This is a genomic window from Micromonospora sp. NPDC000663 (genome assembly GCF_042898105.1).
Lineage (GTDB): Bacteria > Actinomycetota > Actinomycetes > Mycobacteriales > Micromonosporaceae > Micromonospora.
In genome coordinates this window covers 1-112,512 of record NZ_JBIAYR010000011.1, presented here as the reverse complement: position 1 = coordinate 112,512, position 112,512 = coordinate 1, and the positions used below count along the sequence as shown (strand labels likewise).

Genomic DNA, 112,512 nt, shown 5'->3' with positions numbered 1-112,512 from the left:
GCCGCCGCTATTGATCGCTGAACCCCACCCCGAGTGCGACCCGTCCTTGGCCAGGACCAGACCCGCACTGTCCGCAAAAGCGAACCGCGGCGTCAACTGTACTTCTGCGATTAAGCTACGGGCGGTCGACTCGGCGGCCGCGTACCGGTCGGGACAGCAGGACCGCTGGACGTCCTGCGCGATCTGCCAGGCAGCGAACGTCGGGTGATTTGCCTCGGAAGCCTTCGCGGCGTTGAAAAATCGGGTAGCCGCATAGCTAACGTTCATAATCTGCTCGGGCGTCCCCCACCCTTGCGATGGGCGTTGCTGGAAGACGCCTAGGGAGTCCTTGTCGCCGCATGCCAGGTTGTTCATGCGAGACTCCACCCAGCCGGCCTCGAACCCGGCCAGCATGACCCGGTCGGAAACGCCGAGCTCAATCCCGGTCTGGTGCACCATGGTGGTGACGTTGAAGTCTCGGTTCGGCGGGATGCTTGCGCAGGCGGCTTTTGCGGGACCAGTTGGCAGGTAAACGAGTACGATAAAACTGGCTGCAATCGCCAGAAGAAAACCAGTTAGTCGCTTCCGAGGTTTGGATCGACGCATATTCATCCCTTAAGATAGTGCGTGATAATGCGGGCTCGTTGGTCGAGGACGCACGTTGTCGGCCAATACGTTTCGGCGCCAATCCGCGATGGCGCATCGACGATCAAAGCTAACGGGAACATCAAAGCGCAGCGGCCACTGACAGCAAAGCTCTTTCGGTCTAGGCCGAAGTCGCCACGTCAATGCACCCTCGGATCGCGGAGTTGCTCAGCTTGTTCTTCAACCACGCCCGATGGTGCTCGGGTTGGTCCTGTGCGGGCTTCGGCGTGTCGGTACTCGACGCGAGGGCGACCACCGTTTGATGATCTTCAGGTTCCCGCGTTGCTGGGAGCCGCCAGGCATATGGCGCTTGCGACATTGTCGGGGGCCACCCACGTCGGCACACCGGTCATCACCAGCAACAGGCGCGTGGGGGCGGTCCGAGTTGAAGAGTGGTGCCGAAGCGCTGGTAGGCGCGCGGTGCACCCGCTCGAACCCGACCACCAGCAGGGACAGCGCCACGGCGATCAGCCAGGCGCCCTCGGTGAGCTTGCTCGCGGTGATGACGATGGCGGGGGCGAAGGTCAGCAGGGTGCCGAAGCCGTTGAGCGTGATCTTCCACCGCCAGCCGGGTCGCCGCGAGGCGGGGCGGGGCCGTATGGCCGTCGCGGCTGGCGTCTTCGCGTCGATGGTGACGACCTGCCGCGGTGGCCGCAGCTCACCGGGCTCGGGATGGCTACCTACGTCGGCTTCCTCGCCAACCAGTTTGGCGACCTGACCGCCACCACAGACCCGTGGGCGTTTGCGCTGGTGATCGGCTTCGCCGCCGCGCTCGGCAGCGGCCACCGGTTCATGCCGTCCATCGAGGGTTCGACCGGCGAGGCGCCTGACCCGGGGGCGGGAATGCGCCCGTTGACCTGCGGACCCGACCGGTGGTCTCGCCGCCGGACACACCGTCGTCACCTCCTACGGCGCATGGCCGCCCCACCAGCGCGCGCCCCGACACGGCGCGCCGTTCCGCCGCACGCCGCCAACCACGGGTTCCTGTCCATCTGCGCGGAACTGGGGTTGTCGAACCGGCCGGTCAACGCCTCACCGACCTCCCTGATCCTGGACTGAGTCGCATCGTGGCACTCGGCAGCCCGTGCTGTGACACTCCTTGGCATGTCTCTTGCGTCCGTGAACAAGCAGGAACTGCGACGGGTCGTTCGGGAGTTCGCTGCCCACTGGACGAGTGAGGCCGTGGACATCGGGAGCTACCTCGCCGCGCAGGTCGACGACGAAACTCACCGTGAGGTGGTCGGCCCGCTGCTTGCGGCGAGCGGGGCCAGTGGAGTCGTCCGGGTCGGGGGTCAGGAGGCTGCCGTCTGGGGTGACCCGACGGTCCCCGAGATGGCGTTCAGCGTCACCAAGTCGGTCGTCTCCGTCGTGGCCGGAGTGGCGTTCGACGACGGCCGGCTGGTGCCCGACCAGCCCGTCCACCAAGTTGTCGATGTTCCGGAGTTCCGCGGTCCGCGCAACGAACTCATCACCTGGCGGCACCTGCTCCAGCAGTCCAGCCAGTGGGAGGGAGCGCTCTGGGGCAAGCCCAGCGGTGTCGATGCGCAGAGCTTCCGCGAGGGGACCGAGGTGCACGGCACACCGCCGGGCGCGGGCTGGGCCTACAACGACGTGCGAATGAACCTGCTCACCTACGCCCTCACGCTGCTGATGCGCAGGTCGCTGCCCGAGGTGCTGCGGGAGCGAGTCATGGCCCCGATCGGCGCCTCGGACAGGTGGTCCTGGCACGGCTACCGGACCAGCGTCGTGGAGATCGATGGCCGCCCGACCGAGGTGGTCTCCGGCGGCGCGCACTGGGGCGGGGGACTCTTCATCGCGGCGAGAGACCTGGCCCTGATCGGGCAGCTCTTTCTCAATGGAGGAACCTGGGCGGGGACGCGGGTGCTGAGCTCAGAGTGGATCGACAGGTCGTGGGCCCCTGGCCCGGTCAAACACGAGTACGGCTACCTCTGGTGGCTCAACGACGAGCGGATCCCGTGGCCAGGAGCCCCGAGCACCGGCCGTAGCGCCCGGGGCAACGGCGGACGACACCTGCTCTGGGTGGATCCGGCGCGGGAACTGGTCATCGCATCCCACTGGACCGAGGATCCGCTCGGCCTTGTTCGTCGAGTGTCGGAGACTGTCACCGCCTCCCGAGGGTGCTGATTGGTCGCGCTGCCACGAGGTCGAGAGCACCGTCGAATCCGGCCGGTGGGCGTCCTGCGATCGGGCGGGATGCGCGGTCCAGTGCGCGCGGTCTCAGCACGTCCGGCAGCTGAGGTCCCACCCTCGGACGTCCTGCGGGGAACGCGGGTCGGGGCCGACGTAGTGCGCGGACGGGCGTACCAGGCGGCCCAGCTTTTTCTGCTCCAAGATGTGTGCGCTCCAGCCGGCAACCCGCGCGCAGGTGAAGACGGAAGTGAACATGTGGGCCGGCACCTGAGCGAAGTCGAGCACGACCGCGGCCCAGAACTCGACGTTGGTGGGCAGCACCCGGTCGGGGTAGCGGTTGCGCAACTCTTCGAGGGCTGCCTTTTCCAGTGCCTCGGCAACCTCGTAACGAGGGGCGGCGAGCTCTTTGGCGGTACGGCGCAGCACACGCGCACGCGGATCCTCAGCGCGGTAGACCCGGTGACCGAAGCCCATCAGCCGCTCGCCGCGATCCAGGACGCCCTGCACATAGCCCACCGGGTCGCCAGAGCGCTCCACCGTCTCGATCATCTGGAGCACCCGGGTAGGTGCTGAACCGTGCAGTGGACCGGAAAGCGCGCCGATCCCGGCCGAGATGCAGGCCGCCACATCGGCCCCGGTAGAGGCGACCACGCGGGCTGCGAAAGTGGAGGCGTTCATGCCGTGTTCGGCGGCCGAGATGAAGTAGGCATCGACCGCCATCACGTGGCGGGGGTCTGGCTCGCCGCGCCAGCGCTTCATGAACCGCTCCACCACGGTCGTCGCCCTGTCGATTTCCCGCTGTGGGACCGCCGGCAGGCCCAGGCCGTGGGCCGACTGCGCGACGAATGACATGGCGGTCACCGAGACGCGGGCCAGGTCCTCACGGGCTTGCGCGTCGGAGATGTCGAGTAACTGCCCCAACCCCCAGTAGGGCGCCAGCATGGCGACCGCCGACTGTACGTCGACCCGGATGTCACCCGAGTGTACGGGCACCGGAAAGGGCTCCGCGGGCGGCAACCCCGGGCCGAACTCGCCGTCGACCAGTAGACCCCAGACGTTGCCAAAGGAGATCGTGCCGATCAGGTCCTCAATGTCGACACCGCGGTAGCGCAGCGAACCGCCGTCACGGTCGGGCTCGGCGATCATTGTCTCGAATGCGACCACGCCTTCGAGTCCCGGTTTGAACCCCGTCATTCGGCTCCCTCGTCGTGCCCCATCGCATTCGTAAGGTGGTCGCAGCCTACCTGCGGATCACTTCCGTGAATGAGGTGACCTGCGCCTCACGAGCCGACTCGCGACCGTCGGCTTGCCGGTGGGCCGCGTGCTCTGGTGCTACCCGGGGGCGTGGCGGATGATGACGGGAGACCCGCCGACTGGGTCGGCAACCCGGGGATGTCCGGTCGACTTGCGGGCCGTGCCGATCAGCGGTGAATTGTCGACGGTGGACGGCAAAGTTGCGTCAGTCACGGCATCTATCGGTCGCCTATGTCATCTTCACCTCCGGCTCCAGCGGCCGACCCCTGGGCGTACTTGTCGAGCATCGTTCCCTTGCCAACTACGCCCAGTGTTGCGCCGCGGCCGTCGGTGACGCGGGTCATGGCACCCCGCTCTTCGGCAGCCTCTGGTTCGACCACTCGCTCACCTCGCTCTGGCCCACCCTGGCGCGCGGTCGCCGCGTGGTGGTGGCCGGCGGCGCGTGGGACCAGGACACCTTGTTCGCCAACCGGCCGCCACACCTTCATCAAGGTGACCCCCTCTCACCTGCGCTTCTTCGAGCGCACCGAAGCCCTTCCTATCGGGACGGCATGCACCTGCTGATGAGCGGCGGGGAGGTGCTTCGAAGATCGGCCCTTGCCGGACGGCGAGTGGCGGAGGCTCGCGGACGTTGTCGTCGGCGAACTGCCGTCGCCGAACGCTGGCAGCGCGCTCCGCTGAGGTCCGTGTCGGGACGTGCGCTGATCCCAACGCGACGCGGTGCCGCGCGACGACGGTGGCGAGTTCACCCTCGCCCTCGCCTTGTTGTCTTTCGCTCGCGCTGGAGAAGGTCACGCGCTCGAGCGAGGAGGTGTGACGACGAAAACGAGTGCCGTCCGGCGAAGCAGGACGATCCCGAGAACCGACTCGTGCTCGTCATTCTGCTACTCCACGGGCTGGCCGGCGGGTCATCTGCCTGGTGGCTCTGCATCCTGCGTCCGCACAGCCAGCAGAGTTGAGTCGGGGCGCAGAATGACATGCACCGGAAGAGGGCCGGGCGCGTATCCGCTGGGGCCTCCGGAGTCGTCGTCGTGCGGCTGGACCGCCGCGACCGACACTGTCCGACCACGGGTTGCCCGTCCAGCACGCCACGATCGGGGCACGCCGGCCGCTCACCATATCGGGAGAAATGGGGAACACGCCGGGTGGTTCCGGGGCGCTGCGGGTGACTCGTCTGGGATCAAACGGCCACGACGAGGGTGGCGGCCAGTGGCGGCGTTCGATATCGTGGGTACGGCCGTGATCACCGAAGCGGGTGTGCTTATGTGCGGCGATTTTGAGCGTTCGGCGCGGGGGTGGCGATGGGATCAGTTGCTGGCGCACGCATGGAACCAGATCTGACGAGACGTTCTTCTGTGGCAGGTCATCATCATGGTGATTGGTCGGAAAATTGCCAAGCGCTGAATCACCACACCGTGAAGAACGCTCGCTCGTGGTGTGAGTGTGGTGTCGGCGGCCGGTCCTCTCGCTGATGCACGAGGCGGAGCCGAGTGCTCGGGGCGCGGACGTCGAGACGCGCCGGATGTCGCTGAAAATTCATCTCACTTCTGCTTCCGCCGAAGACCAGCCGATCCCCTGATCGGATTCGGTGCTGTTGACCCCACCCCGGAATGTGGTGGTGATGCTGGTGTCGCGCCGAATCTCGACATCGGCACTCCGCAGGTGCGATAGCCGGCGGGAACGGTGCCCCGAATTGCTGCATGAATTGTCCGATACGGAAGCTCTGCATGGGGGAAAATGTGGTTGAGGACTTCATGGTGGTGCGGAACGACCATGAGCAGTTTGGTGTGTGGCCCGCCGCGTCTCCGCTGCCGCCGGGCTGGACGGGCGTCGGCGAGGCGGGGCCATGGGAGTCCTGCGCGCAGGCGGTCGCCGCGTCGTGGCCTGATCCGACCGCCGTCGGGCCGGCAGTTGCCGCCGACGACGGAAATCTCGTCTACCTTGTCCGACGAGCCATCGCCGTGGATCCTCACCTGCCGGCTGTCTCGGCCGGCGACGAGCGCCTGACCTACGGCGAACTGGACAGCCGTTCCAGCAGCCTCGCTCGGGAGTTGCGAGGACGAGGCGTACGGTCCGGGGACCGGGTCGCCTTCCACTTCCCCAGGGGCGTCGACACGTTCGTCGCGATGCTCGGCATCCTGAAGGCGGGTGCCGCCTACGTCGCGATCGACCCCCGGCTGCCCGACGGCCGGCGGGATCTGATGTTGAAGGTGAGCGCGGCCCGGGGCGTGCTGGTCCCGCCCGACTGGCGCGAGAGCCTGGCGGAGTGCGGCACCGAGATCTGGGCCTGGCCGGGTGAGAACGACGCGGGTCAAAGCGCCGACGACTGGAGCCGAGGTGGAGACAGCCCCGCCTGCGTGCTGTTCACCTCCGGCTCGTCGGGGACCCCGAAGGCCGTGGTCCTGACCCATCGGAACATCTCGTCGTTCGCGTGCAACGGCGCGTTGCCGGCGTTGGCGCCGGGGGACCGGGTCGGCCAGGTCTCGAGCGTCTCGTTCGACGCGTTCCACTTCGAGGCCTGGTGCAGTCTGGCGAGCCGCGCCGAGGTCACCGTCCTGCCCACAATGCCGGAACTCCTGGCCATGGACATCCAGCGTGAGCTCCGTCGTCGGCGGGTCACCGCGATGCTCGTGCCCACGATGGCGCTGAACCAGATCATGCGCGAGGATCGTGAGGCGTTCTCGCCGCTTCGCCTCCTGTACACGGGCGGCGACGTCATCCTGCCGGCCGCCTGCGCGGAACTGCTGGGGAGTTCGTTCAGCGGTCGCTTCTTCAACCTCTACGGGCCCACCGAGGCCACCACCGCGTGCACCTTCCACGAGGTGACGAGGGAGGCGGCCGGGGCGTCGAACGTGCCGATCGGTCGTCCGCTCGACGGGGTGGACGTCCATGTCCTGGACGACACGCTGTCCCCGGTCCCACCCGGCGCCACCGGGGAGTTGTACGTGGCCGGTGCCGGCGTCGCGCGAGGCTACCTGGGCGCGCCCACGCTGACTGTCAGCCGTTTCCGACCCGACCCCTTCGGTGCGCCAGGCACCCTGATGTACGCCACGGGTGACCTGGTCCGCCAGCGTGACGACGGCGTCCTGGAGTTCCTCGGCCGGGCCGACGACGAGGTGAAGATCCGGGGATACCGGGTCGCGCCCGGAGAGGTGGAGCGGTGCCTCACCCGTTCACCTCAGGTCCGCGAGGCAGCGGTGACCGTGGTCGGTGAGGGCGAGGACCGGCAGCTCGTGGCGGTCGTGGTGGGGGGTGACCGGTTCGATCTCGCCGGTCTGCGCAAGTGGGCGGGAGAAGAGATTCCGGACTATCTGGTGCCGTCGCTGTTCATCGTCGTCGCGCAGGTTCCCGCGAACGACCACGGTAAGCGTGACTGGGCTGCCATCAACGAGTTGGCCGAGAGCTACCGGATGCGGCGGCAGGAGCACGTCCCGGTGTCGACCTTCGAGGAGCGCTACCTCGCCGAGCTGTGGGAGGACATGCTCTCCGTGGAGTACGTGGGCGTCAACGACGACTTCTTCGACCTGGGTGGTCACTCCCTTCTGGCCTTTCGCATGCAACGGCGGATCCGTCGCGAACTCGGCGTACAGGTCGAGTTCGCGGCAATTCTGAACTCGAGTCGCCTGGGTGACCTGGCGTCCACCCTCTCGCTGCTGCGAGCCGACGGTGAGGAGCCGCGATGACCGCGATCGCGAATCTCGATCTGACCGATGTCGAGACGTTCGTGCGGGGTGAGCACCACGGTCTGCTCGCCACTTTGCGGGCACACGATCCGGTGCACTGGAACCCCACCGGCGATGACTCGGGCTTCTGGGCACTTACGAAATACGACGATGTGGTCCAGGCGTACCGGGACCATGCCAGCTTCAGCTCCGCCCGCGGCGCCATCATGGGCGGCTCCTACCGCAGTGAGGCCGACAGCTCCTCAGGCCGGATGCTGGTGGCCAGCGACCTTCCCCGGCACCGCATGATCAAGCACCAGATGCTTCCCGCCTTCTCCACGGAGATGGTCAGACGCGCTAGGCGGCAGATCGCCAGCCACCTTGATCTCGCCTTCGAGACGATGCGGGCCAACGGGGGTTGCGACTTCGCCACCGACATCGCCACCGAACTCCCTGCCGGCGCGGTGGTGGCGATCCTGAACGTGGGTAGGGAGGAGGCACACGAACTGGTGCGGCTGACCCGGATGATGATCGGCTTCCGGGACCCGTCGCTGATCGGCCCCGAGCGGGCAACGCAGTTCGACGACGAGCGTGCCCTGCTCGCCTGCATCCAGAGTGAGATCTTCGACTACTTCGAGGACCTCATCCGCCTGCGCCGGCGTCAACCCGGGGACGACCTGGTGTCCATGCTGCTCCGGTCGGACATGAACGGACGTCCCATGCCGGAGGAGGACATCCTCTACAACTGTATGAACTTCGCGGTCGGTGGGAACGAGACCTCCTCGTACAGCGCGTCCGCCGGGGTCGAGGCTCTCATCGAGCATCCCGACCAGTACGAGCTGCTGCTCGACAGGCCGGGCCTGCTCCCTTCCGCCGTCGAGGAGATCCTGCGCTGGAGCTCCACCGCGTGTTACGTGCAGCGGGTGGCGACACGGGATCTCGACATGCGCGGCGTACGGATCCGGGCTGGAGACGCCGTCACGTTGTGGAACGTGTCCGCGAACCGGGACGAGGAGCAGTTCAGGGACCCGATGAGGTTCGACGTCCAGCGCTCGCCGAACCGGCACCTCACCTTCGGTGGCGGCATTCACCGCTGCGTCGGCGCCTCGGTGGGCCTGGCCGAGCTGGGGGAGGTCTTCGGTCGACTCGTACAGGGAAGGATCAGGCTTGCTGTCAGTGGCGAGCTCAGGCGGCTGCGCTCGAACTTCATTCTGGGTATCACCAGCATGCCCGTCGAGATCGTTTCCTAGTTCACCGAGGTGAGGGCGAAGGGGAGCCACGACATGGCGGACGCGGACGCCGGCGCGGGTGGGTCGAGCGCGCAGCCATATGCCCGCGGCGAACTGATCCACGATCTGTTCAGCGAGTGTGCCCGTCGGTCGCCGCATTCCACTGCCGTGGTCCACGGCAACCGGCGGATCTCCTACGGTGAGCTGGAGACCGCGGCCCAGCGGTACTCTGCGTGTCTGGCGGACGCCGGCGTTGGTCCGGGGCACCTCGTCCCGGTGATCCTGCCGCGGTCCATCCCCCTGGTGGTCGCGTTCCTCGGGATCCTGAAACGCGGAGCCGCCTATGCCGCCCTGGACGGCAGGTGGCCCGTCGAGCGGCTGAACGAGCTGATCCGGGCCCTCGACGCGCCGTCGGTCGTCACCGACGTCGTCACCGACCTTGCCGCACGGCGCCTGCCACCGCCGGATCTGGCGGTGAGCGGTGCGGCGGCGGACAGCACCCGTCGCGCCGTCGCGCCGGATGCCCCGGCCGTCGCCGGCGACAGCCCGGCCGCCGTCTTCTTCACCTCCGGCAGCACCGGCCGCCCGAAGGCGGCACTGTCCCCGCACCGCGGTACGGTCCGGTTGTTCCAGGACTGCCCCTTCGCCACCTTCACCGAGCAGACCGTCATGCCACTGGCCGCGGCGCTGCCATGGGACGCCCTGACACTCGAACTGTGGGGCGTGCTGCTCAACGGTGGGTGTTCCGTGGTGGTGGACGAGCCGTTCCTCCTGCCGGCGACGTTGCGCCAGATCGTGAGCAGGAACGGCGTGAACAAGGTGTGGCTCACGTCCTCGTTGTTCAACATGTTCGTCGACGAGGACATCGACGCCTTCACCGGCCTCGACGAGATACTCGTCGGCGGGGAGCGGGTCTCCGCCGCGCACATCGCCCGCGCTCTGCGCCGTCACCCCCGGTTGGCTGTCGTACACGGCTACGGCCCTGTGGAGAGCACGGTGTTCGCCTCGACTCACCGGGTCACCCTGGCCGACTGCGACCGACCGGACGGGATACCGCTCGGGGCGCCAGTCCCGAACACCGGCCTGTACGTCTGGAACGGCACCGGTCTCAGCGTTCCGGGTGAGGTGGGTGAACTGCTCATCACCGGCGACGGCCTCGCCTGCGGATATCTCGGGGCGGCGGAACAGACGGCGAAGCAGTTCCCCACCCTGTGGCTCGACGGCCGTGAGCAGCGCGCGTACCGCACGGGTGACCTGGTGCACCGGTCGGCGCAGGGAACCCTGCACTTCGACGGTCGTGCGGACCGGCAGGTCAAGGTCCGGGGTCACCGCATCGAGCCGGCTGAGATCGAGCAGGCCATGGCGATGTTTCCCGGAGTGAGCGAGTGCGTGGCGGTGCCGGTGCGAGGGGGCACTGGCGGATTCAGCCGTATGGTGCTGGCCTACACGACGAGGTCCGGGGATCCTGCCCAGGAGGTGGACGTCCTCGATCGTCTTCGGTCCCTCCTACCGGCCCATCTCGTCCCGGACGCGGCCGTGTTCCTGCCACAGTGGCCGCTGACCGGCAACGGGAAACTCGACGTCGGTGCGGTGCTGCGGGCCTTCGCGGACCGGCAGGCCGACGGCGTCGTCGGCGGACACGACGGTGGCGGAAACGGCTACCTGGTCGACCTGGTCCAGGAGACCATGGCCGCCGTCCTCGATGTGCCCGGCGTACCGCTCGACGCCGACTTCTTCTCGCTGGGCGGAACCTCGCTGCAGCTGGGTGCGGTGTGCACCCGGCTGGCGACCGCGCTCGGCGTTCCCGTGCCCATCGCCGAGGCCGTCCGGCGGCTCACCGCGCGCCAGCTCGCCGGCTGGCTCGGGGAGTCGAGGACGATCGAGCAGCGGGATCCGCGGCAGGCCGCTGATGACCGTCCAGGCGTGGCGGTGCTGACCAGCATGCAGGAGTCGTTCTGGTTGCGGCAGGCCACGGCGCCGGACGACGTCACGGGTCTGTGCCCGCTGGCCTGGTGGATCGATGGGCCGGTCGACGAGCGGGCACTGACCGCGGCGCTGCACGACGTCCACCGGCGTCACGAGGCGCTGCGTGGCTGCTACGGGCCCGACGACCGGCACGACGACGACCGGCCGGTGGTGGTCCCGATGCCTGCGACCTGCGCCCCGGAGTTCCACCACCTCACCGCCGCCAGCGAACAGGAGGGCAGCGAGCGGCTGCACGAGGCGCTCATCCGGCCGCTCGACATCGAGGCCGGTGAGGTCTGGCGGTCCGCGCTGGTCCGCATCGACGGGGAACGCAGGGCGCTGTTGGGCATCGCCGTCCACCACATCGCGTTCGACGGCTGGTCCGAGCACGTACTCGTCGGTGATCTCTCGTCTGCGTACGCCGCTCGGCTGGCTGGCGTGCCTCCGGTCTTCGGCTCGACCCCGCGGACGCTCGATGAGACGTCGGGCCTGCTGCGACAGGCGAACAGCGGCACGGACCTGTCCGCCGCACGTCGGTACTGGCGGGAACTGTTGACCGACATACCCGAACTTCAGCTGCCGCTGCCGACGCCTGATCCGGCGGCGACGACGGCGACGTCCCGACGAAGGGTGATCCGGGCGGGGAGCGGGAGGTTCCGGCTCGACGCGGCCGATCTGGCCGTGGTCGACCGGTTGGCCCGGGAGCACCGGGTCACCCGCTTCACGGTCCTGCTCGCCACCTACGCCGCCGCCCTGCAGGCCGTGACCGGGCAGGCCGACTTCGGTCTGGGCGTGCCGGTGAGCCGCCGCGACGGCACGGTGCTCGCGGATACGATCGGGTGCCTCATCGACGTGGTGTGCCTTCGGGCGCGGCCGGTCCGCGGAGGATGGCGAACGCTTATCGAGCACGCCCGGGACAGCCTCCGGGATGCTCTCGCGATGCAGGGGGTCTCGTTCCCCGAGGTGGTGCGGCTCGTGAACCCCCGCCGGACGCTGCGCGATCCGCTCTACCAGGTCATGCTGGCGTACCAGGACAGCCCGCGCCTGCCCCTTCAGCTGTCCGGGTGCGACACGGGACGGTTCGGACTTACCCCGGCACACGCCACGTCGGAGCTGGTCACCGAGCTGTGGCCGCAACCCGACGGTGCCATGACCGTCGACATGACCTACCAGCGCGATCTCGTCGCGGACCACGTCGCCGCGGACGTCATGCGGGCCCTGGTAGACATCATCCGGAACGGTCCCGCCGGCTCCGGTGAACTGCCGGCCGCCACTCCCGGCTCGGCCCGACCGATGTCAAGCGGCCTGTCGTAGCCGATCGATGACGGCCCGGCGGGTCGCCGGACAGGTGGCCAGCTCAGGACGCGGAACGTCGATCGGCACGAGATCGGCCTGGAACCAGGCGCCCCCGCGTGGGTGGTCACGGGAGACGACGTGTACGTCGTCCGCACGGGGCGCCCCGGGCAGGGTCGCCGCCGCCGTCAGGTGGGTCAACCAGCAGGTGTGCCGACCGACCACCTGGTCGGCCACCGTCAGCACCTCCTCCGGTTCACCGTCGAGTTCCAGCACCTCGACGGCGAGCCTGCGCAGGGTGGCCTCCATCTCCTTCATCAGCCCGCTCGGGTTCTCGGCCAGGCCGTCCTCCGTCACAACGGGACGACGGGCGTCCACGGCGCGACCGCCGAGCTGCCGGACCGCGTTGCCGTAGGCGGTGCGTACCGCCTCGGCCGATCCCGGTGCGCCGTCGAAGACCATGACCAGGGGAGCGGGATCCTGCTCGATCCGGCTCGCCAGCGTCAGCCCGATGGGGGCGGCGAGGCAGTACGCCAGCACCGCGGACACCCGCCCCTCACCCCGGAGGCGTCCGGCCAGCTCGTCTACGTGCGCGCGTCCCTCGGGCGCTGTCGGAAGGGACTCGGCGAGAAGGTAACGGACCGTGAAGCCGGCCTCCTCCAGCCGCAGATCGGAGAGTTTGGCCTCCTCGCGTCGACCCGGGAAGTCCAGGACGACGACGAGGCGACCGTCGTCGCGCCCTACTGTCGGGCCGTCCGTCGCCGAGGCGACGGCCAGCTCGGGCTCGCGGGGCCCAGCCGACCGGCCACCGGGCCCGTCGTGCCGGCCGGTGTCGCGGTCACCTGCTGACGGGGGCGGATTCACGGTGCACCTCCAGTTGTCGCTTCCGCCGGATCGGGTCCCACCCGTCCGCCTACCGCCCCGCCTCGACTGTGCCGTTCAGGGTCGGATCCGGGTTGGTGTAGAGCAGCCCGTCCGCCCAGACGTGGCGGGTCAGACCCCAGCTCGCGGCGCTGGCCACGTCGGGGAAGAAGCCGTGTCCGTTGAGGTTGGCGCTGGTGTTGCAGAGCACCGGTATCCCGCTCAGCCGCTCGTACTCGGCGAGGATCGCGCCGGTCGGGCTCTTCATGCCGGGATCGATGGTCTGCAGCCGGGCCGTGCCGTCCAGGTGCACGATGGCAGGAATCCGCTCCGCCCACCCGGGGCGCAACGTGTGCTCGAAGAGCATGAAGCGGTCCGGGGTCCCGGGGTCGAAGACCTCGGCTGCCCGGGAGGTCAGGCAGATCGGCGCGACCGGACGGTACTCGGCGCGATCCTTGACGAGGTTGAGGCGCGCCTTCATGGCAGGGTCGGCCGCGGGCGCGAGGATGCTCCGGTTGCCGAGCGCCCTCGGCCCCAACTCGGCCCGGCCGGAGAGCACGACGATCGGTTCGCCCTCGGTGTGCAGGATCTCCGCCACCCGGCGTTCGTCGCAGCGCTCCACCGCCCAGCCAGCCGGCACGGCGGAACCCAGGCGTGGCCCGCTGTAGACATCCCAGTCGAGCGCGAGGTCACCGCCGCGAGCGAACATCTCGCAGGCCGCGGTGCCGATGGCGGCACCGGCGTCGTTGGGGAACGGGGGGATCCAGACATCCCGGAAGAGGTTCGTGCTCCGCAGCGCGCTGTTCCACTTGATGTTCAGGGCGCAACCGCCGCCGAGGGCCAGGTTGAGACGGGAGCCGGGGAATCGGCGGCGTACCACTGTGGTGAGGGCGTGCAGCAACCTGCGCCCGAGATAGTCCTGGAACGAGGCGATCAGATCCGCGTTGGACAGGCCGGGCAGGACCTCCTCGCGGTTCGCCACCACTTTCTCCCCCAGGCCGTGTGCGTTGTCGATCGAGACCGCGGGGAAGTCGGCGAGGATGGAGTCGAAGACGCCGAATGCCGCCTCGTGCACGGTGCCGAGGGCGGCGTACGCCATCGCCTTGCCGGCGATCGACAGGTGCCTGCGGATCCGCTCCTCACGACCGACGTCGCCGGTGTCGACCTGGAAGGGTTCGAGGTGGGAACAGAAGTCGGCGAAGGCGTTGCCGGAGAGCGGTAGCAGCGCGGAGACCGGGCGCACCGACCGCGCCCCGGCGTCGACGTGGTACAGCCGAGGCGTCATTCCCCCGTCCCAGACCAGGACGAGCGCGTCCTCACCACGCGCGGCGAACGGGCTGGAACAGTACGACCCGATGAGGTGGTTGCTGGCGTGGTGGTAGCTCGCGTAACCGGTCCCGGGCGCGCCGAAGTCGTACGCCGAGAAGCTGTGGCGGTGCAGCGGGTCCCGGACCGTCGGGCCGTCCAGGTACGGCGCGACCGGGAGGGTGAACGGCACCCCGCCGTCGCTGGTCAGCACACTCGACTCGTTCTCGGTGCCGCCCGTCCACCACCCGTCGACGACGAACTGGTCGATGTCGGTGAGGTCGAGGCCTTCGGCGGCGAGCAGCTCGCCGACCCGTTGAAGATCACCCAGCGTGCTGTACCGCAGCCCGTTGTCGAGCTTCTCCATCTCGATGCTGAACAGCAACCGGTTGCCGTCGATGACCGCCACACCGCCATCATGCGAAGCCTTGATCCCGCAAACCAGCATGGGTCACGCCTTTCGTCCGAGGGGATCGGCCCGCCCGGGCCACCTCCGCGAGGGGAGGCGCTACCGGGCGGGCGACGGGTGGAAGCAGGTCAGTTGCGCAGCCCGAGCTGCTGGTACAGCGGCACCATCCCGGCCGTGGGTGAGTCCAGGAGGACGTGGACCTCGGTGAGGGCCAGGTCGATGTGGAACGGCGTGAAGCCGCCGAGGCCCAGACCGATGTGGATGCCGGGCCACCGCTCGTTCGGGTGGAAGTTGGACCGCAGCCGGTTCGCGCAGCCAGGATGGGTACCGAACCCGAACTCGTGGATCTTGCGGTACAGGGGCTCGGCGGTGACCAGGGCCTCGAACGTGTCGCGCAGCCTCCGCGCCTCGGGCACCGGGCTGGTGAAGTCGTGGATGAACCCGTTGCGTACGTGCGCCACCACCGGCAGGTCCTCCATCGGCGCGAGCCGCCGATAGGTGTCGGCGGTGTGCTCGGCGCTCACGCTGCGGTCGCCGCGGTGGATGATGGGCGATCCCTTGAAGACGATCTCGCCGTCGATCGGCAGGCGGCTGGCGGGATCGTACGCGCCCGAGCCGTCCGCGAGCGTCGACAGCTCCCCGGTCGGGAGCACCGTCTGGTCGCCGAAACGCAGGGGACCGTGCAGTGAGAACCAGTGTTCCGTCTCCTGGTGCCGGAACACACACCGGGCATCGAGGGACGGAGTGGTGAGCACCAGCGCTTCGGCATCCTCCACCATCGAGAGGAACCTGCTCTCGACCGCCAGCTCCGACTCGTAATCGGTGGCGGTGATGATCTGGAGGTACCGGCTCAGGGACTCAGGCGTGAACCCGGAGGAGAAGTACGAGATCGCTCCCAGCTTGAAGGTCTCCGCGTCCTCGTCCATCAGGTGCTCGAACTCGTCCTCGGCGATCCACAGCAGGGAGGCGGTGCGGCCCTGCGCGCGCCAGTCACGAAGCTGTTCCAGAAGCTCGGTCCGAGTGTCCGGTCCGTGCCACGTCAGTTCGTGCAGGGGCTGCGGGATGTCCGCGACCAGCCGGATGCTGCTGCGTACCGACGCGGACGTGATCAGCAGGAAGGCGTCACCGAAATCCCCGTCGTACAGGGGGAGCAGACGGGACAGCCGCAGATTGACCTTCCCGTCGGCGTTCACCGCGTTGTCGACGTACTGCTCGGCTGCCAGCGTCGGCAGGGCGTCGAGCAGTTCGGCGGGCGAACAGCTCGACTCGTCTGTCGTACACATCGGGCCGTCCGGGCCGACAGCGAGCTCGCGGGGGTCCACCCGCAAGCACGGACAGTTGCCTCGGGAAACCTGGATCTTGCTCATGACTTCTCCTCGGTCAGCGGCGATAGGGTCGGCGGGTCGGGGGCGTCGGACGGGGCGGGACGGGTCATGACTGTGCGAACCGAAACCCGCCGAAGGTAGTAGGGGCGGTCGGCGCGAGTTCCGCGTCGGTCCGCAGGTCGAGGTCCGTCCAGCACCGCCCGGGAGAGTCGACCATCGCGACCAGTGCGCGGACGACCCGGTCCAGCAGCAGTTGAGCGGTGCCGGGCAGGTACAGGTCACTGTCGTACTGGAGCAGCAACTGCATCCCGTCCGGACTCTCGCAGCCCTGGAAAGACAGGTCGAACGGGCTGCTGTCCAGTGGTATCGGTGCACCGGAGAGGGTCATCCCTGGCGGTTTCCCCGCGTCGATGCGTGGATAGCAGGTCACCCACACGTCGAAGTACGGGTTGCGGTACATCGGCTTCGGCGCGCCGAGTCGGTGCACCAGTCGGTGGAACGGGTAGCGAGCGTGGTCGACAAGCTCGTGCATCCGCCCGCCGACCGCGTCGAGCAGGTCGGCGACCGGCCCCGGACGCAGCGGTACCCGAAGCGCCGCCGAGTTCGCTCCGCAGATGACGTGTTCGGTGAGCCCGAGTTCGCCCCGCAGGTTGACGGCGGTGCCGAGGCAGATGTCGGTGGCCCCGGTGCTGCGGTGCAGCGCCACCGACACCGCGACGGCCAAGGGCGCGACCAGGTCGGTGCGGGCCGATCGGGAGAGCCGGCGTAGCGCTGCGGTGACCGGCGCGTCCACGTGTGCGCGGACCACGTCCGCGTGCCGCCCCGCCGCGCCGGTACGTGGCCTGTCGATCGGCAGCTCCAGCGCGGGCGGGGCGGGAACCAGGCGGGACCGCCAGTGCTCCAGTGAGGCGTCGAGTGCGCCGGAGTCCAGCAGCGCGGACTCGGCCGCCGCCACCCGCGTCGGATCACGGTCGAGCTCGGGCAGGCCGGCTGGCCGGAGCCCCGCCGCCTCGTCGCACAGCGCGGTGAGATCCCGGGCCAGCACCTCGAGCGCCGGGCCGTCACAGATGATGTGGTGCGCGACCAGCAGCAGCCGGTCTCGTCCGTCCGGCAGGCGGAAGAACGTGACCCGCAGGAGAGGGCCCTTCGCAAGGTCGAACGCGTGGTGCGCGCGGTCGTGGACGGCTTCTCGCAGTGCCTCCGTCGGCTCGGGCGAGTCGCGGAGATCCACGACGTCCAGCGGCACCGGGGGAGCGTCGTACCGGACGGAGGGCTCTCCGGCGCTGCTGCCGATGGTGACCTGCAACAGCGGATGGCGACGGCGCAGCGCGGCCAGCGCCTCGCGCAGGACATCCGGCGCCGGGGCTCCGGTGCACACGAACAGGGCGGGCACGTGGTAGGTGGCGTCATCGTCCGACCCCGACTGGTGCAGCAGCCAATGCCACTGCTGCACGGGCAGCAGGCCGGCCGTGTCGACGATCGGCATCGGCACTGGCCCGGCCGAGGGCGCCCGCACCCCCGAGGCGGCGTCGGCGATGCGGGCCGCGAGCGCCACCGGTTGCGGACATTCGAAGACATCGCGGGCGCGCAGCGGCACCTCGCAGTCCGCGCTGAGCCGTGCTGCCAGCTCTGCCGCTCCCAGGCTGTAGCCACCCAGGACGAAGAAGTCGTCGTTGGGGCCGGCGTCGGGAGTGCCGAGAACGTCGCGGAACGCGGCAAGCGTACGGTCGAGGAAAGGCGCGGCCGCGGCGGCCACCGGTGCCGCCTGCGGCGTCCTCGGCAACGGTCGGTTCGCCAGTGACCGCCGGTCCACCTTGCCGTTCGGCGTGTAGGGAACCTCGTCCAGCGGCACGACCGCTGCGGGCACCATGTAGTAGGGCAGTACCGAGGCCAGCTGCTCACGGAGCAGATCGCCGTCGGGTGCATCGCTGCCGGGTCGCGGCACCACGTACGCGACCAGAAGCCGCTCGGTCGCCGTCTCGTGCACCACCGCCACGGCCGACGTGATCCCGGCCGACGCCGTCAGCGCCGTCTCGATCTCGCCGAGCTCGATGCGGAAACCACGGAGTTTGACCTGGTTGTCGGCGCGGCCGCGAAAGTCCAGCATGCCGTCGGGTCGGAAGCTGGCCAGATCACCGGTGCGGTACAGCCGGCCTTCCGGGTCGACGTCCGGCAGGTCGACGAACTTCTCCGCCGTCGCCGCGGACAACCCCAGGTACCCCGCACCGGGGCCCACCCCGCCGATGTACAGCTCACCGATCGCACCGGGCACCGAGCGACCACCCCACGGATCGAGAAGGTGGTAGCGGAGGTTGTCCATGGGGCGACCGATGGTCGGTGGCGCGTCGGTGGCGTCTGCCAAGCAGCGGTGCCAGGACTGGAAGACGGTGGCTTCGGTCGGCCCGTACACGTAGATGAGATCCCGTCCGGGCTGCCAACGGCGCACCAGGTCCGGACCGAACAACTCACCTCCGGTGACCACGGTGCGTACCGTCGGGAAGTCCTCCGGATCCAGGTGGGTCAGCAGCGACGCCAGCAGGAAGACGGTGTCGACGCGGTGTTCGTCGACGAAGGCGGCGAGGGCACTGGCGGAGACCCCGGGCTCGTCGAACGGGACGACCGCGGCACCGGCGTACAGCGGCGCCAGGATCTCCCACACGGCGACGTCGAATCCCGGGCTGGCCAGTTGCAGGCAGCGCCCGCCGGGCGCCAGCCCGAACTGCCGCGCGGTGGCCTGCAACAGGTTGTGCAGGCCGCGCTCACCGATCGCCACTCCCTTCGGTCGGCCGCTCGACCCGGAGGTGTGCATGACGTACGACAGCGCGTCCTTCTGCTGCGGGACGGTCCAGGAAGCATCCTGTGGGGGGCGCCCGGCCAACCGGTCCAGGTCGATCGGGACCAGGGTGCGGTGCGGCACCACGGTGGCCGTGGCCGGTGTGGACACCAGGTGCTCGACGGGTGGCTCGGCGGTCATCTGGCGGATCCGCTCGGGCGGATAGCCCGGATCGATCGGTACGCAGACCGCGCCGATCCCCAGGACCGCCACCCAGGCGACCACCAGCTCCGCAGACCGGGGCAGGCAGACATGGACGTACGAGCCCGGTCGTACGCCGGCCCGGCGCAGGTCCGCCGCGAGCGCACCAGCCAACCGCTGCACCGTGCGGTGATCCAGGCAGCCGTCGGCGGTGATGACCGCCGGCAGGTCCGGATCACGGCGAGCCAGCTCCGCCAGGTGCTGCGACACCGACAGCGCGGGCAGGTCCACGGCTGTGTCGTTCAGCTCCGTCACCAGGCGGCGTCGTTCGTCAGTCGTCATGAGTGGCAGTCGGGACAGCGGGACGTCACGATTGCCCGGATCAGCCAGGAAGTCGACTGCGGCCTCGACCACCGACGCCAGCCGGTCGGGCGGTATCGGTGCCGGACGGGCCCCGCAACTCAACACCCCGTGGGGGGACTGCGCCTCAGGATCGAGCAGCCAGCCATCGTGCGCCGGCTGCGGTGCGTCGACGGCCAGTGCGAGGCGCGCCGCCGCCACCAGCGCCCCCGACGTGTGGACGGTCGCCGCCGGCACCCGCACGGTACGGGTGTTCCCGGATTCCCGGACCGTGAGCGCGATCTCGGTCTCGCCTTCCAGGTGGCCCAGTACGGCCGCGGCGCCGGCGAGCACCACGGCAGGGTCGGCACGACTGTCCATCAGTGCGTCATCCTCGACTCGTGACCAGCGGAAACCGCGCCGAGCAGGGTGGGCCCGGGGGCGGGATGGGCGGCCAGGTCCGCTGCGGCCCGTCGCGCCAGCGCAGCCCGGTCGACCTTCCCGTTCGGCGTCACCGGCACGACAGCCAGACCGACCACCACCTCCGGCACCATCACCACCGGCATCGATCGACGGACGTGGGTGCGGATCGCTGGCGGGTCGGCGGAGGCGGGGCCGCTGACGTACGCCACGAGCGCCGTGGTGCTGACCCCGTCACCGACCGGCACCACGGCGACAGTTTCGACTCCGGGAACCGCGGCAAGGCCGGCCTCCACGTCACCCAGCTCCACCCGGTTGCCGCGAATCTTGACCTGACGGTCCACGCGGCCGAGAAACTCCAGCACGCCGTCCGGTCGCCACCAGCCGCGGTCGCCGGTGTGGTAGCGGCGGCCGCCCGGCTCGTCGGGCGCCTCCCGGAAGACCCTGGCCGTCGACTCGGGCTGCCCTCGGTAACCGTCGGCCAGGCCAGGCCCGGCCAGGCAGATCTCGCCGGCGAATCCGGGCGGCAACCGGCGCCCATGAGGATCCAGGACCTTCACCACCGTCCCGGCCACCGGTCGCCCGATCGGGTGCCCGTGCCATGGGCCGGGACCGTATTCCAGGGCTGTGGAACCGACCGAGTTCTCGGTCGGACCGTATTCGTTTACCAGCCGCACGTCGGGCAGCAGTCGCCGGTGCCGCCGGACGAGGTGCGCCGGTACGGCCTCACCGGCGACTGTCACCACCAGCAGGCTGTCCGCCCCGCGGGCCAGGTCGTCCAGGAGCATCTGGTAGAGGCTGGGCACGAATGTGGCATGGGTGACGCCGTACCGACGAACGACATCGCAGACGACACCCGCGTCCAGCCGGTGGTCCTCGTCGAGGAGGATCAGCTCTCCACCGGCGGCCAGCACGGAGAACACGTCGGCCACGGAGCTGTCGAAGAACAGGGACGGGACGAGCAGCAGCCGGGTGGCGCGCTCCATGCCGTGGTGCCGGCGCCGCCATTCGACGAAGCCCTGCACGGCCCGGTGCCGCACCTGCACCCCCTTCGGGACGCCGGAGCTGCCGGAGGTGTAGATGACGTACGCCAGGTCGTCCGGCCGAGGCAGCTCAGGCAGGTCCGGCTCGATCCCGGGGTCCGCCTGTCGTACCAGGTCGGCCGCGGTCACCGTCGGGTGCTGATGCTCGGGCAGGCCGGCGTTCGCGGACGGCCCGTCCTCGATCACGAGGCGTGGCGACACGTCGGTCAGGACGGCCCGGGCACGGGCCGGGGGAAGCTTCGGGTCGAGCGGAACGTACGCGGCGCCCGCCCGTAGCACGCCGAGGATGACCGCCAACGTCTGCCAGGTCTTGCGCACCGTAACCACGACGGCGTCACCCTGACGGACACCGTAGCCGGGCAACCGTCCCGCCACCCGCTCCGCGGCGGCGAACAACTCGCCGTAGGTCAACCGGTGCCCGTCCCGGTCGGTGACGGCGGGATCCAGCGGTTGGAGGGCGGCGTGCCGGAGGGCGTCGGACAACAGGGTGCGGTCCCGCGCGGCGGTGTCGCACCCCCTCTCCCATCCCGCAAGCGTGTCGGCCGCGGCGGCGGGCAGCGGATCCAGACCCGCGAGTGGTTCCCGTGGCCGGCCGAACAGTCCGAGAGTGTGGTCGACGACCTCCGACAGCACGTCCGCGAACCACTGCTCGAACCGGCTCCGATCGAGGTCGATGCGGAGGCGGCGGGGATCCTCGCCAATCGGGCCGAGCGTGACCGTCACCGGCGCGAGCAGCGGCGGCGTGGCGACGGCGGCCGAGGCGACCAGCACCTCACCCGGGCTCGGAACCGGTTTCCCGGCCGCCACCGCGGCGTCGGTTGCCAGGATGAGGTCGGCGGCGCTGGTCACTGTGGAGAGATCCAGGTCGCACACCACCCGGCCGTCGGGACGCTGGACCTGCACGACGGTCTGCTCGACCGCCTCGGCGGTGGCCACCACGAAGGCCACGGCGCCGGCCAGCAGGACGAGTTCCTCGGCGGAGCGGCCGCCGGCGACCCGGGCGAGGGTGGCCCGCGCCGGCGCGCTCAGCGCGACCTCGGCCCGGACCCGTCCTGGCGCCGGCGGCACGGTGCATCTGGAGCGCAGGCGTGGCGCCGGCCCGTCGGTCGGGGAGGTGGGAGACTCAGAAGTCAAAACTCGTCGCTCCCCACTGGTCCCCGGCCACGACCCCGGCCGGCTCCCTCGCGTCCGCCGCCTCCGCGAGGGGACCTTCCGGCCGTATGTGCAGCGCGGACAACTCGGCGGTCAGGTCAGCGAAGATCTCCGCCGCCAGTGCCTTGTCGAACAACCCAGGCTGGTACGCCAGTTCCAGGACCAGGGCACGGTTCTCCTCCCGCGCGTACAGGCGCAGGTCCGCGGTGACCGGCGGGTCGGCCGGCGGGTACTGGCGGACCCGGTAGCCGGCACCCGGCCGGTCGCCCCCGTCCAGGTACGTGCCCTCCCAGCTCACCCCGACGTCGAAGAGGACGTTCCGTCCCGGCCGACGGGGTGGTCGTATCTCCGTCACCAGGTGATCCAGCGGGAGCTGACCGTGCTGATAGGCGGCGAGGGCGCGGTCACGCACCTGGACGAGCAGGTCTCGACGCGTGAACCTCGGCTCGGGCGCCAGGCGCAGCAGCGACTCGTCGACGAAACAGCCCACGGCCCGTGGGCGCTCCGGCACGCTTAGCGGAAAGCCGACGAGCAGATCGACGGCGCCGGAGCGCCGGTGCAGCACCGCCGTCAGGGCGGTGACCACAGCCATGAACATGGTGGCCCGGTGCTCGGCGGCGTAGGAGCGCAGCGCGTCCGTCTCGGCGGGATCGAGGCGGCCCTGCACCAGGCCGGCGGCCGGTGGCCGCCGAGTCGGACGGGATGCCGTCCCGGCGATCTCCAGCACCGGCAGCGGACCCGCCAGCAGGTCGCGCCAGTAGGCGAGGGCGGCGTCCGCCGCGGGAGAGGCCAACCAGGTGCTGCGCTGTTCGGCCCAGTCGAGGAAGCCGGGTGCCGGCGTCGGCAGAGGTGGCCCGCCGGAGAGCAGCTGGTCGTACGCCTCGATCAGGTCGTCCACCAGGACACCCAGGCTGTCCCGGTCCCACACCAGATGATGAGCGGTGACGACGAGCGCGTCCCCGCCGCGCACGCCACGTAGGTGCCGCACCTGGAACAGCGGGGGGCGGGCCGGGTCGAACACCACCTGTCGTGCCTGTTGGGCGACGGTGGCCACGATCGGGTCATCCGGATCGGTCCCGGTGGGCAGTTCGACGCGCACCAGCGGTGACTCGGCCGCGGGCCCGGGGTCCTCCTGAACGAGTTCGGCACCGGTGAACCGGAACCGGATCCGCAGGCTCTGCTGCCGGCGGACCACCGCGTCCAGCGCCTCGCGCAGAAGATCGGGGTGCAGCTCCCGGTCCAGGAAGACGACGCTTGTGACGTTGAACGCGGTCGCCGTGCCGGCGCGGGAAGCCAGCCAGATGCGGCGTTGGGCCGCTGTAGCCGGGCCGCAGACCAGGGGTGCGAACGGCTCGACCACAGTCTCGTGCTCCGCCGGAGCCGGTGACAGCGGAGCCTGCCGGATTCCCGGCACGGTGGCGAGGTGCGCGGCCATCCGGGCGATGGTCTGGTGCTCGAACACCACGCGCAGCGGGACCTCGACACCGAGGGTGGTGCGGATGCCCCCCACGATCTCGATCGCGGTCAGGCTGTGTCCGCCGACTTCGAACAGATCCGCGTCGACGGAACGCACCTCGCGCTGGAGCGCCCGCGTCCAGATGTCACGGAGAACGGCCAGGAGATCATCCGGTACCGGAAGCGTCGGCGGGGGCGCCAGGGTCGCGGTCGAATCCGGAACGGACGAGGTGGAAGGGCCGATCATCAACCGGCCGTCCGGCAGCCACCGGCCGAACGTGCCGGTGCGGTACATCCGTCGACCGGGGCGCAGCGGGTGGCGTGGGAACCGCTCGGTTTGGAGCCCACCAGCGCTGAGGTAGCCCCTCGCCAGGCCGGCGCCGCTGACGCAGATCTCCCCCGGTAGACCGGGCGCCACCAGATCGCCGTGCGCGTCGAGCAGGTCGACGAGCCGGTTGGTGAGGGGCAGGGCCGGTGCGCCGGCCTCGTCGTCGACCCGCGCCGGAGTGAGCAGGAGGCCGTACTCGACCGTCACGTACTCCCGGAACAGCTCGATCTCCGGTGCGCCGGCGGGAAGCGGCGCTTCGGTGGGCACCTCGCCCAGCACGACCCGCTCCAGCCCGCGTAGGGCGTGCCCATCGTGGTGCTGCAGGCGGCGGAACTGCTCCGGTGACGTGGACAGGTGCGTGACGCCCTGCTGCCGGATCTCCCGGCACAGCGCCCCAGGCTCGGAAAGGTGCGCGGACGCCACCATCACGACCGTCGCCCCCGCGGCCAGCGTGGTGAACAGTTCGGCCAGGCCGACGCCGTCGTGAGCGGGACGGCCAAGGAGGGTGACCGCGCCGGCCTCGGGGCCGCGGTGCCGGATCTGCTGGAGCGCGCCGTCGACGACCTGGCGGTGTTCGACAGCCACGGCCCGGAAGGCCGGAGCGTCGGGGACGACGACGGCCCAGGCCAGGTTGTCCGGCCGTACCGCGCATCGATTGGCGGGACCCGCCGGGGACGGCGGCGCCTCCGCCGGGTCCAGTACCGGCACGGCGGCCAGCCCGCCGAGTCGTGCCGCGTGTTCCGCACCGGCCAGGACCCCCACCGCGGCGGCCTGGGTGAGCAGCGTGGCCAACCGGTCCGCCGGCTGGTCGGGGTCGAGCGGCAGGATCGCGGCGCCCGTCTTGAGGACCGCGAGCATCGCCACCGGGAGATGGACGGTGGGCGCGGCCACCACCGCGACGAGGTGCTCCGGCCGTGCCAGCGTGAGCTCCCGCAACCGCTGCGCCAGAGCGTCCGATCGGCTGTCCAGCTCGGCGTAGGTGAGTGTGACGTCGCCGTGCCGCACCGCCGGGCGGCCGGGATCGGTGGCGGTCCGGTGCGCCACGAGGTCGAGCAGCGTGCGCTTCTCCGGCACCGCCGTGGCGTTCATGCCGTGCAGCAGGGCGGAGACCTGGTCCGGCGGCAGCATCGCAGGGTGCTGCACCGGCACGTCCGGGGCCTCTACCAGGCCGGCGATCAGGTGGGCGAGTTGCGCCGCCAGCCGGCTGACCGTCGGCTGGTCGAACTGGTCCGTCCGGTAATGCAGCAGGACCTCGCCGGTGCCGTGCAGGGCACCGTCCGGCAGGAGGTAGCTGACGGAGAGGTCAAAGTCGGACACCGGGGGCTGTAGCGGCAGTCGCTGAGCGCCCGTGGTGTCCGGCGTGTCCGCCTCGGTCAGTTCCATCGAGACCAGGACGTCGAAGAGCGGGTTGCGACCTGCCGCGCGCTCTCGGCCCAGCTCGTCGACCACCCGGTCGAACGGGTACTCCTCGTGATCGTGAACGGCCAGCGCGGTCCGGCGTGTCTCGTCGAGCAACGTCCGGAACGAGTCACCTGGTGCCAGCACGGTCCGCAGCACCACCGTGTTGACGAAGAGTCCCACCTCGTCCGCCAGGCCGGGAGCGTTGCGTGCGGCGACGACGGTGCCCAGCGGCACGTCCACGGCGCCGGTGATCCGGTAGAGCAGAACCCGCAGGGCGGCGACCCCGACGTGGAAGGCCGTCGCGCCGGTCTCGCGACACAACGCCTGCACGCCTACCAACACGGGGGGTTCGAGCGGGACGCGTACGAGGCCACCCTCGTTGCTCCGCTTCGCCGGCGGCAGCCGGTCGGCGGGCACCTGGACGGGGTCGGGCAGATCAGCGAGAAATTCCTGCCAGAAGGCGGCGTGTGACCTCTGCTGGTCGGAGAGCCGCTGCGTCAGCAGGTCGGACTGTCTGGTGTAGCCGAGCACCGCCGGGAGCGCCGGGACGGTGTTCCGCTCGGCAGCCCGGGCGGCGGCCAGCAGGTCGCGCACGATGACGGCGAGAGACCATCCGTCCGTGACGGCATGGTGGATGGTGAACAACAGCACGCCCGGCTCACCGTCGGGAACGAGGTGGCGGAGCCGGATCAGCGGACCGGTCGCGAGGTCGAATGTGAAGCGAAGCTCCTCCTGGTACGCCCGCCGCGATGCCGAATCCGGCGAGCTATCCAGGCGTTCGATCGACAGGCTGACCGCTGCCTCTGCCGCGGGCAGCACCACCTGCTCCAGGCCGGTGCCGTCGGCGGCCGGTACGGTGGCGAAGCCGGTCCGCAGTGCCTCGTGCCGTTCGACCAGGAAGGCCAGCGCGGTCCGCAGCGCGGCCGGGGCGATCGCTTGCTCGAGCCGGTACGCCTCCACCACGTTGTACGTGCGGATCTCACCGTCGTCGAGGTGTTCGAGCAGCCACATCCGGCGCTGGGCGTTGGAGGCCGGGGCGCGGCGCGGGCCGCTGTCGGCCGCGCCGGGCGGCGGAGTCGGGACGGCGACGTCCGGTTTCCGGTTCTCGGCCAACCCGCGGCGCAGCGCGGCGGCAAGCGCCGCAGGCGTACGGGCAGAGAACACCTGCCGGACGGTCAGCGGCTCGGACGAGGCGTCCGAGCACAGGCGCGCGACCAACTGCGTCGCGGTCAGGCTGTGCCCGCCGGCCTCGAAGAAGTCCTCGTCGGCCTGCCGTGGAGGGACACCCAGAACATCCTCCCACGCCTGCGCCACCCGGTGGTCGGCCTCGTCCACCGGGGTCCACGGGCCGTCCGCCGCCTCGAGCGGAAGCGCGGCCAACGCGGCACGGTCGATCTTGCCCATCGGTGTCAGGGGCAGGGCGGGCACCTGCCGGCAGATGGCGGGGACCATGTGCGGCGGCAGCAGCGCGGCGACGGCACCCCGCACGGTTGCCGGTGCGAGCGTGGTTTCGGACGTGTACCAGGCTGACAAGGTCACGTTGCCGTGCGCGTCCGTCCGTGGCGACACGACCGCCTGTCGGATCTCCGGGATGGTGACCATGACCTGCTCGACCTCGCCGGGCTCGACCCGGTGGCCGCGCAGTTGCACCTGGTTGTCCGCCCGGCCGAGGAATTCCAGCTCTCCCGCACCGGTCCAACGGGCCAGGTCGCCCGTGCGGAACGAGCGTCCCACGCCCGGCACGGGACAGTCGACGAACCGCTCTGCTGTGGCCTCCGGCGCGTCGAGGTAGCCGTCGGCGACCGCCGGACCCGCGAGGTAGATCTCGCCCGTCACGCCGACCGGCGCGAGCGTGTCGCCGGGGCCGACGACCACGGCGGTGTATCCGGGGGACGGCCGTCCGATCGGCACGGAGGCGAGTTCGACCGCTCGGTCCCCGGTACAGATGAAGGAGATCGCCTCGATGGTGGTCTCGCTGGGTCCGTACAGGTTGGCGAAGGTGTCCACCCGCAGTCGACCCTGGATGCGCTGCATCAGGCCACGGGGAATCGCGTCGCCGCCGAGGAACAGATGCCGCAGGGGTACGCCGGCGTCGCGGGGCAGCACCTCCAGCATCGCAGCGAGCAGCCCGGGGGAGCAGTTGATCGTGGTGACGCGGTAACGACGGACGCGCTCCCAGAAGGTGTGCGGATCGAGTTCGTCCGGAGCGCCGATGGACACCACCGCGCCGCCGGCGGCGAGGGTGACGAAGATGTGGTAGCTGGTGCCGTCGGAGGAGATGGCGAAGACGAGTGCGCACCGTACCTCCTCGTCGAACCCGACATGGTCGACCGAGCTGACCGCCTTGTGGCTGATCTGGTCGTGCCGCAGGGCAAGGGGGCGCGGTAACCCGGTGGAGCCGGAGGTGAAGAAGACGACGGCCTCGTCCCCGGGCCGGGGCGGTTCCGGTAGTTCCACCTCGTCGGCAGCCGACCAGTCGTCCGAGGCGGCGAGGAGTTCGTCGATGGACACCGACCGGAGAGCGTGCGCCGACCCGGTCCGGTCGTGGCCGATGACCACCGTGGCGCCGCAGCCGGTCAGGAGTCGGCTGACCCGCTCCGGTGGATGGCCAGGATCGATGGGCACGTAGGCGGCGCCGGCCCGAAGCACGGCGAGGATCGACAGCACCAGGTGGGCGCCGCGCGGCAGGAGCACCGCGACGCGCTGGCCATGCCCGACGCCGTGTCGGTCGGCGAGGAGGGCCGCGGCGCGCCGGGCCCGGCCGTACAACTGTGCGTAGCTCCACTCGTGGTCCGCGTCGACGACGGCCGGTCGGTCGGGGTGCCTGGCCGCGCTTGCCTCCACCAGCTCGACAAGCGTCCGCGGCGGGAACGACTCCCAGGCGGGCAAACCACTCCATCGCTCGATGTCGGCACGCATCGCCGGGCCGAGGACGTCGAGGTGCCCGGCCGTTGCCTGCCAGTTGTCCGCCATGGAGGCCAGCACCGTCGCCAGGCACCGGGGGAGTGCGGCCATCGCGGCGGGCACCCGCCCGTGCGCGCCACTGACCTCGATCGAGAGGCTCCCGTCGGTCTGTGGCAGCCCGTGCACGAGCACCTGCACCCGACCGGTTAGCGCGCGGCCGTCCTGACCGTCGCCCCACAGCACGGCGAGCTGGGACAGGACGTCGCCGTCGATCGAGCCGGTGGCGTCCAGGCTGGACGCCAGCGCGGCCCGGTCCTGCCAGGCGTACGGACTGGACGCGACGAGATCGGCGTACAGATCCTCGAGGAAGTCGGCGACCGGGGTGCGCGGAGCCAACCGGGTGCAAAGGAGGATCTCGCCCCGTGGACCGGTGACGTCGGCCGCCGGCATGACGAGTGCCAGGCGGTCCCCGGCGCCGAAGGTGGCCAGTGTCAGCCGGGTGGCCGCCACCAGCAGAAGGTTGAGACCGGTGGGATCATCGCCCGTGACGGTCGTGAGCGCCGCGACGACGGCAGGTGGCACGTGCTCCGCGGCGGGGTCGGGCACCGACGCGCCGCCGGGCTGGAGCAGTGGGTCGCGTTGGAGCCCTCGCAGACGACTCAACCAGTGGTCCCTGATGACCGCGGCCTGCGCCGCGGAGGCCGCGACCGCCGTCCCGGGCGAGCGGACACGACCCAGGTTGTGATCTGACAAACGGAACTCCTTGACGTAGCCGACTCAGCCCCCGAGGCATCCGTCGCACAGCATTTGCCCGGCAAGGGCCGGACGGGGATTCCCGCCCGGCCCTTGCCGGTGTCCGTCAGCCCTGAAGCTTGTCGTACGCCCCGTAGCGGGAGAGCTTGCTGCTGATCGGAGCCTTCTTGGTCTGCTCCTGGGTAGCCTTGGCAGCCTTTTCAGCCATGAGGATGCTCCTTCGTTAGGTGCGGGCAGGAAATGCCAGCCAATATTGGCTCCGCCAGTATGCATAGGCATCGATTGCATGTCTAGAGGCAATTGACGAGTTAATCGTGGCGGCGCCGACCAAAAGAACCTGCAGATTATCCAGCTACGCCGCTCCGCCGCCGTCCCACAATATCGCCGACGAAGACCGTCGAGGCGGTTGGCGGATGCTCGCGCGCAGGTGGGCGTCGGAAATGCTCCTGCTGGGGGGCCTCGCCAAGTTGAGTGTGATCTGCATCACGTTGAGGTTGATCACTATGACTTGTTACGGTGGCGCCATCGTATCCGCATCAGTCGGATGATCGATAAACGGGGGCTACAAAGATGTTCATGTCGCGCTGCGGGTCTTCCGATTGTGCAGTAGGGCCAAAGTTGAGCCCATGCCTCGATGGCCGAGAGGTGCCTTCACTCGAAGTGTGAAGGGGCTTGCTCGCGCGGTGGATGTCGATTTCCCCAGCGATTCGCTGATGCACTCCCGTTGTTTTTCGCCCTGCCGCCGCGGCTGTTGTTGACAGGTTAAAGGCCGGGCGTTCTCAGGGAAGAAAAGGAGCGCCATGACGGTGAATCGGAAATTGACCCTACGGCCCGGCGTCGTCCCGCAGCCGCTTATTCACCGGTGGTACGCGTGGCCCTATCTGATCGCGCCACACACGGGCGCGCTGAATCTCCGTGACCGCCTCATCCCGACAATGCGCAGCTATCTTGATGGTCCGCAGCTGCATGCCTCCGCGCTGGCAAATCCGGCTCGCTACGGTGGCCCCTTCATCAACCCCGGTGACGCCGGCGTTGCCGAGGTCGAGCGGTTGCTGGAGCAGACCCTGCGTGCGGGACGGGCGAAGCTCACCTTTGCCGACGATCTCAACGCGCTCCGGCAGATGTTGCACGAGCGGGCGCGGGGTGGCTCGATGGAGGGGCTCTACCCCGAGGTCCCGGCCAGTCTGAAGGGGACGGTGGAGCTCGTCTACGACACGGCGCACCGGCCCTCCGTGCGGTTCTTCGAGCCTCTCCTCTACCGGACGGCGGCCTTCGAGCCACACAGCCAGACTGTCTCGTTGAGCCCGCGTAGCCGCCGGCACCAGCCGTTCGTCTACGGCAGTCCGGTCCTGGCGGGTCCGGACCGGCTCGACATCGCCGTACCCTTCGCCTCTGCGGTCTGGGACGACCTCTTCGCCGCTCGGCTGACTGCGATCGACGTCCAGGAACTGGCGGAACGACTCGAACTCGATACGCGGGCGCGGCAGCAGTTCGCCGCACTCTTCCAGGACGAGGAGCCGCCTGCGCCCCCTGCCCGTCCCGACCCGGGCACCGTCCGGATGCGGTACTTCAACCACGCCACAGTGCTGCTGGAGACCGAGAGCAGCGCGGTGCTGCTCGATCCGCTGCTCGGCTACCCGGACGACGGCTTCGAACACCTCACGCTCGCCGACCTGCCCGCGTACATCGACACCGTGGTGATCAGCCATTTCCACTCCGACCACTTCTCACTGGAGACGCTGCTCCAGCTCCGCAGGAGGGTGGGCACGATAGTGGTGCCGCGCAGCTCCGGGGGCTCGCTGCAGGATCCGAGTCTGAAGACCATGCTGCAGGCGTTGGGCTTCGACCGGGTCCGGGAGCTCGGCGAGTTGGAGACCTTCGCGGTGGGGGAGGGAGTCGACGTCGTCGCGCTGCCGTTCATCGGAGAGCACGCCGATCTCGACATCCGCACCAAGATGGTCCCGCTGGTCCGTGCCCTGGGCCGGTCGTTCATGTTCGCCACGGACATCACCCCGATCGAACCCGCGCTCTACGAGCTGGTGCGGGACGTCGTCGGCACCGTGGACGCGCTCTTCGTCGGACTCGAGTGCGTCGGTGCTCCGCTGAGCTGGCTCTACGGCCCTCTCATGGAGAGCAGGCTGCCCCGCGAGCAGGACCAGACCCGGCGGCTCAAGGGCTCGGACGCGGCCATGGCCGATCGGCTGGCACAGCAGGTCGGCGCCGCGCACGTGTACGCGTACGCGATGGGTCTGGAGCCCTGGCTGAAGCACCTGACCGGCTCCGACTTCGACCCGGAGTCGGAACCGGTGCGGCAGAGCGTGCTGCTCGGCGACCTGTGCGGGCGCCGTGGGGTCGGCGCCGAACTGCTCTACCTCGGGGGCGAGCGGGTCTGGTCGGCGAAGGCCTGACGATGTCGACTCGGTACGGCAGGGGAGGTCGTCGATAACGATGGCTCCGCTCGACACGATGCCCGAGCAGAACCGGGCACGGTGGTTCCTCCGTACCGCCGACCGCCCCGCCGCCCGCCTCACGCTGTACTGCCTGTCGCACGCAGGCGGGGCGGCATCGGCCTATCGTGACTGGTCGGCCCGCCTGCCGTCCTGGATCGACGTCGCGGCTGTGCAACTGCCCGGCCGGGAACGCAGGATCGGGGAGGCCCCGGCCGTGGACGTGGCCGCCATCGCCGCGGCGGTCCGGGCGGACGCGGACGCCGTGGACCGGCCGTACGCGCTGTTCGGTCACAGCATGGGTGGCCTGCTCGCGTTCGAGCTCGCGCACCGGCTGCAAAGCGGCGGGGGGCCGGTGCACCTCGCCATCTCCGCGACCGGTCACCCGGTTGTCGCGCCGTTGACGTCGGCCATCTCCCACCTGCCGACGGCGGACCTACTCACCTGGGTCCGTGAGGTGGGCGGCGCCCCGGACTGGCTGTTGGCCGACCCCCAGCTGGTGGAGCTGCTGATCCCACCCCTGCGGACGGACTGTGCCTGGATGGAGACGTACGTCTACCGGCCGAGGCCGACCCTCTCGTGCCCCATCTCGGTCTTCGCCGGAGAGGGCGACCCGCGTACGGGCACCGAGGCCCTGCTCGGGTGGCGGGAGGAAACCGGCGCCGGATGGACGCTACGACGGTACCCGGGCGGTCACTTCTACCTGACCGAACAGGCGCCGCACATGCTCGCCGACCTGGTGCAGGACCTGTCTGCCCATGTCCGCTGACCCAGCCCTGCGGGCCACGGGTCCCGGTGTGGAGGACGCATCATCGGATCCCTATCGCAAGCGGAGCGGACAACCATGACCACCCCACTTTCCCCGTCACCGACCCGTATCCGTCCTCGGCTCACCGCCCCGCCCGCGCCGGGGCGGGTCCGCAGCTCCCTCTCGCTGTCCGCCCCCGCGGCCGAGGGCCTGGCCCGGATGTCGAGCGGACGTCCGGGGAGGGAGACGACGGTGCTGGCGGCGGCTACCGCCCTGGTGGTGGCTGCGGCGGAGAACACGGCGACGCCGACGGTCGTGGTCGCCACGGCGGCCGGGCCGGTCCCGCTCCAGGTGGATCTCGGCGCGTCACCGATGACGGTCGAGGCGCTGGTCGACACGGCCGCCACCACCCTGCACGCCGCGGCGACCGGCACCGTCGGACGCTCGGCCGGCGGCGGTCACGTGCTCGTCCGTTCCGGCCCCGCCGACGCGGCGAGCACAGCCGCCGGGTCCGCGGCGATCGAGGTCGTCCTCACCCCCGACAGGTTGGTGGCCGAGGCCGACGCGACGTGGGTGGAGGAATGGTTCCTGGCGGTGCTGCTGCGGGCGGTGAGCGCCACCCTTGCCGCGTTCGTCGAGCGGTCGCGCCGGCTCGACGCCGTACCGGTGGCCGCGGAGGAGGACCTGGAGCGGTGCCGGGAGTACGGATGGGACCGGTTCGTCCCGCAGCCGACGCGGACGACCCTGACGGCGGCGATCGCAGCGCGGGTTGAGGAGTCGCCGGAGCGCGTCGCCGTCGTCGTCGGGACGGAGACGCTGACGTATGCGGCGATGTGGGGGGCCGCCCAGCGGGTGGCGGAGCGCCTCGTCGGGCTGGGTGTCGGCGCGGGTGACCGGGTGGCGGTGTTGACCGGCAAGACGCTTCCGGCGCTACCGGCCATCCTGGGCGTCCTGCTCGTACGGGCCGCCTACGTGCCGTTGGATCCTCAGTCGCCTGCGTCCCGGCTGAAGGCCATTCTGGCGGACGCGTCCTGCCGGGCCGTGTTGAGTGCCGACGGACTCGCCGAGGGCCTGATCGGGCCGCCCCTCGAGGTCGAGGTGCTGGACGTCCGACGGATCGTCGACGAGTCAGAGGCGCCGTCGTCGACGGTGACGACACCGGGACCGGTGGCGGACGACCCCGCCTACGTCATCTACACCTCGGGGTCGAGCGGCGTGCCGAAGGGTGTGCAGGTACGGCACGGGGCGGTCGCCGGCTACGTCAGGTGGAAGGTCGACTACGACCGGCTCGACGGGGACGCGCGAGTGCTCCAGGTGCCGTCGCTGGCCTTCGACAGTTCCGTCTCGGACATCTTCCCCGCCCTTGCCGCCGGCGGCCGGATCGTCCTCGTGGACGCGCAGCACCTGTCGCTGCGGCGGCTTGCCGAGGTGGTGAGCGAGGAGCAGATCAGCCACATGACTGTGGTGCCGAGCCTCTACCGGCTCTGGCTCGACGAACTGGCGCCCGTCGCCTCGTCGTTGCGGGTGGTGACAGTCGCCGGTGAGGCCACTGACGACTCCCTGGTCCGTCGGCACCACCAGGCGCTGCCCGGCGTCAGACTGGTCAACGAGTACGGGCCGACCGAGAACTCGGTGTGCGCGACCGCCTTCGACCAAGGAATCGACTCCGGTCCGGGATGCCCGATCGGTCGGCCCCTGCCCAACACGGTGGTCGCCGTGGTCGGCTGGGACGACCGGGCGCGGCCACCGGGCTTCGTGGGCGAGCTGCGGCTGACCGGTCACGGCTTGGCCGACGGTTACCACAACAGGCAGGAACTCACCCGGCAGGCCTTCGTCCCGGACTCGGCGGCTCCCGGCGGACGGTGGTACCGCACCGGCGATCTGGGCTGGTGGCGCCCGGACGGGACGGTGGAGTTCGCCGGCCGCGCCGACGACCAGGTCAAGATCCGTGGGCACCGGGTGGAGCTGGGCGAGATCGAGAGCGCGCTCACCGGCATGGCGGGCGTCCGCGCCGCCGCAGTCGTTGCCGCGCCGGGGCAGGACGGTGCTCCGGCCATCGTGGCGTACGTCGAGAGTGCCGTGCTCAGCGTCGACGACATCCACGCCGCGGTCGCCGACCTGCTGCCCCCGGCCATGGTGCCGTCCCGTTTCGAGCTGCGGCCTCGACTGCCCCGACTGGTCAGCGGCAAACTGGACCGCCAGGCGCTTGTCGGGCTGTCTGAGGACCCGGCGGAAACGTCGACCGTGCCGGAGGCTACGGCGGATCGCTGGGCCGACGAGGTCGAGGAGACGGTCGCCGATGTCTTCGGCAGCGTACTGGGCCGGCAGCCGACCGGTCCCGAGGACGATTTCTTCGTCCTCGGCGGCCACAGCCTGGCCGCGATGTCGGCGATCGCCAAGCTGGAACAGCGGCTACTTGTGACAGTCGACCTCGGCGCCTTCTTCGACCACCCGACGATCCGGGCGGTCAGCGGCCTGGTGCGCGCCGAACAGGCGAGCCGAGGAGCCCGACCGGCGCCACCCGCGCCGGTCCGGCCGGTCGGGAACTCCGACGCCCTGCTGCGCCTGCTCGAGCGGGGCTCCGGCTCCTGACGTCACCTCCGTCGCGGCCCGTTCCGGCATCCACCGCCCACCTGTCGAATGATCACGGGGCGGACCGGAACGGGCACTGCCAGTCCGGGCTGGTGGCCCGTCCCGAATACTGCTTCGCCTCCGAGTCCTCCCCGGGGTCGGCGAGGTTGGGATTGATGGATCCCTGAAGCCGCTGTTCCCGATCGCGGATGCGCGCCTGCAGCCGTCCGTACGTGCCGGTGCTCCGTAGCCGTCGGAACTGACGGTGGGAGTTGAAGGCGATCGCGGGCAGCGGGAACCTGCGGGACGCGCGGGAGGCGTTGGAGTGCATGCCGACCAGGAAGAACGGGTGCCCGGCCACGCTGAAGCCGAAGTACGGGGAAGCGGGATCGCGCTCCACCTCGGGGGTCCAGTCGAACCGGGTGGAGTCGACCGTGTGCAGATCCGACAGTTGTCGCCACAGCAGTGTCTCGAAGCTCTGCTCCGAAAGGTCGTCCGGGCCGGCGAAGACGGCGACCAGGGTGGCGAAGTCCTCGGTGTCGCGGAGCTGGTCCTTAACGAAGGACTCGATGGCGGCGTGCAGTGGGGCGGCCGTGTCCGGTGCGCCAAGTGGCGGCAGCTCGGCGTGGAACAGCGACTTGCGGCGTACCGAGGCCCGGGCGCCGAGGCAGGAGAAGTCCTCGCTGACGATCCAGTTCTCCAGCTCCTGCCGGATGTCGCGCGCTTGAAATCTCGTGATGTCCGACATGTTTCTCCGTCCTGAAACTGGCCTGCTGTCGGCGGGACGATGGATCAGGAGTGGTCCTCCAACGACCCGCGACGCCTGACGTCGAGGGAGACACAGTGGAGCCCGCCGCTGAGCACCCGGGCGTGGCGAAGCGGCAGCGGGATGACCTGCACCCCGTGCCTCTCCAGCGCGGTGATCAGCGGGCGGTAGGTCGCCTCGACGACGGCCAGACCGGGATTGATCATGATCAGGTTCATGCCGATCCAGGTCGACGCCCGCAACTTGCGGCTCGCGGGCTCGGGGTCGGGCACCGAGGGACACCAGATGACGTCCCAGCTCTTGAAGAGGTCCGGCACCTGATCCGGCCGGACGCGATCCGAATTGAGCACGACCAGCCCCGGTCGGATCAGTGCGATCGTGGTGTCGACGTGCGTGCCGTCGTACAGACCGATCAGTGGCTGGACCTCGTACCTGTCGCCGAGGACCCGTTGCAACCACCGGAGGCCGAGCATGTTCCCGCTGCTCGAGACCAGGTACAGGACGTGTCGTCCGACCCGGAGCACGTTTGCGGCGTCGAAGATCGGTTCGTGGTTGTTGAGGATTTGTCCGTCGGACGGACGCAGGTTGTAGGTCTCGTCGAGCAGGCGCGGCTTCGGAGCCGAGATCCAGTTCGCGCCGCTGTCGAAGTAGTCCAGCAGGATGCTGCGGTAGGCGAACGGCTCGAAGTAGCGCGTTCGCAGCGTCATCGGCGTCTCGATGATGGTGTTGCCGATCGGCAGCAGCACGTCGCGGGGACAGTAGTTGTACTCACCGTCGGCGCTCCAGTCCGGTGTCCCGTAACGTGCCGCGTGATCCGAGACGTCCGGACGGCGCACCACGACACCCTGCGACTCGAGGACCTTGACGAACGCGTCCAGGTCCTCCGTGGTCTCCTCGATCACCTGCTGGTCGTACGGCCCGCTCGGGATGTCCGAGGCCTTCTCGTACAGATCGGCGTAGTCCACCGCGAAGAGCCCTCGGTCCGGTGAGGGAACGCGAGCGTTCACGGCATGGCCGACGATCATTTCCTCAAGCGGATCCCACTCGTTGTGGACCTCCACCAGTGACCTGGACGACATGATTCTCCCCCGTTGTGGCGTGTTCGTACCGGACGGCGTCCGGCCGGCCCCACCGGGCCGTCAATGTGATCAGTCCATGCCGTCCAGCCAGGTGGCGATCCGGCCGGCCACAGTGCCGACCTGCGGCGGACGCAGCATGGTGTAGTGGTCGCCGGGAGCGGCCTCGACCTGGAGGTGAGCTCCCATGGCCGTGCGCAACGGTGCGCTGCGGTCCTCCTCGCGGGTCGCGGACGCCGCCAGGTACAGGGCCGGGACGTCCAGCGGGGCCGGGACGTACCTGTCGAGCGCCCGCATGTTGGCGCCGAAAACCTGAACCATCCGGCCGAGTTGCTCCGCCGTCATCTCGGCACCGACGACGCGGTGCCCCCGAGCCCAGTTGAGCAGCGCCGGCACCGGTCCCCGCGCGGCCGGGTCTGCCGCGACCGAGGGGGGCAGCGGGCCGCGCGCCCCTTCCCGCGCCGCCGGATCGGCGGGCACCGCGGCGAGGAGATACTCGCTGTAGAGGGCTACGAGTTCGGGCCCGTCGTCGGGAGAGCCGACCGGCGTCACCGACGTGTCGACCAGCAGCAGGGCGCGCACGGCGCGACTGCGGGTCGGGGCCTGACGCGCCATCTCGTAGGCGACCGCTCCACCCATCGACCAGCCACCCAGGATTACCGGACCGTCGAGGCCGCCGGCGTCCAGCTGGTCGAGAAAGTGTGCGGCCAGATCCGGAACGGTGAGCAGCGGCGCGCTGCGGCCGTCCAGCCCGGGAGACTCGAAGCCGAGCACCGGACGGTCCGCCGGCAGGGCGCGGGCCAGGTCGACGTAGGACAGCGCGCTACCGCCGACGGCGGGGAGCAGCACGAGAGGCGTACGGTTGCCGCCCGGACGCAGCTGCACCCACGGGGCAGGTGCGCCGGAGCCGGTGGCGAGGACGTCGGCGATCTCCGCGATGGTGGGTGTCAGGAACAGGGTCGACGCCGGTAGGTCTACGCCGTACTCCTGCCTGATCATGGCGAGTAGGCGAAGCGCCAGCAACGACTGGCCACCGAGTGCGAAGAAGTCGTCGTGCACGCCGATGTACGACCGGTCCAGCACTCTTCGCCAGATCGCCGCCAGACGCTCCTCCGCTGACGTCCGTGGCGGCACCGGAGCGGCCCTGTCCCCGCTCCCGGGCTCCGGGTCGGGCAGCGCGCCGAGGTCGAGCTTGCCGTTGGGGTTCAGCGGCAGGGCCGGGAGCGGGGTGAACGTGGCCGGCAGCATGTAGGCCGGTAGCCGCCGGGCCAGATACCGCCGCAGATCCTCGGGCATCGCCTTGCCGGGCTCCGGAACCACGTAACCAGCGAGCTCGTTGTCGCCCCGCGGCGTCCGGTGGGCCACGACGGCCGCCTGGCCGACGCTTGGGTGATCCCGCAGCACCGCTTCGACCTCGGTGAGCTCCACCCGACAGCCGTGGACCTTCACCTGGCTGTCGAGCCGACCGAGGTATTCGAGATCGCCCTGGGGCCGACGACGGACGAGATCACCCGTGCGGTACATCCGCTGCCCGGGATCCGGATGGAACGGATCGGGCAGGAAGCGTTCCCGGGTCAGCTCGGGTCGGTTCAGGTAACCGCGCGACAGGCCCGGACCCGCCAGGTACAACTCTCCCCGGGCACCCTCCGGCACCGGCCGCTGCTGCTGGTCGAGCACGTAGCACCGCACGCCGGGCAGAGGCTCACCCAGCCCGAGCGAGACATTCCCGGGCTCCAGCAGGTTCCAGGTGGCGTCGGCTGTGTACTCGGTGACCCCGTAGATGTTGTAGATGCGCCGCACGGTCCCGGTGGAGAAGAGACGGTCGACAAGCGCGCCGCTCAGCGGCTCCCCGCTGAGCATGATGGTGGTCAGGCCGGCGGGCAACGGCGCGGTACGCAGCAGCTCGTCGATCACGCTCGGTACGCCCTGGATCAGGGTCACCGACTCGGCGTCGTGCAGTAGATGCAGGTCGAACAGCGAGTCGACCAGGATGATCGTCCCACCGAAGCTGGGGGTGGCGAAGTATTCGAGGATGGACGCGTCGAAGCCTGCCGGGGTGGATGCGAGGACGCCGTCGAGTTCCTCGGCGCGCAACCGGGTGCGGTAGTAGTCGACCAGGCCGACCGCGCTTCGGTGCTCCACCACCACGCCCTTGGGGCGTCCGGTGGACCCGGACGTGTACATGACGTAGGCCATGTTGTCCGGGCCGGCGACGCGGGGCGGGGCGGTGGTGGGCCGCCTGGCTATCTCCGCCGCCTCCGCGTCGAGTGAGACCACGGTCGCGGCGTGGTCGGCCAGCCGCTCCCCGTGCCGGGCGTCGGTGACGGCAATCGGGACTGCGGAGTCGGCGAGCATGAAGCGCAGTCGCTCGTCCGGCAGCCCGGGATCCAGAGGCACGTACGCCCCGCCCGCCCGGAGGGTCGCGTAGATTGCCACCAGGAGCCGCGGCTCCCGACCCACGCACACGCCGACCGGTGTCTCGGGTTTCACCCCGCGCTCGCGCAGGTGCCAGGCCAACTTGTTGATCGAGTCGTCGAGTTCGCGGTACGTCAGGCGCGTCCCGGCGTGCACCACCGCGATGCGGTCGGGGTGCTGCGCCACTCCTTGGGCCACGAAGTCGTGCAGGCAGTCCACGCTCGGCGCGGGCATCGGGTGCCGCGCCCGCAGCAGGGCGGCCCGGTCCGGCCACGGCAGGTCGTTCAGTGGCCTGTCCGGTTCGGCCGGGGCGCCCTCCAGGATCCGCAGCAGGTGGGCGATCATGCGTCGCGCGGTGGCCGGATCGAACAGGTCGGTCGCGTAGGCCAGGGTCACGTCGACCCCGCCGTCCGGCCGTGCCTGCACCCCCAGGTCGACGTCGAACACCGTCGTGGCGGCCCTCACCGTCAGTGCTTCTCCCCGCACACCATCGAGGTCCAGGACGTCCTCGTCGGCCAGGTGGTAGGCGAAGAACGCCTGGAACACCGGATTGCGGTTCTGGCTGCGGGCGGTGGACAGCTCGTCGACCAGGACGTCGAACGGCAGGTCGGCGTGGGAATAGGCGTCGAGCGCCGCCGCCCGCACCCGCGTGAGTAGTTCGGCGAAGGAGGGATCGCCGATCAGTTGGGAGCGGATCACCATCGTGTTCACGAACACGCCGACGACGTGCTCGAACTCCGGCCCGCTGCGGCCCGCGTAGGGAACTCCGACCAGGATGTCGTCCTGGCCGGAGTAGTGGGCGAGAGTCGCCGTCCAGGCGGCGAGGAAGATCATGAACGGAGTGGCGCCGCAGCGCCTGCCCACGTCGATCAGGCGCTGTGTCCGGTCCGGCGGGACCACAGCGGTGACGACGTCGCAGTGGAAGCTGGGCCGCGCGGGCCGGGGCCGGTCCAGTGGCAGGTCCAGCGCGACCGGAGAGCCGCTGAGGGCCTCGCGCCAGTAGACGACGTCCCGTTCGAACGCGCCACCGTGGAGTGCCTCCTGCTGCCAGGCGGCGTAGTCGACGTACTGCAGTGGGGGTGACGGCAGACCGGTCGGATCACCGTGGCGCAGTTGCCGGTAGAACGCGGCTGTCTCGCGCTGGATGATCCCCCAGGACCAGCCGTCGGTCACGATGTGGTGCATGTTCACCACGAGAACGTGGTGGTCGTCGGCGAGCTGGACCAGCAGGCAGCGCACCAGTGGTCCGGCGGACAGGTCGAACGGCCGCTCCGCCTCGTCGGCGAGTAGCGCGCGACAGGCGGCATCGCGGCCCGGCGCCGGCAGGTTGCGCAGATCGCTCACCCGCAGGCCGGGAAGCGAATCGGAGACGAGGACCACGGGCTCGCCCTGTGCGTCGACCACCCGCGAGCGGAGCACCTCGTGTCGCTCCCAGACTCTCCTGAGCGCCTCGGTCAGCGCCTCGACGTCGAGCTCACCGTGGAAGCGGAAGGCGGCGGGCGCGTTGTGGACGGTGCCGCCCGGCTCGAGCTGTTCGAAGAACCACATCCGGCGCTGCGCGGAGGACAGGGTGACGTGGCGCCGCATGACGGGATCACTGAGGGCTTCTTCGAGAAAGGCTTTGCGCTCCTGGCCGGCAAGCCTGAGAAACCGTTCGTAAAGCCCGCTGCGCAACTGTGGTCTCCCCCGGGTGCCGCCGAGGTGCGGGCCGTCGTTCCTGGCCGACCTCGTGGTGAAACGGTGTCGCTGTGCTCCGTTGCGCCGAGCTATAACGGTGTAATGGTCCTGCGATTTCAGCCCATTCGGCGCGCCAGGCCGAAAATCGTGGCCGTGGGCTGCGGCAATGCTGGTCCAGCACCCTTCCCGCACAATTTAAAGCATTGGGTGAAAATCGATCTAAGCAGATGGCTGGGAGGCCTGTCAAGACTTCCGCTATTGACGCCGCTCGGTGCTCCCGGCGCCTGCTCCGTCGCCACGGGACGAACGGTCATCGGCACGTCGTCCACATGGTGTGTCGAGCGAACCGGCCTCTGGTAAGCGCTGCGCCCGACCGGTCAAGGTGTCGTCACCGGTCGGGTCGGCGGCTCCGAGCACCGGTCGCACGGGGTGATCCGACCGCGGCCGCGCGCCCCCCGTCGCATGGTCAGTTCTGGTAACTTGTCCCGTGTCTGGGCCCTGTCACTCGATAAGCGGGCCGCAGTTCCGTGCCGCCCTCTCGTGCGATCCGCATATCTCGCACCCTTTTTTCAGGGACCGACCTGAGGCATCCTCGTGCGGAGAGAATGCCATTGCTGTTAACGAAGGGGTGCCGGGTGACATTTGACCTGCTACGACGCAACGCCGCATTCCGGTGGTTCTGGTCAGCGCGGGCGGTGTCGCTGCTGGGCGACGGAGCGGCCATGGTGGCGTTGTTGCTGCTGGCCACCGACGTGGGTGGACCGGGGGCCGTCGCGCTGGTCCTGCTCGCCGAAACCGTGCCGCGGTTCTTCAGTCCGTTGGCCGGAGCGCTCGCCGATCGGCTCGAGCTGCGCCGGTTGATGCTCGTGTGTGAGCTCGTCCAGGGTGTCGCGTTCCTGGCCATCGTTCTGCTCCGACCGGGATTGCCGGTGATCGTTGCGCTCGTGGCTGCCTCGGCCGCCGCGTCCACCGTGATCTATGCCGCCGGACGGCCGGCCGTGCCACGCCTCGTCGATGAGGCGGACCTGCCGGTCGCGAACGCCTGGATCGGGACGGCGTTCAATCTCCAGGGCGCGCTGGGGGCACTGATCGGTGGCCTGCTCGCCGCTGCCGTCAGTCCGTACGGTGCGCTCGGCGTCAACGCGGCAAGCGCGTTCGTCGCGGTGCTGCTGCTGCTCCGCACTCCGCGGCTGCCCGTCCAGCGCGCGGCGGCCGACGGCGCGGCGGCGACCGGCTACCTGGCGGACCTGCGGGGCGGCTTCCGGTACGTGGCGACCAATCCCACGGCCCGCCTGATCTGTCTGCTGGTGTTCTTCGGCATCCTGTTCGGCTCCCTGGACAACGTCGCTCTGGTGCTGCTCGCCACCGATGTCCTGGACGGGGGAGCGGCCGGCTTCGGCATCCTCTCCGGCGCCTTCGGTATGGCGATGGTCGCGGGCTCCCTGTGGCTCACCCGGCCCACCTCCCGTTTCTCCCCGGTGGTGCTGCTGCTCGGCGGCTGGCTGTCCACAGGCGTCGGTCTCGTCCTCACCGGCTTCGCGCCGTGGCTGGCCGCCGCGGCGCTCGCCCAGGCCGTCGCTGGTGTGGGCAACGCCGTCGCGAACACAAGCGAGTACACAGTCCTGCAACGGGCGGTACCCACCGAACTCCTCGGCCGGGTGGGCGGCCTGCTCTCGCTGGCCTCGGTCAGCGGCAGTTCCCTGGCGTACGCGATCGGGGCCCCGCTCGCCACCGCCGTGTCGCCGCGCTGGGTGCTGTTCATCGCGGGCGGTGGCCTCGTGGTCGTGGTCCTCATCTTCGTCGTCCCGATGCTCCGTGCCACTCGCGGCCAGGATTCGCCGCCCGCGCCGAACGCGCCGACGGAGCCGACCGAGGACGACCCGCTGCCCTCGGGCGTCGCGGGTGGTACGGCATGACGGCGGGATGTCGTTCCCCTTTGCGCGACCGCGTCACCTGGGCCGGCGGGCAGCCGTGAGGGATGCACTCCTGACCGGCCTGGGCGGTCAGCGCCGCCGATGGGCCATCCGTTGTGGACGCCACGACTCCAGACCGGGGAGAGACCAGTGAGTGAAACGGATCCAAGCCGCGTGCAGGCGCGGGTGAGTGAGATCTTCGCCGCAGTCCTCGATGTCGCCGAGGTGGGCCCCGACGATGACTTCTTCGCACTGGGCGGCCACTCGCTGCTCGCCGGCCGGCTCACCGTCCGGATCCAGCGCGAACTCAACGTCCGCGTGACGCTCAGCGACTTCTTCCTCGATCCGACCGTCCGTGGGCTCACCGATCTCGTCGCCGCCGACGTGCCCGCCCAGGCAGGGCCGCAGCCGGTCTGACCGGTTCCTCCACCGGCAGGCCACGCGGGGAAGATGCGTGACGTGGCGGTGCCGGGCCGGCACCGCCACGCGTGTCGGCCCCGTCGGTGGCCGACCGTTCCGCAGGGAGATCTCGACAAGCGTCATGCGCGGCCGCTCGGGCCGGGAGTCGGGCCTGGCCCCGATCTCACCCGCGTCGAGGAGGCGCTCGATCGCGTCGTGCGGCCGCGCGTGCTCATCGAGGTAGCCGACACGTAGCTCAGCCGACCGGAGGCCGGCGGAGCGTGTCTGGTCGCTCCGGTCGCCGCGATGGGCGCGGTGAACAGCCAGGCCGGCGCCCAGTGCCCCGGCGTCGGGCGACTGCGGATTCCACCACGCCCGTGGCGCCATCTCCCGCGCGATGTCTCGGCTGGTGGACGTCCCCTGGTGTCGCCGGCGGCACTGACGCCGGCCGAGGCCGCGCGGTCGGCCGGCCCCCAACGGTTGTGTGGTTTTCTGTGGACGTCTCTTGACTTCCCCCACAACCGGGCGTAAACAAAACGCAAGCAAAACGAAACGGCGGTAAAACAACATCATGTACGCCGAAGAACGACAGCAGGAGATCCTTCGCATCGCCCGGGAGGTGGGCCGGGTCGAGGTGGCCGGTCTGGCCGACGCGCTCAACGTGACGTCGGAGACGATCCGCCGCGACCTCACCATCCTGGAGCGCGCCGGGGTGTTGCGCCGGGTCCACGGTGGAGCGATCCCGGTCGAGCGGCTCGGGTTCGAGCCGGCACTGGCGGCGCGCGACGCCGTGCTCATCGAGGAGAAGGAGCGCATCGCCAAGCTTGCCCTCAGGGAGGTCCCGGAAGAGGGCGCGATCATCCTCGACGCCGGCACCACCACCGCCCGGCTGGCCCAGTTGCTGCCTGTCGACAGGGAGTTGACAGTCGTGGTCAACTCGCCGGTCATCGCGACGACCCTCGGCACCCATGCCAACCTCAACGTCCTGCTGTTGGGCGGACGCGTCCGGGGCAAGACGCTCGCGACGGTCGACGACTGGGCGCTGTACCCGTTGGCGGACCTCTACGTCGACGTCGCGTTCGTCGGGACCAACGGGATCTCGGTCGAGCGTGGGCTGACCACCCCCGACCCGGCCGAGGCGGCGGTGAAGCGGGCGATGGTCCGTGCCGCCCGTCGTACGGTGCTGCTCGCCGATCACACCAAGCTCGGCAACGACTATTTGGCCCGGTTCGCTGATCTGGGCGACGTCGACCTGCTCGTCACCGACAGCCAGGCCGACCCCGACCTGGTCGGCGACCTGGAGTCCGCGGGTGTCCGGGTGGTCCGCGCATGATCGTCACCGTCACCCTCAACCCCAGCCTCGACCGGGCCGTCGAGGTCGACTCGCTCAGGCGGGGCGAGGTCATCCGCGCCGCCGCGGCCCACCTCGACCCCGGCGGCAAGGGCGTCAACGTGTCCCGCGCCCTGCTGGCCAACGGGGTCCCGTCGGTCGCGGTGCTGCCGTCCGGCGGCGACGAGGGCGACCAGCTCATCCGCCTCCTCAAGGCGGAGGGCGTGGAGGTCCTCGCCGTGCCGATCTCCGGACGGACCCGTTCCAACATCACCCTGGCCGAGCCCGACGGCACGGTCACCAAGATCAACGAGCCGGGTCCGGCGATGTGCCGTGCCGAGTTCGACGAGGTGACCGACCGTGTGCTCGACCGGGCCGGCGGTGCCGACTGGGTGGTGCTGTGCGGCAGCGTTCCGCCCGGCCTGCCCGCCGACGCGTACGCCGAGCTGTGCCGCACGCTGCGCGCCGCCGGCAGGAGGGTCGCCGTCGACACCAGCGGTCCCGCCCTGCGTGAGGCCGCCCTGGCCGGGGCGACCCTGCTCAAGCCCAACCGCGAGGAGCTGGCCGACGTGGTCGGTGCCCCGCTCGCGGGCCTCGACGATGTGGTCGAGGCCGCCCAGTGCCTGCGGGCCTGGGGCGCCGGCACCGTCGTGGCCAGCCTCGGCGCCGACGGCGCTGTCCTTGTCGACGCCGAAGGGGTCCGCACCGGCTCCTGTCCGGTGGCCCGGCCCCGCAGCACCGTCGGTGCCGGCGATGCCCTGCTCGCCGGGTTCCTCGCCGCGGGCGCGCAGGGTGCCGCAGCCCTCACCGAGGGCCTGGCGTGGGGCGCCGCCGCGGTGCGACTGCCCGGCAGCCGGATGCCCGGCCCCGCAGACCTGTCCCGCCACGACGTCACCATCCACACCTAGCCGGACGAGCTTTCCCCCGCGGCCGTCTGGACCACCCCTTCTAGAAGGAGATACCCCCGTGACCTCCTCCTCCTACACACCAGCGGTGCAGGGCCAGGGCTTCAAAGCCACAGTGCAACGCCTCGGCGGTTACCTGGCCGCGATGGTCATGCCCAACATCGGCGCGTTCATCGCCTGGGGCCTGATCACCGCACTGTTCATCCCGACCGGCTGGATCCCCAACAAGACCCTGGCCGAACTGGTCGGCCCGATGATCAGCATCCTGCTGCCGGTGCTCATCGGCTACACCGGCGGCCGGCTGGTCCACGGCCAGCGCGGTGCCGTCGTGGGCGCGGTGGCGACCATGGGCCTCGTCGTCGGCGCGGACGTGCCGATGATCCTCGGCGCGATGATCATCGGCCCGCTCACCGCCTACCTCCTCAGGCTCTTCGACGGCCTGGTCGAGGACAAGATCCGGCCCGGCTTCGAGATGCTCGTCGACAACTTCAGCGCGGGCATCATCGGCGCCGCGATGGCCATCGGCGGTGTCTACGGCATCGGCCCGGTGGTCGAGTGGCTCACCAAGCAGGCCGGCTCGGGTGTCGACTGGCTCGTCGACAAGGATCTGCTGCCACTGACCTCGGTGCTCGTCGAACCCGCCAAGGTGCTCTTCCTCAACAACGCCATCAACCATGGCGTGTTCGGCCCGCTGGGCATCGCCGAGGCGGCCGACAAGGGCAAGTCGATCCTGTTCATGATCGAGTCGAACCCCGGTCCCGGCCTCGGCCTGCTGCTCGCCTTCATGGTCTTCGGCCCCCGCGCGCTGCGCCCCAGCACCCCGGCCGCGATCATCGTGCAGTTCCTCGGCGGCATCCACGAGATCTACTTTCCGTACGTGCTGATGAAGCCGAAGCTGATCCTCGCCGTGATCGCCGGCGGCGCGGCCGGCGTCGGCACCTTCATGATCACCGGTGCCGGCCTGGTCGCCACCCCCTCGCCGGGCAGCATCTTCGCCTACCTGGCGGTCACCCCCAAGGGCGACTACTTCGGGGTCATCCTCGGCATCGTGATCGCCGCCGCCGTCAGCTTCGCGGTCGCCTCGGCCCTGCTCGGCTTCGGTCGCGGCGAGCCCCCCGCGGACGCGGTCGGCCCGGACGAGGAGACGGTTGTCCGCCCGAACGAGGAGCGGGTCGTCCGCCCGGACGGGCAGCCCGTCGTCGACCCGGACAACGCCCCCAACAAGCCGGCGAAGCAGGAGGTCTGACCACCATGCCCATCATCAACGGCACTCAGATCAAGAAGGTGATCGTCGCCTGCGACGCCGGCATGGGCAGCAGTGTGATGCTGGCCAGCCAGCTACGGCGGCAACTGGCGAAGAGCGCGGTGACCGTCGAGCACACGCCGGTCAACTCGATCCCGGCGGACGCGGACGTGGTCATCTGCCACCAGGGGCTCGCCGCGCGGGCCCGGGCCAGCGCGCCCGACACGGTGATCGTGCCGATCCAGGTGTTCATCGGCGATCCGGCCGTCACCCGGGTGGTGAACGCGGTGCAGCGCGGTGGTGAGCTGAGTGGCTGATCTGCTGGCCCGAGACGCGATCCGGCTCGACGAGCGGGCCGGATCGCGGGACGAGGCGATCCGCCGCTGCGGCGCCGTGCTCGTCGAGATCGGCGCGGTCGCCCCGGCGTACGTGGACGCGATGCTCGCCCGCGAGCAGAGCGTCTCGACGTACATCGGGGAGGGCGTCGCCATCCCGCACGGCACGCTGAACAGCAAGGAGTCGGTCCAGCGCGACGCCCTGGCGGTGCTGCGCTTCCCGGACGGAGTCGACTGGGACGGCTTCGACGTGCGGGTCTGCGTCGCCATCGCCGCAGCCGGCGACGGGCACGTGGACATCCTGGCCCAGCTCGCCTCGGTGCTGATGGACCCGGACCAGGCGCAGCGGCTCCGAGAGTCGACGAGCGCCGATGACGTGATCACCATCCTCGAAGGGAAGCCACTGTGAAGGTCGTCCGATTCCACGCGCCAGGTGACGTCCGCATCGAGGACGCGTCCGAGCCCACACCCGGCCCCACCGACGTGAAGATCCGCGTCCGGGCCTGCTCCACCTGCGGCACCGACGTGAAGATCTCCCGCTTCGGTCACCACCACATCGCGCCGCCGCGGGTCATGGGCCACGAGATCGCCGGCGAGATCACCGAAGTCGGCGGCGACGTCACGGGCTGGCGGCCGGGGGACCGGGTCCAGGTCATCGCCGCCATCCCGTGCGGTACGTGCGCCGAGTGCCGGCGCGGCCGGATGACCGTGTGCCCGAACCAGGTGTCGATGGGATACCACTTCGACGGCGGGTTCGCCGAGTACGCGATCGTGCCGCACAACGTCCTCGCCGTCGACGGGCTGAACCGGATCCCCGAGGAACTCAGCTTCGCCGAGGCGTCCGTCGCCGAGCCGCTCGCCTGCGTCCTCAACGGCCAGAACCTCGCCGGTGTGGGGGAGGGCGACGACGTGGTCGTCGTGGGCTCCGGGCCGATCGGCTGCCTGCACGTCCGTCTGGCGCGGGCGCGCGGCGCGGCCCGTGTCTTCCTCGTCGACCTCAACCGCGAACGCCTCGACCTGGCCGCCAATCTGGTGCGACCGGACGCGGCGATCTGTGGCGCCGAGACCGACGTCGTCGACGCGGTGCTCAAGCTCACCGAGGGCCGGGGCGCGGACGTCGTCATCACCGCAACGGCCGCTGGCGTGGCCCAGGAGCAGGCGGTGCAGATGACCGCGCGGCAGGGCCGGATCAGCTTCTTCGGCGGACTGCCGAAGGACAAGCCGCTCATCTCCCTGGACTCCAACCTCGTGCACTACCGCGAACTGACGATCGTCGGTGCCAACGGCTCCAGCCCGGAGCACAACAAGGAAGCGCTGCGACTCATCGCCAACGGCTCCGTGCCTGTCGCCGATCTCATCACCCACCGCCTGCCGCTCGACCGTGCCCTCGACGCCTTCGGCATCGTGGCGCGCGGCGAAGCGATCAAGGTGACGATCGAACCGTAGGGGGATGCGTTGCCCACCAGAACAGTCCTCGTCGGCTCCGCCAGCGGGCTGCACGCCCGCCCGGCGGCGCTGTTCGTCGCCGAGGCGGCGAAGCAGCCGATGCTTGTCACCATCCGCACCGGCGACAAGAAACCCGTGCCGGCCCGCAGCATGCTCGCCGTGCTGTCGCTCGGCGCCAAGAAGGGCACCGAGGTCACCCTGGAGGCCGACGGCGACGGCGCGCAGGACGCCGTCGACACCCTGGCCGACCTCCTCGAACGTGATCTGGACGCCGCCGATGCGTGAGCTTCGGGGGATCGGGGCCAGCCCCGGTGGTGCGGCGGGGCCGGTCTACCGGCTGGCCCCGCCTCCGGCCCTGCCGCCGTTGGCGCAGACCATTGATCCCGAGGCCGAGAAGGCAGCCGTGCGCGCGGCCGCCCTCGCCGTCGCCGCCGACCTGACCCGTCGCGCCGACACCGCCCTGGACGCGACCGCAGCCGAGGTCCTGCGCGCTCAGGTGATGATGGCGCAGGACGAGACGCTCGTCGACGCGGCCGACATCGCCATCGACGGCGGTGTGGACGCGCCGCACGCGATAGCCGACGTGCTAGCCGTGCATCGGGCCGCCTTCGAGGCGGCGGGCGGGTACCTCGCCGAGCGGGTCAGCGACCTGGACGACCTGCGGGACCGCCTGGTCGCCGCGTGCCTGGGGCTACCGATGCCGGGCGTGCCGGACCCGGGCCATCCGTACCTGCTCATCGCCCGCGACCTGGCGCCCGCCGACACCGCAGGCCTCGAACCGGGCCTGGTGCTGGGTCTGGTCACGGCCGAGGGCGGGCCGACCAGCCACACCGCGATCCTGGCCCGGACCCTCGGTATCCCGGCCGTGGTCCGCTGCGCGGGCATCCTGGACGTGATCGACGGCGCGCTTGCCACTCTCGACGGTGCGAGCGGCCTCGTGGTGGCCGGCGTCTCCGCCGAGACGGTGACCACTGTCAACGCGGACCGACTCGCGGAGATCGAACGTCGCGCCCGCTCCCAAGGCCCGGGGCGGACCGCAGACGGCCATCCCGTCGCGCTACTGGCCAACATCGGCTCCGCCCGCGACCTCACCGGCGAGGTTGAAGGCGTCGGCCTGTTCCGCACCGAACTGCTCTACCTTGACCGCAGCGACCCGCCGCCGCACGAAGAGCAGGTCGCCGCGTATCGCGACGTCTTCGCCGCGCTGCCCGGCCGCAAGATCGTCGTGCGCACCCTCGACGCCGGCGCCGACAAGCCGCTGCCGTTCCTGCGTCTGGCCGACGAACCCAACCCAGCGCTGGGCATCCGCGGTCTGCGGGTCGCGCGGCAGGCACCCGCCGTGCTCACCACGCAGCTGGCCGCGATCGCGACGGCGGCTGCGGCGGCGGACGCTGACGTCTGGGTGATGGCACCGATGGTCGCCACGGCGGCGGAGGCGGCCGCGTTCACCGAATCCTGCCGCGAGCACGGCCTGCCGACCGCCGGCGTGATGATCGAGGTGCCGGCCGCGGCCCTGCGCGCCAGCCAGGTGCTGCGCCACGTGGACTTCCTCAGCGTCGGCACCAACGACCTCAGCCAGTACACGTTCGCCGCTGACCGCATGTGCGGCGACCTCGCTGACCTGCTCGACCCGTGGCAGCCCGCGCTTATCGCGCTCCTCGCCTCCTGCGCGGCAGCCGGCGTCGAGGCGGGCAAGCCAGTTGGCGTGTGCGGAGAGGCCGCCGCGGATCCCGATTTCGCAGTGGTCTTGGCAGGCCTGGGCATCACCAGCCTGTCGATGGCGCCCCGCAGCATCCCGGCGGTGCGCGAGTCCCTGGCCGCGCACACCCTGGACGAGTGCCGCCAGATCGCCGAGGCGGCCCTGGCCGCCCCCAGCCCGGAGGCAGCCCGGGCGGCGGCGGCCGGCGCTTCGCGTCAGCTCCGGAGCGGCGACGGCATGTCCGTGCGGTGAGCCGGTCACGCTCAAACGACGACTCGTCATGATCGCAATACCGCTCGTGCTCGTCCGGAGGTACGCGTCGACGTACACCAGGGCCTTGGCCTGCTCGCCGCCCAAAGCGGCGTTGGTGAGCACGCCCCCGGTAGTTGGCCGATGTTGGCCGCGTACCACCGGACAGGGTGGCACCCTGAGGCGGTGGACTGGGCAGGGAGCCGCGGGAAGCTGACATCGGGTATTACGGTGAACACCCTCTGATGCGTACCGCGTTGATCGTAGTAGCTGCGCTGGTTGCGGCGGTGGTTGTGGACCTGGTCTTCGGCGTGCTGGTCCGCCGCTTGGCCCACGGCCGTTACAAGTGGCTGCTGGAGCCGCTGCGGCTAGCCTGCCGCCGCCCGGCGGCAGCGTTCCTCCTGGCCGGGGCGCTGTACTACGCGCTGCCGACGGGGCCGGCCGGGTGGCAACGTACTCTGCGGCACACCGCCGCGATAGCCCTGGTCGCATCCGGGGCGTGGTTGGTAATCAGGGCACTGCACGTCGTCGAGTCGATAGTGTTCCACCGACTACCGGCCGACGAAATCGCCAGCCGGCGGATCCGGCGAGCCCGCACCCAGATCCGTCCCGTGCGGCGACTCACCGTCGCCGTGGTCACGATCGTCGCGATCGGCCTGATCCTGATCACCTTCCGGCCGGTACGCCTTTTCGGCGTCTCCGTGCTGACGTCGGCGGGAGTGGTTGGCGCATTGATCGGCCTGTCCGCCCGAACCGCGCTCGGCAACGCGTTCGCCGGTGTCCAGGTCGCCTTCGCCGACGGTCTGCATGTCGGCGACGTGCTGGTGGTCGACGGCGAATGGGGCCGGGTTGAGGAGGTGAAGCTGACAAACGTGGTGATTCGGCTGTGGGACGAGCGGATGCTCATCCTGCCGACCACGTACTTCACCGAACGGCCGTTTCAAAACTGGACCCGCAACGAGTCCCGGGTCGTCGGCAAAGTCCAGATCCATGTCGACCTACAAGCCTCGGCTGCCGACGGTGCCAGCGCCTGGGACCTACGCTGCGACCTGCGCGAGGGACTCGTCGCCTACCTGCGCGACCATCATCCCCAGTGGCTGCCCCGCACCCGCAGTCAGTACCAAACCTGACCGGGGGCCCTCGCGGGTGATGGCCATGTTCGCTTTCGGTGAGCCCTCACGATTCCGGATATCGACAACCTGATCCGGTAATCGCTTCGGGTATTCCCCAGATGATCCGTATGAGCTGAAACGCTTGACGCATGGAGCAGCAATCGGGACGACCGGCGCGGGGACGACTGCTGTCGGTCAGGCGTGCCCTGTGGTCGTTAGCCGTCGGTGTCGTCGCAGGGACCGCCACCGCGCTGGTCGGGGTGCCGGAATTGACGCCGCTGGTGATCTGGACGATCGCGGCGGGCACGATCCTCGTCTGGGTGTGGCGGGCCTGCTGGCCGGCGAGCCCAGGTCGTACCGAGCAGCTTGCCGAGGCGGAACAGCAGTCCCGGTCCACCGATGTGGCGATCCTGATCGCGTCCGGCATCAGCCTCGTCGCCGTGGCCGAGGCGCTCATCCGCGCCTCGAACCAGCAGGACATCAAGGCTGTCACGCTGGTGATTCTCAGCGTCGTCGCGGTGGTCCTGGCGTGGGCACTGGTGAATACGGTCTTCGCATTGAAGTACGCCCGGCTCTACTACCGCCACGACGGCGGCATCGACTTCAAGCAGGAAGATCCACCGGCGTACGCCGACTTCGCGTACGTCGCCTTCACGGTCGGCATGTCCTACGCCCCGGGCGAGAACGAACCGACAAGCAACCGCGTGCGCCGGATCGCGCTCGGGCATGCGCTGCTCTCCTACACCTTCGGAACTGGCATCCTGGCCGTCGCCGTCAATCTGGTCACCAATCTCGGCCAATCGTGACCCCCGCGCGCGTTTTCCGGCTCTCCGTTTCGGCCATCCCGCACTCCTCGGGCCTCGCCCGCAGGTGTGGGCTAGGTGCCGATCCGGCGGGGCTGGAGCTGTCCCGAGCCTGGCCCGGTCAACTGCCAGAACTCCTGCGGCAACTGGTCGACAAAGTCCCCGTACTCCTTTGCGCTGGCGGCCTCACGGAGGGTATCCAGCACCGCTCGCGCTCCGTCGGTGGCCACCTGGCGATCCACCCCTGCCCGGGACTGCACCCGTTCCAAGAATTCGGTGAGGCCGAACCGTTCCGGGTCTTCGGTGGGCCTGGACACCAGGCCGCGTAGCTCTTCGGGGAGTTGCGAGGCGAGGTCCCTCGCCTGGCCACCGGTGACCCGTTTCGCCACGGTCTCAAGCGTGGCGCGGGTGATCGGTTCGGCCTTCTCGGGCGGAACCTTCGGTCGTGCTGCCACAGACTGAATGAACTCGCTGTAGTTCACCTCGGATCCCCTCTCGAACCGGATTGCGGCGGGTACCCGTCGCCGTCGGGGTGAAACGGCGGCTCGTCCGCCCTCAGGTTGGTGGCAAAGGACCGTGGGTGATACGTCGGGTCACGGGCGACTGGTACAGGCCGGCGCTGGTGATGGCGTAGAAGACGGGCAGAACGAGGAAGATGGCCAGGCCGATCAACGGCGCGACGAGGTAGCCGACCACACCCGCGAGGATGTACAGGACGACCCCGGTGAGGGCACGGACCCGCTCGGCGCGAAAGAAGGCGTCCTTGACCTGTTCCTTCAGCAGGTCGGGGTTCCGGGCCAGATAGTGGAAGAACGCCAGCCACGCCGCGCACAGCATTGCGCCGATCAACGCGTAGAAGGTAACGGCCACCCGCTGGTCCGTGTTGTTGTGTTCCTGCAACGCGTCCGACACGACGATGGTCGGGAACGGCAGCAGCGCCGTGCTGAACAGCACAAAGAGGTTCACCCAGTGAAGCCCGCGATCGGCCTGCTTGATGCGGTTGAACGTCGCCTTGTGGTTGAGCCAGACGACGGCCACATAGGAGTAGGACGCGAGATATGCGATGTACGAGGGCCACTGTTCCAAAAGGCCAGACAGGAGGCGGCCAGGGGGAACGTCAGGTACCCGGAGGTCCAGGACCAGCAACGTGATGATGATGGCGAAGATGGCGTCGCTGAACGCCACCGCGCGGCTGGTGTCTGACCGGGTGCCTAGGTCTGCGTCTGGCCCGCTCATCGGCTGCGCCTACCCAGGGTCGCCTGTGGCAAACGGCCGGACATCCAGATCGGGAATGCCGGGCGTCCTGCGGACCGGGGGCCTCCGGACCGGACGACGCATCCGGCCACCGGGCGCGTCCCGGTGGCCGGATGCGGATCGTGGTCAGGGTTTGAGGACGACCTTCTCGCAGTTGTCCTGCTTGTTCTTGAAGATCTCGAAGCCGCGTTCTGCCTGGTCGAGCGGCAGGGTGTGGGTGATGACCCGGGTCGGGTCGATCTCCCCGCGTTCGATGCGCTGCAGCAGCGGCTTCATGTAGCGCTGCACGTGGCATTGACCGGTACGCAGGGTCAGCGCCCGGTTCATCCAGGCGCCGGCGGGGAACTTGTCGAGGAAGCCGCCGTACACGCCGATGACCGAGACGATGCCGCCGCTGCGGCAGGACAGGATCGCCTGCCGCAGCGCGTGCGGGCGTTCGGTCTCCGAGCGGACTGCCTGTTTGATCCGGTCGTAGGCGTGCACGTGTGCGGCACCGTGGCTGGCCTCCATGCCGACCGCGTCGATGCACTTGTCCGGTCCCCGTCCACCGGTCAGTTCCAGCAGCCGGGACCGCACGTCCACCTCCTCGAAGTTCACCGGCGTGTGGCCCGCCCGTTCGGCCATTTGCAGCCGGTACGGCTCTTTGTCAATGGCGATGACCTTCGCGGCGCCGAGCGCCCGGGCGCTGTCCATCGCGAACTGGCCGACCGGGCCGGCGCCCCACACCGCCACCACGTCGGTGGACTGGATGTCGCACATCTCGGCACCCATGTAGCCGGTGGGCAGGATGTCGGAGAGGAACAGCACCTGCTCATCGGTCAGGTCCGACTCGATCTTCAGCGGACCGACATCGGCGAACGGCACCCGCGCGTACTGCGCCTGACCGCCCGCGAAGCCGCCGGTCAGATGCGAATAGCCGAAGATCCCGGCGACCGGGTGACCGAACATCTTCTCCGCGATCCCGGCGTTGGGGTTGGAATTCTCGCAGCAGGAGTACAGCTCGGCCGCGCAGGCGCCGCACGCGCCGCACGCGATCGGGAACGGCACGACGACCCGGTCCCCGACGCGCAGCCGGCCTGGGTCGACGCCCCGGCCAACCTCGATCACTTCGCCCATGAACTCGTGGCCCATGACGTCGCCGTCCTGCATCGTGGGCACATACCCGTCGACCAGGTGCAGGTCCGAGCCGCAGATGGCGGTGGAGGTGATCCGTACGATGGCGTCCCGATCGTTGAGGATCCGCGGGTCCGGCACATCACGGACCTTGACCTTGTTGCGGCCCGCCCAGGTGTTCGCCCTCACGCGCCTGCCCCCTCCGCCAACTCGGAATCCGACAGCGGCTGCGCCGGACGCTGCGGGAACTCCTTGCGGGCCCGCTTGCCCCACGGGGCACCCTCGGACCGGACCACCTGCCCGGTCTCCAGTACCTGCTTGAGCCGGCGCAGGTCGTCGTCGAGCTGCTGGTGCGGCTCCTCACCGAAGTACTTGGCGACCGCCTTGCCGACTGCGCCGCCCGGGACGTCGTACGACATGACGACGTGCACCTCGGTGCTCACACCGTCCGGGGCGGGCACGAACCGGACCGTACCGGCGTTCGGCACGTCCGCGTTTCCGGTCGACCGCCACGAGATCCTCTCGCCGGGTGCCTCCTCGACGATCTCCGCATCCCACTCGACGTTCTTGCCGAACGGAGCGGTGGCGGACCAGTGGCTCGTACGGTCTCCTGTGGCGCGGATCTCCTCAAGGTGTGCCATGAACGTCGGGAGATTGTCCAGTTCACGCCAGAACGCGTAGACCTTGGGCGGGGATTTGCGGATGGTCGTCGTGGCTGTCAGCTCCATGGATCCTCCTCCGTGCAAGCCTCGTACCGCCATCGCTGAGCCGATCCTTTTCGCGCGGGTGGCCTGCACGGCGGTCAGCAGGTCCACCACCGTGATCCCGACGACGGCGCCAGTGACACCGACGAGGCGACGACGGCGACGCCCGCTGCGGCGGGCGATGGCCACCCCGAGGGAGGCCAGGTCCATCGCGTCGCCTGCGACCCGGGTCCACGCCCAGATGCTCTTTCGCCGGCTCGTCAGTAGCCCGGCCGCGTGTACCAACTCTCGCGCCCCGACCAGCGGCACCACGGTCCGGGTCGTCGGGGAGTCGTCCACTCCGCTGATCCGGCGTACCGTGTCCGGTGCCGCCAGCTGTGTCACGCCCAGACCGAGACTTATCCAGCCGAGCCGGCGCCCTCGCCGCTGCACGTCCTCCCTGGCCCTGAATGCCTCTCGGGTTGCTAGTTGAGTCACGGGTAGCCCTCCGTATCCGGTCGCACCCGGCCGAGCGATTCGGTCCACGACGGTCCGGGGCTCGCCCCGTAGAAGCGCGGTTACCCCTCGGAAACCACCTCAACCCGTCCATCGGTCACGGCATGGAGGCGATCCCTGTCCTGCTGGTCAGGACGACGTCCGCCGGCGTGGGGCCGAGGCCCGGGCTGATCCTCCCGACCCTGAGGCCCCGCCCAGTCAGGCCGTCGCCATCTGGCGGACGTCCTCGCCCTGGCCGAACACCTCGACCATCTTGGCGCAGAAGGCCGGAAGGTCGCTGGGGTTGCGGCTGGTGACAAGGCCATTGTCGACCTGTACCTGTTGGTCCACCCGGTTTCCGCCCGCGTTGCGGATGTCGGTGCGCAGGCTCGGGAATGAGGTGACGGTCCGGCCGTTCACCATGCCGGTTTCGACCAACGACCAGGGGCCGTGGCAGATCGCCGCCACCGGCTTCTGTTGCTGAAAGAACGCGCGGACGAAGTCCATCGCCTGTGGGTTCATCCGGAGCCGGTCGGGGTTGACCGTCCCGCCCGGCAACAGGGAGGGCGTCGTAGTCGGCCGCATCGGCCTCGGTCACGGTCCGGTCCACCCGATAGTGGTTGGCCGGGTTGATGTCCTGGTTCATCGACTGGATCTCGCCGGAATTCAATGAGATCAGGTGGACCTCGGCGCCCGCCTGCTCCGCGGCGGACCGGGACTGGGTGTACTCGACGTCCTCCACCCCGTCGGCGGCGCATCCTTCGCTCGCGATCGCCTTCCGGGCGTTGGCGCCGGGAAACTGGCCACCGAACGCCACTCGAGGGCGGACAAAACCTCCTGTACGCCCGCCGCTCAGAGGGAGCCCGCGCGGAAAGGTCGCGCCACGAGAGTGCTTCCTGTCGCAACGGGTAACGCACTCGACCCACAGGTACCAGGTTCCGGAAAGGTCGCCATGACCCTCCCCGCTGCGCCGATCGAGCTGCCGTCCGGCCAGACCATGCCCCTCCTCGGCCAGGGCACGTGGTACCTGGGCGAGCACCCCGAGAGGCGGCGGGACGAGATGGCCGCCCTACGCACGGGGATCGACCTGGGCATGTCCATGATCGACACTGCGGAGATGTACGGTGACGGCGCCTCCGAGGAACTCGTCGGCGAGGCGATCGTCGGACGACGCGCCGACGTCTTTCTGGTCGACAAGGTGCTGCCGTCCAACGCCAGCCGACAGGGAACCGTGCAGGCGTGCCGCCGCAGCCTGCAACGACTCGGCGTCGACCACATCGACCTCTACCTGCTGCACTGGCGTGGCATGAATCCACTCGCGGAGACGATCGAGGCGTTCGCCGAACTCGTCGACGCCGGTGACATCGGGCAGTGGGGCGTGAGCAACTTCGACCTTTCCGACATGACCGAGCTGATCGAGGCGGGCGGGAACGACTGCGCGACGAACCAGATCCTGTACAACCTCACCCGCCGGGGTCCCGAGTACGACCTGCTGCCGTGGCTACGTGAACACCGGATCCCGGTGATGGCGTCCTCGCCGATCGAGCAGGGCCGACTGCTCGGCCACGACCAGATCGCCGAGGTCGCCGCCCGGCACGGGGTGACGCCCGCTCAGGTGGCGCTGGCCTGGGTGCTGAGGCAGGAGGGGGTTGCGGCCATCCCCCGATCGTCCAGGTCGGAACACGTCCGGGAGAACGCGGAAGCACGCGACCTGCGGCTGACCGAGGAGGACATGACGGCACTCGACACCGCGTTCCCACCGCCGGCCGGCCCGCAGCCGCTGGAGATGTTGTAGGTCCAGCGTCTGCTTACCTATTGCTGTGGCTGCCGTCCTTCTCGTCCCGCCAGCCGCCTGGTTCGGGATGGTAGCCGTAGGCGGCGGCTCGGACCGTCTCCTCGTTCTCCAGCCCGGAGCCGATCGCGCCGCCGACCGTGGCGAGCGAGCTGGTGATCCAGGCGAGCGTCAGATAGTCGGTGACATTTACCGGCCGCTCCAAGACCTGTTCCAGCACGGAGGTGTCGATCAGCAGCGCCCCGACGAGCACCGTTCCCACGAACAGCACCACGTAGGACACCGCCGTGGCCAGAGTGAGGGTGAGGATCGTACCCAGGTTGAACAACCGTGCCAGCTCAGCCGGTGTCTCGCGGCTTGGTTTCTCCCACAGGTCGTGCGCGACAATCAGCCAGACGACCAACGCGGTCAGCCCGAGCAGCATGATCACGGCGAGCCGGAGTCCGCCGAGCGCATCGCCCATCTGCCAGATGGTGTCCGTCGTGAGCGCAAACGCGGCCGTGCCGAACGCGCCGACCAGCAGCTTGGACAGGCCCAGCAGGGCCCGTCCCGGGCGGTTGGCTCGCACCATTCCAGCCAACAGCCGCACCCGGCCAATCAGCCCCGAGGCGACGTAGCGCCGCTCACCGGCGTCGGCCTCGCCAACCACTCGGTGGGTGGCGGGGATGCGGCTTGTCATCTCGGCCGGCGCCCAGCCGGTCGGCGGCACCCGCTGGTCGTGAGGGTCGGTCAGCAGTCGGCCCACCAGATCCGGAACGGCCGTGCGGACGGCTCGCAGTTGCGCCAGTCCCAGCGCGGGCAGGGAGATCATCGCAACCTGGCGCCTGGCGGAGATCTGCGCGACCAGCGGCGCCCGCTCGGCATGCAGCGGCAGGTCGGTCAGGCAGATTGCGAGATCCCACCGGTCGACGGTGCGCCGGCTGGCAAGATCGTCGAGCAGGGCCTCGGCGCCGCCGTCGCGGCGCGGTGCCACGTCTCCCCAGCCTTCCCGGACAGTCCACCGCACGTCCGCGCTCACCCGCTCGGTCAGTCGGTCGGCCAACTCGGCGGCGAGCTGCGCGGCCACGCGGGCCGGGTGGTCCGGCGGGGTTGCTACCAGTCCGACGACGATCTCCGGACGGTGCTGTTCGCTCTGGGCCATTGGTGCTCCTCACCGGTAGCCGGGCTCGGCCGCTGACGGCGAACAAACCGTGGGTGAGGCGTCATCGCGGCAGCTCCACGGCGACCGAGGTAGTGGGAGAGTCCGGCAGCCGAGAGGAGCACCCAACGACCAGCCCGCACAGTGCCACCGTGACGCCCTCATCGAACTGAGCGCTCGCCCCCGCAGCCTAAGAGACCACCCGACGGGGTGTAGCGGATTCGATGGAAGGCGCTCCGGTAGCTCAGCCGGCTCATCGAGACGTGGAGCGACGCCCACCATCTCTGCTCGGAGTCAGGACGTGTCGGGTCCGGTCCCCGGTCCAGGCCGCTTCGAGGATCGCGGTCAGGCTGGCGGTGTCGGTCGGGCCCGGATGGTTCTGGATCAATCGGGTGACGCCACCGGCCATCTCGGCGAAGCGCGGGAGGTCGGCGCGTGCCACGCCGATCTCCGCCAGGTTGGGAGGGATGCCGATGTCGGCGAGGAGCCCGTCGAGCCAGGTGAGGAACGTATCTGCGGCCTCGGCATCCGAGGCGTCGGTCACGTCGAGCCCGCACACCCGGGCGAGGATCGCCAACCGGTCGCTGACGGCATCCCTGGCCGCGTCAAGTGCGTAGGGCAGGAGCAGCCCGACGCCCAGGCCGTGCGGCGTGTGCGTGGCGGCGCCGATGGGGTACTGGAGAGCATGCGGGGCCGCGTTGCCCGCGTGGGAAAAGGCGAGCCCGGCGAGCATCGACCCGTAGGACATGTCCGCGCGCGCGTCCGTGTCGCCTCCGTCCCGGACAGCGCGACGCAGGCTACGGGCGATCCGCTCCGCGGCCAGGAGCGCGTAGTGGTCGGTGATCGGGTTGCGGCCGAGGAAGACCTGCTCCACCGGGTCGCGCGGCCCGTGGGCCCGGGGTCGCGCGGTGTAGCTCTCCACCGCGTGACAGAACGCGTCGATGCCGGAGTGCGCGGTGACGCTCGCCGGGCAGGTGTAGGTGAGTTCGGGGTCGACGATGGCGAAGTCGGGCACGATGTGGACGCTGGAAACCCCCACCTTCAGCTCGCGGTCCGGGTCGGTCAAGACCGAGACCGGTGTGAGTTCGGAGCCGGTGCCTGACGTCGTCGGGACCGCGACCAGAGGAAACGTCGGGCCCGGCACCTTCGACTCGCCGTAGAAGTCGCGTGGCGTCCCGCCGTGGCGCCTGATGACGCCGACGATCTTGGCAAGGTCGATCACCGTGCCGCCCCCGATGGCGAGGATGACGTCGGCGTCCACCTCGGCGGCGACCGAGACGGCCACCGCGACATCGGCGAGTGGCACGTCCGGGTTCGCGTCGGAGAACACCTCGACGGCCTGGACCTTCTCCCGTACGGCGGCCACGATCTCGGCCACACCCGGCTGCCCCAGGAGAACCCGGTCGGTCACGATGAGGACCCGGGAGCCGCTCTCGGCCACCACCCGTGGGATGTTCTGCGCGACCCCTTCGCCCACTATCAGCTGGCGTGGTCCGCGGACGGTCTCAAGCATGTGTCTGCCTCTCCGGAACGTCGGCGGTGATGTGCGGGGCGGGCGTCCAGGTCGCCGGCGGGACCGGAACGGCGTCGGCGCGGGCGTGCGCGCCGGGCTTCCGGAGCAGCGGGCCGGTCATGGCAGGTCGATCGCCGCGTAGGTGAGGTCGAGGTACTCGAGGATTCCCTCGTGCGACCCCTCCTTGCCGATCCCTGACTGCTTCACGCCTCCGAACGGAGCGGACGGGTCCGATATCAGTCCGCGGTTGACGCCGACCATCCCCGTCTCCAGACCCTCGACGAACCGCAGCGCCCGGTGCAGGTCACGGGTGAAGACGTACCCGACCAGGCCGTGCTCGGTGTCGTTGGCCTTCGCCAGCACCTCGTCGTCGGACGTGAACGAGATGATCGGCGCCACCGGGCCGAAGATCTCCGCCTTCAGCATCCGCGCGTCTTCGGGTACGTCCACGAGGACCGTGGGCGGGTAGAAGTGGCCCGGCCCGTCCGGACGCTCGCCACCCACCAGGACCCGTCCGCCGCGATCGACAGCGTCGGCGACGAGCTCGTCGATCGTGGCGACCGAGGCCTCGTCGATCAGCGCCCCGACGTCCACGCCGTCGTCGAGACCATGGCCCATCGTGAGCGCGCCCATCCGCTCGGCGAAGCGCGCCGTGAACTCCTCGCGCACCGGCTCCTCGACGTAGATCCGGTTGGCCGCGACGCAGGACTCCCCGATGTTGCGCATCTTGGCCACCATGGCGCCGTCGAGGGCGACGTCCAGGTCGGCGTCCGCACACACGATCAGGGCCGCGTTGCCGCCCAGTTCCATCGAGGTACGCAGCACGTTGTCTGCGGCCTGTCGGAGCAGCACACGCCCGACCTCGGTCGACCCGGTGAACGAGAGCTTGCGGGTCCGACCGTCGGCCAGCAGCGCGGAGACCACAGCGCCGGAACGCTTGGTGGTCACCACGTTGACGACCCCCGGGGGTACGCCCACCTCCTGCATGATGCGGGCCAGGAACAGCATGGTCAGTGGCGTCTGGGCTGCCGGCTTGGTGATCGTCGTACAGCCTGCGGCCAGCGCGGGGGCGATCTTGCGGGCGCCCATGGCCAACGGGAAGTTCCACGGCGTCACGAAGACGCACGGTCCGACCGGCTTCGGCACGGTGAGGATGCGATATCCGCCTGCGGGAGCGGTGCTGTAGCGCCCCTCGACGCGTACCGCCTCCTCGGCGAACCACCTGAAGAACTCGGCGCCGTACGCCACCTCCGCCCGCGCCTCGACGAGCGGCTTGCCCATCTCGAGCGTGATCAGCCGGGCGACCTCCTCGGATCGTTCGGTCAGTGCCCGGTACGTCGCGGTCAACAACTCCGACCGTTTCCGCGGCGGGGTCGCCGCCCACTGCGCCATCGCCGTACTCGCCGCGTCCAGAGCGGCGAGCCCGTCGACGACGTCGGCGTCCGCCACCTCGGCGATGGTCTTTCCGGTGGCCGGGTCCTCGACGGCGAAGGTGGCTCCGCTCGCGGCGTCGCGCCAGCCGTCGCCGACGCGCAGCCGGCGGTGCTCGGGGGCCAGGACGTTCGTCGGGTCAGTCACTACGTCGCCTCCTGGTGCTCTTCCTGGTGATGTCCGGCGAGCCCCAGCGACCGCGCGGTGCTCGTGGCCGGACGGGCCACCCGCCCTCGTGGGGCAGGGTTGCCGAGTGGGTCGAGGATGGTTCTCCCGGCGCGGTTACCGCCCAGCCTCGGACAGCGACAGCCCGGTGCCCGCGTCGAACAGGTGCGCACGGTCCAGGTCGACCGCGACACGCAGCCGCTCGCCGGGCGTACCGGTGACCGTGGGTCGCGCCTTGACCTTGAGGATCTCCGTCCCCACCCGGACGTCGACCACCGTCCGGTCACCGAGCGGCTCGAGCCCGTAGAGCTCCCCGGACAACGACGCGTGCCCGCGCTGCTCGACGGAGAGGTCCTCCGCGCGTAGGCCCAGCAGCAGCGCACGACCGTCCTCAGCCGTGGTCCAGCGGGGTCGCGGCAGCGTCCAGCCGTCCGCGCCGACCAGACGATCTCCCTCGGCGCGGCAGGCGAGCAGGCTGATCGGTGGGCTCCCGACGAATCCGGCTACCCACCTGTTGGCGGGACGCTCGTACACCTCGGTCGGCGTTCCGACCTGTTGCACCCTGCCCTCCTTGAGGACCGCTACCTGGTCGGCCATGGACAGGGCCTCGACCTGGTCGTTCGTCACGTAGACGAATGTCGCTCCGAGGCTCCGGTGGATGCGTGTGAGCTCGGTGCGCATCTCGACGCGGAGCTTGAGGTCGAGGTTCGTCAGCGGCTCGTCCATGAGAAACGCGCGCGGACGACGGACCAGCGCCCGGGCCAGGGCGACACGCTGCATCTCACCGCCCGACAACTGCGCGGGACGACGTTGCAGCAGCCGTTCGATGTGCAGCAGGCTCGACATCTGCTCGACGGCGGCGGCGATCTCGCTCGACGAACGGCGGCGGGCCCGCAGCGGCGAGGCGATGTTCTCGTACACCGTGTGTCGCGGATAGAGGGCGTAGCTCTGGAAGACCATGGCCAGGTCGCGTGCGGCCGGGGTGTCACCTGTCGCGTCCCTCCCGTCCAGCTGCACCGACCCGGCGTCGAGTTTCTCCAGGCCGGCGATCGCCCGCAGGGTCGTCGTCTTGCCTGCCCCGGAGGGCCCGAGCACGACGAAGAACGAACCGTCCGGCACGTCAAGCGTCACCCCGTCCAGGGCCTGGACCTTGCCGAAGGACTTGCGCAGCCCGTGTGCTGTCACGGTTCCCATCAGGCCACCAGCTCTTCCGTGCGCACGTCGTAGACCGCCGGGGTTCCGCCGGTGTGCCGCAGCCCGACTTTCGCGTCAGCGGGGAAACGGACGGTCGGTGGCATCCGAACCCGTACGTCGCGCTGGCCGCTGTGGTCGACCACGTAGATGATTTCGTCGCCCAGCCACTCCGCCGAGACGACGCGGGCCGGGACCGACAGTTCGGCCCCCGGTGCGGTCACTTCCAGCGCTTCCGGCCGGACGCCCGCGACCAGGCGTCTGTCGCGCGGCAGGCCCGGCGGTGGCGTGAGGACCAGTCCGCCCTGACTGCGCAGCTTCCCGTCGGCCACCTCCACCTCGACGAGGTTCATCGGCGGGGAGCCGATGAACGCGGCACAGAAGAGGCTCGCCGGACGCTCGTAGACCTCGAGCGGCGTGCCGATCTGCTCGACGCGGCCCTTGTTGAGGATGGCGATGCGGTGACCGAGCGACATCGCCTCGACCTGGTCGTGGGTGACGTAGACCATCGTCGCCCCCAGCTCTCCCTGGAGGTGCTTGATCTCCGTGCGCATGTCCGCCCTCAGCTCCGCGTCCAGATTGGTGAGGGGCTCGTCCATGAGGAATGCACGCGGCCGTCGCACCAGGGCGCGAGCGAGCGCGACACGCTGCTGCTCCCCGCCGGACAGCTGGCGTGGTCGCCGGTCCAGGAGCGGACCGAGCCGCATCAGCCGGGCGGCCTCGGCGACCCGCGCGTGCACCTCCTGCTTGGGCAGCCCTTCGGCCCGCAGGGGGAACGCCAGGTTGTCGCGGGTCCGCAGATGCGGGTAGAGCGCGTAGAACTGGAACACCATGGCGATGTCGCGCTCGGCGGGCGGCAGGTCGTTGACGAGCGTGTCGCCGATGCGGATGTCGCCGGTCGTCTGCCTCTCCAGGCCGGCGATGGCCCGCAGCGTGGTCGTCTTGCCGCAACCCGAGGGGCCGAGCATCACGAACAGCTCACCATCGTCGATGGACAGGTCCACGTGGTCGACCGCGACAGTCCCGTCCGGGTAGCGCTTGTGCAGGGCTGTCACCTCGATGCCCGCCATCAGCGTCGCACCGCCCCGAGCGTCACGCCGGCGATGAGGTGCCTGCGCACCAGGTAGGCGAAGACGAGCACCGGTAGGGCGAACACCACGGAGGCGGCGGCCACGAGACCCCAGTCCGTGGTGGTGCCGCCGATGAGGCCGGCGATTGCCGGTGGGGCCGTCCGCACACCGTCGCTGGAGGTGAGGAAGATGGCGAACACGAACTCGTTCCACGAGAAGATGAGGGCGAAGACGGCCGTCGCGGCGATGCCGGGCACGAGCAGCGGCAGGGTGTACCGCCAGAACGCCTGCAATCGGGTGTAGCCGTCGAGCATCGCGGCGTCCTCGTACTCGGCGGGCACCTCGTCGATGAACCCCTTCATCATCCAGATCGTGAAAGGGACGTTGAAGGCGGCATAGATGAGGATCAGGCCGAGCTTGGAGTCGATGAGTCCGACCTGGCGGTACATGAGGAAGATCGGAATCACGACCACCACGGGGGGCATGAAGCGGGTGGACAGGATGAAGAACAGTTGATCCTTCTTGGCCCTCACGGCGAAGCGTGAGTAGGCCCAGGCCGCCGGGACGCCCAGCACGGTGGCCAGCACCGTGGAGACCCCGGCGACCACCACCGAATTGAGGAACGCGACGGACAGGGCCGAGCGACCGCCGTCGGGGGCGACGAAGACGTCCTTGAAATGGTCCATGGTGACCGTGAAGCCGAAGAACTTGGCCGGGATGGCGTAGACGTCCCTGTTCTCCTTGATGGACGTCGTGATCATCCACAGCACCGGAAAGAGCATCACGACGGCCAGCACGGTCAGGAACGCGACCTCCAGCCCGGATCGGCCCCGGCCGCCGAGGCGGCGCGCCGGGGGCGCCTCATCCCGGGCGGGACCTGTGGACACGGCCTCGTCGACGGAGACGGCCATCAGCCCTCCTTGAGCTTGTTCAGGTAGCGCAGGTAGAGCTGCGTCAGGATGATCACGACGAGGACCAGGAGGATTCCGTACGCCGAGGCGGTTCCGGTGTTGAAGCCCAGGAACGCGACCTTGTAGATGTGGAACGACATCGTCTCGGTGGAGACGCCCGGGCCGCCGTTGGTGAGGATGTAGACGAGGTCGAACAGCCGGAAGGCCTCGATGGCCCGGAACATCACGGCAATGAGGAGCAGCGGCCACACCAGCGGAAGAGTGATGGTGCGGAACCGGAACCACTCGGACGCCCGGTCGATCGAGGCGGCCTCGTACAGGTACTTGGGCACCGCGGTGAGGCCCGCGAGGGCGATGAGCATGATGAACGGCGTCCACTGCCAGGTGTCCACCACGATCAGGGAAAGCAGTGCCGTCCGCTGCCGGGTGAGCCACTCCACCTGCCCCAGACCGACCGAGCCGAGCATGCTGTTGACCACGCCGAACTGAGCGTCCAGCATGAATCGCCAGAACAACCCGACCACGACCGGCGACAGCATCATCGGCACCAGGAACAGCGTGGTCAGCACTCCTCGCCCGTGCGTGCGTCGCGAGATCAGGTAGGCGATGCCGAAACCGAGTACGGTCTGCAGACCGACCGCGCCGACCACGTAGATCAACGTCGTCAGGGCCCTCTGGTGGACCTGCGCCGAGGTCAGGATGGCCGTGTAGTTCCCGAACCCGACGAAGTTCGCAGGGCCGCCGCGGGTGGCCGAGTAGTCGGTGAAGGACAGGTACAACGCCCACAGCAACGGGAACACCGACATGGCGAGCAACAGCAGCATCGCGGGGGAGATGAAGGCCACGGCGAGCCCGCGATCGCTCAGCCGGCGGGACCGCCGCGGCGCCTGTGGCGTCGCGGACGCCACAGGCCCGGCGTGATCGGTCGTCAGGGGGACGTCGCTCACAGCCCGCCGCCGCCCTTGCGGTTGCTGGAGTCGAGCACTCCCTGCTGCTCCTTGGCGATGTCGTCGAGCGCGTCCTTCGGCTTCTTCGCGCCGTTCAGGGCGGCGTTCACGTTGGTGTTCTCGATGTCGACGAGGCGGGCGTACTCGGGCACGTTCCACATGTCCCGCATCCGCGGAACCGAGTCGGCGTACACCTTGTTGAACGGGCCGGCGTTGAGAAACTCGGGTGACTGGATCGCGTCCGTACGCGATGGCACGCCACCGGCGGCGGCCCACTTCTTCTGGATGTCAGCCCGCTCGAACCACTTCATGAAGTTCAGGGCTTCCGCCTGGTTCGCCGCGCCGGAGTAGGCCGACACGTGCATCCCCATGCCGCCGAGCGGGACCAGGTCCGTCTTCTGGGTCGGCAGGGTGGCGAAGCCCAGCTTGTCGAGGATCTGCTCACGGGTGGTGCCGAGCGTCGACTGCTTCGGATCGAGCAGGCCGCCGCTCGCGGCGATCCAGTTGAACGCGATGCACGCCTTGCCCTGAGCGACGGCCGCGTTCACCTCGTCGATGAACCAGTTACCGGAGCCCTTGGCGGTCAGCGGCTTCATCTTGTTGACCAGGACGTCCATCGCCTCCTGGCCGGCCGCGTCGTTGAGGACGCCCTGGATCTTGCGGGCCTTGGCGTCCCAGAGGTTGCCGCCGTAGACGCCGTTTACCGTGTTGTAGGTGACGGCCGCCGCGTCGGAGCCGTTGGCCTGGTGGAACGCCAGTCCGCTCACGCCTGGGTTGTCCGCCTGGCACTTCGCGGCGACCGAGATCATCTGGTCCCAGGTCTGCGGCGGCTTGTCGCCGATCAGGTCCTTGCGGTAGATCATCGTCCAGGTGTCGCCGAGCAGCGGCAGTCCGTACAGGCTGGCGTTCTCGTCGCGCTTGCCGGTCTCCGCCTGGGGGAACTGGCCGTACGCCGCCAGGAGGTACGGGTCGTAGGCGTTGACCTCGATGTTGTTCTTGACGAAGTCGGTGAGGTCGAGGATGTTGCCGTTCGTCACGGCCTCGCCGATGTGTTGCGAGTCCAGGATCGCGATGTCGAAGTCGGTCTTGCGGGCGGCGAACTGGGTGAACATGGCGTCGTGCCAGTTCGCGTTCGGCACAGTGTTGACCTTGATGGTCGCGTTCGGCCGCTCCTTCTTGTACTCCGCGTTGGCGAAGGCTTCCAGTGCCTGGGCGGGCGGCCAGTCGAACCAGATGAAGCTGAGGGTCAGCGGGTCCTTGCTGAGTTCCGGGACGGCAGCCGGCGCCTTGGGGGCGCTCGCCTTCGCGTCGTCGTCCTTGCCGTCGCCGCACGCCGCGGTCGTGGCGACCAGCAGCATGGCAGCCGCCGCCAGCCGCACCTTCCGGCCGGGAGTGGACATTCGTCCTATTCGTTGTGGATGCCGCATCTTCTCGCCTGCTTTCTGGCTGGGACTTCCAGGAGCCTCGCTATGCGCTTCGCCGAGCAGTTGCTTGGTGGCGTGTTGCCGAGTTGTCGTGGGGCCGACCCACGTACCGGCGTCACGAGTGCGCCGCGACGTACGGGGTCGTCTGCCGTGGCGACGTCCTTCAGGGGGTGACGTGGCGACGGCGGGCGGTTCCGCGACGGTGGCCGATGAAGATCATCTGCCACTTTTCCTATACGATCTGCTGGGGGCGTCAGCATGCCGCAGCATTGTGACTGATGTCAACGGGTTCGCGAGGACGCACGAGAGGAACTCAGGCCACGATGGACGACGAAGCGATGATCGCGCGGGGCCGTAGGGCCGTGACGGGTGGAACGCCGCCCGGACGATCTGGCGGCCGGCTCGCCGACGAGGTGTACGACACGCTGCTCGGGCAGCTGATGTCGCTCCGGATCGAGCCCGGCTCCCGCGTCACGATCGACGTCCTGGCGCGGGAGCTGGGGGTCTCCCAGACGCCGATCCGGGACGCGCTGAACCGCATGGAGGCCGAAGGCCTTGTCGTCCGTGTGCCCCACGCCGGCTACCGCATCCCTCCCCAGATCACCCGTCACCGATTCGAGGACATGCTCGAGGTCCGCCTGCTCCTCGAGCCGGCGGCGGCGCGCAGATCCGCCGAACGCGCATCGCCGGAGCAGGTGGCGGGTCTGCGACGGATGCTTGAGGAGATGGCGGAGCTGGAGGGGGGCAACGGGCTGATGGCCTATGGCGCCTTCGGGCTACGCGACGCTGCTTTCCACGATCTCGTCGCCCTGAGCGCGGAGAACCAGGTCATCCGCGAAGCGCTCGCCCGCCTGCACAGCCATGTGCACCTCTTCCGGCTTCACCACGACACCCAGGTCACCCACCTGGCGATGGCCGAGCACGAGGACGTGGTGGCCGCGATCGCCGCGCGGGACCCCGACGCCGCCGCCTACGCGATGCGACGGCACATCCTGCGCTCCGGCGAGCGTTTCCGCCGATTGTTCGACGAGGTCAGGGACGGGCGCCCAGTGGCGGTCGAGTCTTGACGGGCGGGCGGGGCCCGAGGAATGCTAACCCCACCGGATCGGATCGGATTGGATCTACCTCACCGCCCCCAGATGCGAGGAGAAGCAGGTGCCCAGAGCGCTGCTCCTGACCGGCGACGCCGCCGAGGAACTCGACACCATGTATCCCTACTACCGAGTGCAGGAGGGCGGTTGGGACGTCGACGTCTCGTCACGGACGACGCGTGACGTGCAACTGGTCATCCACGAGTTCGACCCCAACTCCGACGCCTACGTGGAGAAGAACGGCCGGAAGCTGCCGGTCGACGTGCCCTGGGCCGAGGTCGACGTCGAGCGCTACGACGCCCTCATCATCCCCGGCGGACGTGCCCCCGAGTGGATCCGGGTGGACGCCGACGTCAGGCGCATCACTGAGCACTTCTTCGCGCGCAACCTCCCCATCGCGCTGGTGTGCCACGGCGCGCAGGTACCGGCGGTGTATGGGCTGCTGAAGGGCCGCAAGACGGCGTGCTTTCCCCCCATCACCGGTGACATGGAGAACGCGGGCGCGACGGTCATCGACGCTCCGGACGTCGTGGACGGCAATCTCGTCTCCTGCCGCGGGTGGCCCGACATGCCGCAGTTCGGCAGGGCGATGATGGAGGTCTTCTCGAAGTCGGTCGACCCCGCGTCGGCGTGAGCGCACCTGGCTCGCCCCGGTGACGGCACTTCGGACGGTCATAGTCGACGGCTCTCCGGTCCACGTCCTGGAGAGCGGCACCGGGCCCGCGGTGCTGATGCTGCACGGCTCCGGGCCCGGCACGACCGGGTCCGGCGCCTGGGCGACGACGGCGCGGGCGCTGGGCGCGTCCTGGCACCTGGTGGCTCCCGACCAGGCCGGGTTCGGCCGTACCCCTGTCCCTGTGGGCTCCAGGGGTGGGCTCCGGCTGTGGACGGAGCAGGCCGCCGGCCTGATGGACGCTCTCGGTGTCGAGCAGTACGCCGTGGTGGGTCACTCCATGGGCGGTGCCGTGGCGTTGGCGTTGGCGGGCGCGCGCCCGGAGCAGGTCACCCGTGTCGTGGCGGTCTCGACGATGGGCGCCCCCGGGGCGCCGCTGTCCGCCGACCTCGACGCGATCTGGGCTGCCCCCGCCGGCCCGCTCGGGGCACGGGACATGCTGAGTCGCCTCGTCCTCGACCAGGCGCTCGTGACCGATGAGGCAGTCGATGCCCGTGCATCCGCGATGCGAGCGGGAGCCGCCGCGTTCGCGTCGTTGTTCCCCGCACCGAGGGCACGGTGGGTCGACGATCTCACCCTCTCGGAGCGGACGCTGGCAGCGATCCGCGCGCCCGTGCTGCTCGTTCACGGTGCCGAGGACCGGGTCACCCCGCTCGCGACGGCGGCCCGCCCCCTGCTCGGACACCTGGCCGATGTCCGTCTGCACGTGTTCGGCAGATGCGGGCACGTGCCGGCGATCGAGCACCCGCACGAGTTCAGGGAACTGCTGTCGTGCTTCCTCCGCCGGGACCGGGACGACTGATCGCCAGCGGTGACGCGATGGCCGACCCGCACGGTCGGGGTGGGCCCGGCGGGACGCCGGGCCCACCCGTCACCGGTGGCGGGCGACGATCCTCAGGTGAGGCGCGCGAGCCGGAACTGCTGGTTGGTCTGTCCGTTGCAGTCGTAGAGCTGGATCTGGGCGCCGTTGGAGGTGCTCCAGACGTCCAGGCAGCGGCCGGACTGGACGTTGCTGATGGTGCCGTTGGAGTTGAGGTTCCACTGCTGGTTGGTCTGGCTGTGGCAGCTGTAGATCTGTACCGCCGCGCCGTTGCCGGTGCCGGCGGCGTCGAGGCACATGGTGCCGTACACCTGGAGTTGTTTGCCTGAGGTGTAGGTCCAGGCCTGGTTGGTCTGCTTGTTGCAGTCGTAGAGCTGCACTCGGGTGCCGTTTGTGGTCGAGGCGTTGGGTACGTCGACGCACCTGCCGGACTGGGTGCCGACGATCTCGCTGGCCGTGCCCGGCGGGACGGTGGGGGTCGGTGTGGGCGTGGTGGGCGTCGGTGTCGGGGTGGTCGGCGTCCCGGGCAGCAGCGGGCACGTGCTGCGGTAGGTGACCACGCCACTGGAGTCCAGCAGCGGGCAGAGGAACTGGCTGTACCGGGTGTCGTTGTCGAGGAACATCTTGACGAACGGCAGCATGGTGCGGACCATCACCGGGTTCGACCGTCCGACCATGAACCCGTGGTCCGCGCCGGCGACCTCCACGTAGACGCTCTCCGTGCTGGTCGGGATGCTGTTGTACAGGCCGGTGGCGTAGGACGGGGTGACCACTGTGTCCGCCTGCCCGGCGAAGATCATCGTGGGCACACGGTCGTTGGCCAGGTTCGACGACGGCGAGTACGGCGCGATGCCGACCACCGCCTTCAACGACGGACGCCGCATGGCCGCGCTCAGCGCGCCACCGCCGCCCATGGAGTGCCCGGCGACGGCCAACCGGTTGGGGTCGACCCGGTCCCGGACGGGGCTCTGCTGGGTCAGGTAGTCGAGCGCGGCGAGCAGTTGGGTGCCCCGGGCCGTGTCGAAGTCGTTGCGGCTGTTGGTCTCGATGCCGATCACGACGAAGCCGTGGGAGGCGAGCCACGGTCCCATCCAGGCCAGCTCGGCGGAGAACAACGCGGTGTAGCCCGGCGAGATCGCGATGGCCCCGAACGTGCCCTGGCTGGTGTCGGTCGGGTAGTAGATCCGGCCGCCGTTGAAGCCGTACCCGGTGGGGACGCTTACCGACGTGTTGGCGAAGGGACCGTTGACCGCGGTGACGCTGGTCCGGGTGGGGTCCGGGCCGCGCTGGTACGGGTTGTCGGCGGCCGACGCCGATCCGGTCGCCACGGTGATGGTGAACAACCCGACCACGGCGGCGAGCCCGGCCGCGGCGAGCGTGAACAGTCCTCTCCGGCGCCGGGGGGACACCCGGGCCGTGTCGCCGTCTGCCGGGGGCGGGGGAGGGTTGGCGTGTCCTGGCACTGTCGTACCTCCTGGTGGTGGATGGATACGAGGCGGGCGGACTCGGTCTGCGCGAGCCCACCCGCCCCGGCGGTTTCCGATCGTCAGCGTTGCAGCGTCAACAGGCCCGGCCGGTACGGCAGGAGGCCGTAGTCGCCTCCGGAGCTGGGGGAACGACCCTGGTAGAGCAGTTGCAGGTTGCACGCGTCGACGGTCATGGTCTGGTCGGCGCTGGTCCGCAGCAGTTCACCGTGGCTGATGTCGTTGGTCCAGGTGGCACCGCTGTTGGCCTTGCCCGCGAACGGGTTGCTCTCGGACGTGGCCTGCGGCGTCCAGGTGCCGCCCAGGCTGCTGGCGGTGAACGAGCGGAAGTAGCGCCCGTTCGAGCCGATCGCTTCGACGATCATGAGATACTTGTTCAGGCCCTGGAGCTTGTAGACCTGCACGGCCTCGAAGAGGTTGTTCGTCGAGTCGGTCATGATCGTCGTGTAGTTGGAGCCGAAGCTGCCCGGGAAGTTCCCGATCGGCATGCTCGCCCGGTAGATCCGACCGTTGTCACCGGCGAAGAAGAGGTACATGTTCTGGTCGTCACCGATGATCGCCTGGTCGATGGGGCCGGTCGAGGAGTTGGAGATGCTGCCAGTGAACAGCGTCTGTGCCGATGACCATCCGTTCGGGTTGGTCGGGTCGCTGGAGGTCCGGTACGAGAAGGCCGTGCCGCCCCACTGGTAGGCCAGGACCCAGATGTTGCGCGGGGCGAAGTAGAACAGCGACGGCGCGACCGTCGCCGAGTTCATCGCGTTCTGGCTCGCCGAGCCCATCTGCGAGTAGTTGCTGAAGAGGCCGAAGTTCATCGAGCCCCACGTGGTGCCGGTGTCGTGCGTGGTGGCGTAGACGAGCTGCTGGCCGTTGTACGGCGCGACTGTGAAGTCCTTCAGCGACACCCACCCGGACCTCGGCTGGGCCAGCGCGCCGGTCGACGACCACCGGTACGACGAGGGCAGGTCACACGCGCCCCCGGTCGGCGGCGGCGTGGTCGGCGTCGGGGTGGGCGTCTGGGTGCCACCGCCGAGGGAGGCCAGCCGGAACTGCTGGTTGGTCTGTCCGTTGCAGTCGTAGAGCTGGATCTGGGCGCCGTTGGAGGTGCTCCAGACGTCCAGGCAGCGGCCGGACTGGACGTTGCTGATGGTGCCGTTGGAGTTGAGGTTCCACTGCTGGTTGGTCTGGCTGTGGCAGCTGTAGATCTGTACCGCCGCGCCGTTGCCGGTGCCGGCGGCGTCGAGGCACATGGTGCCGTACACCTGGAGTTGTTTGCCTGAGGTGTAGGTCCAGGCCTGGTTGGTCTGCTTGTTGCAGTCGTAGAGCTGGACTCGGGTGCCGTTTGTGGTCGAGGCGTTGGGTACGTCGACGCACCTGCCGGACTGGGTGCCGACGATCTCGCTTGTCGAGCCCGGCGGGACGGTGGGGGTCGGACCGGGCGTGGTGGGCGTGGGGGTGGTGCCGGGGCCGGCGCTGTTCAGCGCCTCCAGGGTCGCCGTGTAGGCGGCCTTCTTGTTGCCGCTGCAGTCGAAGAGCAGCGGAGTGCCGCCGGAGCGCCACGAGTCGCAGTCCCGCACCCCCCAGACGGTGAGCCCGTTGCAGCGCGCCACGGCGAGGCAGTCGTTGACCACGCTGCGGTACGTGTTGGCCTGCGTCGTGCCGGAGCCCTCGATGTCCAGTTCGGTGATCTGCACGTCCACCCCGAGGGCGGCGAAGCTGGACAGCGTCGTGCGGTAGTTGCTGTTGTACGGCGAGTTGGCGTTGAAATGCGACTGGAACCCGACGCAGTCGATCGGTACGCCACGGGACTTGAAGTCCCGCACCATGTTGTAGACGGCCTGGGTCTTGGCCCAGGTCCAGTTGTCGGTGTTGTAGTCGTTGTAGCAGAGCTTCGCGTCCGGGTCCGCAGTCCGCGCCGCGCGGAACGCCGCCTCGATCCAGTCGTTGCCGGTGCGCTGGAGGTTCGAGTTGCGACGGGCGCCGCTGTTGCCGTCCTCGAAGGCCTCGTTCACCACGTCCCACGAGTAGATCTTGCCCTTGTAGTAGCCGGCCACCCGGTTGATGTGGTTGAGCATCGCGTTGCGCAGCGCGGTGCCCTCCATGCTCTCCATCCAGCCCGGCTGCTGCGAGTACCAGGCCAGGGTGTGCCCGCGGACCTTCCACCCCCGGGAGAGGGCGTGGTTCACGATCCGGTCCGCGTTGCCGAAGGTGAAGTTGTTCTGCTGCGGCTCGGTCGCGTCGATCTTCATCTCGTTCTCGGGCGTCACGGCGTTGAACTCGCGGTTCAGGATCGTCGTGTAGGCGCTGTCGCCGAGCTTGTTGGCGGCGACGGCGGCACCGAAGTACCTGCCGGACTGGGCCGCGGCGGCGCCGAGGGTCGTCTCGGCGGCTTGGGCGAGATTGGGCAGCAGCGACACCACAAGGGCCGCAACTATCGCCGCTGTTCCGGAAATACTGAGTGTTCGTAGTCGGGTGCGCCCCGTCGAGCGGGTCCGAGAAACCATGCTGATCCTCCAGTGGTGGATGGGAAATCGCGTCGCTGACCGAGAGGGGTGGATCCCGCGCGGATGGCAGCGACCACAGTGCTGAGTCCGCCCGACCGGACCACGGACCCACCTCGGCTGCCCTCCCGGGGACGAGTCGTCCCGGGTTGCCCGACCAGCAGATCGAGATGGCGATGAGTGGGCCGGGTCGCCCGCCGGGGGCGGGAGCGGGCTGGTGGCTCTCCAGGTGGTGGACGTGGTCACCTGGTGGCGAATGGACCTGATGGTCGGGGGTGGGGCGCCTCCAGGAGCCAGATGATCTTGTTAGCGTTCACACTCATCGATGGCCCTAGGTTCGCAGAAAATTCCGGGCCTTTCAACCGGTAGTTTCGGCTGTGTTACAGGCAGGAAGGTTGGCGATCTCGAGGTTCGGGGGTCAGCCACGACATCGCCTCCCGCCCCGCGCCGGAAGGTGGCGAAACGTCGGCATTGGCGACTGGTGAACGACGGCTTTCCCGGACGGCGGCAGTGCGTCGATCATTGCCCGGAGATTGATATGAGTCATTCTCACCTCCGGGTGGAACGCCCGGGCGCGGAGGGCGAGACGTCGGCACCTGAAGCCGGGCGTACCGAACGGCCCGACTCCGCGTCCCCCGGAGGATCGCCATGCCCCGTCCCGCTCTCCGTGCCCGGCTCGCGGCGCTCACCGCCGCAGCCCTGACCGCGAGCGTCCTGACCGTCATCCCGCCGTCACCGGCGCTGGCCGCCAGCACGTTCGCCGCAAACGACTACTGCCTCGGCCAGTGCGCCGACATCCTGCCCCCCGGGCAGAACGGCAACGCCACTCTCGTCGACATCCTGGCGCACCAGGCGCTCGGCACCCGCCCGGCGCACTCCAGCGACCAGCTCGACGAGTACGCGAACCTCGTCTACAACTACGCCGGGCTGACCGACGAACAGATCGCGCACTTCTACAACGACGCCTCGTTCGGCGTACCCGCCGCGCAGGTGGAGAGCACCGTCTCGCCGCGCGCGGACGTCACGATCGTGCGGGACAAGGCCACCGGAGTCCCGCACATCACCGGCACCACCCGCGCCGGCACCATGTTCGGCGCCGGCTACGCCGGTGCCCAGGACCGGCTCTGGGTGATGGACCTGCTGCGGCACGTCGGCCGGGGCAACGTCACGTCGTTCGCCGGTGGCGCCCCCGGCAACCGGGAACTGGAGCAGAGCGTCTGGGCCAACTCGCCCTACACCGAGGCGGACCTCCAGGCCCAGGTGGACGCGCTGCGCACCAAGGGCGCGCGGGGTCAGCAGCTCTACACCGACGTTGTCGACTACATCGCCGGCATCAACGCCTACATCGACAAGTCGATCGCCGACGACAACTACCCGGGCGAGTACGTGCTCGCCGGCGCCGGCAAGCCGAAGCACTTCACCATGACCGACCTGATCGCCACGGCCGGTGTCGTCGGCGGACTCTTCGGCGGAGGCGGCGGCAGCGAGATCCAGTCCGCGCTGGTCCGGGTCGCCGCCCGCGCCAAGTACGGCGCCACCGAGGGCGACCGGGTGTGGGCGGCGTTCCGGTCGCAGAACGACCCGGAGACCGTGCTCACCCTGCACGACGGGCAGAGCTTCCCGTACGGTGCGACGCCGCCCGGTGCGACGAGCGCGGTGCTGCCCGACGCCGGCTCGGTGGTCGCCGAGCCGCTCGCCTACGACCAGACCGGCGGCGGCGCCGCCCGCACCGGCACCAGCACCGCCACCGAGGGGCTGATCGGCGGGCTGTCCAACCTGCGCGCGCACGGCATGTCCAACGCCGTGGTGGTCTCCGGACGGCACACCACCACAGGCAATCCGGTAGCCGTGTTCGGCCCGCAGACCGGCTACTTCGCCCCGCAACTGCTGATGCTCCAGGAGTTGCAGGGGCCGGGGATCAGCGCACGCGGCGCGGCGTTCGCCGGGCTGAACCTCTACGTGCTGCTCGGTCGGGGACAGGACTACGCGTGGAGCGCGACCTCCGCCTCCCAGGACCTCACCGACACGTACGCGGTGCCGCTGTGCACCACCGACGGCAGCGCTCCGACGCTGCGGTCCAACCGCTACCTCTACCACGGGCAGTGCCTCGCCATGGAGGCGCTGGAGCAGCGCAACTCCTGGTCGCCGACGATCGCCGACTCCACCCCGGCCGGCTCGTACACCCTGCGCGCGCTGCGCACCAAGTACGGGCTGGTCTCCTACCGGGGCCTGGTGAACGGGCAGCCGACCGCTTTCACCAAGCTGCGCTCGACCTACCGGCACGAGGCCGACTCGGCGATCGGCTTCCAGGCCTTCAACGACCCGACGGCGATGGGCAGCGCGGCGGCGTTCCAGGCGTCCGCGGCGAGCGTCGGCTACGCGTTCAACTGGTTCTACGTCAACTCGACCGAGGCGGCGTACTACAACTCCGGCTCCAACCCGGTCCGGTCGTCGATCACCGACCCGAACCTGCCCGCGAAGGCCGAACCGGCGTACGAGTGGGTCGGCTGGAACCCGGACACCAACGACGCCACGTACGCCCCGCCGTCGGCGCACCCGCAGTCGGTGAACCAGGACTACTACGTGAGCTGGAACAACAAGCAGGCGCGGGACTTCGGGGCGGCGGACGGCAACTTCAGCTTCGGCTCAGTACACAGGGGTCAGTTGCTCGACGGCCCGGTGCGCGCGGCGATCGCCCAGCGCAAGCTCGGCCGCGCCGACGTCGTGAAGATCACGGCGGACGCGGCGGTGACCGACCTGCGCGGCCAGCAGGTCCTCGGCGACCTGCTGCGGGTGCTGGACAGCGCGCCTGTCACCGACCCGGCGCTGGCCGACGCGGTCGGCAAGCTGCGGGCCTGGCAGCAGGCCGGCTCCCGGCGGGTGGAGACCGCACCCGGCTCGAAGGTCTACCAGCACGCCGACGCCATCCGGATCTTCGACGCGTGGTGGCCGCTGCTGGCCTCGGCGGAGTTCCGCCCCGGCCTCGGGTCGGACCTCTACGGCGCGCTCGTCGACGCCATCGAGGTGAACGAGGCGCCGTCGGGCGGCCAGAACGGTGGGCGTGACGGCGCGGTGAGCTGGGCGCCCCAGGGTCAGGCCCACAAGGGATCGTCGTTCCAGTACGGCTGGTGGGGCTACGTCGACAAGGACCTGCGGACCGTGCTCGGCGACCCCGTCGCCGGTGGACTGGGCCGCGCGTACTGCGGCAACGGCAAGCTCGGCGCGTGCCGGCAGTCGCTTACCGACACGCTCGGCCAGGCCGCCGCCGTGCCGGCGACCACCGTCTACCCGGGTGACAAGTCCTGCGGGGCCGGCGACCAGTGGTGCGCCGACTCGATCGCCCAGTCCGGCCTCGGTGGCATCACCCACCCCCTGATCGCCTGGCAGAACCGCCCCACCTACCAGCAGGTCGTCTCGTTCCCGGCACGCCGGGGCGACGCCGTCACCAACCTGGCCCAGGGACGCCCGGCGAGCGCGTCGAGCACCCAGTTCCTGACCAGCCACACGCCGGACAAGGCGGTCGACGGCAGCCTCGGCAGCCGGTGGGCCAGCAGCTACAACGACAACCAGTGGCTCCGGGTCGACCTCGGCGCGGCGCGCACGGTGAGCCGGGCGGTGCTGCGCTGGGAATCCGCCTACGCCACGTCGTACCGGATCGAGATCTCCGGCGACGGCAACTCCTGGACGCCGGTGTTCACCACCACCGCCGGCAACGGCGGCGTCGACAACGCCGCCTTCGCGCCGGTCAGCGCCCGCTACGTGCGGGTGTACGGGGTCAAGCGGTCAACCTCGTACGGGTTCTCGCTCTACGAGTTCGAGCTGTACGGACGGTGACCTCAACCCCAGGGGCCGGCGGGAACACCCGTCGGCCCCTGCGGGGCGGGACGGGCTCGGTCGCATCGCCTCAGCGCCGCGAATCCGTTCGCGTCAGCGCCGCACCGAGTCGGCGAGATGGGCTTGGTAGCGCGGGCAGGTTGCGATGTCCTCGGTCACTGTGGAAGGCCGAAGTGGCGCGTGAGGGACGCGCCCAGCTCGCAGGCGAGCATGAGGCCGTCGGGGCCGGCCCCGACGATGAGGACATCAATCATGATCGTGATCCTTTTCGGACGTGCGTCATCGCCACGGCGGGCGGCGGCGCGCGGCCGGCCCGCCGCGGGGTGTACGCGGCTGAGGATGCGGCTGCTGTCGGCGTCGAGTGCGTGCTTCAGCGGCGGGGCGGCGGAAGGCCGGCGGCGACCTGGGCGAAGGCGTCGGTGATGAGGCGCTCGATCGGGGCGGGCGGGTCGGCGTTGTCGAGGTAGTGCTGTATGGCCACGGTGACGGCGGCGCTGGCGGCGGCCGCCACGAGTCGCGGATACATGTCGGTGGCGAGGTCGGTGCCGGTGCGATCGGCGACCGCGGCGGCGAGTTCGGCCTCTGCTGTCGCGACGGCGCGCAGTCGCTCGCCCTGGAGCGCGGGCTCGGCGAGCATGGTGCGGATGCCTGCCGCCCACTGGGTATGGGCGGGAGACGGCATCGCCTCGACCTCGGGGCCGGGCGTGAACTGCTCCAGCGCGGCCCGGGTGAGCGCCGCCCAGAGCGGCTCGTCGGCGGGGCGTTCGCGCAGCGCGGCAGCGGTGCGCAGGCTGCGGTCCAGGTGACGGGAGGCGATCGCCTCGGCCTTGCTGGAGAAGTAGTTGTTGAAGGTACGCGGGGAGACGCCGGCAGCATCGGCGATGTCCTCCACGCGGACGTTGTCGTAGCCGCGCTCGACGGTGAGGTGGATCGCAGCCCAGCCGAGCGCCGCCCGCGTCTCGGCCTTCTTGCGCTGCCGCAGCCCCGTCATGCCACCACGCTAGCACTTATTGCGTGGCACGCAAAGATGCGTGCCACGCAAAATAACGAGCGGTGGGGAGGGTCGACGGGGCGGTCCCCGCCGACGGCCTCACCGCAGGGCGGGGCCTACGGTTTGCGGGCGAGGAGCCCGACGAAGGTGTGGTAGGTGTCGGTCTGGGTCGGGGCGGGCGCACCCGGCTCCGGACGCCACTCGGCCAGCGGCACCAGGCCCGGCTCCAGCAGCGTCAGCCCGTCGGCGAAGGAGACGATCTCCTCGTCCGTACGCCAGCGACCGGTGCCCAGCGACTCGTTGAAGACCCGCTCGACCTCGCGGGCCTTGCGGGAGCCCTCCGGGTCCCGCTCGCCCGGGTCGCGGAAGTGCGAAATCGCCACGTAGCTGCCGGAGGGCAGCGCGTCGATCAGCTCTGCCGCCACCGCCCGCGGATCCTCGTCGTCTCCGAGGTGGTGCAGGATCGCGAAGAGCAGCAGCCCGACCGGCCGCTCGAAGTCGAGGAACCGACGTACGTCCGGGTGGTTGAGGATCTCCTGTGGTGCCCGGATGTCCGCCTGGATCACCGTCGCGGTGCCCTCCGCGGCGAGCAGGGCGCGCCCGTGGCTCAGGACGATGGGATCGTTGTCCACGTACACGACCTGGGCCTTCGGGTTGTGCTCGGTGGCGACCTCGTGCACGTTGCCCTGGGTGGGCAACCCCGACCCGATGTCGAGGAACTGGTCGATGCCCGCCTCGGTGACGAGGAAGCGAATCACCCGACGCAGGAAGGCGCGGTTCGCCTGGCCGGCCGCCGGCCCGTCCGGTGTGATCCGCAGGGCGTGTTCGGCGACCCTTCGATCGGACTCGAAGTTGTCCTTGCCGCCCAGGAAGAAGTCGTAGACCCGGGCCACGCTGGGAATACTGGGGTCGATGCCGGGGGGTGCCGCCTTGTCGCCGGTCACAGACGTCTCCATTCGATGCGGATCAGCGCCCGCCGAAGCTGCGGGCGGTGCCGGGGTTGCGGCGAGTCTAGCGACAGGGAGGGATGGATTTCGGCCCCGACTGGTACCGCTCCCAAGGGATCGCCCGTGAGCAGGCCATGTCGTCACGCAACACGCCGAAGAGAAGGCGGTCGATGTGCCGACGGTCCGGGCCCTTCCGGAGACCGTCGTATCGACTCGACGTCCCCGCCGACCGTGGTACCAATACCCGAGTAGACGAGACCGGCAGAATTGGGCGGCCATGTCGACAAGGGCAGCGGCGCTGCTTCGTAAACCGGGGCAACCGCAGCGACCGAGTCTCCTCGAACTCTTCTTCGATCTGGTGTTCGTCTTCGCCCTCAACCGGGTCTCGCACCGGCTGGTCGAGGATCTGACCGAGCGGCGGATGGTGCGCAGCGAAGTCGGCGAATCGCTGCTGTTGCTGCTGGCCTTCATGGTTCTGTGGTTCGTCACGGCCTGGGTCACCGACATCTACGATCCGCGGAGGCCGCAACTCCAGTTGCTTGTCTACGCGGCAATGCTCGGCGCGATGATGATGGCGGTCGCGGTGCCGCAGGCGTTCGGTGACCGGGCCCTTGCCTTCGCTGGCGCGTACGTTGCCGTCCACATCGTCCGTGGGCTGGTCATCGTGCCGTGGCTGCGCGGCCACGAAGCCCAGCGCCGAGCGGCAGGGGTGCTTTTCTGGTTCTCGATATCCGCCGTGCCCTGGATCGCCGGAGCGATCGTGGTGGATCCGGCACGCGGGTGGCTGTGGACGCTCGCGATCGGCATCGACTGCGTGGCGCTGCTGCTGTTCTATCCCGCGCCGTGGACCCGGCCCATCCCACGTCAATGGCCCGTCCTGGCCGAGTACCTTTCCGAGCGCTACCGGCAATTTTTCATCATCGCGCTCGGCGAGCTGATTCTGACGACGGGTTCGGCGTACAGCGACACCTCCTTCGGCCAGGGTGGGGCCGCGGCCGCGTTCGCGGTGTCATTTGTCACGACCATCCTGCTGTTCCGGGTCTACCTTTTCCGGGCGGGCCAGTTGCTGCCCGACGCGATCCGGGTATCCGGTGAACCCGCCCGTCTCATCCGGGAGGCCTTTCTGGCTCACGTGCTCATGGTGGTCGGTATCGTGGCCGTCGCCGTCGGATACGAGATCGTGATCGATCACCCGTTCGGCGACACCGACACCGGGTGGATTCTCGTCGTCCTCGGCGGACCGACGCTGTTTCTGATCGGCCGGTCCCTGGTCGAGCACGCCGTGTTCGACAGGGTGTCCCGCTCCCGGATCATCGGCGCACTGGCGCTCGTCGGCGCCGCGCCCGCCATGACCCTCCTGCCCCCACTGGCCGCCGCCGTCACCGCCGTCGTCGTCCTCGCCGGCATCGCGACCTCCGACACGATCCGTGCCCACGGAAAGCCACCCGAACGGCCGTACCCACGCTGGTTGGAGCACTGAGAACGCGTCGATCGTGGCCCCCGCTCGTTCCGGCGGCAACGACGAGTACGGTTTTCGATGCTCGACGAGCACAGGCATCGGCGGTTCGTCGCGGGCGGGAGCGGCCAGCCCACCGACGACGGACGGGGGAGGGAGCGAGCATGACGCAGCGGAGAGCACTGGTGGTTCGAGGCGGGTGGGAGGGGCACCAGCCGGTCGAGGCGACAGACCTGTTCATCCCGTTCCTCGAGGGCAACGGCTACACGGTACGCGTCGAGGGGTCGACCGAGATCTACGCCGACGCCGCCGAGATGGCGGACACCGACCTCGTCGTGCAGTGCGTGACGATGTCGCAGATCGCCCCGGAGCAGGTGGCGGGCCTCAGCGCGGCGGTCGCCGCCGGAACGGGCTTCACCGGCTGGCACGGCGGCATCGTCGACTCGTTCCGCGCGTCGTCGGACTATCTGCACCTGGTGGGCGGCCAGTTCGCCACCCACCCGGGCAAGGAGCCGTGCGAGCGGCACGGTGGGGCCGAGGACAACTTCCTGCCGCACACGGTGGCCATCACGGACCTCGGTCGCGAGCACCCCGTCACCACCGGCGTCGAGGACTTCGACCTGGTCACCGAGCAGTACTGGGTGTTGCACGACGACCTGATCGACGTCCTGGCCACCACGACCCACCCGACGCGGGCCTGGCATCCGTGGCAGCGGCCGGTGACGTCCCCGGCGATCTGGACCCGGCTGTGGGGTGCCGGGCGCATCCTCGTGACCACCCCGGGGCACAGCCTGGACGTGCTGGAGCACCCGAGCGTCCGTACCGTCATCGAGAGGGGGATGGTGTGGGCGACCCGCATCGCGTCGGCGTAGTAGGTCTCGGGGTCATCTCCCGCGCGTACCTGGCCACGCTCGCGAACCACCCCGCGGTGTCCATCGCCGCGGTGGCCGACCTCGACGCCTCCCGGTCGGCAGCTGTCGCCGCCACGATTCCGGGCGCCGAGGCGCTGAGCGTGCCGCGCCTGCTCGACAGACCGGACGTGCAGACCGTCCTCAACCTCACGATCCCCGCGGCGCACGCCGAGATCTCGCTCGGCGCGATCGACGCCGGCAAGAACGTGTACGTCGAGAAGCCGCTCGCCGTGACGTTCCAGGACGGCGGAACCATCATCAGCCGGGCCGCGTCGGCAGGCGTCCGCGTCGGGTGCGCTCCGGACACCGTTCTGGGCACGGGTACGCAGACCGCGCGGGCGGCGATCGACGACGGGCTCATCGGGCGGCCGTTGTCCGCGTCGGCCGTCATGGTCACGCCGGGGCACGAACGCTGGCACCCCCAGCCCGACTTCTACTACGCCCCGGGCGGCGGCCCGTTGCTGGACATGGGGCCGTACTACATCTCGGCGCTCGTGCACCTGCTCGGGCCGGTCCGGGCGGTGGTCGGGGCCGCCAGCCGGCTGCGCGCCGAGCGCGTCATCGGCTCGGGTCCTCGTACCGGCCAGCGGATCCCCGTGCAGGTGGACAGCCACGTGACAGGTGTGCTCGAACACGCCGACGGCGCTCTCTCCACGATCACGACGAGCTTCGACGGTGTCGCGACGAGCGCCGCGCCGATCGAGGTGCACGGCGAGACCGGCACCCTCGCCGTACCCGATCCGAACGTCTTCGACGGTGAGGTCCGCCTGTTCGCGCTCGGCGGCGGCGAATGGCGGGTCCTCGAACCGCTGGCCGGGTACGTCGGGGCTTCCCGGGGCGTCGGTCTGCTCGACCTCGTCCGGGCCGACGGTCAGCGTCCGCCGCGCGCCGGTGGCGATGTCGCGCTGCACGTCCTCGACACGATGACCGCCCTGCTGCGCTCGGCAGCCGAAGGTCGACGGATCGAGCTGACGACTGTGGTACGACGGCCCGCGCCCGTCCCGCTCACCCCTGTCGAGGACTGGACGGCATAGGCAGCCGACGGGCGGGTCGCTCTGACCGCATGATCCAGAGTTCGTCAAGTCGCCGGGGTCAGCGTGCGGTGAGCTGTCGACGAAGACGGAAGGAGCACGCTGTGACGAGCACCGCCGAACTCGCACGCCGGCAAGCACAGGAGCGACGCAGGAGGTGACAGACATGGGTTTCAGCGACGACGTTCGCGCGGCCTTTCGACGGGGCGAGACCGACGCCGTGGTGCGGATGAGCGAGGCGGAGATCGACAGGGCGCGGGCGGCAGGTGATCCGGCGGGTGAGGTGGAGGCCCGGTACAGCCTCGCCCGGGTCGCCATCCGTGGGGGCGACCTGCCGGGCGGCGAGGCCCGCGCCCGGGAGGCCCTCGAGGTCGCCCTGCGCTCGGGCGACCGCAGGCTGGAGGAGAGGCCGCGGCACGTCCTGGCGGCCGTCGCCCGGATGTCCGGTGACCTGACCCGCGCCCGGGACCTGTACCGGGAGAGCATCGCGCTCAACGAGGCCCTGGGCCAGCCCACGATCGTCAATTCGGAGACGCACAACCTCGGCTTCTGCGAGTTGGGTCTCGGCAACCTCGATGCGGCGAGAAAACTGTTCGCCACGAGTCGCGCGGCGGTGTTCCGGAACGGCTGGGCGGATTTCGTGCCGTACGTCTGCGTGGCGGGCGCCGCGCTCGCGTCGGCCGAGGTCGACCATCCCCGGGCGGCCCGGATGGTCGCCGTCGCGGACGACGCGTTCACGGCGTTGGGTCAGGTGCCCGATCCCGACGACGCGGCAGACCTGGCCGCCGTACGGGCGGCCGCGGTCGAGGCGCTCGGCCCGGCCGGCTTCGCCGAGGAGTACGCGCAGGGTCAGCGTCTCGACCCGCGTACGGCGTTCGACGACGAGGACGGCTGACCCGGTACTGATCCACGCATGCGAATGATCAACGCGTACGGACATTGACCGTTGTCATGCACGTCGTTAGCCTCGGGGAAGCGATCATGTCGGGCGGGCGAACGTTGTCAGCCCGGCAGTGACTTCGGGGGGCTGGCCCGTTCATGCGCAGATTCAGCATCATCTGGGCAGGGCAGCTCGTCACGTTGATCGGAAACTCGGTCCTCCGGTTCGCCTTCGTGGTGCAAGCCTGGACGTCCGGCCAGCGGGCCACAGCCGTCGTGCTCCTCTCGGTCCTCGCGGTGGTGCCGCAGGTGCTGCTGAGTCCCACGGCGGGGGCGCTTGTCGACCGGCTGCGCAAGCGGACGGCGCTGCAACTAGCGGACATCGGTGGGCTGGCGGTCGTGGGCGCGCTGGCGGCCCTGCACTTCTCCGGGCACCTTCAGCTCTGGCAGATCTACGTGGCCGTCGCGCTCCTCGGCGCCGCCGCCGCCTTCCAGTACCCGGCGCTCTTCTCGGCGATCCCCCTGCTGGTCGCCAAGGATCAGCTGCAACGCGCCAACGGTCTGCTGGGGACGGCCCGCAGCACGGCGGAGATCTGCGGACCCGCCCTGGCCGGGGTGCTTGTCGCCACCTCCGGCCTCGGGACGATCCTCCTGGTGGACCTGCTCAGCTTCGTCCTCGCCCTGCTCACCATCCAGGCGGCCGGCCTGCACGAACAGCCCCGCGACGGCGCCACGGTCGAGCCTCGCCGCAGGCTCGGCGCCGAGTCGCTTGACGGACTGCGATACCTGTTCGTACGGCCCAGCCTGCGTGGCCTCGTGATCGTCATCTTCGTGGTCAACCTGGTGATGGTCTTCGGGTACGCGATCGTGCAGCCGATGATCCTGGCCCGTACCGGCAACGACGCGTCCGCGCTGGCGAGCGTCATGGCGAGCATCGGCGTCGGCGGAATCCTCGGTGGCCTGCTGATGGGTGTGTGGGGCGGCCCGAAGGCACGGATCCGGGGCATGCTGCTGGGCGTGGTCGGCATGTGCCTGACCTCCCAGGTTCTGGTGGCCGCGTCCCGCGACGTCCCCGCCTGGTGCGCAGCCATCCTGGTCGGGGCACTGCTCATGCCGATCGTGAACGGCACCATGCAGGCGATCATCCAGACCAAGGTGCCCCCGCAGCGGCAGGGCCGCGTCTTCGGTGCGGTGATGTTCGTGTCCCAGATCTCCGCGCCGCTGGCCATGGTCTGCTCCGGCCTGGTCGCCGACCGGGTCTTCGAGCCGCAGGCCGCCGCGGGCACCGGGCTGGTCGGCCTGCTCCAGCCGGTCGTCGGGAGCGGCCCCGGCAGCGGAATGGCGGCGATGCTGCTGATCGCCGGCGCGTGCGGGATGGCTGTCGCGGTGTGGGGGATGGCCAACCGCCAGGTACGCGACATCGACGTGATCCTTCCCGACTGGGACGGCATTGCCGAGCAGAAGGAAGAGAGGAAGGTGCCGACATGACGAGCAATCCGTTCGAGGACGAGAACGGCGAGTACCTGGTGCTGGTCAACGACGAGAACCAGCATTCACTGTGGCCTGCCGACATCGACGTGCCGGCCGGATGGCGGACAGTTCACGGGGCGGCCGGCCGAGCGGACTGCCTGTCCTATGTCGAGACCCACTGGTCGGACATCCGCCCGGCGAGCCTTCTGGGGGACCGCTCCGGAGCCGACCCGGTTTCGTCGGATACCGCGTCCACGGGCTCCTGAGGTGGACGCCCACTGCGTACACGAGGTCTTCGAGGAGCAGGTCGCCCGTACCCCTGATGCGACAGCGTTGGTGTACGGCTCGGAACGGGTGACCTATGCCGGCCTGGACGCCCGGGCGGACCGCCTGGCCCGGTGTCTCGCCGATGCCGGCGCGCGGCCCGGCGCGGTGGTCGGGGTGCACCTGGAGCGCGGCGTCGACCTGGTGGTCGCGGTCCTCGCGGTGTTGAAGGCCGGGGCCGGATACCTGGTGCTCGACCCCGCCTTTCCACCGCACCGGCTGCGCGGCATGGCGGAGGATGCCGGCGTCGCCCTGGTGGTCGCCTCCACCGATGCGGCCGTGCGGCGGCTCGGGAACGGGGCGCGGTTCGTCGGCGTCGACGCGGACCAGGGACGGAAGCTGCCCCGGGGCGCCGGCCGGGCCCGGCCCGGAGACGTCGCGTGCGTCATGTTCACCTCCGGCTCGACCGACAGGCCCAAGGGCGTCGCGGCGCCACACCTGGCGATCGTCGGCACCCTGACCGGGCAGGACGACCTGCCGGCCGCGCCCGACGCGGTGTGGTTGCAGTGCGCGCCGGTCTCCTGGGACGCCTGCGTGCTGGAGCTGTGGGGCGCGCTGCTGCACGGCGGCACCTGCGTGCTGTACCCGGGGCGCCGCGTGGACCCGGTGGTGTTGGCCCGCCTGGCCGGCGAGCACGGCGTCACCACGATGTATCTGTCCAGCAGCCTGTTCAATGTGGTGGTGGACGAGTACCCGACCGCGCTCGAGGGCGTCCGCGACCTGCTGGTGGGCGGCGAGGCGCTGTCGCCGGCGCACGTCGGCCGGGCCCTGGACCGCTTCCCCGGGCTGCGGCTGCGCAACGGGTACGGGCCGGTCGAGGCGATGATCTTCGTGACCACCCACCAGGTGATCCGGGCCGAGGCGGAGGGCGCCTCGGTGCCGATCGGCCGGCCACTGGCCGCGAAAGACGCGTACGTGCTGGACGAGCGGCTGCGGGTGGTGCCCGACGGCGAGGTCGGTGAGCTGTACGCCGCCGGGGCCGGCCTGGCCGACGGTTACCTCGGCCGTGCCGGGCTGACCGCCGACCGGTTCGTCGCCAACCCGTTCGGCGGGCCCGGTGAACGGATGTACCGCACCGGGGACCTCGTGGTCCGCCGGGGCGCGGACGGTCCGCTGGACTTCGTGGGACGCGCCGACGCCCAGGTCAAGATCCGGGGCTTCCGGGTCGAACCGGCCGAGATCGAGGCGGTGCTGACCAGGCATCCGGCTGTGGAACGGGCCGCCGTCGCGGCCACCGACGACAGGCATGGCGAGCGGCAGCTCGTGGCGTACGTGGTGCCGGCAGAGGGGTGCGAACGCCCTCCCGGGCGCGACGACCTGCGGACCCACGTGGCCGGGATGCTGCCCGAGTTCATGGTGCCGGCGGTGGTCGTCGCGGTGGACGCGTTGCCGCTCACCGCGAACGGCAAGCTCGACCGCGCGGCCCTGCCGGCGCACCCGCCGCTCGGGGCGGACGGGTCCGGGGCGTCGCGCCCGCCGGGCACCGACGCCGAGAAGGCGCTGTGCGAACTCTTCGCCGAGGTGCTCGGCGTACCGTCGGTGGGGGTCGACGACGACTTCTTCGACCTGGGCGGTGACTCGCTGCGGGTGGCGCGACTGCTGAGCCGCATCCACACCGTGCTGGGCGCCGAGATCGGCGTACGGGCGATGTTCGAGGCGCCAACCGTGGCCGCGGTGGCACGGCGCTTGGACGAGATCCGCGGCTCTGCGACGGAGCAGCCGCCGTCGACAGGGACCGGGAACGCCGAGCGCGGTACGCCTCTGTCGTTCGCCCAGCGGCGGCTCTGGTTCCTCGACCAGGTCGACGCGGGAGTCGCGTACAACATGCCGATCCTCGTCCGGCTCCGTGGCGAGGTCGACACCGCCGCCCTGCGGGTCGCGCTCCAGGATCTGGTCGACAGGCACGAGGCGCTGCGGACGGTGTTCACAGTCGACGACGGCGAACCCGGGCAGCGGGTGCTGCCGGCGGGGCGGGCGCGGCTCGACGTCGCGGTGGTCCGGGTCGCCGACGACGCCGAACTCGCCGAGCGGGTCGCGTCTGCCGCCCGGTACCGGTTCCGGTTGAGCGCCGAGCTTCCGTTCCGGGCCGTGGTGTTCACAGTCGACGACGACCAGCCCGGAGCGGCGCTGCTGCTGGTGATGCACCAGATCGCCGCGGACGGCTGGTCGCTGGCGCCGCTGCTGCACGACCTGTCCGGCGCGTACGCGGCCCGCCGGGTCGGCGCGGCGCCCGCGCTGCCGGCGCCCGAACGGCACGCAGTGGGCGTCGACCAGCGGGCGCGGATCGGGGACCCGGCCGACCCGGGCAGCGTGGCCGCCCGGCAGCTCGCCCACTGGCGCTCGGTCCTGGCCGGCCTGCCGGGCGGGCTGGCCCTGCCCCGGCTCGCCGGCCGGCCCGCCGCCCCCGGCCCTCGGGCGGAGACCGCGGTACGGCAGGTGGACCCGGCCGTGCACGCCCAGCTCGTCGAGCTGGGCCGGCGGCATCGGGCCACGCTGTTCATGGTGCTGCACACGGCGCTGGCCGTCGTGCTGAGGCGGGCCGGCGCGGGCGACGACATCGCGGTCGGCGCGCCGATCGCCGGACGGACCGTCGCCCCGACCGACGCGGTCGGGTTCTTCGTGAACATGCTGGCCCTGCGAACGGACCTGTCCGGCGATCCGACGCTCGCCGAGCTGCTGGTCCGGGTCCGGGAGGTCGACGTCGCGGCGTTCGCCCACCAGGACGTGCCCTTCGAACAGGTGGTCGCGGATCTCAACCCGCCCCGGTCGCCCGGTCGGCATCCGCTGGTGGATGTCGTGCTGGCGCTGCAGAACAACGCGCGCAGCAGTCTCGCCCTGACCGGTGTACGGAGCGGGGTGGAGGTCATCCGCACCGGCGCGGCACGGTTCGAGCTGCTGGTGGACGTGACCGACGACTACGGTCCGGACCGTACGCCGGCCGGGATCGCGGTGACTGTCGAGTACCAGGCGGAGGTCTTCGGCCGGCCCGTGATGGAGTGGCTGGCGGACGCCCTGCTGCGGGTGCTCGACACGATGGCCGGGGCACCGTGGACCCGGCTCACCGACCTCGACGCCCGGCTGGCCCTGCCGGCGGGCGCGGACGCGGCGGTTCCGCCACCCCGGCAGCCGTCCGGCCGGCCGGTCCACGTCGCGCCGCGTACCGAGCTGGAACGACGGCTTGCGGCGCTCTGGGCCGACGCGCTCGGCGTCGAGCGGGTCGGGGCGCACGACAACTTCTTCGCCCTGGGTGGGAACTCGCTGCGGGCGGTGCGTGTCGCCGCGCGGATCGCCACAGTGGAACGGCTGCCGGCGACCGCGAGCCACATCTTCTCCGCCCCGACCGTCGCCGAGCTGGCCCGGGCGTTGACCGACGCCCCGACGGTCGCCACGACCCCGATTCCCCGCCTGCCCCGCATCCCTCGGGTCCGCTCCGGTCGGACCTCCCACGGTGAGGAGTGACCGACGCCCATGGACCTCAGCGTGATGTTCTTCGGCGCCGACGACTGCGACGGCGCAGGTGGCCACGCCGCCAAGTACGACGACATCCTGGAGATCACCCGGGCCGCCGACTCGCTCGGGTTCACCGCCGTGTGGACCCCCGAGCGGCACTTCCAGCAGGTCGGGCAGGTCTTCCCCAGCCCGCCGGTGCTCTGCGCGGCGCTCGCCGCGGTCACCGAGCGGGTCGCCGTACGGGCCGGCAGTGTGGTGCTGCCCCTGCACCACCCGCTGCGGGTGGTCGAGGACTGGTCGGTCGTGGACAACCTGTCCCGGGGTCGGACCGGCATCTCGGTGGCCACCGGCTGGCACTCCACCGACTTCGTCCTGGCCCCCGACCGGTACGCCGACCGGCGGCAGCGGGCCCTGGCCGACATCCCGCTGCTGCGCCGGCTCTGGGCGGGCGAGGCGGTCGAGCTGCCCGACGGCACCGGGCGTCCGGTGGCGGTACGACCCCAGCCCCGACCGGTGTCGCCCAGGTTTCCGATCTGGTTGACCACCTCCGGTAGCCCGCAGACGTGGGAGGCCGCCGGACGGCTCCGGACGAACGTGCTCGGCGCGACCATCGGGCAGACCCGGGAGGAACTGGCCGAGAAGATCCGGCGCTACCGGACGGCGTACCAGGCCGCACCCGAGCAGCTGGGCACCACCGACCGGGGCACTGTCACGCTGATGGCGCACACGTACGTCGGGGCCGACGACGCCGAGGCCACCCGGCTGGCGAGCGGGCCGCTGCGGGCGTACCTGCGGTCGTACGTGGCGCAGACGGCCGCCAACCGGGCCGGCGACGGCCGGGCCGCGGCGCTCACCGCCGAGCAGACCGACGCGCTCGTGGAATTCGCCAGGCAGCGCTACCTGAGCTGGGGGAGCCTGCTCGGTTCACCGGAGACCTGCCGCAGATCGCTGCTCGACCTGCGCGACCTCGGCTGCGACGAGGTGGCCTGCTTCGTCGACTTCGGCCTCGACCGGTCGGACATCCTCGCCGGGCTGCACCGGCTGGCCGAACTGCGGAAGGACCTGACGGCATGACGGTGCCAAGCGGTGGACCCGGCGCGGGCCCGGCCAGCACCTCGACGGCCGCCCGCTTCGCCGCGCTCCGCGGCGAGCAGCGGGTCCGGCTGCTGCGCCGGCTCGTCGAGGCGGACCGGCTCGCCGAGATCCCGGCAGTCGTGCCACCGCGTGACGAAGGCGGCCCGGTGCCGCTCAGCCTCGCCCAGGAGGACCTCTGGGTCTTCGAAGCGCTCTATCCGGGTACGGCGGCGCTGAACCTCTGCTGCGCGTACCACTTCGACGGGCCGGTGGCGGCTGCCGACCTGGAGCGGGCGTTGACGATCGTGCGGGAGCAGCACGACATCCTGCGCACCACCATCGTCGGCGACGTCGGCGACCTACGCCTCGAGTTCCTGCCCGCCGACCGGTTCGTCCTGGAGCGGATCGACGTTCGGGACCGCGGCACGACCCTGCGCGAGGAACTCGCGGCGTTCAGCCGCCGCCCGTTCGACCTGACCGGCGACGAACTGATGCGGGGATGCCTCATCACCGTCGACGACACCCGATCGTCGCTGGTGCTGGCGCTGCACCACATCGTCACCGACTGGTGGTCCTTCGACGTGCTGCACGGCGAGTTCGTCGAGGCGTACCGGGCGGTGCGGGACGGCGTCGCGCCCCGCCGGGGGCGTCCGCGGATCCAGTACGCCGACTTCGCCTCCTGGCAGCGTGAGCTGGAGGCCGCCGGGGTGTTCGACGCGCAGGTCGGGTTCTGGCGCGAGCGCCTGGCCGACCCACCCGAGCCGCTGACCGTCGGTGGCACCGGGGCTGTCGCACCGGCGACCGGCAGCGTGATCCGGCAGATCCCGTTCCACATCGACGCCGGCACCGAGGCGACCCTGCGGGCGTTCGCCAGGGAGCGCGGCGCGACCGCGTACGGCGTGCTGATGACCGCGTTCGCGGTGCTGGCGTACCGGCTGTCCGGGCGGGCCGACTTCGTCATCGGCACCCCGACGGCCAACCGCTCTGCCACGGGTCTCGACCGGGTCATCGGCTACGTGATGAACGCTCTGCCCACCCGCTGGCGGATCGGACCCACCGACAGTTTCGCCGACCTGCTGGGCCGGTTCACCGCCGGGTTTCCCCGGATGCTTGCCAACGCCGACGTGCCGGTGGGCCGGATCGTGAGCGCGGTCGGCGCGCAGCGCACACACGGCCGCTCCCCGCTGTTCCAGTGGGTGTTCATGCACCTGAACCGACAGGAGAGCGTCCGCGCGCTGCGGGAGATCGCCGAGCCGGAGCGTGTCCACACCGGTGGCGAACACGACCTCGTCGGCATCACCAGGGACACCGAGGACGGCATCGAGGGCACGTTCGAGATCCGTACCGACGTCTACCCGGCCGAGGTGGTGCGGAGCTGGGCCGAGAGCTTCCCGGTCCTGCTGGCCGGGCTGCTCGCCGCACCGGAGAGGCCTGTCGACGCCGTCGCCCTGCTCGGCGGGGACGAACGGCGGCGACTGCGGACGGCTGGCGACGGCGACCGGGTCGACCTACCGGCGGCGTCCATCGCGGACCTGGCCGCCCGCCGGGCCGCCGAGACACCCGACGCGGTCGCCGTCGAATCGGACGACCTTTCCCTGACGTACGCCGAACTGCTCGACCGGGCCGACCGGCTGGCGGGCCGCCTGCGGGAGCACGGCGTCGGCGCGGAGAGCGTGGTGGCGCTGGCACTGGGCCGTACCGTGGCGACCGTCGTCGCCGTGCTCGCGGTGCAGCGGGCCGGCGGCGCGTACCTGCCCATCGACCTCGACTATCCGGTCGACCGGATCCGGTTGCTCGTCGACGACGCCGCGCCGGTGCTGGTGGTCACCGACGGCGCGGCGGAGTTGCCGGAGACAGGCGTACCCCTGCTGGTACTGGATCCTGCGGACCTCGCCGGCGAACCGGCCGGCGCGGCCGTCCGGACGGTGCCCGCCGCCGCCGGCTACCTGATGTACACCTCCGGCTCGACCGGCCGGCCCAAGGGCGTGGTGGTCACCCACAGCGGCATCGCGAGCCTGGCCGAGGCGTTGGTACGCCGGTTCGAGCTGACCCCGGAGAGCCGCGTCCTGCACCTCAGCTCGCCCAGCTTCGACATCTCCGTCGGTGAGCTGTGCATGGCCTTCGGCTCCGGCGGGACCCTGGTGATCCCACCGTCGGGGCCGCTCGTCGGTGCCGCCCTCGGGGACGTCCTGCGCGAGCGCCGGGTCACCTGCGTGCTGCTTCCGCCGGCCGTGCTGGCAAGCGTTCCCGCCGACGAGTACTCGCAGCTGCGGACGGTGTGCGTCGGGGCGGACGTCTGCCCACCGGAGCTGGTCGCGGCGTGGGCGTCGCCGGGTCGCCGGTTCCACAACGCGTACGGGCCGACCGAGACCACCGTGGGCGTGACGGTAAGCGATCCGCTCGCGGCCGGCGGCGGCGCCCCGCCGATCGGCCGCCCGATCACCAACACGACTGTGCACGTGCTCGACGCGCGGCTGCGCCCGGTGCCGGTCGGGGTGCCGGGCGAGTTGTACCTCGCCGGCGGGGGCCTGGCCCGGGGGTACCTGGGCCAACCGGCGGCGACCGCCGAACGGTTCGTCGCGGACCCGTACGCCCGGCGGCCCGGTGCCCGGATGTACCGCACCGGTGACCTGGTGCGGTGGCGGGCGGACGGCGAACTGGACTTCCTCGGCCGCACCGACGAGCAGCTGAAGCTGCGCGGATTCCGGATCGAGCCGGCCGAGATCGAGGCGGTGCTGGCCGGGCACGCGTCGGTGGCCCGTGCGGTGGTGCTGCTGCGTGAGGACACCCCGGGCGACCGCCGACTCGTCGCCTACCTGGTGTCGCGCCCCGGAGCGCGACTCGAACCGGACGAGGTCCTGGCGCACGCACTGGCCGCACTGCCCGTGCAGATGGTGCCGAACGCGTTCGTCACGCTCGACGCCCTTCCCACCACGGCGCACGGCAAGCTCGACCGGGCCGCGCTGCCCGCTCCGGTCATCGCGCCGAAGCCCCGGTCGGCCCGGCCCGGCAACGCCGCCCAGGAGGTGCTCTGCGGGCTCTTCGCCGAGGTGCTGGGGGTTCCGCAGGTCGGCGTGGACGACGGCTTCTTCGAGCTCGGCGGGGACAGCATCATGGCGCTGCTGCTGGTCAGCAGAGCCCGGGCCGCCGGGTGGGAACTCACCCTGCGTGAGGTCTTCACGGCCCGGACGCCTGCCGGTCTGGCGGTGCTCGCCCGTGCCGGTATGGTCGCCGGCGCGCCGCAGTGGTCCGGTCCGGGGCGGTTCCCGCTCACCCCTGTCATGTCCTGGTGGTGCGAGCACGCCACCGAGCCTGCCGCGTTCGCCCTGTCGGTGCACGTCCCGGTCCCGGCCGCGCTCGACGCCAGGCGCATCGACGAGGCGCTGCGGATCCTGACCGACAGGCACGACGCGCTGCGGCTGCGGCTGCTGCGGCCCGCGGCCGACGACCCGGGCCTGGAGATCTCGCCGCCCGGCTCGGTCCGGATCGACACTGTGGTGCGGGTGGACGCCGGCGCGATGAGCGAGGCCGAGCGTGCGACGGCGATACGCGAGGCGGCGGCCCGAGTGCGGCTGGCACCGGAGGCCGGCCGGCTGCTGGCGGCGGTGTGGTTCGACAACGGTCCCGGGCAGGACGGACGCCTTCTGCTGACAGTGCATCACCTGGCCGTCGACGCGGTCTCCCTGCACATCCTGCACCGGGAGCTGGTCGAGCTGCTGACCGCCGGTCAGCCCGACGAGTCGGTGCTGGCCCCGGCCTCGGGTACGTCGCTGCGGCGCTGGTCGGAACTGCTCCACGTACGGGCCGGCGCGGTGGCCGACCAGCTTCCACTGTGGACCGAGGTGCTGACCGGGCCGGATTCCCGGCTGCTGTCCGACCGGGCGACCACCGGTCGGCGGGCCACCCTGACGGTCGACCTGTCGGCGGCCGAGACCGGGCCGGTGCTCTCCCAGATCCCGGAGCTCTTCCGCTGCGGGCCCGAGGACGTGCTGCTGACGGCGCTGCTCGCGGCCGTCGTACGGTGGCGGGGCAGCGGTACCGGCCTGCTCCTCGATCGCGAGGCGCACGGCCGGGACGCGCCTGTGGACGGGGTGGACCTCGCCGGCACCGTCGGATGGTTCACCACCCGGTACCCGGTCCGGCTGGACGCCCCGCCGGCGGCGACCGAGGCGTTCTGGCAGGGCGGGGCGGACACCGGCACGGCACTCAAAGAGGTGAAGGAGCAGCTCCGCGCGGTGCCGGCCGGCGGGTTGGACTACGGCCTGCTGCGGTACGTCAACCCGGAGACCGCCTCGACGCTCGCGAAGCTGCCCGAGCCGGACGTCGGGTTCAACTACCTGGGTCGTTTCGAGTCGACGGCCGGCGGCGTCGAGCTGCTCGGTGTGGTGTGCGCCGAGGCGCTGCCGGTGACCCACGCGCTGGACGTGGACGCCGTCACACGGGTCGGCCCGGACGGCCCGTACCTGCTCACCACCTGGTCGTACGCGAGCGGCGCGCTCGGTGAGGCGGATGTACGCGAGTTGGCCGGGCACTGGAGGTCCGCCCTGCTGGTGCTCGCCGACCACGCGTCGACCGCCGGTGCCGGCGGCGTGACCCGCTCCGACTTTCCGCTTGTGGATCTCAGCCAGGAGCAGCTCGACGCCCTGGTGGACGACCTGGACGCCCCGGACGGGGGCGGTTCGTGGTGAGCGGCGGCGCCCTGGCGGACCTGCTGCCCCTCACACCGGCTCAGGAGGGTCTGCTCTTCCACGCCCTGGTCGACGATTCGGGGCTGGACGTCTACCTGGTGCAGGTCCGGTTCCGGATCGACGGCCCGGTGGACCCGCACCGCCTGCGGGAGGCGGTGGCGGCGCTGCTCGTGCGGCACCCGAACCTGCGGGCCTGTTTCCGGCACAAGGGCCTGGCCCGGCCGGTGCAGGTGGTGCCGCGCGAGGTGTCGGTGCCGTGGACCGAGGTCGACCTGACCGGACGCGACCCGGCCGAGGCGCGGGAGGAGCTGCGGCGCCTGCTGGCGGCCGACCGCGTCCGCCGGTTCGAGATGACCCGCCCGCCGCTGCTGCGGTGCGCCCTGGTCCGGTTCGGCGCGCGGCGGGCCGAACTGATCGTGACGCTGCACCACATCCTTGTCGACGGCTGGTCGATGCCGATCCTGGCCCGGGACCTGGCAGCGCTGTACGCGGGTCGGAGCGCCGAGCTGCCGTCCGCGCCGCCGTTCCGGGAGTACCTGGCCTGGCTTCGTGGCCTCGACGGCGAGGCCGCCACCGGAGCATGGCGGGACGCCCTGGCCGGCCTCGGGCAGCCGACGCTTGTCGCGCCGGGCCCGGCGTCCCGCACTCCGGTCCAACCCGCGACCGTCGAGTGTGAACTGTCCCCAGCGCTTGTCGCCGCGGTACGCAGGCGGGCCGGCGGGGCCGGGCTGACGGTGAACACCATCGTCCAGGTCGCCTGGGCGCTGGTTCTCGCCCGGATGACAGATACCGACGATGTGGTCTTCGGCGCGGTCGTGTCGGGTCGCCCTCCGGAGCTGACCGGTGTGGAGACGATGGTCGGCTTGTTGATCAACACCGTGCCGGTCCGGGTCCGGCTGCGTCCGGGAGAGCGGGTAGGCGACCTGCTGGCCCGCGTGCGGGACGAGCAGGTGGCGCTGACCCCGCACCACCACGTACGGCTGGCCGAGACGCAGCGCCTGGCCGGCGTGGGCGAGCTGTTCGACACGATGCTGGCGTTCGAGAACTTCCCGCGCGGCGCGACCGACCCGGACGAGGCAACCGGGCCACGGCTGGTCGAGGTGTGGGACGCCACCCACTATCCGCTCACCGTCACGCTGGTGGCCGCCGACGGCCTCTGGCTGCGGCTCGGCTACCGCCCCGACTGCTTCGGCGCCGCCGAGGCGGATCTGGTGGCGCGGCGGCTGGTCCGCGCCCTCGACCTGCTGGCGGGTGATCCGGACGCACGCGTGGACGGGATCGACGTCCTGCCGGCGACCGAGCGGCGCGACCTGCTGAGCGCCTGGAACGACACCGCGCGCCCGGTGCCCGGCGGCAGCGTGCCCGAGCGCTTCGCGGCCCAGGTGGCAGTCATTCCCGACGCGGTGGCTGTCGAGTCCGCCGGCGGCGTCCTCACCTATCGCCAGCTGGCCGCCCGGGCCGATGCCCTGGCCTGTCGGCTCGCCGCGGTGGGGGTCGGCCCGGAGTCGCCGGTCGGGCTGCTGCTGGGCCGGTCGACGGAGCTGGTGGTCGGCCAGCTCGCGGTGCTGGTGGCCGGGGGGCACTACGTGCCGCTCGACCCCGCCCAACCCCGGTCCCGGCTGGTCCGCCTGATGCGGGACGCCGGAGTACGGATCGTCCTTGCCGACCGGGTGCCGGACTGGCTCCCCGACGACATGCGCGCCCTCACCGCAGACAGCACCGACGCGACCGCCCCCCTGCCCGCCCCGGCGGCGTCCCACCCCGACCGCGCCGCGTACGTGATGTACACCTCCGGCTCGACAGGCACCCCGAAGGGCGTGGTCGCGACCCACCGGAACCTGCTGGCGTTGGCCGCCGACCGGTGCTTCGCCGGCGGCGCGCACGCCCGGGTGCTGCTGCACAGTCCGCACACCTTCGACGCGGCCAGCTACGAACTGTTGGTGCCGCTGCTGACCGGCGGCACTGTGGTGGTCGCGCCACCCGGACCACTGGAGCCGGACGCCCTCAAACGGATCCTCACGGACAGCCGGATCACCGCGCTCTGGCTCACCGCCGAGTTGTTCCGGACCGTGGCGCACCTCGCCCCCGACGTCCTCGCCGGGCTCGCCGAGGTGTGGACCGGCGGGGACGTCGTCGACCCCGACGCGGTGCGCCGGGTCCAGCGGGCCGCGCCCCGGCTGCGGGTGGTGAACGGGTACGGCCCCACCGAGACCACCACCTTCGCCACCCGCCACCCGATCCGCCGCCCACCGGCCGCCGGCCCGGTCCCCATCGGCCGTCCGCTGGACAACACCCGCGCGTACGTGCTGGACGCCCGGCTGCGCCCGGTTCCGGTAGGCGTCGTGGGGGAGCTGTACCTGGCCGGCGCCGGCCTCGCCCGCGGCTACCTCGGTCAGCCGGCCCGGACGGCCGAGCGGTTCGTCGCCTCGCCGTACTCGCCCGAACCGGGTGCGCGCATGTACCGCACCGGCGACCTGGTGCGCTGGAACACCGACGGCGAACTGGAGTTCGTCGGTCGGTCCGACGACCAGGTGAAGGTCAGGGGCTTCCGGATCGAGCCGGGCGAGGTCGAGGCCGTCCTGCGCTCCGGCCCGGGCGTCCGCCACGCGGTGGTCGCCGCCACGTCCGGACCGGACGGAGGCCGGCAGCTCGTCGCGTACCTCGTCCTGGACGGCGACGGCGACGGCGACCTCGGGGCCGTTCGCGGGTACGCGGCACAGCGGCTGCCCGCTCACCTGCTGCCGAGCGGATACCAGCGCATCGGCGAGGTGCCCCTGACCCGGCACGGGAAGTTGGACCGGGCCGCCCTGCCACAGCAGGTGAACCAGGTCGGCCCGCCGACCGCGACGACGCCGGCCTCGGCACGGGAGGCGAAGCTGTGCGAGCTGTTCGCCACAGTGCTGGGCGTGCCGGCGGTGGGGCCGGACGACAACTTCTTCCTGGCCGGCGGTCACTCGCTGCTCGCGATGCGCCTCGTCGCGGCCGTCGAGGGTGCCCTCGGCAGCCGGATCCCGATCGGCGCGCTGTTCGACGCGCCGACCCCGCGCGCTCTCGCCGGCCGGCTCGACGCCCCCCGAGGCGACCTCGGGCTCGCGCCCCTGCTCACGCTGCGCGGCGACGGCGACCGTACGCCGCTGTTCTGCCTGCACCCGGCGATGGGGCTCGGCTGGTCGTACACGGCGTTGCTGCCGCACCTGCCCGGTCGACAGGTGTACGCGCTGCAGTCCACAGTGCTCGGCGGGCGCATCCCGCCGCCGGTGAGCATCGAGGAGATGGCCCGGGAGTACCTGCCCCGGATCCGGGCGGCGCAGCCGAGCGGGCCGTACCTGCTGATGGGCCGGTCGTTCGGCGGCCTGCTGGCGTACGAGCTGGCCGGCCAGCTGCGGCGGGCCGGGCAGCAGGTGGGACTGGTGGCCGTACTGGACGCCGTACCGGTCACGGCGCTTGACGGGGCGTCCGCGCCGCCCGACGACGACCGGCTGGAGCAGGAGATGTTGCGCATCCTGCTCCAGGCGGGGCCACCGGAGCTGCTCGACCGACCCGGCCCATTGCGCCGCGCCGAGGTGTTCGCGGCGGTGCGGACCGCCGACGGCCCGCTGCGGGGTGCCACCGAGCAGCGGCTCACCGCGCTTGTCGAGCTGGGCGGCCATCATCTCCGGCTGACTCAGAGCTACCAGCCGTCGCGGTACGACGGTGAGGTGCTGCTCTTCTCGGCCACCGCCGAACCCGGCGGCCTGACCTCGGAGGCGAAGGCCGCCGCCTGGCGACGGACGGCCGGAAAGGTCCGGGTACGCGACCTCGACTGCGCCCACCGCGACGTGCTCCGGCCGGGGCCCGTCGCCGAGATCGCCGCCACCATCGATCCGTTTCTCGAAAGGGCCGACAATGCTGCCCGCTGACGTGAGCGACCGCCCCGACGAACCGGTGGAGTACGAGTTTCCGGTGTCACCAGCACAGGCCAGCCTCCTCGTGCTGGAGCGGCTGCACACGGGCAGCGCCCAATACCATGTGCCTGTCGCGTTCGCCGTCCACGGCCCGTTCGACGTCGACGCCTTCACCCGCGCCCTCGACGCGCTGGTGGCCCGGCACGAGTCGCTGCGCACCGTCTTCCGTACCGTCGACGGCGAGCACCGTCAGGTGGTGGCCGCCGAGGCGACCGCCGACGTGCGGGTCGACCGGGACGTGTCGCCGGCCGAGGTCGACGCGGCGATGCGCGCCGAGGCGGCCCGGCCGTTCGACCTCGCGGGCGGCCCGTTGCTGCGCTGCCGCGTGTACGCCGTCACCGACGGCAGCCACCGGATCCTGGTGACCGTCCACCACCTGGTCTGCGACGGCTGGGCGATGGAGATCATGCTGCGCGAGCTGGCCGACAGCTACCGGGCCGAACGCGACGGCGACGGCGCGCCCCCGCAGCCGCTGCCGATCCAGTTCCCCGACTACGCGGCCTGGCAGCGGGACCGCCTCGCCGCCGGCGGGTACGCCGACCCGGTGGCTCAGGTACGGCAGATGCTGTGCGGAGCGCCGACGGTGCTCGCCCTGCCCGGCGACCGGCCCCGCCCCGCAGTGCAGACCCCGGCCGGCGGGGTGGAGTCGTTCCTCCTGCCTGTCGGGCTGCGGGAACGACTGGCGGGGCTGGCCCGTACCCGGCACACCACGCCGTTCGTGGTCCTGCTGGCCGCCTACACCGCGTTCCTGAACCGGCTGTCGGGCCACGACGACCTGGTCGTCGGCATCCCGGTCGCCGGCCGGGACCACCCCGACGTGCAGGGCATGGTCGGCCTGCTGACCAACACCCAGGTGCTACGTGTCGACCTGGCGGACGGGCCGAGCTTCACCGACCTCGTGGACCGGGTTCGGGACCTGCTGCACGACGCCCGCGACCACCAGGACGCGCCGTTCAGCGCCGTGGTCGACGCGGTGGCCCCGCAACGTCAGCCGAGCCACGACCCGGTCGTGCAGGTGGTGTTCGCCTACGACGACGAGACGGTGCTGGAACTGGACCTGCCGCCGGCCCGGGTCGAGCGGGTGCCGCTCGTGCTGGACGTGGCGAAGTTCGACCTCCTGCTGTACGTGGAGCGCTGGGGGACCGACCTCGTCGGGCAGTTCATCTACCGCAGCGACCTCTTCGATCCGGCCACCGTCAGGCACTGGGTACGCGGCTTCCAGGTGCTCCTGGACGACCTGCTCGACGCTCCGGACCGGCCGACGGCCGCCGCCGAGATGCTCGACGCGCGGCAGCGGCACCTGATGCTGCACGAGTGGAACAGCACCACGGTGGAAGTGTCGGCCCGCCTCGTTCCCGACCTGGTGGCCGACCGCGCCGCCGAACGTCCCGAGGCGACGGCGCTGGTCTGCGGCGACATCGTGCTGAGCTACCGCGAGCTGCTGACCCGGGCCGACCGGTTGGCGGCCGAACTGGTGACCGCGGGGGTCGGCCCGGAGGTTCCGGTCGGACTGTGCCTACCCCGGTCCGCCGAGATGGCCGTGTGCGCGCTCGCCGTGCTCCGGGCCGGCGGCGCGTACCTGCCGCTCGACCCGGACCAGCCGTCGGCGCGGCTGCGCGAGATGCTCGCCGGGGCCGGCGCCCGACTGGTGCTGCTGGGCGTCGACACCGCCCGGCGCTCCGGGGAACTCGGCCTGCCGGCGCTCGTGGTGACGGCAGGCGCGGCCGATGTGCTCAGCCGCCCGGAGCCGGCCCCCCGGATCGGCACGGGAGCGCCGGGCCCGGACAACGCGGCGTACATCCTCTACACGTCCGGCTCGACAGGCACCCCCAAGGGCGTGAGCGCGCCCCATCGGGCGCTGACCAACCTGACCACCGCGGTGCGTCCACAGTTCCCGGTCACCGTGACGGACCGGGTCCTCCAGTACGTCGCGTTCGGCTTCGATGTCGCCGTGTCCGACCTGTTCTTCACCTGGGTCGCCGGAGCCGAACTGCACGTCGCCGGTGAGCACGAACGGCTCGGCGAGGCGCTGTACCGACGGCTGCGGGACTCCCGCATCACGTACGTCTTCCTGCCACCCACCGCCGCGATGTCGCTGCCCTGCTCGCCGGACGCCCTGCCCGACCTGCGCACGATCGCCGTCGGCGGCGAGCCCTGCCCGGCCGAACTCGTCGACAGATGGGCCGTTTCCGGCCGCCGCCTGCTCGACGCGTACGGGCCGAGCGAGGCCACCATCTACGCCACCACCGCCGAACTGCGCCCCGGCGAGCCCGTGGTGATCGGCCGGCCGGTGGCGAACGGCCGCGCGTACCTGCTGGACCGCCGGCTGCGGCCGGTGCCGGTCGGCGTCGTCGGCGAGATCTACCTGGCCGGAGCGCACCTGGCCCGGGGGTACGCCAACCAGCCCGGGCTCACCGCCGAGCGCTTCGTCGCCAACCCGTTCGGCCGGCCGGGGGAGCGGATGTACCGCACCGGGGACCTCGGCAGGTACGACGCCGAGGGGACGCTCAGCTACCTCGGCCGGTCCGACAACCAGGTGAAGATCCGTGGTTTCCGGGTCGAGCTGGGGGAGATCGAGGCGGTGCTGGTCCGCCATCCGGCGGTGTCGGCGGCCGTCGCGGCGGTGTTCGGTGACGGCGCCCTGCGCCGGTTGGTGGCGTACGTGGTGGGCGTGGACGGCACGCCGCCGGTCGTCGGCGAACTGCGCGTCTGGCTCGCCGAGCGGCTGCCCGGATACATGGTGCCGGAGAGCGTGGTGCCGCTTGCCGAGCTGCCGACCGGACGGACCGGGAAGGTGGACCGCTCCCGGCTACCGGCACCGCCGACCACCCGACCCGACCTGGCGCACCGGTATGTGGCGCCGAGGACGGGGACCGAACTCCGGCTGGCGACGGTCTGGCGTCAGGTGCTGGAGCTGGACCGGGTCGGCGTCCACGACAACTTCTTCGAACTGGGCGGCAACTCCCTGCGGCTGCTGGGGGTGCTGTCCGCGCTGCACGACCAGGGCGACGCCGGGCTGAGCATGGTCGACCTGTTCCGGTACCCCACAGTCGCCGCCCTCGCCGCGCACCTGGACGGTCCCGGCGACCCCGGACCGTCAGCCGGCGTCGACGCGGGCCGGCGTCGGGGCCAGGACCGGCGGGCCCGGCTCATGACCCGTACGGCGCGAGCCCGGCCGGCCGGTGACGACACAGTGGAAGGTGGCCTGACATGACCGAAGCCCCAGCAGTGGCGATCGTGGGGATGAGCGGGCGATTCCCCGGCGCCCAGGACCTCGGCGAGTACTGGGAGAAGCTCCGCTCCGGCGTCTGCTCGATCGCCACCTTCGACTCCGAGGAGCTACGGGCCGCGGGTGTCGACCCGACCGAGTTGGCCCATCCGGCGTACGTGCCCGCGAAGGGGCACCTGGCCGGCGCGGACCGCTTCGAGGCGGAGATCTTCGGCTTCAACCGCACCGAGGCCGCGATCCTGGACCCGCAGCACCGGCTGCTCCTGGAGACCACCTGGAGCGCGTTGGAGGACGCCGGCTACGACCCCCGCCACGTGCCCCACCGGACGGGCGTGTACGTCGGCGGCAGCCCCACCGACCACATGCTCGCCGCCGCGGTGGATCGCCGGCTCGCCGCCGAGCTGGGGCCGCTGCAACTGCGCATCCTCACGGACCGTGAGTTCCTGGCGCCCTGGGTGTCGTACCGTCTCGGGCTGGACGGTCCCAGCCTCAGCGTGCAGACCGCCTGCTCCACCTCGCTGACCGCGGTGCACCTGGCCGCGCAGGCGCTGCTGCTCGGCGAGTGCGACGCGGCCGTGGCGGGCGGGGTCTCGGTGGACTCGGTGCATCCGCGCGGCTACCTGTACCGCGACGGCGGCATCTTCTCGCCGGACGGGCGGTGCCGGCCCTTCGACGAGAAGGCGGCCGGCACGGTCAGCGGCAACGGCGTCGGGGTGCTGGTGCTGCGGCGGCTGGCTGACGCGCTCGCCGACGCGGACCCGATCCACGCCGTCATCCTGGGTTCGGCGGTCACCAACGACGGCGCGACGAAGGTGGGCTTCACCGCGCCCGGCGTCGACTCGCAGAGCAGGGCGATCGTCGAGGCCTGGTCGGCGGCGGACCTCGACCCGAGCGCCGCGCAGTACCTGGAGATGCACGGGACCGCCACCGAACTGGGCGACCGTGTCGAGCTGGCCGCTACCGCCGCCGCGGTCGGCGCCACCCGACCTGGCCGGTCCTGCGGGATCGGCTCGGTCAAGTCGAACATCGGGCACCTCGACGCGGCGGCCGGGGTGGCGAGCCTGATCAAGGTCGTGCTGATGCTGGGCCACCGGAGCATGGCGCCCACGGCAAACGCCAGCGGGCCGCATCCGGACCTGACGCGGATGCCGGGGTTCGAGCGGGTCACCACGCTGAGCCCGTGGGACCGGCCGGACGGCGGCCAGCGGCTGGCCGGGGTGACGGGACTGGGCATCGGGGGCACCAACGTGCACGTGGTGCTGGCCGAGGCGCCCGAACCGGACCGCCCGGTTCCGCCGGACCGTGCCGAGCTGCTGCCGATCTCCGCGCGGACGGACACTCAACTGCGCCGCGTGGCCGCCGAGCTGGCCGCCGCGCTGCGCGCGCCTGCGCCGCCGATCCTCGCGGACGTCGCGTACACCCTGCGCAGCGGGCGCAGCGCGCACGCCGCGCGGGCGTACGTGGTGGCCGGCAGCACGGCCGAAGCGGCCGACGCGCTGGACGCCCTGGCCGAGGGCGGGCGGGTGACGGACGCCGGGCAGGCCGAGGAGCTGCGGATGATCGGCGAGTCGTGGGTCCGGGGCGCGGACGTACGGTGGCCGGCGCCGGCCGACGGGGCCCGGCGGACGCACCTGCCGACCTATCCGTTCGCCGGGGAGAGCCTCGGCGCGTTGAGCCTCACCACTGCGGCCACCACGCTCCCGGCGCCGCAGCCGGTGGCATCGCCACCCGCCGACGAGCGTTCCGCCCGGCCGGTCACCGAGGCCGCCGTGACCGAGCTGCTCGTCACCGTCCTCGGGCTGACCGGACTGGACGACCTCGACAAGTCGTACTTCAGCGTGGGCGGGGACTCGCTCACCGCTGTCCACCTGATCGGTCGGCTCGACGACGACCTGGGCATCCGGGCGCCCATCGAACTCTTCCTCGAACCGGTCAGCCTCCGTGAACTCGTCGCCCGGCTGACCGCGATGGGCGGTGGCGCGGACGACGACCTGCTCGCCGCCCTGCTCGACGAGGCGGAGTCGTCGCAGTGACGGGAGAGCCGGAGACTGTCGACCTGCTCGACCCGTACGTGCACGCCACCCGGGATCTGACCGACAGGTGGCGGTGGCTGCGCCGCCACGACCCGGTGCACTGGCATCAGGCGGGCGCCGCGACGGGTTTCTGGGTGGTCACGCGCCACGCCGACGTACTGCGGGTGGTACGGGACAGCGACACCTTCACCTCGCTGCGCGGCAACATGCTCGGTACGCTGCTGCGCGGTCGCGACCCGGGCGCGGGCCGGATGCTCGTGGTCACCGATGGTCGGTTCCACACGGGTCTGCGCAGTCTGCTCGCCGGCGGGTTCGGTCCGCGGGCGTTGCGGCCGGTGACCCACTCCATCGCGCGGGCCACCCGCGAACTCCTTCGTGGCCTGGTGGAGCGCGGCGGCGGGGACTTCGTCGCCGAGGTGGCCGCGCAGGTGCCCCTTCAGGCGATCTGCGAACTGCTCGGCGTACCCGAGGTGGACCGGCCGCGCGTCCTGGAGTTGACCGGAGCGGCGATGCTCGGCGAGTCCGCCGACCAGGCGGGGATGGAGGCCCGCATCGCGCAGAGCGACATCCTGCTCTACTACACCCGGCTGGTCGCCGCGCGCCGCGACGCACCCGCCGACGACGTCATCAGCCTGCTGGTCGGCGGCACCGTCGACGATCGCCCACTGACCGACGAGGAGGTGCTGCTGAACTGCTACAACCTCGTCATCGGCGGGGACGAGACGGCCCGGCTCGCCCTCGCGGGCGGACTGCTGGCCCTTGCCACACACGACGATCAGTGGGTACGGCTGATGACGGACCCGGCCCTCGTCGACAGTGGCACCGAGGAGATCCTGCGCTGGACCACGCCTGCCGCGCACGTGGGCCGTACCGTGACTGCCGACACCGAACTGTGCGGCCGGGCGCTGTCCGAGGGCGACGTGGTGACACTGTGGATGGTGTCGGCGAACCGCGACGAGGAGGTCTTTCCCGCCCCGGACACCTTCGACCTGGGACGGCGACCCAACCGTCATCTGACCTTCGGGTACGGCCCGCACTTCTGCCTGGGCGCCCAGTTGGCCCGCGAGGAGATCCGTGCCCTCCTCACCGAACTGCGGTCGACAGTGCGGACCGTCGAGGTGACCGGGCCGGTCCGGCGGCTGCCGTCGAACTTCATCAGCGGACTGACCACCCTGCCTGTCGCCCTGACACCTCGGTGAGGTCATGCCCCTCCAGCCGCTCCCCTTCGAGTTCGAGGTGGTCATCGGCGCGTGTCTGCTCGTCGTCGGCGGCCATGGCCTCCTGCCGCAGGGGTTCCTCGCGCAGGATCGCGGCGTGCAGCCACGGATCCGGGATGGCGAAACCGTCGACGAGGGTGCGCAGGTTTGGGCGTAGCTCCTTGAGCAGAGCGTTGACCACGCCCGTGATGGCCTTGGAACGGGCCGGTGTCAGACGGCCGTGCTCCAGGAACCAGCCCTTGTGGGCCTCGATGACGCTCAGCGCGTACAGGTCACAGACCCGGGACAGCAGCGCCCGGACCGCCGGGTCGGCGGTGTCCTCGATGCCGGCGACGAACGCCTCAAGGGTGATCCGGTCGATGTGCGCGGCGGCCAGGGTCAGGACGTGGTCCTGGACGTCGTTGAAGATGTCGAAGGGGCGGTCCTTCTTCGTGGTCGCGCCGCCCCGCAGGCGGCGGACCGCGCCGTCCAGGAGGTGCCTCTCGCGGTCCTCGAAGGCCTTGAGCTGCCAGCCGCGGTCGGTGACGGCGACCTCCTCGTCGCGACCGGGCACGGCGCTGATCAGCCGCTCGATGAGCGACCGCGCGGCGGTGCGTTCGAGGACCATCTCGCGGACCTGCTCGGCGACGAAGGAGGCGCGCCCCCAGCCGTCCAGCGAGCCGAACTCGTCCCGGTGGCCGGTGAGCAGCCCCTTGGCGACCAGCTGCAACAGCACAGTGTTGTCGCCCTCGAAGGTGGTGAAGACGTCGGTGTCGGCCTTGAGGCTGGGCAGGCGGTTCTCGGCCAGGTAGCCGGCGCCGCCGCACGCCTCGCGGCACATCTGGATGGTGCGTGTCGCGTGCCAGGTCTGCGCGGCCTTGAGACCTGCGGCCCGGGACTCCAGCTCCCGCTGCCGGTGTTCGTCGACCGGCCCGTCGCCGCCCTGCACCTCACTGAGTGCGGCGACCAGCTCGGTCTGGGCGAAGTGCAGCGCGTACGTGGTGGCCAGCGCGGGCAGCAGCTTGCGCTGGTGGGCAAGATAGTCGTTGAGCAGCACCTCGCGCTCCGCGTCGGGCGTGCCGAACTGGCGCCGGATGTCGCCGTAGCGCACCGCGATGGTCAGCGCCGACTTCGTGGCCGCCGACGCGGCGCCGCCCACGCTGACCCGGCCGCGGACCAGGGTGCCGAGCATGGTGAAGAAGCGCCGGGAGTCGTTCTCGACCGGGCTGGAGTACGTCCCGTCCTCGGCGACCTGACCGTAACGGTCCAGCAGCATGTCCCTCGGCACCTGCACGTGGTCGAAGGTGAGCCGCCCGTTGTCCACGCCGAGCAGGCCGGCCTTGGGCCCGGCGTCGCCGATGCTCACGCCGGGCATCGGGTTGCCCTGCGCGTCGCGGATCGGCACCAACCACGCGTGTACGCCGTGCCGCTCACCGTTCGTGACCAGCTGGGCGAAGACGACAGCCATCCGCCCGTCGCGGGCGGCGTTGCCGATGTAGTCCTTGCGGGCCGCCTCGTGCGGGGTGTGCAGGTCGAAGGTCTGCGTCCGCGGGTCGTACGTGCATGTGGTGCGCAGCTGCTGGACATCCGAGCCGTGCCCGGTCTCGGTCATGGCGAAACAGCCGAAGATCTTGCCCGAGACGATGTCCCGGAGGTACGCGTCGTGGTGCCGCCGGGTGCCCAGGGCCGCGACCGCGCCGCCGAACAGGCCCCACTGCACGCCCGCCTTGACCATCAGCGACAGGTCGACCTGCGCCAACATCTCGCTGGCGATGATCGAGCCACCGATGTCGGAGCTGCCGCCGTACTCGGCGGGGAAGGCGGACGCCATTCCCAGCTCGGTGGGGAGTTCGCCGAGCAGTCGGGTGATCCGCTCACGTGCCTGGTCACCGGTCTCGCCGTACACCGGGAGGAAGCGCTCGTCGAGGTGCTCACGGTGTGCGTTGCGCACCTTGGCCCACGGTCCGTCGAGTACGTCCTGAAGGCCTGCGAGATCGATACGGTCAGACGCGTGATCGGGCATTGTCACCCCTCCGGATGGCGGACATTTGGGTGCAGTCTGGACCCGATCAAGAGTACGGCCACCAACCGTGGTCCTGCCGGGCAGACCGCGGTGAAACGGGACACCATCGCCGCCCGTCCCCGGTCCATCGGTGCGGGGCGGCCGGCCGGGGACGTCACCCGAGCGGCAGCACCGCGACCCCCTGCATCTCGATCAGCAGGTACGGGTGGGGCAGTTGGTGCACGGCCACGGTGGTGCGCGTCGGCCCCGTCTCGTCGAAGAACTCGCCGTACACGGCGTTGTAGCCACCGAAGTCGTTCATGCTGACCAGGTACGTGGTGACCGGCACGAGATCGGACAGGTCCGCGCCGACGTCGCGCAGGATGTGGCGCATGTTCTCGATCACGGCGCGGGTCTGCACGGCGATGTCCAGCGACGCGGTGCCCAGCGCGTCCACAGTCGCAGCGGCGATCGTGTTGTCGGGGCGGCGGCTGCTCGTACCGGAGACGAAGACCAAACCGCCCGCGACCTTGACATGCGGGAACCGGCCGCGCGGGACGGCCTTGCCGGTGACGGTCCGGGCCCCGGGCTCTGCACGTACGGCTACGCCGGGCGTGCCCTGCTGCACACGGTCGCCGGATCGGATCCGGCCCGGCTGCGCCGCGTCGACGCGCGCTTCACGGCACCCATGTATCCCGGCGACACCCTGACGATCCGCATCTGGCGCCGCCGCCACGGCGCCGCCTCCAGGCCGTGGACGGTACCGGCCGGCTGGTCCTCAGCCGGGGCGTCGCCCGGGTGCTGCCACCGCCGCCCGGGGGAGTGTCACCACACCTTGCTGAGATCCGTTCACGAGCGTAGGAAGAACACCACCCACCACCCTCGCCCCGCACCGAGCCATCGTCCACCGTCGAAGGAGATGCGTGTGACCACCCCCGTACGGCTCCGTTCCGCCGTGTCCGTGCTGGTGACGGCGGTCGCCGTCCTGCTTGCTCCGGCTGCTGCCGCGGCACCGCCCGCGACTCCCGGCGCGACCGGGCAACCGGGCTGCGACCCGATCGACCCGACGGCCTGCCTGCTGCCGTTCCCGAACGACTACTTCACCGTGCCGGACCGGACCAGCCCCACTGGCAAGCGGGTGCGGTTCGCGGCGTCCGCGATGCCCGCGAACGTCCAGGGGACGCCGATCGACCCGACGGAATGGAACAGGCAGGACGGGTTCAGCCCCGGCTCGCCGATCCTGGTGCGGGTGCCCGGCCTCGACGCCACGACCACCCTGATCGCACCTGTCACCGACATCGGTCGCTCGCTGGCGCCGGACGCGCCGATCGTGCTGCTCAACACACGGACCGGCGAGCGCACCCCCTACTGGGCCGAGCTGGACGCGCACGCCGCCGGCCAGCCGGACCGGCAGTCGCTGATCATCCGGCCGGCGGTGGCGCTTACCGAAGGCACCCGGTACGTCGTGGGCCTGCGGAGCATGCGCGACGGTACGGGGGCGTTGATCCCGGCGCCGAAGGCGTTCACGGCGTACACCAGGGGTGTCGGCCTCGGCCATCGGGATCCCCGCGTCCCGCAGATGAAGCGGATCCTCGCCGATCTGAACCGGAGCGGCGTCAAGCGGCACAGCCTCTACCTGGCCTGGGATTTCACAGTCGCCAGCCGACAGGGCCTGACCGGGCGGATGCTGGCGATGCGGGACAACGCCTTCGCCGACCTCCGCCGAGCGGCACCCTCGTTCACCGTCACCCAGGTCACCGACTACGCGCCCGAGCAGGAACCGTTGATCGCCCGGCAGGTGACCGGAACCATCGGAGTGCCGTCCTACCTGACCGGCGACGGCGGCCCCGGCTCCCGCCTGCACTACGGCCCGGCCGGCGGCGACGGGACGCCACCGACGCCGAACGCCCTGCCCACGCCGTCCGGCGCGACGACGGCCGCAAACTTCGTCTGCAACATCCCGCGCAGCGCCTCCGCCGCGAAGCCCGCCCACCTCTCGCTCTACGGCCACGGTCTGCTCGGCAGGCCCACCGAGATCAACGCCGGCAACGTCAAGACGATGTCGAACACCCACGACTTCACCTTCTGCGCGACCAGCTGGATCGGCATGGCCGCCGCCGACGTCCCCTACGTGGCGGGCGCCTTCACCGACCTCAGCGCCTTCCCCGCCGTGGCCGACCGGTTGCAGCAGAGCTTCCTGAACTTCCTCTTCCTGGGCCGCGCGATGATCCACCCCGGCGGGTTCGCCGCCCACCCGGCGTTCCGGGACGACAGCGCACGACCGCTCATCGACGTGGCCGGCGGGCTGCACTACGACGGCAACAGCCAGGGCGGCATCAACGGCGGCGCGCTCACCGCCATCGCCCAGGACTGGACCCGGTCGGTGCTCGGCGTACCGGCGATGAACTACTCCACGTTGCTGCAACGCAGCGTGGACTTCGCGCCGTTCCAGTCGGTCCTGGACGGCTACTACCCGGACAGGGTGGACCAGCAGCTGATCCTCGCGCTGCTCCAGATGCTGTGGGACCGCTCCGAGGCCAACGGGTACGCCCAGCACATGACCGACAAGCCGTTGCCGAACACCCCGGCTCACCAGGTGCTGATGCACGTGGCCTTCGGCGACCACCAGGTCTCGCCAGCGGCGGCCGAGGTGCAGGCGCGCACCATCGGCGCCCGCCTGCACACCCCGGCGCTCGCCGACGGCTGGTCAGCGGACGTGCGGCCGTACTGGGGCATCGCGCCGATCCGCAGGTACCCGTACACCGGCTCGGCGATGGTGGTCTGGAACAGCGGCGCGGCGTACGCCCCACCGCCGACCAACCTCGCCCCGGCGGGGCCGGAGTACGGCGACGACCCACACGAGTTCCCGCGCGCCCAGCCCGGAGCCCAGAAACAGAAGGCGGTCTTCCTGCTCACCGGAAAGGTCATCGACGTCTGCGCGCGTACACCCTGCCCCTGAGGTGTGAGCGTGCCGTGTCCACCCGCCGAGACGCGGCGGTCGTAGGCCTGACGACATCACCCGCCATGGTCGTCGTTCCCGATGTCCTGACGGGCCGCGATGTGGCGGGCGGCGGTCAGGCTCGCCCACGACGTGATCTCGATGAGCGCCGCGTCGTCCGCGCCTGTCGCCCGTACGCCAGCCACGACGGGATCGGTGATGCGGAACGACGAGACGGCGGTGAGCAGTGCGAGGCGGGTCGCCGGGCGGTCCCGGGCCGGCAGGGCGTCGAGCCGTTCCTGGAGCCACGGCGCCGTTCCCGCGTCGCGACCCGGTTCCCGCAGGGCGGCACGGACCATGTCGCGTGCCGCTGTCGTGAGCCGCCGCTCGCCAGCCTCGTCGATCGCGCTGGCCGCGCGGGCCAGGGCACTGGCGATGGTGGGACTGCTCTCGGCCCACCGCAGGTCGTCGGGCAGCTGCGCGGCGGGCAGAAGGTCGTCGGTGTCGAGCCCGGGCAGGGGAGCGGAGGAGGCCAACCGCCGCATCACCCGGGCGGCTCCTCGCCGCACCACATCGCGCGCGATGCCCTGCACCGGCGGCAGCGGCGACTCCTGGAGGAAGACGTTGACCATGCGGTTGATGTACTGGAACGTCAGGACCGTGCCGACCAGCTCCGGCGCCTGGGCGCGGGGGAAGGGAGCCGGGCCGGGAGCTTCGGCGGATGTGACCGCCCAGCCGGCGAGCGTCCGCAACCGGGGGTCGGCCACCTGCTCGAGACGGCCCGCCGCGATGGCCTCGGGGTCTCTCCCGCGTACCAGCCCTCGCAGCGTCGTGCTGTGCACCTCAGCGCAGTACGGGCAGTTGTTGGCAAGTGACACGGCAGCCGCGACGGCTTCCTTGTCCGCGCGGGCGACCAACCCGGGCACTACGAGCACCTCACGCAGGATCGACCAGCTGGCCGCCAGCACCGACGGTGCGGGGGAGTGCAGGGCGAGGGGAGGGGCGAGCATCCCGAACTCCGCCTCGATCCGCCGGTACACGGTGCCCACGAGACCGGTGGCCGAGGCGAACGGCACCGGCCGCACGTACCGGAAGTGCGAACGGCCGGCGCGGCGTGTCGCGCGCGCGAACAGTGTGGTCATCCCGATCCCGTCTCTGCGTCAGGCGGTGGTTGAGGGTCGGTGCCTGTGGAAAGCGCCGCCGCCACACCGGCTCGTCCGGCGTAGCGGCGGCGCTCGCTCAGGCCACCGCCGCGACGTCCCCGGCGGCGGTGGTGCGGACCGCGAGTGCCGGTGCCCACCCCCGCCGTGCGGCTCCGGCCTCGAATTCGGTCATGCCGACACCCTCGCATCGGGTGCCGGGGCGTCCACCTCGCGCGTTGCCGGACGGGAGACGGACACGCCCAAGGGGTCCGTGTCGTCTCGATACACACATGCCGAACCGCGCACGCTGGAGGATCCGCCGCCGTCCGGTCCGATGTGAGAGTGGTGCGGTGACGACGAACGCCCTCGATCGCTGGCCCGATGCCCGGACCGCCGTGCACCAGGCCACCACGCGCTTCATCGCGCTTGTCAAATCGTGCCCGACACCGGCGAGCACCATGGTCACCAAGGATTGGACCGTGTCGGACACGGCAGTGCACGTGCTGTCCATCGCGATGCTCTACGTCTCGCTTGTCGACGCCGACGTCGAGCCGCCGCCGGTGCCCGGGCTCGCCGACGCGCTGGAACAGACGACAGTGGACACCGTGTCCTCGCTCAACGTGCTCGTCATGCGGCACCTGACCGAGCGGGACGCCGACGTGCTCTGCCGGGACCTGTCGGACACCGTCGAGCGCCTGCTCCGGGCCAGCGCGCACACCGATCCGGGCAGCGTCGTGCGTTGGCTCGGCGGGGCGTCGGTCACCGTCGCGGGCCTGTTCGCCCACCTGACGAACGAACTCCTCGTCCACGGCTGGGACATCGCCCGAGCGACGGGCCGACCGTGGCCGATGCCGGAGGCCGAGGCGGCGCTCTTCTTCGACCTGTTCTTTCTCGACATGGTGCGGCACGACCACGGTGTCCTCATCGACACCGGCGCGCGCCAGCCCGCGCGCCCGGTCGCGGTGGCGTACCGGTCGGCGTACACGGCGCAGACCACCACAGTCCTGAAGGACGGCCGGTTGACCATCGCTCCGCCCGACGCCCCGCTCGACGCGCGCATCACCTACCGTCCGGCGCGGTTCAACCTCATGCTGTTCGGGCGCATCAGCATGCTCTCGGCGGTGCTGCGCCGCGACGTGGTCATCGGTGGGCCCCGGCCGTGGCTGCTGCCCGGTTACCTCCGGGTCGTCCACATGCCAAACTCCTAGTGCCGTGACCACGAACGTTGACGGTGTTGGGGTCAGGCTGCTCGGGTGGCGGGTTGGCCCCAGCGTCGTTGTCGTTCGCTGCGGATGCGGG

At 70.7% G+C, this 112,512-nt stretch carries 74 protein-coding genes and 2 pseudogenes; 42 read left to right on the top strand and 34 right to left on the bottom strand.

What is annotated here, in order from left to right:
• Together ACFY1S_RS26230 and ACFY1S_RS26225 are read right to left on the bottom strand one after the other, a co-directional pair.
• Window positions 1-591: pseudogene (locus ACFY1S_RS26230) on the bottom strand (hypothetical protein); the annotation flags it as partial.
• 213 nt (window positions 592-804) lie between these two features.
• The gene (locus ACFY1S_RS26225; RefSeq protein WP_387123118.1) at window positions 805-1,410 is read right to left on the bottom strand and encodes a hypothetical protein; all 606 of its coding nucleotides are present in this window, start codon (window positions 1,408-1,410) and stop codon (window positions 805-807) included.
• Window positions 1,411-1,539: 129 nt separating this feature from the next.
• On the opposite strand from ACFY1S_RS26225, the gene ACFY1S_RS26220 reads away from it, so the two are divergent.
• Complete coding sequence (locus ACFY1S_RS26220) at window positions 1,540-1,683, top strand: hypothetical protein (protein WP_387123116.1); 144 nt, start codon at window positions 1,540-1,542, stop codon at window positions 1,681-1,683.
• A 45-nt stretch (window positions 1,684-1,728) separates the two neighbouring features.
• Window positions 1,729-2,769: a serine hydrolase domain-containing protein gene (locus tag ACFY1S_RS26215; protein WP_387123114.1), complete on the top strand. Its 1,041-nt coding sequence runs from the start codon at window positions 1,729-1,731 to the stop codon at window positions 2,767-2,769.
• Between the two features lie 93 nt (window positions 2,770-2,862).
• Here the strand turns inward: ACFY1S_RS26215 and ACFY1S_RS26210 are convergent, their stop codons facing one another.
• Entirely contained in the window at window positions 2,863-3,969 is a 1,107-nt protein-coding gene (locus tag ACFY1S_RS26210; RefSeq protein ID WP_387123112.1) for a citrate synthase 2, read from the bottom strand.
• Window positions 3,970-4,202: 233 nt separating this feature from the next.
• Between ACFY1S_RS26210 and ACFY1S_RS26205 the strand changes: the two genes are divergently transcribed.
• The 5 genes from ACFY1S_RS26205 (at window position 4,203) to ACFY1S_RS26185 (ending at window position 12,199) form a co-directional block, all read left to right on the top strand.
• On the top strand, window positions 4,203-4,988 hold the full coding sequence (locus ACFY1S_RS26205) for an AMP-binding protein (protein ID WP_387123110.1): 786 nt from the start codon (window positions 4,203-4,205) through the stop codon (window positions 4,986-4,988).
• Window positions 4,989-5,238: 250 nt separating this feature from the next.
• Complete coding sequence (locus ACFY1S_RS26200; RefSeq protein WP_387123108.1) at window positions 5,239-5,370, top strand: hypothetical protein; 132 nt, start codon at window positions 5,239-5,241, stop codon at window positions 5,368-5,370.
• A 386-nt stretch (window positions 5,371-5,756) separates the two neighbouring features.
• Window positions 5,757-7,712 (top strand): amino acid adenylation domain-containing protein, encoded by a 1,956-nt coding sequence (locus tag ACFY1S_RS26195; RefSeq protein WP_387123106.1) that lies wholly within the window; start codon window positions 5,757-5,759, stop codon window positions 7,710-7,712.
• The gene (locus ACFY1S_RS26190) at window positions 7,709-8,941 is read left to right on the top strand and encodes a cytochrome P450 (RefSeq protein ID WP_387123104.1); all 1,233 of its coding nucleotides are present in this window, start codon (window positions 7,709-7,711) and stop codon (window positions 8,939-8,941) included. The genes ACFY1S_RS26195 and ACFY1S_RS26190 overlap by 4 nt, the downstream gene beginning before the upstream one ends.
• A 33-nt stretch (window positions 8,942-8,974) precedes the next feature.
• Window positions 8,975-12,199: an amino acid adenylation domain-containing protein gene (locus ACFY1S_RS26185; protein WP_387123102.1), complete on the top strand. Its 3,225-nt coding sequence runs from the start codon at window positions 8,975-8,977 to the stop codon at window positions 12,197-12,199.
• On the opposite strand, the gene ACFY1S_RS26180 is transcribed toward ACFY1S_RS26185, so the two are convergent.
• From ACFY1S_RS26180 to ACFY1S_RS26155, 6 genes are all read right to left on the bottom strand, one after another.
• The gene (locus ACFY1S_RS26180; protein WP_387123100.1) at window positions 12,182-13,042 is read right to left on the bottom strand and encodes a hypothetical protein; all 861 of its coding nucleotides are present in this window, start codon (window positions 13,040-13,042) and stop codon (window positions 12,182-12,184) included. The genes ACFY1S_RS26185 and ACFY1S_RS26180 overlap by 18 nt on opposite strands.
• A 49-nt stretch (window positions 13,043-13,091) precedes the next feature.
• Window positions 13,092-14,792 carry a carbamoyltransferase N-terminal domain-containing protein gene (locus ACFY1S_RS26175; protein ID WP_387123098.1) on the bottom strand — a complete coding sequence of 567 codons (1,701 nt, stop codon included), beginning with the start codon at window positions 14,790-14,792 and terminating at the stop codon, window positions 13,092-13,094.
• Window positions 14,793-14,881: 89 nt separating this feature from the next.
• A complete protein-coding gene (locus tag ACFY1S_RS26170; RefSeq protein ID WP_387123096.1) occupies window positions 14,882-16,120 on the bottom strand; it encodes a hypothetical protein in 1,239 nt (412 codons plus the stop codon).
• A gap of 64 nt (window positions 16,121-16,184) precedes the next feature.
• A complete protein-coding gene (locus ACFY1S_RS26165; protein ID WP_387123094.1) occupies window positions 16,185-19,772 on the bottom strand; it encodes an amino acid adenylation domain-containing protein in 3,588 nt (1,195 codons plus the stop codon).
• The gene (locus ACFY1S_RS26160; RefSeq protein WP_387123092.1) at window positions 19,772-21,922 is read right to left on the bottom strand and encodes an amino acid adenylation domain-containing protein; all 2,151 of its coding nucleotides are present in this window, start codon (window positions 21,920-21,922) and stop codon (window positions 19,772-19,774) included. The genes ACFY1S_RS26165 and ACFY1S_RS26160 overlap by 1 nt, the downstream gene beginning before the upstream one ends.
• A 55-nt stretch (window positions 21,923-21,977) precedes the next feature.
• On the bottom strand, window positions 21,978-28,757 hold the full coding sequence (locus ACFY1S_RS26155) for an amino acid adenylation domain-containing protein (protein ID WP_387123090.1): 6,780 nt from the start codon (window positions 28,755-28,757) through the stop codon (window positions 21,978-21,980).
• An 890-nt stretch (window positions 28,758-29,647) separates the two neighbouring features.
• Between ACFY1S_RS26155 and ACFY1S_RS26150 the strand changes: the two genes are divergently transcribed.
• The 3 genes from ACFY1S_RS26150 to ACFY1S_RS26140 all read left to right on the top strand — a co-directional run bounded on the left by ACFY1S_RS26150 (window position 29,648) and on the right by ACFY1S_RS26140 (window position 34,634).
• Window positions 29,648-31,255, top strand: coding sequence for an MBL fold metallo-hydrolase (locus tag ACFY1S_RS26150; protein ID WP_387123088.1), 1,608 nt, complete (start codon window positions 29,648-29,650; stop codon window positions 31,253-31,255).
• A 58-nt stretch (window positions 31,256-31,313) separates the two neighbouring features.
• Window positions 31,314-32,063, top strand: coding sequence for a thioesterase II family protein (locus ACFY1S_RS26145; protein ID WP_387123086.1), 750 nt, complete (start codon window positions 31,314-31,316; stop codon window positions 32,061-32,063).
• Window positions 32,064-32,138: 75 nt separating this feature from the next.
• Entirely contained in the window at window positions 32,139-34,634 is a 2,496-nt protein-coding gene (locus ACFY1S_RS26140) for an amino acid adenylation domain-containing protein (protein ID WP_387123084.1), read from the top strand.
• Between the two features lie 52 nt (window positions 34,635-34,686).
• Here ACFY1S_RS26140 and gntA read toward each other — a convergent pair whose 3' ends face one another.
• The 3 genes from gntA to ACFY1S_RS26125 form a co-directional block, all read right to left on the bottom strand.
• Window positions 34,687-35,361, bottom strand: a complete 675-nt coding sequence (gntA, locus tag ACFY1S_RS26135; RefSeq protein ID WP_387123082.1) for a guanitoxin biosynthesis heme-dependent pre-guanitoxin N-hydroxylase GntA — start codon at window positions 35,359-35,361, stop codon at window positions 34,687-34,689.
• A 44-nt stretch (window positions 35,362-35,405) separates the two neighbouring features.
• Complete coding sequence (locus ACFY1S_RS26130; RefSeq protein WP_387123080.1) at window positions 35,406-36,458, bottom strand: scyllo-inosamine-4-phosphate amidinotransferase; 1,053 nt, start codon at window positions 36,456-36,458, stop codon at window positions 35,406-35,408.
• Window positions 36,459-36,527: 69 nt separating this feature from the next.
• Window positions 36,528-40,457, bottom strand: coding sequence for an amino acid adenylation domain-containing protein (locus tag ACFY1S_RS26125; RefSeq protein ID WP_387123078.1), 3,930 nt, complete (start codon window positions 40,455-40,457; stop codon window positions 36,528-36,530).
• A gap of 725 nt (window positions 40,458-41,182) precedes the next feature.
• Here ACFY1S_RS26125 and ACFY1S_RS26120 point away from each other — a divergent pair.
• From ACFY1S_RS26120 to ACFY1S_RS26065, 12 genes are all read left to right on the top strand, one after another.
• On the top strand, window positions 41,183-42,463 hold the full coding sequence (locus tag ACFY1S_RS26120; RefSeq protein WP_387123076.1) for an MFS transporter: 1,281 nt from the start codon (window positions 41,183-41,185) through the stop codon (window positions 42,461-42,463).
• Between the two features lie 183 nt (window positions 42,464-42,646).
• Window positions 42,647-42,877 (top strand): phosphopantetheine-binding protein, encoded by a 231-nt coding sequence (locus ACFY1S_RS26115; RefSeq protein ID WP_387123074.1) that lies wholly within the window; start codon window positions 42,647-42,649, stop codon window positions 42,875-42,877.
• Between the two features lie 553 nt (window positions 42,878-43,430).
• Window positions 43,431-44,192, top strand: a complete 762-nt coding sequence (locus ACFY1S_RS26110; RefSeq protein WP_387123072.1) for a DeoR/GlpR family DNA-binding transcription regulator — start codon at window positions 43,431-43,433, stop codon at window positions 44,190-44,192.
• Window positions 44,189-45,097 carry a 1-phosphofructokinase gene (gene pfkB, locus ACFY1S_RS26105; protein ID WP_387123070.1) on the top strand — a complete coding sequence of 303 codons (909 nt, stop codon included), beginning with the start codon at window positions 44,189-44,191 and terminating at the stop codon, window positions 45,095-45,097. The genes ACFY1S_RS26110 and pfkB overlap by 4 nt, the downstream gene beginning before the upstream one ends.
• Window positions 45,098-45,155: 58 nt before the next feature.
• Window positions 45,156-46,340, top strand: coding sequence for a mannitol-specific PTS transporter subunit IIC (gene mtlA, locus ACFY1S_RS26100; protein ID WP_387123068.1), 1,185 nt, complete (start codon window positions 45,156-45,158; stop codon window positions 46,338-46,340).
• A gap of 5 nt (window positions 46,341-46,345) precedes the next feature.
• Window positions 46,346-46,654, top strand: a complete 309-nt coding sequence (locus ACFY1S_RS26095) for a PTS lactose transporter subunit IIB (RefSeq protein ID WP_364362934.1) — start codon at window positions 46,346-46,348, stop codon at window positions 46,652-46,654.
• A complete protein-coding gene (locus ACFY1S_RS26090; RefSeq protein WP_357983593.1) occupies window positions 46,647-47,081 on the top strand; it encodes a PTS sugar transporter subunit IIA in 435 nt (144 codons plus the stop codon). Before ACFY1S_RS26095 ends, ACFY1S_RS26090 begins: the two co-directional genes overlap by 8 nt.
• Window positions 47,078-48,118, top strand: a complete 1,041-nt coding sequence (locus tag ACFY1S_RS26085; protein ID WP_387123065.1) for a zinc-dependent dehydrogenase — start codon at window positions 47,078-47,080, stop codon at window positions 48,116-48,118. Before ACFY1S_RS26090 ends, ACFY1S_RS26085 begins: the two co-directional genes overlap by 4 nt.
• Window positions 48,119-48,127: 9 nt before the next feature.
• On the top strand, window positions 48,128-48,403 hold the full coding sequence (locus ACFY1S_RS26080; protein WP_222957770.1) for an HPr family phosphocarrier protein: 276 nt from the start codon (window positions 48,128-48,130) through the stop codon (window positions 48,401-48,403).
• Window positions 48,396-50,069, top strand: coding sequence for a phosphoenolpyruvate--protein phosphotransferase (gene ptsP, locus ACFY1S_RS26075; protein WP_387123063.1), 1,674 nt, complete (start codon window positions 48,396-48,398; stop codon window positions 50,067-50,069). Before ACFY1S_RS26080 ends, ptsP begins: the two co-directional genes overlap by 8 nt.
• 242 nt (window positions 50,070-50,311) lie before the next feature.
• Window positions 50,312-51,196 carry a mechanosensitive ion channel family protein gene (locus ACFY1S_RS26070; RefSeq protein ID WP_387123061.1) on the top strand — a complete coding sequence of 295 codons (885 nt, stop codon included), beginning with the start codon at window positions 50,312-50,314 and terminating at the stop codon, window positions 51,194-51,196.
• Between the two features lie 251 nt (window positions 51,197-51,447).
• A complete protein-coding gene (locus ACFY1S_RS26065; RefSeq protein WP_387123059.1) occupies window positions 51,448-51,984 on the top strand; it encodes a DUF1345 domain-containing protein in 537 nt (178 codons plus the stop codon).
• A 71-nt stretch (window positions 51,985-52,055) separates the two neighbouring features.
• On the opposite strand, the gene ACFY1S_RS26060 is transcribed toward ACFY1S_RS26065, so the two are convergent.
• The 6 genes and pseudogenes from ACFY1S_RS26060 to ACFY1S_RS26035 all read right to left on the bottom strand — a co-directional run.
• Window positions 52,056-52,463, bottom strand: a complete 408-nt coding sequence (locus ACFY1S_RS26060; RefSeq protein WP_387123057.1) for a DUF2267 domain-containing protein — start codon at window positions 52,461-52,463, stop codon at window positions 52,056-52,058.
• Between the two features lie 73 nt (window positions 52,464-52,536).
• Window positions 52,537-53,166 carry a TMEM175 family protein gene (locus ACFY1S_RS26055; RefSeq protein ID WP_387123055.1) on the bottom strand — a complete coding sequence of 210 codons (630 nt, stop codon included), beginning with the start codon at window positions 53,164-53,166 and terminating at the stop codon, window positions 52,537-52,539.
• A gap of 195 nt (window positions 53,167-53,361) precedes the next feature.
• Complete coding sequence (locus ACFY1S_RS26050; RefSeq protein WP_387123053.1) at window positions 53,362-54,537, bottom strand: zinc-dependent alcohol dehydrogenase; 1,176 nt, start codon at window positions 54,535-54,537, stop codon at window positions 53,362-53,364.
• Window positions 54,534-55,436: an SRPBCC family protein gene (locus ACFY1S_RS26045; RefSeq protein ID WP_387123051.1), complete on the bottom strand. Its 903-nt coding sequence runs from the start codon at window positions 55,434-55,436 to the stop codon at window positions 54,534-54,536. Before ACFY1S_RS26045 ends, ACFY1S_RS26050 begins: the two co-directional genes overlap by 4 nt.
• Window positions 55,437-55,745: 309 nt before the next feature.
• A complete protein-coding gene (locus ACFY1S_RS26040) occupies window positions 55,746-56,033 on the bottom strand; it encodes a DJ-1/PfpI family protein (protein WP_387123049.1) in 288 nt (95 codons plus the stop codon).
• 115 nt (window positions 56,034-56,148) lie between these two features.
• Window positions 56,149-56,268, bottom strand: a pseudogene (locus ACFY1S_RS26035) (peptidase C56); the annotation flags it as partial.
• A 210-nt stretch (window positions 56,269-56,478) separates the two neighbouring features.
• Between ACFY1S_RS26035 and ACFY1S_RS26030 the strand changes: the two are divergent.
• Window positions 56,479-57,321 (top strand): aldo/keto reductase, encoded by an 843-nt coding sequence (locus tag ACFY1S_RS26030; protein ID WP_387123047.1) that lies wholly within the window; start codon window positions 56,479-56,481, stop codon window positions 57,319-57,321.
• A 13-nt stretch (window positions 57,322-57,334) separates the two neighbouring features.
• On the opposite strand, the gene ACFY1S_RS26025 is transcribed toward ACFY1S_RS26030, so the two are convergent.
• The 8 genes from ACFY1S_RS26025 to ACFY1S_RS25990 all read right to left on the bottom strand — a co-directional run bounded on the left by ACFY1S_RS26025 (window position 57,335) and on the right by ACFY1S_RS25990 (window position 67,084).
• Window positions 57,335-58,459, bottom strand: a complete 1,125-nt coding sequence (locus ACFY1S_RS26025; protein ID WP_387123045.1) for a hypothetical protein — start codon at window positions 58,457-58,459, stop codon at window positions 57,335-57,337.
• 250 nt (window positions 58,460-58,709) lie between these two features.
• Window positions 58,710-59,969, bottom strand: a complete 1,260-nt coding sequence (locus ACFY1S_RS26020) for an iron-containing alcohol dehydrogenase (protein ID WP_387123043.1) — start codon at window positions 59,967-59,969, stop codon at window positions 58,710-58,712.
• Window positions 59,970-60,086: 117 nt separating this feature from the next.
• Entirely contained in the window at window positions 60,087-61,547 is a 1,461-nt protein-coding gene (locus tag ACFY1S_RS26015) for an NAD-dependent succinate-semialdehyde dehydrogenase (RefSeq protein WP_387123041.1), read from the bottom strand.
• 135 nt (window positions 61,548-61,682) lie between these two features.
• Window positions 61,683-62,759: an ABC transporter ATP-binding protein gene (locus ACFY1S_RS26010; protein ID WP_387123039.1), complete on the bottom strand. Its 1,077-nt coding sequence runs from the start codon at window positions 62,757-62,759 to the stop codon at window positions 61,683-61,685.
• Window positions 62,759-63,826 (bottom strand): ABC transporter ATP-binding protein, encoded by a 1,068-nt coding sequence (locus tag ACFY1S_RS26005; RefSeq protein ID WP_387123037.1) that lies wholly within the window; start codon window positions 63,824-63,826, stop codon window positions 62,759-62,761. The genes ACFY1S_RS26010 and ACFY1S_RS26005 overlap by 1 nt, the downstream gene beginning before the upstream one ends.
• The gene (locus ACFY1S_RS26000) at window positions 63,826-64,737 is read right to left on the bottom strand and encodes a carbohydrate ABC transporter permease (protein WP_387123035.1); all 912 of its coding nucleotides are present in this window, start codon (window positions 64,735-64,737) and stop codon (window positions 63,826-63,828) included. Before ACFY1S_RS26000 ends, ACFY1S_RS26005 begins: the two co-directional genes overlap by 1 nt.
• Complete coding sequence (locus ACFY1S_RS25995; RefSeq protein WP_387123033.1) at window positions 64,737-65,684, bottom strand: carbohydrate ABC transporter permease; 948 nt, start codon at window positions 65,682-65,684, stop codon at window positions 64,737-64,739. Before ACFY1S_RS25995 ends, ACFY1S_RS26000 begins: the two co-directional genes overlap by 1 nt.
• On the bottom strand, window positions 65,681-67,084 hold the full coding sequence (locus ACFY1S_RS25990) for an extracellular solute-binding protein (RefSeq protein WP_387123031.1): 1,404 nt from the start codon (window positions 67,082-67,084) through the stop codon (window positions 65,681-65,683). Before ACFY1S_RS25990 ends, ACFY1S_RS25995 begins: the two co-directional genes overlap by 4 nt.
• A gap of 347 nt (window positions 67,085-67,431) precedes the next feature.
• Here ACFY1S_RS25990 and ACFY1S_RS25985 point away from each other — a divergent pair, with 347 nt between their 5' ends.
• The 3 genes from ACFY1S_RS25985 to ACFY1S_RS25975 all read left to right on the top strand — a co-directional run bounded on the left by ACFY1S_RS25985 (window position 67,432) and on the right by ACFY1S_RS25975 (window position 69,674).
• Complete coding sequence (locus tag ACFY1S_RS25985; RefSeq protein WP_387123029.1) at window positions 67,432-68,175, top strand: GntR family transcriptional regulator; 744 nt, start codon at window positions 67,432-67,434, stop codon at window positions 68,173-68,175.
• 88 nt (window positions 68,176-68,263) lie between these two features.
• The gene (locus tag ACFY1S_RS25980) at window positions 68,264-68,833 is read left to right on the top strand and encodes a DJ-1/PfpI family protein (RefSeq protein ID WP_364362977.1); all 570 of its coding nucleotides are present in this window, start codon (window positions 68,264-68,266) and stop codon (window positions 68,831-68,833) included.
• A gap of 19 nt (window positions 68,834-68,852) precedes the next feature.
• On the top strand, window positions 68,853-69,674 hold the full coding sequence (locus ACFY1S_RS25975; RefSeq protein WP_387123027.1) for an alpha/beta fold hydrolase: 822 nt from the start codon (window positions 68,853-68,855) through the stop codon (window positions 69,672-69,674).
• 92 nt (window positions 69,675-69,766) lie between these two features.
• On the opposite strand, the gene ACFY1S_RS25970 is transcribed toward ACFY1S_RS25975, so the two are convergent.
• Window positions 69,767-71,155 (bottom strand): ricin-type beta-trefoil lectin domain protein, encoded by a 1,389-nt coding sequence (locus tag ACFY1S_RS25970; protein WP_387123025.1) that lies wholly within the window; start codon window positions 71,153-71,155, stop codon window positions 69,767-69,769.
• A gap of 83 nt (window positions 71,156-71,238) precedes the next feature.
• Complete coding sequence (locus ACFY1S_RS25965) at window positions 71,239-73,584, bottom strand: non-reducing end alpha-L-arabinofuranosidase family hydrolase (protein ID WP_387123179.1); 2,346 nt, start codon at window positions 73,582-73,584, stop codon at window positions 71,239-71,241.
• A 738-nt stretch (window positions 73,585-74,322) separates the two neighbouring features.
• Between ACFY1S_RS25965 and ACFY1S_RS25960 the strand changes: the two genes are divergently transcribed.
• Window positions 74,323-77,508: a penicillin acylase family protein gene (locus ACFY1S_RS25960; RefSeq protein ID WP_387123023.1), complete on the top strand. Its 3,186-nt coding sequence runs from the start codon at window positions 74,323-74,325 to the stop codon at window positions 77,506-77,508.
• Window positions 77,509-77,663: 155 nt separating this feature from the next.
• Here ACFY1S_RS25960 and ACFY1S_RS25955 read toward each other — a convergent pair whose 3' ends face one another.
• The 3 genes from ACFY1S_RS25955 to ACFY1S_RS25945 all read right to left on the bottom strand — a co-directional run bounded on the left by ACFY1S_RS25955 (window position 77,664) and on the right by ACFY1S_RS25945 (window position 79,443).
• Window positions 77,664-77,762 (bottom strand): FAD-dependent monooxygenase, encoded by a 99-nt coding sequence (locus ACFY1S_RS25955; protein ID WP_387123022.1) that lies wholly within the window; start codon window positions 77,760-77,762, stop codon window positions 77,664-77,666.
• A 116-nt stretch (window positions 77,763-77,878) separates the two neighbouring features.
• On the bottom strand, window positions 77,879-78,499 hold the full coding sequence (locus ACFY1S_RS25950; protein WP_387123020.1) for a TetR/AcrR family transcriptional regulator: 621 nt from the start codon (window positions 78,497-78,499) through the stop codon (window positions 77,879-77,881).
• 116 nt (window positions 78,500-78,615) lie between these two features.
• The gene (locus tag ACFY1S_RS25945; protein ID WP_387123018.1) at window positions 78,616-79,443 is read right to left on the bottom strand and encodes an SAM-dependent methyltransferase; all 828 of its coding nucleotides are present in this window, start codon (window positions 79,441-79,443) and stop codon (window positions 78,616-78,618) included.
• A 280-nt stretch (window positions 79,444-79,723) separates the two neighbouring features.
• Here ACFY1S_RS25945 and ACFY1S_RS25940 point away from each other — a divergent pair, with 280 nt between their 5' ends.
• The 13 genes from ACFY1S_RS25940 to ACFY1S_RS25880 all read left to right on the top strand — a co-directional run bounded on the left by ACFY1S_RS25940 (window position 79,724) and on the right by ACFY1S_RS25880 (window position 105,134).
• Window positions 79,724-80,926, top strand: a complete 1,203-nt coding sequence (locus tag ACFY1S_RS25940) for a low temperature requirement protein A (protein WP_387123016.1) — start codon at window positions 79,724-79,726, stop codon at window positions 80,924-80,926.
• Between the two features lie 140 nt (window positions 80,927-81,066).
• Window positions 81,067-81,774, top strand: a complete 708-nt coding sequence (locus ACFY1S_RS25935; RefSeq protein ID WP_387123014.1) for a ThuA domain-containing protein — start codon at window positions 81,067-81,069, stop codon at window positions 81,772-81,774.
• The gene (locus tag ACFY1S_RS25930; RefSeq protein ID WP_387123012.1) at window positions 81,747-82,847 is read left to right on the top strand and encodes a Gfo/Idh/MocA family protein; all 1,101 of its coding nucleotides are present in this window, start codon (window positions 81,747-81,749) and stop codon (window positions 82,845-82,847) included. Before ACFY1S_RS25935 ends, ACFY1S_RS25930 begins: the two co-directional genes overlap by 28 nt.
• Before the next feature lie 163 nt (window positions 82,848-83,010).
• Complete coding sequence (locus ACFY1S_RS25925) at window positions 83,011-83,739, top strand: tetratricopeptide repeat protein (RefSeq protein ID WP_387123010.1); 729 nt, start codon at window positions 83,011-83,013, stop codon at window positions 83,737-83,739.
• A gap of 143 nt (window positions 83,740-83,882) precedes the next feature.
• Window positions 83,883-85,211, top strand: a complete 1,329-nt coding sequence (locus ACFY1S_RS25920) for an MFS transporter (protein WP_387123008.1) — start codon at window positions 83,883-83,885, stop codon at window positions 85,209-85,211.
• The gene (locus tag ACFY1S_RS25915) at window positions 85,208-85,459 is read left to right on the top strand and encodes an MbtH family protein (RefSeq protein WP_364363008.1); all 252 of its coding nucleotides are present in this window, start codon (window positions 85,208-85,210) and stop codon (window positions 85,457-85,459) included. Before ACFY1S_RS25920 ends, ACFY1S_RS25915 begins: the two co-directional genes overlap by 4 nt.
• A 1-nt stretch (window position 85,460) precedes the next feature.
• Window positions 85,461-88,976, top strand: coding sequence for an amino acid adenylation domain-containing protein (locus ACFY1S_RS25910; RefSeq protein WP_387123006.1), 3,516 nt, complete (start codon window positions 85,461-85,463; stop codon window positions 88,974-88,976).
• 9 nt (window positions 88,977-88,985) lie between these two features.
• Window positions 88,986-90,041: a MupA/Atu3671 family FMN-dependent luciferase-like monooxygenase gene (locus ACFY1S_RS25905; RefSeq protein WP_387123004.1), complete on the top strand. Its 1,056-nt coding sequence runs from the start codon at window positions 88,986-88,988 to the stop codon at window positions 90,039-90,041.
• Window positions 90,038-94,729 (top strand): amino acid adenylation domain-containing protein, encoded by a 4,692-nt coding sequence (locus ACFY1S_RS25900; protein ID WP_387123002.1) that lies wholly within the window; start codon window positions 90,038-90,040, stop codon window positions 94,727-94,729. Before ACFY1S_RS25905 ends, ACFY1S_RS25900 begins: the two co-directional genes overlap by 4 nt.
• A complete protein-coding gene (locus tag ACFY1S_RS25895) occupies window positions 94,726-98,628 on the top strand; it encodes an amino acid adenylation domain-containing protein (protein ID WP_387123000.1) in 3,903 nt (1,300 codons plus the stop codon). The genes ACFY1S_RS25900 and ACFY1S_RS25895 overlap by 4 nt, the downstream gene beginning before the upstream one ends.
• 1 nt (window position 98,629) lies before the next feature.
• Window positions 98,630-101,887 carry an amino acid adenylation domain-containing protein gene (locus tag ACFY1S_RS25890; protein WP_387122998.1) on the top strand — a complete coding sequence of 1,086 codons (3,258 nt, stop codon included), beginning with the start codon at window positions 98,630-98,632 and terminating at the stop codon, window positions 101,885-101,887.
• Window positions 101,884-103,935, top strand: a complete 2,052-nt coding sequence (locus ACFY1S_RS25885; RefSeq protein WP_387122996.1) for a beta-ketoacyl synthase N-terminal-like domain-containing protein — start codon at window positions 101,884-101,886, stop codon at window positions 103,933-103,935. Before ACFY1S_RS25890 ends, ACFY1S_RS25885 begins: the two co-directional genes overlap by 4 nt.
• A complete protein-coding gene (locus tag ACFY1S_RS25880; protein ID WP_387122994.1) occupies window positions 103,932-105,134 on the top strand; it encodes a cytochrome P450 in 1,203 nt (400 codons plus the stop codon). Before ACFY1S_RS25885 ends, ACFY1S_RS25880 begins: the two co-directional genes overlap by 4 nt.
• Here ACFY1S_RS25880 and ACFY1S_RS25875 read toward each other — a convergent pair.
• Entirely contained in the window at window positions 105,091-107,154 is a 2,064-nt protein-coding gene (locus ACFY1S_RS25875) for an acyl-CoA dehydrogenase (RefSeq protein ID WP_387122992.1), read from the bottom strand. The two genes, ACFY1S_RS25880 and ACFY1S_RS25875, sit on opposite strands and share 44 nt — an antisense overlap.
• 154 nt (window positions 107,155-107,308) lie before the next feature.
• On the bottom strand, window positions 107,309-107,761 hold the full coding sequence (locus tag ACFY1S_RS25870) for a RidA family protein (RefSeq protein WP_387122990.1): 453 nt from the start codon (window positions 107,759-107,761) through the stop codon (window positions 107,309-107,311).
• A gap of 297 nt (window positions 107,762-108,058) precedes the next feature.
• Here ACFY1S_RS25870 and ACFY1S_RS25865 point away from each other — a divergent pair, with 297 nt between their 5' ends.
• Complete coding sequence (locus ACFY1S_RS25865; RefSeq protein WP_387122988.1) at window positions 108,059-110,092, top strand: hypothetical protein; 2,034 nt, start codon at window positions 108,059-108,061, stop codon at window positions 110,090-110,092.
• A 56-nt stretch (window positions 110,093-110,148) separates the two neighbouring features.
• Here ACFY1S_RS25865 and ACFY1S_RS25860 read toward each other — a convergent pair whose 3' ends face one another.
• Window positions 110,149-111,213, bottom strand: coding sequence for a carboxymuconolactone decarboxylase family protein (locus ACFY1S_RS25860; protein WP_387122986.1), 1,065 nt, complete (start codon window positions 111,211-111,213; stop codon window positions 110,149-110,151).
• A gap of 350 nt (window positions 111,214-111,563) precedes the next feature.
• On the opposite strand from ACFY1S_RS25860, the gene ACFY1S_RS25855 reads away from it, so the two are divergent.
• Entirely contained in the window at window positions 111,564-112,421 is an 858-nt protein-coding gene (locus ACFY1S_RS25855) for a maleylpyruvate isomerase family mycothiol-dependent enzyme (RefSeq protein WP_387122984.1), read from the top strand.
• Window positions 112,422-112,512: the final 91 nt, after the last annotated feature.

Bases quoted from the DNA above. Each gene is read 5' to 3' on its own strand.
- ACFY1S_RS26140 (WP_387123084.1), top strand. From the start codon at position 32,139: ATGACCACCCCACTTTCCCCGTCACCGACCCGTATCCGTCCTCGGCTC.
- ACFY1S_RS25885 (WP_387122996.1), top strand. From the start codon at position 101,884: ATGACCGAAGCCCCAGCAGTGGCGATCGTGGGGATGAGCGGGCGATTC.
- pfkB (WP_387123070.1), top strand. From the start codon at position 44,189: ATGATCGTCACCGTCACCCTCAACCCCAGCCTCGACCGGGCCGTCGAG.
- ACFY1S_RS26070 (WP_387123061.1), top strand. From the start codon at position 50,312: ATGCGTACCGCGTTGATCGTAGTAGCTGCGCTGGTTGCGGCGGTGGTT.
- ACFY1S_RS26170 (WP_387123096.1), bottom strand. From the start codon at position 16,120: ATGAGCAAGATCCAGGTTTCCCGAGGCAACTGTCCGTGCTTGCGGGTG.
- ACFY1S_RS25950 (WP_387123020.1), bottom strand. From the start codon at position 78,499: ATGACGGGGCTGCGGCAGCGCAAGAAGGCCGAGACGCGGGCGGCGCTC.
- ACFY1S_RS26110 (WP_387123072.1), top strand. From the start codon at position 43,431: ATGTACGCCGAAGAACGACAGCAGGAGATCCTTCGCATCGCCCGGGAG.
- ACFY1S_RS26150 (WP_387123088.1), top strand. From the start codon at position 29,648: ATGACGGTGAATCGGAAATTGACCCTACGGCCCGGCGTCGTCCCGCAG.
- ACFY1S_RS25960 (WP_387123023.1), top strand. From the start codon at position 74,323: ATGCCCCGTCCCGCTCTCCGTGCCCGGCTCGCGGCGCTCACCGCCGCA.
- ACFY1S_RS25990 (WP_387123031.1), bottom strand. From the start codon at position 67,084: ATGTCCACTCCCGGCCGGAAGGTGCGGCTGGCGGCGGCTGCCATGCTG.
- ACFY1S_RS26010 (WP_387123039.1), bottom strand. From the start codon at position 62,759: ATGGGAACCGTGACAGCACACGGGCTGCGCAAGTCCTTCGGCAAGGTC.
- ACFY1S_RS26175 (WP_387123098.1), bottom strand. From the start codon at position 14,792: ATGCTGGTTTGCGGGATCAAGGCTTCGCATGATGGCGGTGTGGCGGTC.
- ACFY1S_RS26220 (WP_387123116.1), top strand. From the start codon at position 1,540: ATGGCCGCCCCACCAGCGCGCGCCCCGACACGGCGCGCCGTTCCGCCG.
- ACFY1S_RS25935 (WP_387123014.1), top strand. From the start codon at position 81,067: ATGACGCAGCGGAGAGCACTGGTGGTTCGAGGCGGGTGGGAGGGGCAC.
- ACFY1S_RS25900 (WP_387123002.1), top strand. From the start codon at position 90,038: ATGACGGTGCCAAGCGGTGGACCCGGCGCGGGCCCGGCCAGCACCTCG.
- ACFY1S_RS25985 (WP_387123029.1), top strand. From the start codon at position 67,432: ATGGACGACGAAGCGATGATCGCGCGGGGCCGTAGGGCCGTGACGGGT.
- ACFY1S_RS26210 (WP_387123112.1), bottom strand. From the start codon at position 3,969: ATGACGGGGTTCAAACCGGGACTCGAAGGCGTGGTCGCATTCGAGACA.
- ACFY1S_RS26195 (WP_387123106.1), top strand. From the start codon at position 5,757: ATGGGGGAAAATGTGGTTGAGGACTTCATGGTGGTGCGGAACGACCAT.
- ACFY1S_RS26095 (WP_364362934.1), top strand. From the start codon at position 46,346: ATGCCCATCATCAACGGCACTCAGATCAAGAAGGTGATCGTCGCCTGC.
- ACFY1S_RS26145 (WP_387123086.1), top strand. From the start codon at position 31,314: ATGCCCGAGCAGAACCGGGCACGGTGGTTCCTCCGTACCGCCGACCGC.
- ACFY1S_RS26130 (WP_387123080.1), bottom strand. From the start codon at position 36,458: ATGTCGTCCAGGTCACTGGTGGAGGTCCACAACGAGTGGGATCCGCTT.
- ACFY1S_RS26030 (WP_387123047.1), top strand. From the start codon at position 56,479: ATGACCCTCCCCGCTGCGCCGATCGAGCTGCCGTCCGGCCAGACCATG.
- ACFY1S_RS26000 (WP_387123035.1), bottom strand. From the start codon at position 64,737: ATGGCCGTCTCCGTCGACGAGGCCGTGTCCACAGGTCCCGCCCGGGAT.
- gntA (WP_387123082.1), bottom strand. From the start codon at position 35,361: ATGTCGGACATCACGAGATTTCAAGCGCGCGACATCCGGCAGGAGCTG.
- ACFY1S_RS26165 (WP_387123094.1), bottom strand. From the start codon at position 19,772: ATGGACAGTCGTGCCGACCCTGCCGTGGTGCTCGCCGGCGCCGCGGCC.
- ACFY1S_RS25860 (WP_387122986.1), bottom strand. From the start codon at position 111,213: ATGACCACACTGTTCGCGCGCGCGACACGCCGCGCCGGCCGTTCGCAC.
- ACFY1S_RS26005 (WP_387123037.1), bottom strand. From the start codon at position 63,826: ATGGCGGGCATCGAGGTGACAGCCCTGCACAAGCGCTACCCGGACGGG.
- ACFY1S_RS25925 (WP_387123010.1), top strand. From the start codon at position 83,011: ATGGGTTTCAGCGACGACGTTCGCGCGGCCTTTCGACGGGGCGAGACC.
- ACFY1S_RS25920 (WP_387123008.1), top strand. From the start codon at position 83,883: ATGCGCAGATTCAGCATCATCTGGGCAGGGCAGCTCGTCACGTTGATC.
- ACFY1S_RS25955 (WP_387123022.1), bottom strand. From the start codon at position 77,762: ATGATTGATGTCCTCATCGTCGGGGCCGGCCCCGACGGCCTCATGCTC.
- ACFY1S_RS26185 (WP_387123102.1), top strand. From the start codon at position 8,975: ATGGCGGACGCGGACGCCGGCGCGGGTGGGTCGAGCGCGCAGCCATAT.
- ACFY1S_RS25915 (WP_364363008.1), top strand. From the start codon at position 85,208: ATGACGAGCAATCCGTTCGAGGACGAGAACGGCGAGTACCTGGTGCTG.
- ACFY1S_RS26020 (WP_387123043.1), bottom strand. From the start codon at position 59,969: ATGCTTGAGACCGTCCGCGGACCACGCCAGCTGATAGTGGGCGAAGGG.
- ACFY1S_RS25875 (WP_387122992.1), bottom strand. From the start codon at position 107,154: ATGCCCGATCACGCGTCTGACCGTATCGATCTCGCAGGCCTTCAGGAC.
- ACFY1S_RS26190 (WP_387123104.1), top strand. From the start codon at position 7,709: ATGACCGCGATCGCGAATCTCGATCTGACCGATGTCGAGACGTTCGTG.
- ACFY1S_RS25940 (WP_387123016.1), top strand. From the start codon at position 79,724: ATGTCGACAAGGGCAGCGGCGCTGCTTCGTAAACCGGGGCAACCGCAG.
- ACFY1S_RS26025 (WP_387123045.1), bottom strand. From the start codon at position 58,459: ATGGCCCAGAGCGAACAGCACCGTCCGGAGATCGTCGTCGGACTGGTA.
- ACFY1S_RS26215 (WP_387123114.1), top strand. From the start codon at position 1,729: ATGTCTCTTGCGTCCGTGAACAAGCAGGAACTGCGACGGGTCGTTCGG.
- ptsP (WP_387123063.1), top strand. From the start codon at position 48,396: ATGCGTGAGCTTCGGGGGATCGGGGCCAGCCCCGGTGGTGCGGCGGGG.
- ACFY1S_RS26125 (WP_387123078.1), bottom strand. From the start codon at position 40,457: ATGCGGCGCCACGTCACCCTGTCCTCCGCGCAGCGCCGGATGTGGTTC.
- ACFY1S_RS25905 (WP_387123004.1), top strand. From the start codon at position 88,986: ATGGACCTCAGCGTGATGTTCTTCGGCGCCGACGACTGCGACGGCGCA.
- ACFY1S_RS26040 (WP_387123049.1), bottom strand. From the start codon at position 56,033: ATGGACTTCGTCCGCGCGTTCTTTCAGCAACAGAAGCCGGTGGCGGCG.